The sequence below is a fragment of the Endozoicomonas sp. ALD040 genome (assembly GCF_049275945.1).
Classification (GTDB): Bacteria; Pseudomonadota; Gammaproteobacteria; order Pseudomonadales; family Endozoicomonadaceae; genus Endozoicomonas_A.
In genome coordinates, this window is the sequence record NZ_CP184829.1 from 4,928,762 (window position 1) to 5,044,104 (window position 115,343).

The 115,343-nt window shown below is 48.7% G+C and carries 103 protein-coding genes, 2 tRNA genes and 1 pseudogene (2 of these 106 running past the window's edge); 76 read left to right on the forward strand and 30 right to left on the reverse strand.

Features of this window, described 5'->3' with window-relative positions:
- The 5 genes from odhB to ACOJUN_RS18090 all read left to right on the forward strand — a co-directional run.
- A protein-coding gene (gene odhB, locus ACOJUN_RS18070; RefSeq protein ID WP_422133302.1) for a 2-oxoglutarate dehydrogenase complex dihydrolipoyllysine-residue succinyltransferase crosses the window boundary here: on the forward strand, window positions 1–966 show its 3' portion. 261 nt of this gene lie to the left of the window's left edge; only the last 966 of its 1,227 coding nucleotides appear in the window; the start codon falls outside the window, past its left edge; it ends in the stop codon at window positions 964–966.
- Window positions 967–1,028: 62 nt separating this feature from the next.
- Window positions 1,029–2,468, forward strand: a complete 1,440-nt coding sequence (gene lpdA, locus ACOJUN_RS18075; RefSeq protein ID WP_422133303.1) for a dihydrolipoyl dehydrogenase — start codon at window positions 1,029–1,031, stop codon at window positions 2,466–2,468.
- A gap of 267 nt (window positions 2,469–2,735) precedes the next feature.
- The gene (gene sucC, locus ACOJUN_RS18080; protein ID WP_422133304.1) at window positions 2,736–3,902 is read left to right on the forward strand and encodes an ADP-forming succinate--CoA ligase subunit beta; all 1,167 of its coding nucleotides are present in this window, start codon (window positions 2,736–2,738) and stop codon (window positions 3,900–3,902) included.
- A 2-nt stretch (window positions 3,903–3,904) separates the two neighbouring features.
- On the forward strand, window positions 3,905–4,777 hold the full coding sequence (gene sucD / locus ACOJUN_RS18085; protein ID WP_422133305.1) for a succinate--CoA ligase subunit alpha: 873 nt from the start codon (window positions 3,905–3,907) through the stop codon (window positions 4,775–4,777).
- A 197-nt stretch (window positions 4,778–4,974) separates the two neighbouring features.
- The gene (locus ACOJUN_RS18090; protein WP_422133306.1) at window positions 4,975–5,865 is read left to right on the forward strand and encodes a prenyltransferase; all 891 of its coding nucleotides are present in this window, start codon (window positions 4,975–4,977) and stop codon (window positions 5,863–5,865) included.
- 233 nt (window positions 5,866–6,098) lie between these two features.
- Here the strand turns inward: ACOJUN_RS18090 and gspD are convergent, their stop codons facing one another.
- Both gspD and ACOJUN_RS18100 read right to left on the reverse strand, forming a co-directional pair.
- Window positions 6,099–8,219 (reverse strand): type II secretion system secretin GspD, encoded by a 2,121-nt coding sequence (gspD, locus tag ACOJUN_RS18095; RefSeq protein WP_422133307.1) that lies wholly within the window; start codon window positions 8,217–8,219, stop codon window positions 6,099–6,101.
- Between the two features lie 34 nt (window positions 8,220–8,253).
- Window positions 8,254–8,901 (reverse strand): type II secretion system protein N, encoded by a 648-nt coding sequence (locus ACOJUN_RS18100; RefSeq protein WP_422133308.1) that lies wholly within the window; start codon window positions 8,899–8,901, stop codon window positions 8,254–8,256.
- Between the two features lie 365 nt (window positions 8,902–9,266).
- Here ACOJUN_RS18100 and gspE point away from each other — a divergent pair, with 365 nt between their 5' ends.
- From gspE to ACOJUN_RS18155, 11 genes are all read left to right on the forward strand, one after another.
- Window positions 9,267–10,787 (forward strand): type II secretion system ATPase GspE, encoded by a 1,521-nt coding sequence (gene gspE, locus ACOJUN_RS18105; protein ID WP_422133309.1) that lies wholly within the window; start codon window positions 9,267–9,269, stop codon window positions 10,785–10,787.
- Between the two features lie 29 nt (window positions 10,788–10,816).
- Complete coding sequence (gene gspF / locus ACOJUN_RS18110) at window positions 10,817–12,037, forward strand: type II secretion system inner membrane protein GspF (RefSeq protein ID WP_422133310.1); 1,221 nt, start codon at window positions 10,817–10,819, stop codon at window positions 12,035–12,037.
- Window positions 12,038–12,185: 148 nt separating this feature from the next.
- Window positions 12,186–12,620 carry a type II secretion system major pseudopilin GspG gene (gene gspG / locus ACOJUN_RS18115; protein ID WP_422133311.1) on the forward strand — a complete coding sequence of 145 codons (435 nt, stop codon included), beginning with the start codon at window positions 12,186–12,188 and terminating at the stop codon, window positions 12,618–12,620.
- A gap of 80 nt (window positions 12,621–12,700) precedes the next feature.
- Entirely contained in the window at window positions 12,701–13,201 is a 501-nt protein-coding gene (locus ACOJUN_RS18120) for a prepilin-type N-terminal cleavage/methylation domain-containing protein (protein ID WP_422133312.1), read from the forward strand.
- Window positions 13,182–13,577 (forward strand): type II secretion system minor pseudopilin GspI, encoded by a 396-nt coding sequence (gene gspI / locus ACOJUN_RS18125; protein ID WP_422133313.1) that lies wholly within the window; start codon window positions 13,182–13,184, stop codon window positions 13,575–13,577. Before ACOJUN_RS18120 ends, gspI begins: the two co-directional genes overlap by 20 nt.
- Window positions 13,574–14,341 (forward strand): type II secretion system minor pseudopilin GspJ, encoded by a 768-nt coding sequence (gene gspJ / locus ACOJUN_RS18130; RefSeq protein WP_422133314.1) that lies wholly within the window; start codon window positions 13,574–13,576, stop codon window positions 14,339–14,341. Before gspI ends, gspJ begins: the two co-directional genes overlap by 4 nt.
- Window positions 14,338–15,315 carry a type II secretion system minor pseudopilin GspK gene (gspK, locus tag ACOJUN_RS18135; protein WP_422133315.1) on the forward strand — a complete coding sequence of 326 codons (978 nt, stop codon included), beginning with the start codon at window positions 14,338–14,340 and terminating at the stop codon, window positions 15,313–15,315. The genes gspJ and gspK overlap by 4 nt, the downstream gene beginning before the upstream one ends.
- Before the next feature lie 9 nt (window positions 15,316–15,324).
- Window positions 15,325–16,737 carry a type II secretion system protein GspL gene (gspL, locus tag ACOJUN_RS18140; RefSeq protein WP_422133316.1) on the forward strand — a complete coding sequence of 471 codons (1,413 nt, stop codon included), beginning with the start codon at window positions 15,325–15,327 and terminating at the stop codon, window positions 16,735–16,737.
- A 5-nt stretch (window positions 16,738–16,742) separates the two neighbouring features.
- Entirely contained in the window at window positions 16,743–17,252 is a 510-nt protein-coding gene (gspM, locus tag ACOJUN_RS18145) for a type II secretion system protein GspM (protein WP_422133317.1), read from the forward strand.
- A 296-nt stretch (window positions 17,253–17,548) separates the two neighbouring features.
- A tRNA-Val gene (locus tag ACOJUN_RS18150) sits at window positions 17,549–17,624 on the forward strand.
- Window positions 17,625–17,688: 64 nt separating this feature from the next.
- Window positions 17,689–17,765: transfer RNA gene (locus ACOJUN_RS18155), tRNA-Asp, on the forward strand.
- Window positions 17,766–18,318: 553 nt separating this feature from the next.
- Here ACOJUN_RS18155 and ACOJUN_RS18160 read toward each other — a convergent pair.
- Window positions 18,319–19,062, reverse strand: a pseudogene (locus ACOJUN_RS18160) (IS5 family transposase); the annotation flags it as partial.
- Between the two features lie 465 nt (window positions 19,063–19,527).
- Between ACOJUN_RS18160 and ACOJUN_RS18165 the strand changes: the two are divergent.
- Window positions 19,528–19,734: a cold-shock protein gene (locus ACOJUN_RS18165; RefSeq protein ID WP_257275284.1), complete on the forward strand. Its 207-nt coding sequence runs from the start codon at window positions 19,528–19,530 to the stop codon at window positions 19,732–19,734.
- An 80-nt stretch (window positions 19,735–19,814) separates the two neighbouring features.
- Window positions 19,815–20,033: a hypothetical protein gene (locus ACOJUN_RS18170; RefSeq protein ID WP_422133318.1), complete on the forward strand. Its 219-nt coding sequence runs from the start codon at window positions 19,815–19,817 to the stop codon at window positions 20,031–20,033.
- A gap of 90 nt (window positions 20,034–20,123) precedes the next feature.
- Here ACOJUN_RS18170 and ACOJUN_RS18175 read toward each other — a convergent pair whose 3' ends face one another.
- Window positions 20,124–20,486: a hypothetical protein gene (locus ACOJUN_RS18175; RefSeq protein ID WP_422133319.1), complete on the reverse strand. Its 363-nt coding sequence runs from the start codon at window positions 20,484–20,486 to the stop codon at window positions 20,124–20,126.
- 290 nt (window positions 20,487–20,776) lie between these two features.
- On the opposite strand from ACOJUN_RS18175, the gene ACOJUN_RS18180 reads away from it, so the two are divergent.
- From ACOJUN_RS18180 to ACOJUN_RS18205, 6 genes are all read left to right on the forward strand, one after another.
- Window positions 20,777–20,956: a hypothetical protein gene (locus tag ACOJUN_RS18180; protein WP_422133320.1), complete on the forward strand. Its 180-nt coding sequence runs from the start codon at window positions 20,777–20,779 to the stop codon at window positions 20,954–20,956.
- Between the two features lie 428 nt (window positions 20,957–21,384).
- A complete protein-coding gene (locus ACOJUN_RS18185) occupies window positions 21,385–22,878 on the forward strand; it encodes an McrB family protein (RefSeq protein WP_422133321.1) in 1,494 nt (497 codons plus the stop codon).
- 13 nt (window positions 22,879–22,891) lie between these two features.
- Entirely contained in the window at window positions 22,892–25,222 is a 2,331-nt protein-coding gene (locus tag ACOJUN_RS18190) for a DUF2357 domain-containing protein (RefSeq protein ID WP_422133322.1), read from the forward strand.
- A gap of 277 nt (window positions 25,223–25,499) precedes the next feature.
- Window positions 25,500–25,889: a GNAT family N-acetyltransferase gene (locus ACOJUN_RS18195; protein WP_422133323.1), complete on the forward strand. Its 390-nt coding sequence runs from the start codon at window positions 25,500–25,502 to the stop codon at window positions 25,887–25,889.
- Window positions 25,890–26,559: 670 nt separating this feature from the next.
- The gene (locus ACOJUN_RS18200; protein WP_422133324.1) at window positions 26,560–27,195 is read left to right on the forward strand and encodes a hypothetical protein; all 636 of its coding nucleotides are present in this window, start codon (window positions 26,560–26,562) and stop codon (window positions 27,193–27,195) included.
- 33 nt (window positions 27,196–27,228) lie between these two features.
- Window positions 27,229–27,777 carry a hypothetical protein gene (locus ACOJUN_RS18205; protein WP_422133325.1) on the forward strand — a complete coding sequence of 183 codons (549 nt, stop codon included), beginning with the start codon at window positions 27,229–27,231 and terminating at the stop codon, window positions 27,775–27,777.
- Between the two features lie 607 nt (window positions 27,778–28,384).
- On the opposite strand, the gene ACOJUN_RS18210 is transcribed toward ACOJUN_RS18205, so the two are convergent.
- On the reverse strand, window positions 28,385–28,873 hold the full coding sequence (locus ACOJUN_RS18210) for a lipocalin family protein (protein WP_422137094.1): 489 nt from the start codon (window positions 28,871–28,873) through the stop codon (window positions 28,385–28,387).
- Between ACOJUN_RS18210 and ACOJUN_RS18215 the strand changes: the two genes are divergently transcribed.
- A complete protein-coding gene (locus tag ACOJUN_RS18215) occupies window positions 28,848–29,186 on the forward strand; it encodes a hypothetical protein (protein ID WP_422137145.1) in 339 nt (112 codons plus the stop codon). The genes ACOJUN_RS18210 and ACOJUN_RS18215 overlap by 26 nt on opposite strands.
- A gap of 24 nt (window positions 29,187–29,210) precedes the next feature.
- Window positions 29,211–29,756, forward strand: coding sequence for a hypothetical protein (locus ACOJUN_RS18220; RefSeq protein WP_422133326.1), 546 nt, complete (start codon window positions 29,211–29,213; stop codon window positions 29,754–29,756).
- Window positions 29,757–29,933: 177 nt separating this feature from the next.
- On the opposite strand, the gene ACOJUN_RS18225 is transcribed toward ACOJUN_RS18220, so the two are convergent.
- On the reverse strand, window positions 29,934–30,224 hold the full coding sequence (locus ACOJUN_RS18225; protein WP_422133327.1) for a hypothetical protein: 291 nt from the start codon (window positions 30,222–30,224) through the stop codon (window positions 29,934–29,936).
- 196 nt (window positions 30,225–30,420) lie between these two features.
- Window positions 30,421–30,948: a DUF2062 domain-containing protein gene (locus ACOJUN_RS18230; protein WP_422133328.1), complete on the reverse strand. Its 528-nt coding sequence runs from the start codon at window positions 30,946–30,948 to the stop codon at window positions 30,421–30,423.
- Between the two features lie 486 nt (window positions 30,949–31,434).
- Here ACOJUN_RS18230 and ACOJUN_RS18235 point away from each other — a divergent pair, with 486 nt between their 5' ends.
- The 10 genes from ACOJUN_RS18235 (at window position 31,435) to ACOJUN_RS18280 (ending at window position 41,158) form a co-directional block, all read left to right on the forward strand.
- A complete protein-coding gene (locus tag ACOJUN_RS18235; RefSeq protein WP_422137095.1) occupies window positions 31,435–33,735 on the forward strand; it encodes a DNA internalization-related competence protein ComEC/Rec2 in 2,301 nt (766 codons plus the stop codon).
- A 131-nt stretch (window positions 33,736–33,866) separates the two neighbouring features.
- Complete coding sequence (locus ACOJUN_RS18240; RefSeq protein ID WP_422133329.1) at window positions 33,867–34,496, forward strand: MotA/TolQ/ExbB proton channel family protein; 630 nt, start codon at window positions 33,867–33,869, stop codon at window positions 34,494–34,496.
- Window positions 34,496–34,924 (forward strand): ExbD/TolR family protein, encoded by a 429-nt coding sequence (locus ACOJUN_RS18245; protein WP_422133330.1) that lies wholly within the window; start codon window positions 34,496–34,498, stop codon window positions 34,922–34,924. Before ACOJUN_RS18240 ends, ACOJUN_RS18245 begins: the two co-directional genes overlap by 1 nt.
- Window positions 34,925–35,020: 96 nt before the next feature.
- Window positions 35,021–36,082 carry a tetraacyldisaccharide 4'-kinase gene (lpxK, locus tag ACOJUN_RS18250; RefSeq protein ID WP_422133331.1) on the forward strand — a complete coding sequence of 354 codons (1,062 nt, stop codon included), beginning with the start codon at window positions 35,021–35,023 and terminating at the stop codon, window positions 36,080–36,082.
- Window positions 36,063–36,284 (forward strand): Trm112 family protein, encoded by a 222-nt coding sequence (locus ACOJUN_RS18255; protein ID WP_422133332.1) that lies wholly within the window; start codon window positions 36,063–36,065, stop codon window positions 36,282–36,284. Before lpxK ends, ACOJUN_RS18255 begins: the two co-directional genes overlap by 20 nt.
- A complete protein-coding gene (gene kdsB, locus ACOJUN_RS18260) occupies window positions 36,284–37,075 on the forward strand; it encodes a 3-deoxy-manno-octulosonate cytidylyltransferase (protein ID WP_422133333.1) in 792 nt (263 codons plus the stop codon). The genes ACOJUN_RS18255 and kdsB overlap by 1 nt, the downstream gene beginning before the upstream one ends.
- A gap of 25 nt (window positions 37,076–37,100) precedes the next feature.
- On the forward strand, window positions 37,101–37,583 hold the full coding sequence (locus ACOJUN_RS18265) for a low molecular weight protein-tyrosine-phosphatase (protein ID WP_422133334.1): 483 nt from the start codon (window positions 37,101–37,103) through the stop codon (window positions 37,581–37,583).
- A 3-nt stretch (window positions 37,584–37,586) separates the two neighbouring features.
- Window positions 37,587–38,600, forward strand: coding sequence for a UDP-N-acetylmuramate dehydrogenase (gene murB / locus ACOJUN_RS18270; RefSeq protein WP_422133335.1), 1,014 nt, complete (start codon window positions 37,587–37,589; stop codon window positions 38,598–38,600).
- A 171-nt stretch (window positions 38,601–38,771) separates the two neighbouring features.
- The gene (locus ACOJUN_RS18275; RefSeq protein ID WP_422133336.1) at window positions 38,772–40,229 is read left to right on the forward strand and encodes a L,D-transpeptidase family protein; all 1,458 of its coding nucleotides are present in this window, start codon (window positions 38,772–38,774) and stop codon (window positions 40,227–40,229) included.
- 164 nt (window positions 40,230–40,393) lie between these two features.
- Window positions 40,394–41,158, forward strand: coding sequence for a DeoR/GlpR family transcriptional regulator (locus ACOJUN_RS18280; RefSeq protein WP_422137096.1), 765 nt, complete (start codon window positions 40,394–40,396; stop codon window positions 41,156–41,158).
- A gap of 196 nt (window positions 41,159–41,354) precedes the next feature.
- On the opposite strand, the gene ACOJUN_RS18285 is transcribed toward ACOJUN_RS18280, so the two are convergent.
- Entirely contained in the window at window positions 41,355–41,720 is a 366-nt protein-coding gene (locus tag ACOJUN_RS18285; RefSeq protein ID WP_422133337.1) for an RING finger domain-containing protein, read from the reverse strand.
- A gap of 299 nt (window positions 41,721–42,019) precedes the next feature.
- Window positions 42,020–44,971 carry a ribonuclease E gene (rne, locus tag ACOJUN_RS18290; RefSeq protein WP_422133338.1) on the reverse strand — a complete coding sequence of 984 codons (2,952 nt, stop codon included), beginning with the start codon at window positions 44,969–44,971 and terminating at the stop codon, window positions 42,020–42,022.
- Window positions 44,972–45,542: 571 nt separating this feature from the next.
- Between rne and rluC the strand changes: the two genes are divergently transcribed.
- From rluC to ACOJUN_RS18305, 3 genes are all read left to right on the forward strand, one after another.
- The gene (gene rluC, locus ACOJUN_RS18295; RefSeq protein ID WP_422133339.1) at window positions 45,543–46,526 is read left to right on the forward strand and encodes a 23S rRNA pseudouridine(955/2504/2580) synthase RluC; all 984 of its coding nucleotides are present in this window, start codon (window positions 45,543–45,545) and stop codon (window positions 46,524–46,526) included.
- A 76-nt stretch (window positions 46,527–46,602) separates the two neighbouring features.
- A complete protein-coding gene (locus tag ACOJUN_RS18300) occupies window positions 46,603–47,265 on the forward strand; it encodes an HAD family hydrolase (protein ID WP_422133340.1) in 663 nt (220 codons plus the stop codon).
- Window positions 47,266–47,347: 82 nt separating this feature from the next.
- A complete protein-coding gene (locus ACOJUN_RS18305) occupies window positions 47,348–48,334 on the forward strand; it encodes a S49 family peptidase (RefSeq protein WP_422133341.1) in 987 nt (328 codons plus the stop codon).
- Between the two features lie 313 nt (window positions 48,335–48,647).
- Here the strand turns inward: ACOJUN_RS18305 and ACOJUN_RS18310 are convergent, their stop codons facing one another.
- The gene (locus ACOJUN_RS18310; protein WP_422133342.1) at window positions 48,648–50,840 is read right to left on the reverse strand and encodes a WD40 repeat domain-containing protein; all 2,193 of its coding nucleotides are present in this window, start codon (window positions 50,838–50,840) and stop codon (window positions 48,648–48,650) included.
- A 475-nt stretch (window positions 50,841–51,315) separates the two neighbouring features.
- Here ACOJUN_RS18310 and ACOJUN_RS18315 point away from each other — a divergent pair, with 475 nt between their 5' ends.
- Window positions 51,316–51,558, forward strand: a complete 243-nt coding sequence (locus tag ACOJUN_RS18315; RefSeq protein WP_422133343.1) for a hypothetical protein — start codon at window positions 51,316–51,318, stop codon at window positions 51,556–51,558.
- 178 nt (window positions 51,559–51,736) lie between these two features.
- Here the strand turns inward: ACOJUN_RS18315 and ACOJUN_RS18320 are convergent, their stop codons facing one another.
- Entirely contained in the window at window positions 51,737–52,795 is a 1,059-nt protein-coding gene (locus tag ACOJUN_RS18320) for a porin (protein ID WP_422133344.1), read from the reverse strand.
- 506 nt (window positions 52,796–53,301) lie between these two features.
- Here ACOJUN_RS18320 and ACOJUN_RS18325 point away from each other — a divergent pair.
- A complete protein-coding gene (locus ACOJUN_RS18325; protein WP_422133345.1) occupies window positions 53,302–54,228 on the forward strand; it encodes a LysR family transcriptional regulator in 927 nt (308 codons plus the stop codon).
- A 16-nt stretch (window positions 54,229–54,244) separates the two neighbouring features.
- Here the strand turns inward: ACOJUN_RS18325 and ccoM are convergent, their stop codons facing one another.
- Together ccoM and ACOJUN_RS18335 are read right to left on the reverse strand one after the other, a co-directional pair.
- Window positions 54,245–54,361 (reverse strand): cytochrome c oxidase subunit CcoM, encoded by a 117-nt coding sequence (ccoM, locus tag ACOJUN_RS18330; protein ID WP_422133346.1) that lies wholly within the window; start codon window positions 54,359–54,361, stop codon window positions 54,245–54,247.
- Between the two features lie 99 nt (window positions 54,362–54,460).
- The gene (locus ACOJUN_RS18335) at window positions 54,461–55,045 is read right to left on the reverse strand and encodes a Maf family protein (protein ID WP_422133347.1); all 585 of its coding nucleotides are present in this window, start codon (window positions 55,043–55,045) and stop codon (window positions 54,461–54,463) included.
- A gap of 253 nt (window positions 55,046–55,298) precedes the next feature.
- Between ACOJUN_RS18335 and ACOJUN_RS18340 the strand changes: the two genes are divergently transcribed.
- From ACOJUN_RS18340 to plsX, 3 genes are all read left to right on the forward strand, one after another.
- Complete coding sequence (locus ACOJUN_RS18340; protein ID WP_422133348.1) at window positions 55,299–55,862, forward strand: YceD family protein; 564 nt, start codon at window positions 55,299–55,301, stop codon at window positions 55,860–55,862.
- A 3-nt stretch (window positions 55,863–55,865) separates the two neighbouring features.
- On the forward strand, window positions 55,866–56,045 hold the full coding sequence (gene rpmF / locus ACOJUN_RS18345) for a 50S ribosomal protein L32 (protein WP_422133349.1): 180 nt from the start codon (window positions 55,866–55,868) through the stop codon (window positions 56,043–56,045).
- A gap of 69 nt (window positions 56,046–56,114) precedes the next feature.
- Complete coding sequence (plsX, locus tag ACOJUN_RS18350; protein ID WP_422133350.1) at window positions 56,115–57,161, forward strand: phosphate acyltransferase PlsX; 1,047 nt, start codon at window positions 56,115–56,117, stop codon at window positions 57,159–57,161.
- A gap of 76 nt (window positions 57,162–57,237) precedes the next feature.
- Here the strand turns inward: plsX and ACOJUN_RS18355 are convergent, their stop codons facing one another.
- Window positions 57,238–58,083, reverse strand: coding sequence for an MIP/aquaporin family protein (locus tag ACOJUN_RS18355; RefSeq protein ID WP_422133351.1), 846 nt, complete (start codon window positions 58,081–58,083; stop codon window positions 57,238–57,240).
- 422 nt (window positions 58,084–58,505) lie between these two features.
- Here ACOJUN_RS18355 and fabD point away from each other — a divergent pair, with 422 nt between their 5' ends.
- The 8 genes from fabD (at window position 58,506) to ACOJUN_RS18395 (ending at window position 65,955) form a co-directional block, all read left to right on the forward strand.
- Window positions 58,506–59,438, forward strand: coding sequence for an ACP S-malonyltransferase (gene fabD, locus ACOJUN_RS18360; protein ID WP_422133352.1), 933 nt, complete (start codon window positions 58,506–58,508; stop codon window positions 59,436–59,438).
- A 171-nt stretch (window positions 59,439–59,609) separates the two neighbouring features.
- Window positions 59,610–60,356 carry a 3-oxoacyl-ACP reductase FabG gene (gene fabG, locus ACOJUN_RS18365; protein ID WP_422133353.1) on the forward strand — a complete coding sequence of 249 codons (747 nt, stop codon included), beginning with the start codon at window positions 59,610–59,612 and terminating at the stop codon, window positions 60,354–60,356.
- 182 nt (window positions 60,357–60,538) lie between these two features.
- Window positions 60,539–60,772 carry an acyl carrier protein gene (gene acpP / locus ACOJUN_RS18370; RefSeq protein WP_034842413.1) on the forward strand — a complete coding sequence of 78 codons (234 nt, stop codon included), beginning with the start codon at window positions 60,539–60,541 and terminating at the stop codon, window positions 60,770–60,772.
- Between the two features lie 421 nt (window positions 60,773–61,193).
- Window positions 61,194–62,447, forward strand: coding sequence for a beta-ketoacyl-ACP synthase II (fabF, locus tag ACOJUN_RS18375; protein WP_422133354.1), 1,254 nt, complete (start codon window positions 61,194–61,196; stop codon window positions 62,445–62,447).
- Between the two features lie 5 nt (window positions 62,448–62,452).
- The gene (gene pabC, locus ACOJUN_RS18380; RefSeq protein WP_422133355.1) at window positions 62,453–63,286 is read left to right on the forward strand and encodes an aminodeoxychorismate lyase; all 834 of its coding nucleotides are present in this window, start codon (window positions 62,453–62,455) and stop codon (window positions 63,284–63,286) included.
- Window positions 63,279–64,325 carry an endolytic transglycosylase MltG gene (gene mltG, locus ACOJUN_RS18385; protein ID WP_422133356.1) on the forward strand — a complete coding sequence of 349 codons (1,047 nt, stop codon included), beginning with the start codon at window positions 63,279–63,281 and terminating at the stop codon, window positions 64,323–64,325. Before pabC ends, mltG begins: the two co-directional genes overlap by 8 nt.
- On the forward strand, window positions 64,325–64,966 hold the full coding sequence (tmk, locus tag ACOJUN_RS18390; RefSeq protein WP_422133357.1) for a dTMP kinase: 642 nt from the start codon (window positions 64,325–64,327) through the stop codon (window positions 64,964–64,966). The genes mltG and tmk overlap by 1 nt, the downstream gene beginning before the upstream one ends.
- Window positions 64,966–65,955, forward strand: coding sequence for a DNA polymerase III subunit delta' (locus tag ACOJUN_RS18395; protein ID WP_422133358.1), 990 nt, complete (start codon window positions 64,966–64,968; stop codon window positions 65,953–65,955). Before tmk ends, ACOJUN_RS18395 begins: the two co-directional genes overlap by 1 nt.
- 141 nt (window positions 65,956–66,096) lie before the next feature.
- On the opposite strand, the gene ACOJUN_RS18400 is transcribed toward ACOJUN_RS18395, so the two are convergent.
- Entirely contained in the window at window positions 66,097–67,851 is a 1,755-nt protein-coding gene (locus tag ACOJUN_RS18400; RefSeq protein WP_422133359.1) for a hypothetical protein, read from the reverse strand.
- A 448-nt stretch (window positions 67,852–68,299) separates the two neighbouring features.
- Here ACOJUN_RS18400 and ACOJUN_RS18405 point away from each other — a divergent pair, with 448 nt between their 5' ends.
- From ACOJUN_RS18405 to nqrF, 8 genes are all read left to right on the forward strand, one after another.
- Window positions 68,300–68,644: a PilZ domain-containing protein gene (locus ACOJUN_RS18405; protein ID WP_422137097.1), complete on the forward strand. Its 345-nt coding sequence runs from the start codon at window positions 68,300–68,302 to the stop codon at window positions 68,642–68,644.
- A 62-nt stretch (window positions 68,645–68,706) separates the two neighbouring features.
- The gene (locus ACOJUN_RS18410) at window positions 68,707–69,510 is read left to right on the forward strand and encodes a TatD family hydrolase (protein ID WP_422133360.1); all 804 of its coding nucleotides are present in this window, start codon (window positions 68,707–68,709) and stop codon (window positions 69,508–69,510) included.
- Window positions 69,511–70,109: 599 nt separating this feature from the next.
- Complete coding sequence (locus ACOJUN_RS18415; RefSeq protein ID WP_422133361.1) at window positions 70,110–71,444, forward strand: Na(+)-translocating NADH-quinone reductase subunit A; 1,335 nt, start codon at window positions 70,110–70,112, stop codon at window positions 71,442–71,444.
- Between the two features lie 3 nt (window positions 71,445–71,447).
- Window positions 71,448–72,647, forward strand: a complete 1,200-nt coding sequence (locus ACOJUN_RS18420) for an NADH:ubiquinone reductase (Na(+)-transporting) subunit B (RefSeq protein ID WP_422133362.1) — start codon at window positions 71,448–71,450, stop codon at window positions 72,645–72,647.
- A complete protein-coding gene (locus tag ACOJUN_RS18425) occupies window positions 72,647–73,435 on the forward strand; it encodes a Na(+)-translocating NADH-quinone reductase subunit C (RefSeq protein ID WP_422133363.1) in 789 nt (262 codons plus the stop codon). The genes ACOJUN_RS18420 and ACOJUN_RS18425 overlap by 1 nt, the downstream gene beginning before the upstream one ends.
- Window positions 73,435–74,100 (forward strand): NADH:ubiquinone reductase (Na(+)-transporting) subunit D, encoded by a 666-nt coding sequence (locus ACOJUN_RS18430; RefSeq protein ID WP_422133364.1) that lies wholly within the window; start codon window positions 73,435–73,437, stop codon window positions 74,098–74,100. The genes ACOJUN_RS18425 and ACOJUN_RS18430 overlap by 1 nt, the downstream gene beginning before the upstream one ends.
- 3 nt (window positions 74,101–74,103) lie before the next feature.
- A complete protein-coding gene (nqrE, locus tag ACOJUN_RS18435) occupies window positions 74,104–74,700 on the forward strand; it encodes an NADH:ubiquinone reductase (Na(+)-transporting) subunit E (RefSeq protein WP_317141965.1) in 597 nt (198 codons plus the stop codon).
- Window positions 74,701–74,715: 15 nt separating this feature from the next.
- The gene (nqrF, locus tag ACOJUN_RS18440; RefSeq protein ID WP_422133365.1) at window positions 74,716–75,942 is read left to right on the forward strand and encodes an NADH:ubiquinone reductase (Na(+)-transporting) subunit F; all 1,227 of its coding nucleotides are present in this window, start codon (window positions 74,716–74,718) and stop codon (window positions 75,940–75,942) included.
- 188 nt (window positions 75,943–76,130) lie between these two features.
- Here the strand turns inward: nqrF and ACOJUN_RS18445 are convergent, their stop codons facing one another.
- Window positions 76,131–77,102, reverse strand: coding sequence for a trypsin-like serine protease (locus ACOJUN_RS18445; protein ID WP_422133366.1), 972 nt, complete (start codon window positions 77,100–77,102; stop codon window positions 76,131–76,133).
- Window positions 77,103–77,600: 498 nt separating this feature from the next.
- Here ACOJUN_RS18445 and ACOJUN_RS18450 point away from each other — a divergent pair, with 498 nt between their 5' ends.
- Window positions 77,601–78,902, forward strand: a complete 1,302-nt coding sequence (locus ACOJUN_RS18450; RefSeq protein ID WP_422133367.1) for an anaerobic C4-dicarboxylate transporter — start codon at window positions 77,601–77,603, stop codon at window positions 78,900–78,902.
- A 69-nt stretch (window positions 78,903–78,971) separates the two neighbouring features.
- Here the strand turns inward: ACOJUN_RS18450 and gcvT are convergent, their stop codons facing one another.
- The 4 genes from gcvT to ACOJUN_RS18470 form a co-directional block, all read right to left on the reverse strand.
- On the reverse strand, window positions 78,972–80,090 hold the full coding sequence (gene gcvT, locus ACOJUN_RS18455) for a glycine cleavage system aminomethyltransferase GcvT (RefSeq protein WP_422133368.1): 1,119 nt from the start codon (window positions 80,088–80,090) through the stop codon (window positions 78,972–78,974).
- 74 nt (window positions 80,091–80,164) lie between these two features.
- Window positions 80,165–83,071 carry an aminomethyl-transferring glycine dehydrogenase gene (gene gcvP / locus ACOJUN_RS18460; protein WP_422133369.1) on the reverse strand — a complete coding sequence of 969 codons (2,907 nt, stop codon included), beginning with the start codon at window positions 83,069–83,071 and terminating at the stop codon, window positions 80,165–80,167.
- 172 nt (window positions 83,072–83,243) lie between these two features.
- Window positions 83,244–84,623, reverse strand: coding sequence for an L-serine ammonia-lyase (locus tag ACOJUN_RS18465; protein ID WP_422133370.1), 1,380 nt, complete (start codon window positions 84,621–84,623; stop codon window positions 83,244–83,246).
- A 395-nt stretch (window positions 84,624–85,018) separates the two neighbouring features.
- Complete coding sequence (locus ACOJUN_RS18470; RefSeq protein ID WP_422133371.1) at window positions 85,019–85,819, reverse strand: bZIP transcription factor; 801 nt, start codon at window positions 85,817–85,819, stop codon at window positions 85,019–85,021.
- A gap of 201 nt (window positions 85,820–86,020) precedes the next feature.
- On the opposite strand from ACOJUN_RS18470, the gene ACOJUN_RS18475 reads away from it, so the two are divergent.
- Together ACOJUN_RS18475 and ACOJUN_RS18480 are read left to right on the forward strand one after the other, a co-directional pair.
- Entirely contained in the window at window positions 86,021–86,302 is a 282-nt protein-coding gene (locus tag ACOJUN_RS18475; RefSeq protein WP_422133372.1) for a hypothetical protein, read from the forward strand.
- A gap of 89 nt (window positions 86,303–86,391) precedes the next feature.
- Window positions 86,392–87,195: a hypothetical protein gene (locus ACOJUN_RS18480; protein ID WP_422133373.1), complete on the forward strand. Its 804-nt coding sequence runs from the start codon at window positions 86,392–86,394 to the stop codon at window positions 87,193–87,195.
- Window positions 87,196–87,215: 20 nt separating this feature from the next.
- Here the strand turns inward: ACOJUN_RS18480 and preA are convergent, their stop codons facing one another.
- The 3 genes from preA to ACOJUN_RS18495 form a co-directional block, all read right to left on the reverse strand.
- On the reverse strand, window positions 87,216–88,451 hold the full coding sequence (gene preA / locus ACOJUN_RS18485; RefSeq protein WP_422137098.1) for an NAD-dependent dihydropyrimidine dehydrogenase subunit PreA: 1,236 nt from the start codon (window positions 88,449–88,451) through the stop codon (window positions 87,216–87,218).
- A gap of 13 nt (window positions 88,452–88,464) precedes the next feature.
- Window positions 88,465–89,814 carry an NAD(P)-dependent oxidoreductase gene (locus tag ACOJUN_RS18490; RefSeq protein ID WP_422133374.1) on the reverse strand — a complete coding sequence of 450 codons (1,350 nt, stop codon included), beginning with the start codon at window positions 89,812–89,814 and terminating at the stop codon, window positions 88,465–88,467.
- A gap of 206 nt (window positions 89,815–90,020) precedes the next feature.
- The gene (locus ACOJUN_RS18495) at window positions 90,021–91,391 is read right to left on the reverse strand and encodes an alanine/glycine:cation symporter family protein (RefSeq protein WP_422133375.1); all 1,371 of its coding nucleotides are present in this window, start codon (window positions 91,389–91,391) and stop codon (window positions 90,021–90,023) included.
- 287 nt (window positions 91,392–91,678) lie between these two features.
- Here ACOJUN_RS18495 and ACOJUN_RS18500 point away from each other — a divergent pair, with 287 nt between their 5' ends.
- From ACOJUN_RS18500 to ltrA, 9 genes are all read left to right on the forward strand, one after another.
- A complete protein-coding gene (locus ACOJUN_RS18500) occupies window positions 91,679–92,326 on the forward strand; it encodes a helix-turn-helix domain-containing protein (RefSeq protein WP_422133376.1) in 648 nt (215 codons plus the stop codon).
- A gap of 223 nt (window positions 92,327–92,549) precedes the next feature.
- Complete coding sequence (locus ACOJUN_RS18505; RefSeq protein ID WP_422133377.1) at window positions 92,550–93,950, forward strand: hypothetical protein; 1,401 nt, start codon at window positions 92,550–92,552, stop codon at window positions 93,948–93,950.
- 285 nt (window positions 93,951–94,235) lie between these two features.
- Window positions 94,236–95,681: a hypothetical protein gene (locus ACOJUN_RS18510; RefSeq protein ID WP_422133378.1), complete on the forward strand. Its 1,446-nt coding sequence runs from the start codon at window positions 94,236–94,238 to the stop codon at window positions 95,679–95,681.
- Window positions 95,682–95,726: 45 nt separating this feature from the next.
- Window positions 95,727–96,533, forward strand: a complete 807-nt coding sequence (locus ACOJUN_RS18515) for a hypothetical protein (protein WP_422133379.1) — start codon at window positions 95,727–95,729, stop codon at window positions 96,531–96,533.
- 114 nt (window positions 96,534–96,647) lie between these two features.
- A complete protein-coding gene (locus tag ACOJUN_RS18520; RefSeq protein WP_422133380.1) occupies window positions 96,648–98,120 on the forward strand; it encodes a carotenoid oxygenase family protein in 1,473 nt (490 codons plus the stop codon).
- 277 nt (window positions 98,121–98,397) lie between these two features.
- A complete protein-coding gene (locus ACOJUN_RS18525) occupies window positions 98,398–99,519 on the forward strand; it encodes an FAD:protein FMN transferase (protein WP_422133381.1) in 1,122 nt (373 codons plus the stop codon).
- Between the two features lie 155 nt (window positions 99,520–99,674).
- Window positions 99,675–99,920, forward strand: coding sequence for a (Na+)-NQR maturation NqrM (nqrM, locus tag ACOJUN_RS18530; RefSeq protein WP_422133382.1), 246 nt, complete (start codon window positions 99,675–99,677; stop codon window positions 99,918–99,920).
- A 248-nt stretch (window positions 99,921–100,168) separates the two neighbouring features.
- Window positions 100,169–101,563: a Si-specific NAD(P)(+) transhydrogenase gene (gene sthA, locus ACOJUN_RS18535; RefSeq protein WP_422133383.1), complete on the forward strand. Its 1,395-nt coding sequence runs from the start codon at window positions 100,169–100,171 to the stop codon at window positions 101,561–101,563.
- A gap of 621 nt (window positions 101,564–102,184) precedes the next feature.
- On the forward strand, window positions 102,185–103,492 hold the full coding sequence (gene ltrA / locus ACOJUN_RS18540; RefSeq protein WP_422132384.1) for a group II intron reverse transcriptase/maturase: 1,308 nt from the start codon (window positions 102,185–102,187) through the stop codon (window positions 103,490–103,492).
- Between the two features lie 207 nt (window positions 103,493–103,699).
- On the opposite strand, the gene ACOJUN_RS18545 is transcribed toward ltrA, so the two are convergent.
- From ACOJUN_RS18545 to ACOJUN_RS18555, 3 genes are all read right to left on the reverse strand, one after another.
- Window positions 103,700–104,506, reverse strand: coding sequence for an ion transporter (locus ACOJUN_RS18545; protein ID WP_422133384.1), 807 nt, complete (start codon window positions 104,504–104,506; stop codon window positions 103,700–103,702).
- A gap of 183 nt (window positions 104,507–104,689) precedes the next feature.
- Window positions 104,690–105,973: a cytosine deaminase gene (codA, locus tag ACOJUN_RS18550; protein ID WP_422133385.1), complete on the reverse strand. Its 1,284-nt coding sequence runs from the start codon at window positions 105,971–105,973 to the stop codon at window positions 104,690–104,692.
- Between the two features lie 229 nt (window positions 105,974–106,202).
- Window positions 106,203–106,577, reverse strand: a complete 375-nt coding sequence (locus ACOJUN_RS18555; RefSeq protein WP_422133386.1) for an RING finger domain-containing protein — start codon at window positions 106,575–106,577, stop codon at window positions 106,203–106,205.
- 458 nt (window positions 106,578–107,035) lie between these two features.
- On the opposite strand from ACOJUN_RS18555, the gene ACOJUN_RS18560 reads away from it, so the two are divergent.
- Complete coding sequence (locus ACOJUN_RS18560) at window positions 107,036–107,398, forward strand: hypothetical protein (RefSeq protein ID WP_422133387.1); 363 nt, start codon at window positions 107,036–107,038, stop codon at window positions 107,396–107,398.
- A 445-nt stretch (window positions 107,399–107,843) separates the two neighbouring features.
- On the opposite strand, the gene ACOJUN_RS18565 is transcribed toward ACOJUN_RS18560, so the two are convergent.
- Entirely contained in the window at window positions 107,844–110,132 is a 2,289-nt protein-coding gene (locus ACOJUN_RS18565) for an RING finger domain-containing protein (protein ID WP_422133388.1), read from the reverse strand.
- Window positions 110,133–110,405: 273 nt separating this feature from the next.
- Between ACOJUN_RS18565 and ACOJUN_RS18570 the strand changes: the two genes are divergently transcribed.
- On the forward strand, window positions 110,406–111,317 hold the full coding sequence (locus tag ACOJUN_RS18570) for a patatin-like phospholipase family protein (protein WP_422133389.1): 912 nt from the start codon (window positions 110,406–110,408) through the stop codon (window positions 111,315–111,317).
- Window positions 111,318–111,387: 70 nt separating this feature from the next.
- On the opposite strand, the gene ACOJUN_RS18575 is transcribed toward ACOJUN_RS18570, so the two are convergent.
- Entirely contained in the window at window positions 111,388–111,948 is a 561-nt protein-coding gene (locus ACOJUN_RS18575) for a Smr/MutS family protein (RefSeq protein WP_422133390.1), read from the reverse strand.
- Between the two features lie 206 nt (window positions 111,949–112,154).
- Here ACOJUN_RS18575 and prmB point away from each other — a divergent pair, with 206 nt between their 5' ends.
- Window positions 112,155–113,159 (forward strand): 50S ribosomal protein L3 N(5)-glutamine methyltransferase, encoded by a 1,005-nt coding sequence (prmB, locus tag ACOJUN_RS18580; RefSeq protein WP_422133391.1) that lies wholly within the window; start codon window positions 112,155–112,157, stop codon window positions 113,157–113,159.
- Between the two features lie 90 nt (window positions 113,160–113,249).
- Complete coding sequence (aroC, locus tag ACOJUN_RS18585) at window positions 113,250–114,344, forward strand: chorismate synthase (protein WP_422133392.1); 1,095 nt, start codon at window positions 113,250–113,252, stop codon at window positions 114,342–114,344.
- 71 nt (window positions 114,345–114,415) lie between these two features.
- Here the strand turns inward: aroC and ACOJUN_RS18590 are convergent, their stop codons facing one another.
- Together ACOJUN_RS18590 and ACOJUN_RS18595 are read right to left on the reverse strand one after the other, a co-directional pair.
- A complete protein-coding gene (locus tag ACOJUN_RS18590) occupies window positions 114,416–114,925 on the reverse strand; it encodes a phosphoribosyltransferase (RefSeq protein WP_422133393.1) in 510 nt (169 codons plus the stop codon).
- Window positions 114,926–115,083: 158 nt separating this feature from the next.
- Window positions 115,084–115,343: the 3' end of an AMP-dependent synthetase/ligase gene (locus ACOJUN_RS18595; protein ID WP_422133394.1), read on the reverse strand. 1,546 nt of this gene lie beyond the right edge of the window; only the last 260 of its 1,806 coding nucleotides appear in the window; the start codon falls outside the window, past its right edge — the gene reads right to left on this strand; it ends in the stop codon at window positions 115,084–115,086.

Genomic DNA, 115,343 nt, shown 5'->3' on the forward strand with positions numbered 1-115,343 from the left:
GCAGCTGAATCAGCGTCGGCAACCAGTGAAGTGTCACCTAGTACGGAAGAGCCAGTATTGAGCCCCGCTGCTCGTAAGATCGCTAATGAAAAAGGTATTGACCCAACGACTATTTCTGGCACTGGCAGGGGCGGTCGTGTCACCAAGGAAGATGTCGTTCGTCATGCAGAGCAGCGGCCAGCTCAGGTAGCAGCTGCTCCTGCTCCAACAGTCCATGCTTCTTCTGCACCTGTGGTAGAAGCTACAACTCCGGTATTTGCTGGCGAGCGCACGGAAAAACGTGTACCAATGACACGTCTGCGTGCTAGAGTTGCCCAGCGTCTGGTAGAAGCACAGCAGACAGCCGCCATGCTGACCACCTTCAATGAGGTCAATATGAAGCCGGTTATGGAACTGAGAGCCCGTTATAAAGATCAGTTCGAGAAGCGGCACGGTGTTCGTCTCGGGTTCATGTCCTTCTTTGTCAAAGCCTGTGCTGAAGCCCTGCGTCGTTATCCTGCAGTTAATGCCTCCATTGATGGTAATGATATCGTTTACCACGGCTATCAGGATATTGGCGTTGCTGTCTCCAGCGATCGTGGTCTGGTAGTACCTATTCTGCGTAACGCTGAAAACATGAGCCTCGCCGACGTTGAGGCCAAAATCCGTGAATACGGTAAAAAAGCCCAGGGTGGCAAACTGGATATTGAGGACATGACCGGTGGAACCTTTACTATTTCCAACGGCGGTGTGTTTGGTTCGCTCTTGTCTACACCGATTCTGAATCCACCTCAGTCCGCTATTCTGGGTATGCACAAAATTCAGGAGCGCCCCATGGCCGTCAACGGTCAGGTGGAGATTCTGCCCATGATGAATCTGGCTTTGTCCTATGACCACAGGTTGCTGGATGGCAAGGAAGCAGTCACTTTCCTCGTTACCATCAAGGAGCTGTTGGAAGATCCAGCCAGAATCCTGTTGGAATTGTAAGTTTTCATGGGTTATGCGGCGGCTCACAAGGCCGCCATTCTCATTTTCTTGGAATAGAAGATATGGCGAATCAGTTTGACGTTGTTGTCATCGGAGCAGGTCCTGCAGGTTACGTTTGTGCAATTCGTGCAGCGCAGCTGGGCCTTAAGACTGCTTGTATTGAAAAGTGGACTGATGACAAAGGAAAAACAGCTCTGGGCGGAACCTGTCTGAACGTAGGTTGCATTCCCTCCAAGGCGCTGCTGGACAGTTCTCACAAATTTGTTGAAGCTCAAAAAGACTTCAAGCTGCACGGTATCAATCACTCTGGTGTGGAAATGGACGTGCCGCAAATGATCGCCCGCAAGAGCAAGATCGTTAAAACCCTCACTACCGGCGTCGGTGGTCTGTTTAAAGCAAATGGTGTAACTCTGCTGGAAGGTGCTGGTAAAGTTCTGGCGAACAAGCAGGTTGAGCTGACCAAGGCTGATGGCACTGTTGAAGTTTATGAAGCGGGTAATGTTGTTATTGCTACTGGCTCCCGTCCGGTAGAAATTCCCCCTGCACCGACTGATGGTGATTTGATTGTTGATTCCACCGGAGCCCTTGAATTCCAGGAAATACCCAAACGTCTGGGGGTCATTGGTGCTGGTGTTATCGGCCTCGAGCTGGGTAGCGTTTGGGGTCGTCTTGGCTCTGAAGTCATTGTTCTGGAAGCCATGGATCGTTTCCTGGCAGCTGCCGACGAGCAGATCTCCAAAGAATCCATGAAAATCTTCAAGAAGCAAGGACTGGATATCTGCTTGGGTGCCCGTGTCACTGGATCTGAAATCAAGGATAAAGAAGTACACGTTACCTATGCGGATTCTGATGGCAATGAACAGGTTGTTGTATTCGACAAACTGATTGTTGCTGTAGGCCGTCGTCCATACACAGAGAGCCTGCTGGCTGCAGATTGTGGTGTGAACCTGGATGAGCGTGGCTTTATTTTTGTTGATGATCACTGTGCTACTGACGTGCCCGGTGTATACGCTGTTGGTGATGTAGTTCGTGGTCCAATGTTGGCGCACAAGGGCAGTGAAGAAGGCATCATGGTTGCTGAAATCATCGCTGGCCAGAAAGGTCATGTGAACTATGATTTGATTCCTTCTGTGATCTATACCCATCCTGAAATTGCATGGGTAGGCAAGACCGAGCAGGAACTGAAAGCCGAAGGTGTTGATTACAAATTAGGTACTTTCCCATTTGTTGCCAGTGGTCGTGCTCTGGCTGCTAACGATACGGAAGGAATGGTTAAGGTTATTGCTGACAAGGTAACTGACCGTGTCTTGGGTGTGCACGTAGTAGGCCCAAGCGCTGCTGAACTGGTTCAGCAGGCAGTTATTGCCATGGAGTTTGCGGCCAGCACTGAAGACCTGGCTCTGACTATATTCTCTCACCCAACATTGAGTGAAGCTTTGCACGAAGCAGTTCTGGCTGTAGACGGTCATGCGATTCATATTCCTAATCGTAAACGTCGCTAGCTGAGCTTACGGGAATCATTTACTGATGTGTGTAAGACCTACTTGTATCAGTAAGCTTTCTCAATGGATAAACTGATTCGAAGAAGTGTCAGAGGGAATCTTAGCCTGTAGGACTTGAGACAATTTCATATCGAAAGTACAAGTTAGACAGGCGTCAGGACCCAAAGTTTAATTTCGATGCCTGAAGAGTTGGGGTCGAAACAAAGAAACCTTTTTATCCACGGATGTGGATAGGAATTTGATTAAAACAACAATGGTATTGTCAGTATGAATCTCCATGAATATCAGGGTAAGCAGCTATTTGCTGAGTATGGCCTGCCGGTATCCAAGGGTATTGCCTGCGATACACCGGAAGAAGCAGCTGCAGCCGCAGACCAAATTGGCGGAAATCAGTGGGTTGTTAAAGCACAGGTTCATGCAGGTGGACGCGGTAAGGCTGGGGGCGTAAAGCTGGTCAGCTCCAAGGACCAAATTCGTGAATTTGCCGAGAAGTGGCTGGGTAAGAATCTGGTCACTTACCAGACAGACGAAAATGGTCAGCCAGTTAGCAAGATTCTGGTAGAAAGTTGCACAGACATCGCTCAGGAACTTTACCTGGGTGCTGTTGTAGACCGTTCTACCCGCCGGATCGTTTTTATGGCCTCCACCGAAGGTGGCGTTGAAATCGAGAAGGTGGCAGAAGAAACGCCAGAAAAGATTCTGAAGGCAACTATTGACCCTCTGGTCGGTGCTCAGCCCTATCAGGGCCGTGAACTGGCTTTCAAACTGGGTCTGAACGCTACACAGGTTAAGCAGTTTACCAAGATCTTCCTGGGTCTGGCGAAACTGTTCCAGGATCTGGATTTGGCTCTGCTGGAAATCAATCCATTGGTTATCACTGAAGCTGGCGATCTGCACTGCCTGGATGCCAAGCTGAACATTGATAGCAACGCTCTTTACCGTCAGCCTCGTCTGAAGACCATGCACGATCCTTCTCAGGAAGACGCACGCGAAGCCCACGCGGCTCAGTGGGAACTCAACTACGTAGCCCTGGATGGTAACATCGGCTGCATGGTAAACGGCGCTGGTCTGGCTATGGGTACCATGGACATCGTTAAGCTGTCCGGTGGTGCTCCCGCAAACTTCCTGGACGTGGGCGGCGGTGCTACCAAAGAACGTGTCAGTGAAGCTTTCAAGATTATTCTGTCTGACGATAGTGTTAAAGCGGTACTGGTTAACATCTTCGGCGGCATCGTTCGCTGTGACCTGATTGCTGACGGCATCATCGGTGCAGTGAAAGAAGTCGGTGTTGAAGTACCTGTTGTTGTGCGTCTGGAAGGCAACAACGCTGAGCTTGGTGCTCAGAAACTGGCTGAAAGTGGACTCGATATTATCGCTGCAAGCAGTCTCTCCGACGCTGCAGACCAGGTAGTAAAAGCAGCGGAGGGTAAATAAGAATGAGTGTCCTGATTAATAAAGAGACCAAGGTGATCTGCCAGGGCTTTACTGGCTCTCAGGGAACTTTCCACTCCGAACAGGCGATTGCTTACGGTACTCGTATGGTTGGTGGTGTTACTCCGGGCAAGGGGGGTCAGGAACATCTGGGTCTACCTGTATTCAACACGGTTGCCGAGGCAGTCGCTACAACCGGCGCTGATGCTACTGTAATTTACGTGCCTGCCGCTTTTTGTAAGGATTCTATCCTCGAAGCTGCCAATGCCGGTATAAAGTTGATTGTCTGCATTACCGAAGGTATTCCAACTCTGGATATGTTGGACTGCAAGGTCCGCTGCGACGAGCTGGGTGTTACTCTGATTGGTCCCAACTGCCCGGGTGTTATCACTCCGGGCGAGTGTAAGATCGGCATTATGCCTGGCCACATTCATAAACCAGGCAAAGTTGGAATTGTTTCCCGTTCCGGGACCCTGACTTATGAAGCGGTTAAGCAGACCACTGATTTTGGTTTTGGTCAGTCCACCTGTGTTGGTATCGGTGGTGACCCGATTCCTGGCTCCAACTTCATCGACATCCTGAAGCTGTTTCAAGAAGATCCACAGACTGAAGCGATCGTTATGATCGGCGAAATCGGTGGTACAGCTGAAGAAGAGGCGGCTGCTTACATCAAAGAAAACGTAACCAAGCCAGTTGTTTCCTATATTGCCGGTGTTACTGCACCTCCGGGTAAGCGCATGGGTCATGCGGGTGCAATTATTTCTGGTGGTAAAGGGACTGCTGACGAGAAGTTTGCTGCACTGGAAGAAGCCGGTGTAAAAACCGTTCGCTCTCTGGCAGAAATCGGTCAGGCTCTGAAAGAGAAAACAGGCTGGTAAGAGTCCGATCTGATCAGTTTTGACTCATTATACGGCTCATCTCAGAGGAGATGGGTCGATTTTTTATTGAGTTCCTGAGTGGCTAATCTCTCTCCTGTTTACCTAATTGCTATCCGGGTTTCGGAATATCGCTATAGGCTTAAGACGCTTAATGGCACATAGTCCCGTATTTATCTCCATCCTCAGGGAATCCTCTAGTGGATACACCGAATCTCAATCCTGATAAATACCGTTTTGCGAGGGCGCTTAGGCCTTTTTCCTTCTCTGTTGCACTGATCACTTGCGGATTAGGGGTCGCCGTAGCTTTCTCAAAGGGAGAGGGAGATATTGCCAGAGCCGTGGCTGTAATGATTGCGGGTATTTTATTACAGGCAGCCAGTAATCTGGCCAATGATCATGCTGACTTACATTTCTGGAACAGCAAGACAGGCCAATTGGCAGAGCAGGTGATTCAGCAGATTCGCAGGAACTTTGCTTTTGCCGGTCTTTTTGCTCTGGTAGCAACTGTCATAGGACTCTGGCTTGTCTGGAAAACGGGCTGGCCTTTGTTTCTAATGGGGCTTTTCGGTGTAACTGCTGGTTACTTCTATACAGGAGAGCCTATCGTCTATAAACATCTCGGTTTGGGAGTTCCAGCCGTTTTTATTCTGACTGGGGTACTGATGGTAAGCGGGTCTTACTATGCGGTTTCTGGTGTCTGGAATAATAAGCTACTTTGGGTTTCTATACCCGTGAGTCTTTTAACAGCTGCTCTACTGGTGTCGAATGAAATCCGAGATTATCTGGAAGATCAGTCTTCCAACATCAGAACCCTGACTGTCAGAATAGGGTTTGATACAAGTAAGAAACTATACGCTATATTGTTGCTGTCGGTATACCCGATCAGCTATTACCTCTACCTGAACAACTTGCTGATAAAACCTGTTTACCTGATATTTTCGTTATTACTCATCTTGCAGCCGATTAAATTGTTAAGATGTTCGCTGGGTGATTACGAGCTAAACAAATTGCCGCCTTTGTCTGGACGTTTTTTTCTGGTGTTCGGTATCTGCTTCATATTGAGTGTGTTTAGACCTTCTTGGGAATGAACGTCTGATGAAGGGCTCTTTGTTAAAAAAAATCAGAATGGTGAATTAATTTAGTTTCGACGGATAGATTTCAATATAGACGACTTTTTTCTTTTTTATTGTCAGTTTTGTGAAAATTATAAGTCAAAAGTTTGCAAATAATTTTAAGGCAGTAAGCCTTTTATGAAAAACAGAAAAAGCCAGACTTCATAATCTGGCTTTTTCTAACTGGAAACTATTACTTGAATCCAGTATCAGTCACTACTTTGCCAGGCTTTTTTATCTTTCTTGCGCAGATCAAAGGCTTCTGGTTCGAACAGTGTAGATGGCTCTTCCGGTAGCATGTCAGGTGCCTTTTTGTTGTGCTGAATCACTTTCAACTTGGTGTAACGATCTTTGGTGGCTTTGGCCAGTGTTTCAGAGTTTCTCATGATGGTCGGTCTTATAAACAACATGAGATTTCGCTTCTGGTTCTTATCCTGTTCGAAGCGGAACAGGTTTCCGATGATAGGGATATCACCCAGAAGCGGGACTTTCTTCTTGGTCTGACTCTTGACGTTTTCAATCAGGCCACCAATGACAATGGTCTGGCCATCATCTACCAGAACGGTGGTTTTCAGAGTTCTGTTATTGAAGATCAGGTCATCATTCTTTAAAAGGGATTCTGAAGTACGAGTGTCCAGAGAAGAAACCTCCTGCTCCAGCTCTAGCCTGATGCCGTTACCTTCACTGAGGTGAGGGGTGATCTTTAGCTTAATGCCGACATCCTTCCGGTCAGTCGTAGTGAACGGGTTGTTGCTACCACCACCGGCTGAGGTTTGATAAGAGCCTGTCTTGATAGGAATATTCTGACCTACAAGGAATTCAGCTTCCTGGTTGTCCAGCGTCAGCATACTGGGTGTAGATAGAATGTCGTTGTTAGACTTTGAACTCAAGGCAGATACCAGCACACCAAAATTATCCGCTCTCAAAGCCAGAGAGCCCAGGGTGATTGCCGCGTTATCGAGAATGTGTCCTGTTATGCTGCTCTTGCTGCCGACAACGGTTTTGGTTGATTTACCAGAAGGGTCTGTCTCGGTTGAGCCGCGAATGGTTTCCTTGCCATCAATACCCCACTGGACACCCAGAGCATCATCTATACCGCCAGAGACTTCTACGATGACGGCTTCCAAAAGTACCTGTGATCTTGGTACATCAAGCTGCCGAACGATATGCTCCATCTCTGCCAGAGTGTCCGGATCAGCAATCATGATGAGGGCGTTCTGGGATTCGTCGGCTTTAACGAACACGTTCGGTGCTGCTCCGGAACCCCTGCTTTTTCCGGAAGGCTGACCTTTGGTCTGAACCTTGGGAACAGAGGGGTGCGGTGGAACAGGCTGTTGTGATGAAGCCGAAGAATTGGATTTCTTTTCCTGACTCTCCTGAATCGTGGTAGATGCTTCTGCAAGGATTTCTGAAATATTCTTGGCATCGCCATAGCTGAGGAAGATCACCTTGGTAGTGGACTTGCGAATACCTTCCTTGTCCAGCGTTTCTACCAGTTTCCTGACTCTCTGGCGCTTACTGGAGTTACCTTTGATGACCAGTCGGTTGCTGCGCTCATCAGCAATGACTTGCAGTCCGCTTGGCATTTGCCCCTTGGCAGCTATCAGTGTGTCCTGAATGATTTTGGAAACATCACCCACCCAGGCATGCTTCAACTGAAGCACTTCGTAATCATTATTACCTGTCTTGTCCAGCTCCCTCACCAGCTTGGTGATTCGCTCAACGTTGTCTGCAAGGTCACTGACTATAACAGCGTTACTGGATGCGGAAGCGGCTGCGTGCCCATACTGGGCGATCAGAGGGCGAATAATGGGTATCAGTTCAATAGCCGATACACTGTGAAGTTCCAGAACCCGTGTGGTCATGACAGCATTACGTGGCTTCTGATTTCCACTGGGAGAGCTGGTTTTTGCTGTAGTACTGGGCACTATATTGATGATATTGCCCTTGGGTATTACGGCGTAGCCATTAGCTGACAGTACTTCGAGGAAAACATCGTAAACTTCGTCGCTGCTCAACGGTTTGGAAGAAATAACCGTTACAGTGTTACCCCCCTTGATTCTGGGGTCTATGACAAAGGTCTCACCAGTGATCTTGGCGATTTGGCCAATGAATTCACGAATGTCAGCGTTCTGATGATTCAGAGTCCACTTTTTGTCCTTGGCCGTTTCAGCCTTGAGGGCTTTTGTGGGAGGGGGTGCAGCCAGATTGACTACAGCAGTTTCAGCAGAAGGGGCCGCTGATACATTGCTCTGAAGGCTAAGGGCAAGCAATGCAGCAAACAGAGGTCTGAAGGCCATGCATACAAATGGACAGTCTTTAGTTTTCATCACTTAACCATATGAAAAAGTTTTAATTCTTGTATCAAATCCCTTGATTAGCCTGCTGAAGTTTATCTCTCAACTCCTGCATGCGCTGTTCAAGTGATTTTCCATCCGGCTCCTGAGTGAAGCCGGGGCGTTCTGTATTCTTATCCGTAGTGTCTGAGGGGCTCTTGAATTCCTGCAAAGCCCTGTCATCTTTACCTGCATCCGGAAAATAAAGGATTTCAAGCTGGCCATTGCGACTTAAAACCACATGATCTGAATGCACTTCCCTGAGTATGGCACCACCGGGCAGTCTGTCTTCGATGCCATAAAGCTTGTCCTGATTGTTGCCTTGGATAATAGCACTTGAATACTTATTCTTCTGATCACGTTCTCCAAGAGTACCTCTGAGTACCAGATTTAACTTTGTTTTAGGAATATCGGCGGACTGTTTCGCGACTTCAGGCTGATGATTGGCACCAAAGAGTAATTCGAAGTCTTTAGGAGTAAGAATTTTTTCTTTTGGTTGATTTTGGTACACTTGTTCATAATTATCAAAAGCATCTTCCTTCGCCAGTGATTCATAAAAGAAAAATGACTGAGCGCCTAATGAAACAATCATGGTGATCGCCAGAAGGCAGGTCAGTGCTATGCAATTTTTTCGATGGCCCCATTTTAAGTAGGTGGCTATGACCTCTGAATTCATACTGTTCTCTAATTTCTCTATTTGATGTGTACTTGATTAAGGAAAGCGTTATGGGTCATGGGCTATTCTTAACCTAAATAAAGCATAAGAGTGCTGTTTTTAAAAGCTGATGCTTTCACTAAAAACAGTTTTTAATTAATCATTTTTGATCAGTAATATCTTCTGGATCAAAAAAGTTGGGTTTGTGTTTGAATCATTTTTAAAATTCAGTTGTAAAATTTGGATATTGGATCACACTTCCTGTGACGTGCTTGAAGAATAATTCAATTTCCAGGGTTCAGAGCAAAAAATATCGGATTGTTTCTGGTTGTCCTCGATCAACCCAATAGAAGTTCTGGAATTATTAATTATCCAAGGAGTTAGCCTTGACTGACACAGCCAGCCTTCCAGAAGATCAGGCATCCCAAAATCAGGGACTGATTTTGCATCGTCTGCCATTTACTTTTGCCAAAAGGCATGGGGTGGTGCTGGTCTGGGAGCAGGAACAGCCGGTGCTCTATTTTCGCTCGGTGCCTTCAGCTGATATCTTCTCTGAGGTCACACGAATTTCCTGCCAGTCTCCTGTTTATCGCAAGGTGGGAGCAGACCGGCTCTCCGAAGTCTTGTCCGAGTGTTATCACAATGACAGTTCCGAAGCTCTGCAGAATGCTGCCGGTATTAGTGATGATCTGGATCTGAGTAGTCTTGCTGAAGCAGTACCGGTAACAGAAGACCTGCTTGAGCAGAGTGACGATGCCCCGGTGATTCGCCTGATCAATGCTTTATTGACGGAAGCGATCAAGGAAGGCGCATCGGATGTCCATATCGAAACTTTCGAAAATATTCTGGTTGTCAGGGTGCGGGTAGATGGTGTTCTGAGAGAGATTCTAAGTCTGCAACGAACACTGGCTGCACTCCTTGTTTCGAGGATCAAGGTTATGGCTCGTCTGGATATTGCTGAAAAACGCATTCCCCAGGATGGCCGTATCTCTCTGAAAGTTGCGGGTAAAGAGGTGGATGTCAGGGTCTCAACACTACCTTCCAGTAATGGTGAGAGAGTGGTACTGCGTCTTCTTGATAAGGCAGCCGGTCGTCTTGAACTGAAGCATCTGGGTATGGAAAATCAGGATCTCCAATGCGTATCAAGCCTGCTGGCCAAACCCTATGGCATTATTCTAGTCACGGGGCCTACCGGTTCTGGTAAAACCACCTCTCTCTATGGTTGCTTGACCTCATTGAATGATAAATGTCGAAATATTCTCACCGTAGAAGATCCCATCGAATACAACCTCGAAGGTATTGGCCAGACTCAGGTGAATACCAAGGTTGATATGACGTTTGCAAGGGGGCTGAGAGCCATCCTACGTCAGGACCCGGATGTGGTCATGGTGGGGGAAATACGCGATACCGAAACAGCTGAAATTGCCGTGCAGGCCAGTTTGACCGGTCACCTCGTGTTATCGACACTTCATACCAATACTGCCATTGGTGCATTGACCCGCTTGCAGGATATGGGAATTGAACCTTTTCTACTCTCTTCCAGCTTGCTGGGTGTGATGGCTCAGCGTCTGGTCAGAGTTCTCTGTAATCAATGTAAACAGCCCTACCAACCTGATGAGGCTGAATGCAGGGAGTTGGGGGTTGAGTTAGCCAATGCGCCTGAACTGTACCACGCAAAAGGCTGTAAAGATTGCAATCACAGTGGATACCGGGGCCGGACCGGCATCTACGAAGTGGTCATGGTCGACGAGCAGGTCAGAAGAATGATTCATGCAGGAGAGGGAGAGCAGGTGATTACTGACTATGTCAGAAAGAGCTCTCCTGGCATAAGGGAAGATGGTGCCAAGAAAGTATTGGCTGGTCTGACAACACTGGAAGAAGTGCTCAGAGTGACCCAGAAAGATTAATCCGTATCGGAGGCGGATCACCGCACGACATGGCTGCATATGAATACATCGCCCTCGACCAGCAGGGCAAACAGCATAAGGGAACACTGGAAGCCGACAGTAACCGGCATGTCCGGCAGATGCTTCGTGATAAAGAGTTGACCCCCCTATCGGTCAATCAGGTCTCAGAGCAGAAACAGAATGCCTCCGGTGGTTTGTCCACGCTCTTTCAACGTGGTGTTTCTGCTGTTGAGCTCGCTACTCTGACTCGTCAGTTAGCCACTCTCATTCAGGCGGCCATGCCTGTAGAGGAAGCGCTTTATGGTGTCGCTTCCCAGCAGGAAAAGCGCAGGCTCAAAAATATACTGCTGGCGATTCGTTCCAAGGTACTTGAAGGTTTCACATTGGCCCAGAGCCTTGAAGATTTTCCTCATATTTTCCCCCAGATGTTCCGGGCCACAGTTGCAGCCGGTGAACATGCCGGATATTTGGACAAAGTACTGAACCGGTTGGCGGACTACACAGAAGCCAGAATGAAATCCACCCAGAAAATTCAACAGGCTCTTTTGTACCCCATCATACTGCTGATGGCGGCTCTGGGGATCGTTAGTTTTCTTCTGGGCTATGTGGTGCCCGATGTCGTAAAGGTCTTCGTCGACACGGGTCAGGATTTGCCAGGCATTACCGTTGCACTGATCGCTGCCAGTGAAGGATTCCAGACCTACTGGCCCGTTATTTTCGGTATTATTTTCTTTGGAATTGTCGCATTCAGGCAGGCGCTGAAGAAGCCGACATTCCGGATGTCATGGGATCGTTTCTTTTTACGCTTACCCATTCTTGGCCGCTTTAGTAGAACATTAAGTGCCGCAAGATTTGCCAGCACCCTGAGCATACTCACCCGAAGTGGTGTTTCGCTGGTGGAAGCCCTGATTATTGCCGCACAGGTTATTGATAACCGGGCAATTTGTGATGCGGTTAAAGATGTTGCCAGAAGGGTCAGTGAAGGTTCCAGTCTGAACCGAGCCTTGGCTGAAACCGGTTATTTCCCACCTTTGATGCTTCACATGATTGGCAGTGGTGAATCGACTGGTGAGCTGGACGAAATGCTGGACAGAACGGCTCAGAATCAGCAGATGGAGCTGGATGGGAGGATATCCCTCTTGCTGGGGCTTTTTGAACCCTTAATGTTGGTGGTTATGGGCGGTGTAGTCATGGTGATTGTGTTAGCCATATTGCTGCCCATTCTTAACATGAACCAGCTTTTAAACTGAATGCAGTGAGCATGGCTTTTAAAGCAATGTTCGTAAAGGTTGAAACAGGACGTACACGACAGAATCTGCCGCTTGACTGACAGATTTCTGGAAGTGGGGGCAGCAATCCCATTTCCTCGGTACGGAATCCATTGATGAGGTCGTGAAAATGATGACAAGACAGGTACAAAGAGGTTTTACCCTCATAGAGATCATGGTGGTTGTCGTGATTCTGGGAATACTGGCTGCCATGGTGGCGCCAAAAATTCTCAGCCGTCCTGATCAGGCCAAGATTACAGTGGCCAGGTCGGATATTGAAACGCTCTCCCAGGCGCTTGAATTATACAGACTGGACAATGGTTTTTATCCTTCGACGGATCAGGGTCTGGATGCCCTGATCAAGAAGCCTACCATCGCTCCTGAGCCTAGAAACTGGAATCCGGAGGGCTATTTGAAAAAAGCTCCGGTTGACCCTTGGGGGAATGCCTACATTTATCTGCAGCCTGGTAATCATGGAAAATACGATCTCTATTCTCAGGGGGCTGATGGCCGTGAGGGTGGTGAAGGTCTTAATGCAGATATTACCAACTGGGAAGAGTCTTGAACTCAATTCTGATATCGGATTAAAACTTCCAAAGTTAAAGGGGCTCAATGAACAGTATGGTATCGGAAGGAAGCAGGACAGTGATTAACAAAAATCAGGGTTTTACTCTGGTTGAATTGCTCGTTGTCATTCTGATTATAGGTATATTGCTGGGTATTACTCTATTGAGCCCAATGACTGGGAATGTTCAAAAAACAGTTCAGGAGCAGGCGGCAAGATTACAGATTTTGTTCTCTCAGGTCAGGGACAAAGCGCTCCTGGATAATGCCGAATACGGCTTTTCCATTGATGAGAATGGGCGTTACTACTGGTGGGTATTGCCGCTGGAAAGTAATGAATGGATTGTGATTACAGAGACACCTTTTCAGCCCTACAGGATGCCGGAAAGTCTGGATGTTTATCTGTATACAGATGAGGACGATCTACCCTTTCTCGAACCCACAGATGTCGGCCCTGATGTTGTTTTTTATTCAGACTATCAGGTGACCCCTTTTTCTCTATTCGTGATCCCCAGTGAAAACAAAAAGCAGAGGGTGGTGCTGATAACCGATGGCTTGTCCGATGTCGAAGTCGTCCGCTAGTATTTTTGGTTTCACCCTTATTGAGGTGATGGTGGCTGTGGTCATTTTTGCTTTAGCCGCTTCCATGTTGATGCTGGCAGACGGTAACAGTATCCGCCAAACCCGCTATATGCAGGAAAAGGTTTTGGCTGCACAGCTGGCTGACCAGTATCTGAGCCGTATCCAGGCAGAAAAAAACTGGCCTGATAAAGGGGTCAGAGGAAAGGTTGAAAACTATGTTGGGTATGACTGGTACGTTCGTCAAACCGTCAGGGATACCACCAAGAGAGACTTCAGAAAAATTGTTGTGGATGTCTTTGTGGGTGTTCAGAAGCCTGATGGTGACGATATTCCGATATTCTCTCTGGAGTCCTATCTGAGGAAGCCCAGAAAATGAACGGAAGCAAGGGATTTACACTGCTTGAGCTGATGATAGCCATAATGCTCTTTGCCATGATCAGCACGGCGGCCTACAAGTTGTTCGATTCAGTGAGTCGGGCTCAGCAGGTGACCGATGGCATTCTGGACAGTTTGGATGAAATTCAGCGGGCGAAGCTGATTCTGGAGAAAGATCTGTTCCAGTTGGCGGCAAGACCGGTACGGGATGAATTTGGTGAGATTCTACCAGCCGTCAAGTCTCCCAGTCTTGATGGCTTTGTTCTGGAATTTACCCGTGCTGGCTGGCGTAACCCGCTGATGGAGCTGAGGAGCAACCTGCAACGAGTTGCTTATAACCTGGAAGACGATGAGCTGGTTCGTTACTACTGGTTAATGTTGGACAGGGCTCCTGATCCGGTTCTGATAAGGCAGGTTATTCTCGACAATGTGCAGGCATTGAAAGTCCGTTTTATGGACGAAAAGAAGCGCTGGAAGAACAGCTGGCCACCGGAAAAAAAATCCCGGAGACCGAAACCGGCAACTGGAGCAAAGAAAACAGAAGATCCGGTGATGCCCCACGCAATAGAGCTGACGATGCAGCACGGGAATTTTGGAAAACTGGTAACGATTTTGCCTGCTCTAGACTACAAGTCCCCGAATGCTCATACAAAACCGGATCAGGAACAGGGTAAAGATCAGAATAGAGCAGGGCGAATGTCTTTCATACCAGAGCTGTATGAGAGTGACTATGAAGAAGGTGATGAGAAAGAGGAAGAACGATGAGGCCAGTTAACCGGCAGCGTGGCATTGCCCTGATCTATGTGCTCTTGATCTTCGCGATGATTACCTTGATGGCTTCCCAGATGATGACCAGTCTCTGGCTCCACACTGAAAAAAATACCCATTATCTGGAGCGTATACAGGCCAGACATCTGGCTCTGGGGGCTGAAAACTATGTTGCTTTATTGCTAGAGCAGGATGCGGAAGAAGACAAGAAAAAGAAAAAAATCATGGATCACGAAAGTGAACGCTGGAATATACAAGAAGTGGGCTATGCCGTTGATCAGGGGGATATCGAGTTGGTCATTGTTGATGAAACCAGTCGGTTTAACCTGAACTGGCTCGCCGCAGATGCACTGGACGGACAAAAGTTTCGTGGAATGTTCGAGATCATACTGCAAAATCTGGGCCTGAATGTACAGATTGCCTCAGCCATCAAGGACTGGATTGATCATGACCAGGAACCCTCAGAAGACGGTGGAGAAGATAATAATTATCTGTCCATGGATCCGCCGAGAAGAACTTCTGATGCTCCGTTTGTTTCATTATCCGAGTTAAGACTGATTAAGGGCGTTGGTATTGATGAGTTTGAATTGTTAGCTCCTCTGGTAACCGCTTTGCCAGACACTACCAGTATCAACGTCAATACGGTGCTGCCTGAAGTAATGCGTTCACTGTCTGATAAACTCACAGAAAGTGATGTAGAGACTATTATTGATGCTCAGAGTGCAGAAGGGTTCGTCAGACTGGAAGATCTGGCCAGGCTGCCGGCCCTGAAAGATAAAACTGCCGCTCTTAAAGAAGTGCCTCTGGATGTTGCCAGCCAATATTTTACTGCTTACATCAAGGCAACGTATCGAGATACGTCATTCTATTTAAAAACCCTTATGTATCGTAATACAGAGGGACAGGTTCAAATCGCCGGTCGTGAGATTGGACCCAACGACTACTGGGTAAGTGCCAAGAAGGAATCCTGAGGTCTAATAATGAAAAACATCCTGTTGATTCGGATACCACCGCCGGTTTCCCGGATTGAGACGAACACTCGAGTTCAGTGGGGGGCTTTTGCCAGTAACGGACAGCTCTTGGGAGATGTCCATATCTCGGAGCTGGGTCAAGTCAAAAATGACTGGGTCCAGTTTGTTATCCATAAGCCTGATAACAAAGAGCTGGACGAGACCACTCTGGAAGATGAAATGCCGGACCAGGTGTTAGTGCTTTTGCCAGGGACTCTGGTCATGCACAAGCGGCTACCTATTAACAGTGGTCAGCGAAAGCATCTTTCAACCGCGCTGCCCTTTATGATTGAAGAGGAACTAGCCGATGACATCGAGTCTATGCACCTGGCCAGTTATCTAAACAGGAAAAGTGAACAAGTTTACGTGTCGGCTGTTCCCCATGAGCAGATGCAATCTCTATTAGCCTGTCTTGACGAGCAGGGGGTTTCCGCCCAGCAAGTTATGGCTGAGCTACAGTTTTTGCAGGGCGTTCCGCGAGAATTAAACCTCCTTCTTGAAAATGATTCCTCTATTCTTTCTGCACCCGACCAAGCCAGTGTTTGTCTCGACTACGAAGCTCTCAAGTTTGTTTTGGGTCATTGGGGGGAAAAGGTCAGTGAAGATATTATTCACACGGATGAGGAGCTGGTAGCTGAAGATGCTGAGGCTCTTGTTAGTGCCAGAATAAGATTTGCTGATGGTCTGGTGTCATTGGCTACTGAGAAGAGAGATCAGGTGAAACAATGGCTGGAAGAAAACGGCTGGCTGGTGGAAGAAGAACCATTGACTGGCACTGTTTTTGAGTATCTGGCGGCGTTGTATTTTTCATCCAAAAGATCTGCCGACTTAGTTGACCTTCGTTATGGCCCTTATCAATGCCCTAAAAGAGCTACCCGCAAGATGCGCCGCTGGAAGCCTCTGGCCCTGGTGGCTTCCATCTGGTTGCTGCTTGAGCTGGGTTTAAAAGTCGGGGAAGGAGTTTTGTATCAACAGAAAGCCCAAGAGTACTGGCAGGATAGCGCAGAGCTCTACTTGGAAGTCTTTCCACAGGATCAGCAGGTGCTTGAGGCCCAGACACATTCAGTTGGAAGCATTAACCTGAAGGGGCGTATGGAAAGTCGATTGAAAAATGTTGGTCAAAGTGCCACTGGAGAAGCCTTTTTACCTTTGCTGCAACAGGTTTCTGCTGTGTCATCTTCTTTGTCAGATTTTAAGCTGAAGCCGGTCAGCATGGATTTCAATGAAGCGACAGGAGCACTGGTGCTGGAGTTGAAAGCAGACAATCTTGAAGGGGTTGATAAGCTGTTGGCGGCAGTAAAATCATCCGGGCTAAGCGCACGCCTGGATAGTGCCAACCAGGAAAAAACGGGCGTCAATGCTCGAATGACGATAGGCAGGTGAAGCTGATGAAACTGACTCATCTACTCGAGAGAAGTCCGCTCTGGCTCCAGCTTCGGGCTAAGTACGAGCTGATGCCGGAGAAAGATCGAAGAGCATTGCATCTTCTGACAGCACTCCTTTTGTTGGCTTCAGTCTATCTGTTCGTTTGGAAGCCTATAACCGAATGGAGTGAAAAGCAGCAGGAAGAGTTCACTCACCAACAATCCATTTATGAATGGATGGCAGATAATGTTGATCAAGCAAAACAAGCTCAAAGGAAACAAAGGGCTGCAGGTGCAAAAAAAGACCTTTCTACTATTGTATCGGGCAGTGCCAGACAATCAGAACTGACATTAAGTCGTGTTCAACCTGATCGTAAAGGTTTGGGAGTCTGGATAGAAGATGCGGCCTATCAGAAGCTTCTGGCTTGGATGGTTGCATTGGATACCCGTTATGAAGTGACTATTCAGCAGATAAAAATCGATCGAGGTAAAGAAGAGGGTCGAGTGAAAGTCTATATGCATCTTGCAAATTGATTCTGGCAGATACGGGGGCTCCATCAAAAGCTTTCGTATCTCTGAATAAACGACAGCTTTAAGATTGAATTTTGGTGCTTTCTTCTTGGTTTTAAAGGAGAGTTTGAGTTGTCAAAAATAGACTCATGTTTTTGTAAACTCATTGATAGCATATCGCTGATATTGAAAACACAGAAAAACTCTCAGCTAGAACACAAAAGTTCTTCTTTTTACGTGTTTTTTTCCTTGACACTTTCATCTGATCTGCATAACATTCGCTCCACTTCAGCGCACTGCACCGCGCAGAGAGAGAAGTCGGGTGATTAGCTCAGCTGGGAGAGCATCTGCCTTACAAGCAGAGGGTCGGCGGTTCGATCCCGTCATCACCCACCAGTTTCTCTAAAGGGGTTGCGTGACCGCATACTGGCTACTTTGGGCGGTATGTGTAGGGTTCAGCGGACCGGTAGTTCAGTTGGTTAGAATGCCGGCCTGTCACGCCGGAGGTCGCGGGTTCGAGTCCCGTCCGGTCCGCCATATATCAAAAAACCTGTAGGCTGTCGTCTACAGGTTTTTTCTGTTTTGGCCCTACGTTTAAAGGGTTTTTGCAACTTTTGCCGGTTTTGCAAAACGGGCTTTTTCACTGTTTTTCCTCCTGTTCCTCTCTGTTTTTCTCTCTTCTCGGTTTTTTTGGAGGAATTGGGGTGTCACTTCCTCCATTTTGGTTTTTCTTTTCAAAACAGTACGTTAGTTTAGTTTTTGGACTGGAGGTCGATGTCGGGTTCGTGGGCGATTTTATGCTGGGCAGATAAAACTGATTACAAACCAGAGTCTACTAATGTTGCGGTGGTTTGCTTTCTAAAATGTTCCCGCTGCTCAGACCAGAGCATCGGGAAGGGGTTCATACAGTCTTTCATCGACAGCTGCCACGTACCCTGATAGCACAGAATATCCTCCTGAATATCCGGGGCCAGACAGGTCAGGCGGATGCACTTTGAGACCCTGGCCTTGTCCACCTTCTCTTTCTCAGCCAGCTGCTTGATGCCAGGGAGCGTTCTTTTCTAACCAGACAATCAATTTACTGATGTTGTCAAGCTAACCAGATCATGATGGCTGCTATCTGAAGCATTTTCATATAATTGCGTGCCAAGCGTTCATAGCGAGTTGCAACTCGCCGAAAGTTCTTGAGCTTTTGGAATAGTCGCTCAATTAGATTTCGCTACTTGTAGATTTCTTTGTCATATTTTCGCTGATCTATCCGATTTCGCTTCGGAGGAATCACTGCTTCAGCACCTGACTTCTTGACCTCGAGGAGGAGTGCATTTGAGTCATATCCCTTGTCAGCAAGAACGAAGTCCGCTGAAAATCCCTCTATCATGGCATTTGCCTGTTCTTACTCTGATGCTTGTCCAGCTGTGAGAATGAAGCGAACAGGATTACCAAGTGCATCCGTTGCAGTGTGGATCCTGGTTGTTAAACCTCCCCTTGATTTTCCAACTGCTTCGGCACTGTTATCCGTTTTTTTGGAGCACCGTGTTGATGAACACGGGTGATTGATCCGTCAACCATGAGGTATTCCGTATCACAATCCTGACTCAGTTTTTCAAAGACTTGATTGCATATTCCTTTCGAGCTCCAGCGACTGAATCGGTTGTATATTATTGTGCCAATCACCGAACTCTTCAGGCATGTCTCTCCACGGTACTCCGGTACGAGCAAGCCAGAGAATCGACTCAATGAATAACCTGTTGTCAGCTGTTGGTCCGGGGTCAGAGACTTTACCCGGCAGCATGTCTTTGACCCGATCCCATTGTTTATCTTTGAGTACTGTGCGAGTTGTAGCAGACCTAAACGCCGCATTCTAGATCACTTTCAGGTGTCTTTCCGGTCAGGTTACTGATGTTTTTATCTGTTCGGTCGGTTGGATAATAACGCGCCCTGGTCGAGGTTCAGGAGGATGCAGAGAGTTGGAGGGCATTGTGCCTTTCGGCAAGCGTAAAGGCAGATTCTGGACGAGTGGTACAAATCATCGAGCCAGAAAGGCACTACTCACAGAATTAATGCTAATTGAGTAGTTACCACCGTTAATGATTGTTTTATACTCGTTGCTAAAAGCTCGAAGCCATGTAAAATGGGCACCAGGTTATAAGTGCGTTTGATTCTTTATGTATAGATTTAGTGTTCTGAGCGTAGTAGCTTGTCCTGTTCTTCATAAGCGATAACAAAACTTCTAGCTTTACCGCCTTATCCGTGGCATACACGGCAAGGTATTTTGCTTAAAAAAAATCAGGATATGATTATGTCTACTACTACCGGTACTGTTAAGTGGTTCAACGAAGAGAAAGGTTTTGGTTTCATCGCTCAGGAGAATGGTCCTGACGTGTTCGCCCATTTCCGTCAGATCGTTGGCGACGGTTTCAAAACCCTGACTGAAGGCCAGCAGGTTGAATTTCGAGTGACCCAGGGTCAGAAAGGTCCTCAGGCAGAAGACATCCGTCCTCTGTAAAGATTGAGCTACGTACTATGTAGCTGAGATGCTTCACATTGGTGAAGGTGAAAAGGCAATACCTCAGGGTGTTGCCTTTTTTGCGTTCAGGGAAGAGTAAAAGGGAAGACCATGGCTACTACCAACATCTGGCAACAGTTCAGGCGCTTATCCCGGAAGGAAGCAAGGTTATAGCTACAATCACCGCGCTCAATGGCAATGGAACGAGTCAGTCAGAGCTAAGTGGTGGTTCAGTCGTGACAGTGAGAAGAGAGTCTGTGGGACTAGGGCAGAAGGCTTTTATTCAGGGGGAGAGGTAAAGGGGGCTGTGCCGGATTTGGCGCTGCATGAGGTGGAGGTTTGAGAACATCAGGCATCAGGGCGCAATTCAGGTTCTCGTAAATTTATTATTACCAGTCATTGTTTATTCCCCCTCCTGAACTGAAACTGTCATCGTATGAAGAACCAAATGAGCCATCAAATGATGAACTTAAAGAGCCATGCATATCGGAATCCAGGGAGTCATTCATATTTGTACCATTCAGGCTTCTGCCTATATCAATGCCGCCAATGCTGTCGTCCACCATTTTATCATTCTGATGACTATCAAGCTTCAGGCGGGTAATGGTTTTTCGAGCCAGTGCCTTTTGCTTGGCTGGCAGGGCTGGGTTAGGTGATATTTCATCGGGTGAAAAATTGATCACAAAGGTATGCTCCGCCATGCCAATAGGGTCTTCAACTGCTGATAAGGCTTCTTCTTTTCTTTCTGCCAACTGGCCCAATCCCGAATCAACCCGTTGCAAAGGGAAGCATTGCCAGCCCCAGCCAGTCCATCCCGCACGTCTGAGGGTGAGAACACAAAAGCCGGGGTTCGCTCCTGAATATCTTCACCGTTCTTTTGCGGCAGCCAATAATTGCGGTGAGGGTCCCACACCGCAAAAATGCCATTGGTCATGGCGTAAAGCACCAGGCCAGGGTTGGCAGGGCGATCAGTTTAGCAAAATCGTCGTAAACCCTCGCCCAATCGAGGGTGTCGCAAAACTCTCTCCGGCGTGGGAGCGCGTTGACTCCCGTCATTGCCGGCTTCATTCTCGTCATTCCCGCGAAGGCGGGAATCCACAATGACTCTCCACCAGAACCATACTGCCCGGTGTACCCCTGGCCTTGTCATCCCCGAGAAGGCAGAGATCCACCGTTGGCGCTGGATTCCCGCCTTCGCGGGAATGACGACTTCAGAGCGTGAGAACGAGCTGTTGAAGTTTTGCGACACCCTCGCAGAGCGTGGAAACGAGTTGTTGGGCTTTTGCGACACCCTCGACAAGGCGGGATGTGTCACATGGTTGACAGCGATCAGTCGGTTACTGATTGTGGCTGGTTGCATAAGCTTGTTGTTAACTGTTGTGGGTCAAGCTGGCTACTGTATTGCTTGTATTAAGAAAAGACTGAGATACTGAGTCGTACACGCTATCAAGTGTTTTTCCCTATCCGGCTAAACATGTACGATAGTCTATGTTAAATGATTTTTTGACCAGAGCAGAGGAAGCTTTGGAGGGAGTTCAATATGTTTATTAACCTTGTTTGAGTAATCTTGATCACGCTTTAATAAACGTCTATGTTTCAGCTATTTTTTTCTATACTCTTACCTGTTATTGGCCTAACGTCGGTTAACGGATGAAGATTAAGCAAGGTGTTGTTCTCGGTGAAGGGAGCAGATCACTAACAATAGAAAAAATAAACGCGGAAAATATCTATATACGAATGGCGCAAGGTAACCAATTGCGCATCATACCGGCCATCGTTGTTGGGGCGTTGTTAAAAGCGTTGGAAACAGGAAAAATTACGCTCCGGGACATTGATCGAACATATCGTAAAGAACATGATCTACCCCCTTTATTTGATCATCTTCATATTGATTTTGACAAGTATATTCTTGGTTATGACTCAACTATCAAGAGGATATGTGAGTACGAGTTGAGTGCGGTTGAACCTGCAGAAGTATCTGAAAACAATCGACTCAACCTCCCCAAACCCTTCCTCCTTCTGGCCGGAATCTCCGGCACCGGTAAATCCCGTTTTATCAGAAAGCAGGCAGAGTTCCATGATCCGGATGACCCTGAAGGGAACTTCTGTCTGATCCCGGTAAGGCCTGACTGGCATGAGCCTTCTGATCTGTTAGGTTATGTCTCCCGGGTTGATAAACCGAAATACATTGCCACCAAAGTGCTTGCGTTTATTATCCGTGCCTGGAAGTCGGTTGCGCCTGATGCCTCCGCAGCCGGAACCGGAACTCTGAATTCTGCTTCGCCTCCCTATTGGCTCTGTCTGGATGAGATGAATTTGGCACCGGTGGAGCAATATTTTGCGGATTACCTATCGGTATTGGAAACACGGGATTTCAACGAGGTCGGAGAGTATTGTTGTGAACCGTTGCTGGACTTGCAAGCACTGAATCAATCCGATGACCTGGAGCTTCAGGCGGATTTAGGGCTGATGGATGATCCGCTGTGGGGTTACTTTCAACAGCACGGCATCGGCATACCACCCAATCTGTTGGTGGCCGGTACCGTTAATATGGATGAAACCACTCATGGTTTTTCCCGCAAGGTGATTGACCGGGCACTGACTTTGGATTATGGCGAGTTTTATCCTAATGATTATGGTCAGTTCTTTGAGGGACAACCGGAGAATAGAGTATTTCACTGGTCAGTGTTGACCTCGGCCAGGCGGGAGCAGCTGACAGGTACCTTCGACACTGATGGAAAGCGTACGGTTGCCTTTCTTGAGCGGGTGAATCAGGTGCTTAAACGAACCCCTTTTGAGTTGGCCTATCGCGCCCTGAACGAGTTGTTGCTCTATGTGGCGTGTTTGCAACCCGGAGATGAGCAAGCGCTGCAAGCGGTTTGGGATGATTTCATGATGACCAAGGTACTGCCCCGCATTGATGGTGATGAGGATAAGCTGCGAGTGGTGATCGATGAGGATGCGGTTAACCTGTTGGATAAACTGACCGACGAGCTCAAAGGCTTACTGCCCGATATCTGGGATGGGCAGCGTCCGGACCTGTTCCGTGATGTGGAAAAAGGCATCCCGTGTCGCTCTCGAAAAAAACTGGAGTGGATGTTAGCGCGGCTTGAGAGTCATACCTTTACCAGTTATTGGCCCTGAGTGAGTAGAGATTATGCCGGAACTGGCCGTTATTGAAACCGGGCATTTTGATTGCGTCATTTGGTCAAAAGATATTCGTTCCAGTCAGCGGCGGCTGGAACGAACGCTGACGGAGCGTGGCAATGCCGTGCCGACTTCTGAGGTGCGGTTTTCTCCCCCGTTATTGTTAAAACATGCCACAGAGCCGGTGTTTGAATTATGTCTTGGTGAAGCGGTCTTCTTTGAAAACAAATATTACGAGATTGAGTTTCTGTTTCACCAGCCACCGGAAGCGGGTGATCCGCTGCCGACGGTGCAACATAAGCTAAAGGTTATTGAAGAGTCTTTTCGTTTCAGTCCCCGTAGCTGCTCTTTACGGGGAAGTATCAATGCGGGCAACCATGTCGGTACTTTTCAGTTTAAACTGGCCTATTCCTATCAGGGACGGCTAATAGAACAGTCGATTGCTTTCGATATTTTGCCGGTGAAGATGGATATGCTGTCGGATTTCAGGGCAATGAACGAGGCTGTTGATGCTGCGTTTCCACTGTGGCGTTACTCATTGGCAGAAGGCACCAGTCATTCATTAAGCGCCGTTAAAAAGCCGTACTCCCAATTCTTGCTGTTGTGGTTTGCACGATTTGAATCCCTTCATAAGGAGTTGTTGGCCGGGCTGAAGCATGTGGTGAATGCGCCGCATAGTCGGTTGATGGAGTATAAGCACACCGTTCCGATGAGTCGGTTGAGGGGCAGGCTATCCAGACAGCAGGAAGAGCGGCTGGCGCTGGAAAAGGCCAATAAAAATTATGAGAAGTCTTTTACGCTGAGCAAAAAGCGACTCCACGTGGATACGCCGGAAAACCGTTTTATTAAAGCGGTGATTGGTCATGGCGTCACCAGGCTGACCCGGGTTCAACAGCTGGCGTGTCTGGCTCCGGAATCCGGTAAAGTGCGTTTTTCCGCCAGCTTTATGAAAGAGCTGGAAAGTTGGCAGAAGGCTTTGCGGCATTTTCAGAAACAGCCGTTTTTCAGGGACGTTGGAGAATACCGGGGGCTGAAGCGGGAGTCGTTGGTATTACAGCAAAAGCCTGGTTACTCGAAAGTTTATAAAATCTGGCAACAGCTTAAATGGTATCTTGAGCTTCTGGATGGGGCCGATCAACTCTCCTTGCGCAATGTGGCAGAGATGTATGAAGTCTGGTGTTTTCTGGAGATACGCAGGATTATTGTGGACCTGGGCTTTGAGGAGGTTCCTTGTGGGCGGATACCTCTGGTAGACAGTGGAATCCGTGTTTCGTTAAAGGATGGGATGGCCGGAGCTTTTCATTTCAGGCGGTCTGACGGGGTGAAAATCCGTTTGGCTCATGAACCGATATTCAGAAAGAAAGACGGTCAGATCAGAACCTGGTTGGTGACTCAAAAACCGGATATTTTGCTCGAGGCTACCTTTCCTGACGGGGCCGGGATTATCTGGTTATTTGATGCCAAGTATCGGATTGAGACGCCTGCGGATGATCAGGGAACCCCCTCAGGCTCCGACCGGGTGCCCGATGATGCCATCAATCAAATGCATCGTTATCGGGATGCCCTGATTCATCGTTGTAAGTTTGATGACAGAGGGTTTGTGAAAACCCGTCCGGTGTTTGGTGCCTATGTGTTGTATCCGGGCTATTTCAATCAGCTTTGTGAATGCAACCCATACAGTGTCGCGATTAATGAAGTGGGCATCGGTGCTTTTAGTCTGTTACCTCAGGTTGATAACAAGGGGAGTCATTGGCTATCTGTTTTTTTGCAACGAAAACTGGGTGTTCCTGAGACAAAATATCCGTATGCGACCAGTGAACGGTATTTTGTGGAGGACGCTGCACGAATTCCGGGTAAAGGTTATTCGATCGCCCATTATCAGGGGCTGACTATTCTGGCAAATCAGTTGGGACCTGACCGGAATCAGGAGTATATAAACCAGTTTAAAAACGGCGATGCCCGGTTTTATCACACAAAGCTCGTTGCCTTTGAGCGAGAGAAAATCCAGCAACATATCGCTACCGAAGCTCGTTACCTTGCAGTGGCTCTGGATGATGCTGATGGTGTTCAGCGACGGGTGAACTATATTTATCCGATCCTGAAAGCAGAGCGTGTGCAAAGGGGGAACCTCACGGAAGAACAGACGGGTACTCCGGTTGTTTCCAGCCCGGATGAGTGGTTCTGGCTATTTAGCCTGGGATCTGCCTTACGTTTGAAAATACCGTTGTGGCAAGAGCGTAAGGTGCATTTTGAGTTAAAACTGGTCTCCAGGGATGACCTGACAGCAGGTTATGGATGGGATGAGCTGCCTGAACTTTATTCATCGTTAGTGAAGAAGTAAGGGGTAGATGTTTGCTTCTGGCAGATCACAGAGACCTGCCCGTTAGATCGACTCGGCTAACGACAATTGTCGGTTAAGAAATATGAGTTGATGAAACCTACAGATGAGGGCGTTTAGTTACATTTTCATGCAGATGTTCCTGCCGATCTGAAAGCTTGTATGGATCTGGCTGTTTTAATGGCCTCTTGCGTGGAGCCCAATAGTCAAGGTTTCTTTGGCGCCACTACTCTCAGCTTTGAACCGGCTCATTAGATTCTTTATCAGCCGGACAATCCTTTTGCCAACCGCTAAACCTATGCCGGATGGTAAATACCCGATTTGTGCATTTTACACCATTGCGCCGGGCTCTATTTCGAGAAAAACGCTTCCAGTGTCGTTAGCCAAAAAACTACCGGGCTATCCTGTGCCTGTTTTTTTGCTAGCACAACTTGCGGTTCATAAAGGCTTCAAGGTTAGGGGGGTTGGAAAGATTGCTTTGATCAAAGCTCTTGAATACTTATACGACATTAATGCTCATATGGGGGCTTATGCTGTTATTGTTGACTGTTTGAATGATAATATTGCGGCCTTATATGAACAGTTTGGCTTTGAATCCTTAACGAAAGAAAGTGACCGGGAACGTATGTTCTTGTCCATGAAAACGGTGCAATTACTGTTTGATAAATGATGAAAAATAGTTGCACTCGTTCTTGTTGGTTTTGACATAAGGCTTAACAAACTGGGATGAGATTAACTTGACAGTATGCTCATATGTCTTAAGTAACTGATCCTGGTGATGAGCACTGCCACAGGCTTTCACGATAATAATACATGGCTCAAGATTGGCTTAGTATTCCAGCAGATGTTTCCTGGACAACTTCTTTCTGATAACTTTGCGACCCTGTTCATCAACACCAAACGATGGTAGCTGTTCTTGCCAATATTGATACCCAGTACTGAAATAGTCATGGGTGGTTCGCTCGGACTAATCCAGTTTAAATGGTTAACTCCATTTTGGGCTCATTTAAAGCCGTTTGGGAGGGGGAGCATCCCATGTTCTGGGTTGATGGACGCTATTATGACGATCGATGATCTTCTGGAACTGGTGTCGGGGGAATAGCCCTGAGCAACTGTTGGAAAACACTGTTACGACGTTTCCTTGTTAAAGTGGACAAAGCTTCCGGGCTTATCCCCGCTACCTGACTCTCAGGCACGTGGCCTGGAATTGCGACAAATCAGAAAGCTTCCGGGGTTCTGTTACATACGGTGCAGGACTTACCTCCTCGTTTTGTTATTTTGAACAAAAGAATAAAAATATTGTCTAAAGGTATAGGTGGTTTATAAGGTAGTAATCAAAAATGAATCTTGACCTAAGCATATCAGCCAAAAGTACGGAAAGTATAACAAGAGAGCATTGTAATTCAGCTTCTAAACAAGAATTGTCTGGTAATTTTTCACATTATACTGTGAGAGGGGTTGCTGAGAAGCTTGCAAAGCGTTTTCCTATTTCGGAAATAACAAATCTTACTCCAGAAACAACTTTCTGGTTCACTAACGAGTATCCGGGTGGTATTAGAGGCAGTGAGCTTTCATTAGTCAGTACGATAACCGGGCTTCGTGAATTATGCCCCATAAGCGCAAGAAGAGTATCAATTGTCACGGGTGAGTCAGGCTTATTATCTTGTATTCCTGAGCTTTCATCTATATCAGAGTTAATAATACAAGTTGACATTGATCCAGTACTTTTGAATTTTACTGGAGAGTTGCTAAAGAATTTAAGTAATTTAACTTCGGTTAATTCAAAAAAGTATTATGAGGTGGTTCATTTATCTTTGGATTTTTTAAAACGTAAAGGGATTCCCATTGAGATATACGAATCAAAAGTTCTGAAATCTGCTGAAATGTACAAAGAAGCAATGGGAGAGCTGCACTGCTTTTCATCTCAAAGACGATTTGATGAATTTAAGTCAGCCTTGAAAAAAAATGCTATATAGGCTGTAGAAGCAAACTATTTTTCAGAAAAAGACATGGCCAGTTTATTTAAAATGCTGGTGGGAGAAGGACTTGAAGTGTCTTATTTCAATATTTCCAATGCCTATGAATACTTGTTTGATTTCTATGACATGAGCCCTTATGTTGGATTGGTTAAGGGGCTGGAAAGTATCGCTTACATGAGAGCTATGCCTCTCGCTGAAGATGCAGTTTGTGCTTATTCTTCCCTTCTTTCAACTCACCACCACACTGGTACCAGCAGGAAAGATTTATTTTTTGACCGATTGCATAAAATAAATAAATCAAGGGCTTTATGTAAGATAAATCTGTTTTCCGGTACGAATGGATCTGATGCAGATAATATCACTTCTGCCTGTGTAGCATTAGCCAAAATTGATTGTATGAAGGTAAAAACAGCTATGTGTTTTTTAAGGCTGCTTTTGGCGAATATTACTAAAGAGGAATCTATCGCCTTGTCTTTCAAGGTGGCAGAAATAGATCAAATTCTAACAGAAAATAAAATGTATGACTCTGAGTCCGGAGATAAATTTATGGAAGTAATCAGAGCTTCGACAAAAAAATAAAAGTCATAGGCTTATGTTTTCGTCTCTATCACTCAACGTATCTTGAGTTGCTGTATTAGAAATTTTCTTTTCGTTTTTGCTTTAGGGGTGTTGCCGGTAGTTGAACTTTGACAAGGTATGCCATTGGTGCTTAATCCAGTTTATCGGAATCAAAGAACAACTGTCTTTAAACGTAGAAGTGAGTACTTGCGCCTGATAATGTTTGTTACATACCTTACTTGCCGAACTTTAAAACGGTAGAGCATTGCGTGAACATGAAGGCAAAGAGTGCCCCCATCCTTGAATTGATGAACGCCAGATCTGGCAATAAAGTAAATGTTTCCACCCGCTGAGACATAGATTCCGTATTTTACCTCGCTGTAATCTTCCGTTTGAAAATAAATAAAATGATAGGAATTCATTTCCAGTCGAATACTGGAAAGCTGATTGTGACTGTGCTGGCGACCAATGGTAATTTGAGCGATCGAGAATCCTCGCCCAGAGTGAAGCGACGAGCGGGGAGTGTCAGATATTTGAATATGTTAAGCATGATCCAGCTGGGTAGGTGGCCAGCCGAAGGATTGAGAAAGTTGCGCGTTCTCAGCCCTGACGGTTTTGTTTCTGACTATCACTGTTTGACCCATATTAACTGGTCAGTATCAAATCCGAGCTTAGCGGATTGTTGGATAAACCGTTCTTTTAACTTCTGGCTCACTTCAGGGGTTCGGGACAAAAGCCATAGATAATGCTTGTTATAACCGCTGACAAAAGCGTACTGGTAGTCCTTTTGGTCCAGTTCGAAGATGACATAAGAGCCATAAAAGGGGCCAAAGAAAGAGACTTTTAAATAGCCTTCATCACTGTGTCGAACGAACTTTGCCGTGCCTGTTGCCTGACGGTATTCATCGTCTTTTTCAGAGTAGCCAGAGTTGATCACTTTGACAGAACCATCCCGTTGTAGGGTGTATTCGGCAGTGACCTGACTCAGTCCTCGCTCAAAGGAGTGATCCAGTCGGGCAATTTCAAACCACTTGCCCATATATTTTTCGATGTCAAAAGGTTTTACTGGCTTTACGTGTTCAGGAATTCCTGTGCAGCCTGAAAGTAGTGCGAACATAGCCAGGCAGGCAATGAGTTTCACAAGTAGTCATCCTCTTTTTATTCATGGTAATGATATGGGGATTTTAGGGGATTGGAAGCAATTAAACATCTATTGTCGTGAAGATGGGGTTTCCCCTCTGTCCAGAAAGATTATTGACCTTTACGTCCTGGGCAGCATCGCCAACGAATTGATGATTATGGTACTGATGGATTTATGCCAGAATTCGTTGGCTTTCGATCGAGACAATAATAACCACCCTGTATTAGCAGAACAGACCTTATCTTTCGCCTATCCTGAAGAATCTGGTCAATACGCATTAACGCTCTGATTCCTGACGAAAAGGTAAAATATCATGAAAAGATACTGGTACAGCCTATGGGCTATTCCACAGCTGGTTTTTGCCATTGGCTTTGAGTTCCCACCTTATCCTAACTACGACACAATGCCCCCGCCACATGTATTTGGACATGCGATTACTCCTTGCGCCATTCCAGCAGGGACCTACAGGCTTGACGCTAAATATCTGGCCAAATTGCATAACATAGGCATTAACAAACTCCTCCTGAAACTGCATGTGAATCCTGGCGGTCTTATGATTTTGACCCTGCAACTGGTTCCTGATGGCAGAGAAGAGTATTTTTTGGTTAATCCCTATGGCAACTCAGCGGATTTGGCCAACCTGTGCAATGGTAACCATTTCAGTTTTTGGTTTCAGAACATCAATCTTCATGGGAAGACGCTAAGTGGGGAGATTAATGGTGAATTCACAGGAAAGGGTTCTAAGAGTTATCTGACAGTGCGAGGTGTTGTGGAGAGGTATGATCCTTCATGGCAATCAAAGGTGACTATAAAGCTTTCTAACCATCGAATGACGCTTGCATATCCTTACGTAGAATAAGGGTGGAGCCATGGATGGCTATCAATAACGATGATGTGAGACTTATGTTTGGGCATGCAGCTGCAGCCCTGAATTTTATCGGGTCCATCAATGGGGAGCTTGCTGGAAGGAAGGCTATATGGATTGGCACCCAGCACAAACTGCACTTCAGCGGAAGTGCAGCTCGGGAAGTATCGATCAGCTATCGTTCATATACTGGCTTGGATCAATGTAGATACCCAGCGAGCGTTTGTCGATACGCTTTTCATTGCTCTGTTCTTTATAGCGGAAGACGATGGTATCGCCCACATTAACATCCAAGGTCTTGTCGGCTGAGAGGTACTTATACTCATCATCGGATATGGTCAGTGTATGAATGTAATAATCGGGCATACCCAGCCAGTCACTGTGAGGGCCTTCGGTGCTGATGTTCTCAAGCACACCGCGACCTTCCAGCTTTGGCTTGCGCTTTTGGAAGCTTCTTTGCATGGCAGTATTTGGATTACCGAGAAGTCAAAAAAAGTTTTCGAAACGTGAGTGCTTTAACTCATGGCGATAACTATAGGAAGACAGCGATCTCCTGTCCATAGTAATAGAATAAAAATGTCGCATTTTAAGTGAAATTTACCCTTTTATAACCCTGGACTGGAATACTGGCCATAGGGAAACTTGGGCAAAGAAGGGTCTATGACTTTTTGCATATTGTACGTTTGCGTCGCTGGCGCCAGTTGTGAACGACATTCCAGCGCCAGTATAGCCTGATCAGCAGGTAGCCAAGAAAACCCAGAATTACACCGGTAACTAATGAACCCAGATACAGAGGTTTCCAGATTCTGGCCAATTCAACACCCACGCTATGTGCCGAGAGCTCAAAAGAGGTTTCGCTGATGGGGACATCCAGAATATAGCATCCCACCTTATAGGTGAAATAAAATATGGCTGGCATAGTGACCGGATTGGTGATCCAGACCAGAGCCACCGAGAGGGGCAGGTTGCAGCGGAATACAACGGCCATGGCAGCAGCCACAACCATTTGGAAAGGGATGGGGATAAAAGCACAAAACACACCCACAAAAAAAGCACTGGCTGCAGAGCGTCGATTCAGGTGCCAGAGGTTGGCGTCATGGATAGTACTGCCCAGAAACCGAAGATGTCGGTTGTTCTTAATGGTTCCCGGATCCGGCAGATAGCGTTTTATCAGTTTCCTCGCCATGTCCCTTAACTGTACTCTTTCTTTGATCTGAGACTGATTTCCAGTCTTCAGTGTGGAAATACCGTTCCATAAGCAGCGAATCAAGTTTAGTGATTCTCACCTTAAAAGTCGGTCGTCTCCGGTTGTTTTGATCAGGCAATCTTGTGAGTGTTTATCACTCAGCCTGTCATTGCCTTGCAGAATTGGTTGGTTAAAAGCCATCTAACCAGCACACCTTTCAGCATAATCCAATCTTGATGACTATGCTGAGAGCCTGATCCAAGCGTTAAACTCATCATGGGTCTGACCCTTGTCTTCTCTGCAAAAAGCGCGACATTATGCACTGATTAAATGAAACACACTATCAATCTTCCCACAGGGTACTGTAGCTATTTATCGGGAATAGTGCTGACGGTTCTTTTTCCGACAATACCAGGCGATATGTCTATCAGGGTTATCGGCGTCCTGGGCGTGCTGTTGATTATAACGGGGCTGCTGTCTGTCATCATGGAGGCTGGAGCCGTCCAAACCGCAGATTCAGTGCCATTAAGCAGAGTGTCGAGATTCCGGAGATTTTATAAAGTTTATCGAAGCCTTCGGAGCATTTTGCCCGGTGCTAGTTATTTCCCGAATGATTTTTCGGTGCCTGTTCTCCTTTATGTCGGGTTGGGGTTAATAGGAATCTTTACAGGATTTTTACATGCTGATGGGCTTAAGAAGAGCTGGATCAACACGGAGCAAGAAAGTAGAGCGATGATAGTAACAGGATTTATCTCTGATATTCCTGCTTATCACCCGCATCTTACCCGCTTTGATTTTAATGTGAAAACGCTGGAGGGAGAGACTGCCGGGTATCTTAAAAAGATTCGACTCAGCTGGTACCGGGCACCTGAAGTTCAGGCTGGAGAGTTATGGACATTACAGGTTCGGATCAAGCACCCTCACGGCAATCGAAGTCCCGGGGTTTTCGACAGAGAGGCCTGGGCAGCCAGAGAGAATATTCAGGCTACGGGGTATGTCAAAACAGGTGAGAAAATAGCGACTTCAGATAGCATGGTTTTCTTCAGAAGTCGCCTTAGAAGTGCTGTGCGACACTGGCTCTATCAACATTGCAGCGAGCATTCTGCTGGCTTGTTATCGGCGCTGTTAATTGGTGACAAGTCAGGAATCTCTCAGCAGCAATGGCAGTGGTTGAATCAGACGGGTACCACTCATTTAATGGTGATCTCGGGTCTGCACATAGGTCTTATGGCAGCAGCAGGTTACTGGTTAATGATGATGCTGGCACGAACAGGCGTTGTTCCTCTGAGGAAGATTACCTTACCCCGGTACGCCGCTGGAGCAGGGCTCCTGTTTGCCCTGATGTATGCCTTTATGGCAGGTTTTACGGTACCGGTTCAGAGAGCACTGGTGATGACCGGTCTGGCATTATCAGGCCCTTTACTGGGTATTAAAGCCAGACCCCTGACGTTGTTCCTGTTGGCGCTTTGTGTCGTATTGTCTATCGAACCTCTGGCTATAACCAGTGCCGGATTCTGGTATTCCTTTTCGGCGGTGGGTATTTTGCTTTTCGGTTGTTGTGGACGGCTTTGCATGAAAGCTGATGACGATGTCAGTATGGGAGGCAGGTCGAAGCTCTGGCTGAAACCTCAATGGCTGGTTTTCCTGATGCTGGCTCCCATGTTGTTATTCAATGAGCAGTCAGTATCTCTGTTTTCACCGCTGATTAATCTCGTTGCGATTCCTGTTATGGGACTGCTGGTCGTGCCAGCAGCTTTTCTTGCTTTGGCCCTTCAGCCTGTTTTCACTTCGGTCTCTAACGGGATTCTTCATTTTCTGGATGGTGCTTTCAGGTTATGGGATATGGGATTAGCCGCCGTGTCATCATTACCAGTCTTTATGCCCGAGGTCAGCATAGGACTGATACAAGTTGTCCTGATGGCAGCAGCTGTATTGATTCTGGCTTCACCCAGAGGGCTTGGGTTAAGAGTGCTTTTCCCCTTTTTTCTTCTGCCTCTGTTTTTCCCCATCAAGGATTATCCTGAAACAGGTGAAGTGAAAGTAGCCGTACTGGATGTGGGGCAGGGTGTTGCAGTGGTCTTGCAAACTCGTCGAAAGACACTGCTGTATGATACCGGAGTGGCTTCCAGAGGTCGTTTCAACTCGGTGGATGGCATCATTGTTCCTTACCTTAATCGCTTTGGTATTGACCGGGTGAACCGTGTCATGATTTCCCATGGTGACAATGATCATTCCGGTGGGCTTGACGTGATTCATCAGCGATATCCTGAAGCAGAGATTATTTCAGGCTCTGCGGTTGCCGGGTTTGAAGGGGCAATGAGTCCCTGTCTGCCCGGAATGAAATGGCAATGGGATGGAGTGGCGTTCGAGGTATTGTCAGGCAGTCGGTTATCGGTGACTGATAATGAGCGATCCTGTGTTTTGAAAGTGACAGCAGGCACTGAAAAGTTGCTCCTGACCGGCGATATTGGCAAAAAAACCGAGTCTTATTTAATCAGTCAGGTTGAAAACCTTGAGGCAGATTATCTTCTGCTTCCCCATCATGGCAGCCGCTTTTCAGGCTCAAAGGCGTTTCTATCTCAGGTCAACCCATCACAGGTATTGGTGTCATCGGGTTATCGAAATCCATTTGGACACCCGGCGGCAGAGACCCTGAGCCGGGTTGAACAACTGGGAGCGACTCTCTTCAACACGGCCAGTTCAGGAACCCTCAGCTTTGTTATGGGGAAGGAGCCTGAGACCGTGAAGAAATACAAAAGTGAAAGTGCCAGATACTGGTGGCGCTGAGGAGGGGGTCTCCAATGTTTGCACTCGTGTTGTTGGCAATATTAGGGTTGATACGCAGGTGTGCGTGGTTTTAAACCGATGCTCTGTGATAAAGTCTTTCCATTAAACAGGCTTCTGGAAGGGAATGAGCTGTGTTCGAGTTGGTGAAATCCGGTGGTTGGCTGATGTTGCCAATCCTGCTTAGTTCTGTCATTGCCATGGCGATTATTTTTGAACGTCTCTGGACACTCAGACCGTCGCGTATTGCGCCCAGAAATACCTTGTCTCAGGTCTGGAAGTGGATAAAGAATAATGATCTGGACAACAAGAAAGTCAGTGGCTTGAGGGGTGGGTCACCGTTGGGTGAAATCCTTGCTGCAGGCATCAGTAATGCCCGCTATGGCCGCGATATCATGAAAGAAAGTATTGAGGAGCAGGCTGGCAGGGTTATCCATGAGCTGGAGCGTTATCTCAATACTTTGGGAACGGTGGCTGCCATTGCCCCTTTACTGGGCCTGCTGGGCACGGTTATTGGCATGATTGATGTGTTTACAGTGATCATGCTGGAAGGGACAGGTAATGCCGGTGTGCTGGCCGGGGGGATCTCCAAAGCCCTGATCACCACTGCAGCCGGTCTGACCGTTGCGATTCCCAGTCTGATCTTTCACCGTTATTTTACCCGTCGTGTGGATGAGCTGGTGGTGACCATGGAGCAGGAAGCCACCAAGCTGGTGGAAGTGCTTCAGGGAGAGCGTAAGCTGAAAGACCGCGAGGGCAAGTGATGAAATTTCGTCGCCAGTCCCGGGAAGAAGTCTCGCTGAACCTGACACCGCTGATTGATGTGGTCTTTCTGTTGCTGATCTTCTTTATGGTCTCGACGACCTTCACCAAAGAGACCCAGCTGGCCATTGATTTACCGGAAGCCAGTGGCGAGCAGAGCGCGTCTGTTGAGAAAACTCAGGTGGAAATTACCATCAGCCGTGAAGGTCATTATGCGGTGAATGGCCAGTCTCTTTTGAACAATGGTTTGGAGACATTGAAAAACGCTCTGGCAAAAGTCAGTGAGGGAGACTCCAATCTGCCTCTTACTATTACGGCAGACGCCAAGACACCTTATCAGTCAGTAGTCACCGCCATGGATGCTGCCGGTCAGCTCGGTTTTGCCAACCTCAGTATGACAACGCGCAAACCAGTAGAATCGGAACAGTAAGGGTAAATGAGCCTGAAAGGCCTGTTACCTCTGGTACAAACGCAGTCACGAAAGACTGCGTTGGCATTTTTTTCTTACGAGAGCAACTGACCCCTCATGGAAAGCAAGGAATCTCGTCGTTGGCAGGCAGTATTCAGTGACTCGGTTCTCAAGTCATGGTATGGCTGTGGGTGCTGGACCCGACTGTTGCTTCCATTGTCCTTTTTATACGCTCGAATAGCCCAAAACCGCAGGTTAAAACTAGAGCGCTCCGAGCGCTGGCAGTCGCCTGTTCCTGTTGTTATCGTTGGCAACATTACGGTAGGGGGCACCGGTAAAACGCCTTTTGTGGCCAGTCTGGTGGCAAAATTAATCCAGCAGGGATTCAAGCCCGGGATTGCCAGTCGAGGCTTTGGGGCCGGAAAGGGTATTCATTTACCCGCAGAAGTATTGCCTGACTCTGATCCTGCTCTGGTCGGGGATGAGCCTGTGATGTTGGCTCAGCAGTTGAATATTCCGGTTATGATCGACCCGGATCGGGTTTCAGCAGCGAAGGCGTTGATTGAACAGAAAAATTGTAATCTGATCATCGCTGATGATGGCCTTCAGCACTATAATCTTGATCGCCATGTTGAATTGGTGGTGATTGATGGCCAGAGAATGCTGGGTAATGGTCTTATTCTGCCTGCCGGACCTCTCAGGGAACCCCCTGGCAGACTCCGGGAAGTAGATCAGGTGCTGATCAATGGCGAGCCCTCCGGAACGCTGGATTGTCACTCTGAGCATTTTTCCCTTGAGCCAGGTGTGCTTAAGCCTGTCAATGGGCAAAAAGCAGATCTGCCTCCTGCCTCCGGAAAAATACATGCAGTGGCAGGCATAGGTAATCCTGAGCGCTTTTTCAGAACGCTGGAAAAGCTCGGGTATGAGGTGATTCCCCATCCTTTTCCCGATCATTATGGGTTCAGGAAAGAAGATTTTCAGTTTCGGGACAATCTGCCCGTTATCATGACGGCCAAGGATGCAGTAAAATGTTCCGCTTTCGCAGAATCCCGTTTCTGGTTTCTGCCGGTCCAGGCACAGGTGCCTGAGCCGGTTTTTGAACGAATTCTGACACTGATTGAAACTCGAGGGCCGCAGAGCCGGCCTGATAAGGATACCCATGGACAAGAAGCTGTTTGAGATTCTGGCCTGTCCCCACTGCAAGGGCAATCTGAAATACGACAAATCAGCGGCTGAGCTGATTTGTCGTCCCTGCGGCATGGCCTATCCCATTCGTGATGGTATTCCTGTTATGCTGGAAAACGAAGCCCGCACCCTGACTGCTGATGAGCGGCTTGAAGGTGGTGAGGCGACTTCTTCCCAAGAGGATACGTCAGCCTGATGAGTGCTTCCAATGCTGCGTTTACTGTTGTTATTCCTGCCCGATTCAGCTCCAGTCGTCTGCCCGGCAAGCCGCTGATTGATATCTGTGGTAAGCCCATGATTCAGCACGTCTATGAGCGGGCCTGTGAGAGCCACGCCACTCGCGTCATTATCGCGACGGATGATGAGCGTATTGTCAAAGTGGCTGAAAGTTTCGATGCCGAGGCCTGCATGACGCTCTCCGGCCATCCTTCCGGAACCGATCGTCTTCAGGAGGTTACCCGCCTTTATGAGATGGGTGACAATGAGGTGATTGTTAACGTGCAGGGGGATGAGCCACTGATTCCGGCAAAAGTCATTAATCAGGTGGCTAATAATCTCATCCAGGCTGACTCGGCCGGTGCTGCGACCCTTTCGGAGCCTGTGCGAAATCGGGAAGATCTGTTTAATCCCAATGTAGTCAAGGTAGTAACTGATCATGAAGGGTTTGCTCTCTACTTCAGTCGTGCTCCTGTGCCATGGGCCAGAGATGACTTTGCTGACAGTGCTAAAGTTCTGCCTAAGGTGGATATTTTCAGACGCCATATCGGTATCTATGCCTATCGTGTCAACCTGCTGAATCAATACGTACAGTGGCAACAGAGTCCGGTTGAGTCCGTTGAGTCGCTTGAGCAGTTGCGACTGCTCTGGAATGGTCATCGTGTTCATGTGGCTGACGCCATGGAGACACCTCCCCACGGGGTTGATACGGAAGATGATCTTGAAGTGATCAGGGGGCTCATGGAGAACAGGCTGGCAGATATTTCCTGATTGGCAGCCAAGCAAGGGTAAAAGAATGATTCGGGTACTTTTTGTCTGTCTGGGTAATATTTGTCGTTCTCCCACCGCTCACGGTGTGTTTGTTCATTTAGTGGAGCAGGCCGGTTTATCTGGTCAGATCGGGGTGGATTCAGCCGGTACCAGTAGCTGGCACAAGGGAGCAGAGCCCGATGGCCGGTCAATAGCAGAAGCTTCACGTCTGGGCTATGATCTGTCGTTTATTCGTTCACGGCAGGTCTTGACCTCCGATTTTCAAGAGTTTGACTATGTGTTGGCCATGGATGAGAGTAATCTCCGGGATTTGCTGGATATCTGCCCGCCTGAGTACCGCCATAAAGTACAACTTTTTCTGTCTTTCAGTGATGTTTCGGAACGTGAAGTGCCTGATCCCTATTATGGTGGGGCGCAGGGTTTTACCGAGGTGCTGTCTCTGGTTGAGAAGGGCGGGGCGTCACTGTTGGAGCACATCAAACATCATGATCGGAGTGAATTGCGGTAGTTCATGAGAATTCTTGAAAATTATTCCCTCCAGACCCTGAACACCTTTGGTTTCAGGGTCAATGCCCGTTATTTCGTTGATGCCGTTTCGGTTGAGAATCTCCGCGAGGCCATTGCTTTTGCAAACACAAAGAATCTACCCCTCGTTCCCCTGGGTGGTGGTAGCAATCTGGTGTTAAGTGGTAATCAGGAGGCTCTGTTTGTCCATATCAATATTCCTGGCAAAAAGGTGATCTCCCGTGAAGATGAATGTGTCACCGTGACAGCGGGAGCGGGTGAGAATTGGCATGAGTTTGTCCGCTGGACTCTGTCTGAACAGGCGTTCGGGTTTGAGAACCTCTCCCTGATTCCGGGGAGTGTTGGAGCAGCACCGATTCAGAACATTGGGGCCTATGGCGTTGAAATCAAAGATTACTTTCGCAGTTTGGAAGCACTGGATATCCAGTCCGGAGAACTGAAAAGCTTTTCTCTTGAGGATTGCCGGTTTGGCTATCGTGACTCAATCTTCAAGCAATCAGCTCGAGACCGCTTTATAATCACGTCTGTTTCGTTTGCTCTTGATGCCAGATGGTCGCCCAAACTCTCTTATGGTGATTTACAGCAGGAAGTAGAGCGGCGCTCAGACGGAAACCCTGATGCTCTTGTGATCAGTGAGGCTGTCTCTGATATTCGCAGGGAAAAATTGCCTGACCCTCTGAAACTGGGTAATGCCGGTAGCTTCTTTAGGAATCCTGTAGTGAATGAAGCACTTTTGAAGAAGATACAGGCAGATTACCCTGATATCGTCGCTTATCCCTTTGAAGGCCGCTGGAAGTTGGCCGCTGGCTGGCTGATCGACAGGGCGGGTCTGAAAGGTTTTCGTCAGGGATCGGTAGGCACTTATCACAAGCAGGCTCTGGTACTGGTCAATCATGGTGGAGCAGAGCCCGATGATTTGCTGGGGCTGGCCAAGCATATTCAGTCCGTGGTTCGTAATAAATTTGGCGTCGAGCTGGAGATGGAGCCAAGAGTCTATTAATTTCTTGAGCTTTTCCAATCACGAGTGCCAGTTTTCTGGCATTCCCCTTCCCTTCTGATGATAAAGAAAAACTCCCTTTTTCAGGCTGTCTACTCTTAAGAAAGTGCGAGATGTTTTCTGTTCGATGAAAGCCTTTTATGCAGTGAGGCTTGTACTGTAAATGGAGCTTTCATGCGTGTTTTTCTATCGTTAGTATTGCCGTACCTCTTTGTTAACCTATCTGCTACAACCGTGTCCGCCGAGGACTGGTTATCAGTCCCTTCAGTATCTTCAGATCCCGAAATCCAAATCAAGAGTGAAGGGTATTCACAAGCTGCTTCCAGTGAGCAGTTGATCAGCTGGATGTCGACAGCACCCCTGCATGGTATTGAATTTCCACAGAGTCAGTGGTTGCAGCTGGCGATTGATCCCTCCGAGCAGAATGTTCGAAAAGTCGCTTACGAATTTGCGGCTTATCTGGATACCGGGCGACTGGACAGAAGGGTTTATCAGCCGGGGTGGAGAATTGCAGACACAGCTACTTTGCCTGTATTGCAGGAGCATATGGACTCTAACTCGCTTGATATGATTGAGCCCAGGCTGCCGCAATATGAGTTGTTGATGAGAGCGCTACAACGGTTTTATACCTATCTGGAGACGGCTGCTGATCACTTTCCGTCCAGTATGGTGCTGCAAGAAGGGGATCGGCATCCTTCCATTTTGATTCTGAACCAATGGTTATTTGATCTGGATCTGGCTGATCGTCTGCCGACAGGGTATTACAGTCGATCCCACATGTCAGTGGTCAAGACATTACAGAAGCAGTATCGAATTCGTGCAGACGGATATGTAGGTGAGCGCACTCGTCAGGCTCTGATTGCATTAACCCTTCAGAGAATCAAAGTCCTGAAGGTGAATATGGAGCGAATGAGGTGGATGCCCAGATCCTTGCCTTATCCTCATGTGCTGGTGGATATTGCCGGTTTTAATGTGGCCTGGGTGACGAGTCAAAGAAAACAGAGGCTTTATCGCGCCATTGTTGGCAAGCCTTCTCGCCAGACTCCGATTTTTCAGGAAAGTATAGAGAGTATTACAGTGAATCCATACTGGCGGGTACCTAGCTCTATTTCCTCGACTTCGATATTGAGGAGGGCTCAGAAAGATCCTGCATTCCTGAAACGTGAGGGTTTTTCTGTGTATGAAAGTTGGAAGTCAACTGCAAGAGAGCTGGATCCTGACACGATTAACTGGAAAAAATACAATCGCAGAGTCTTTCCCTATCGTCTGGAGCAGAAGCCGGGGAAGGTGAATCCACTGGGCAAATATAAGCTCGACTCTCCCAATGCCTACAGTATTTACCTGCATGATACTGACAAGCCGGATCTTTTTAAGGAATCTGTCAGAGCCTTCAGTTCCGGTTGCACCCGGGTTGAAAATATTGAACATTTAATTGGCAATATTCTTAAAAGCCAGGGAATGGAAAATGAAGCAAGGACTTTGCAAGCCACTTCGGAGACGGGCAAGTTAAAACTCAGAAAGCCTGTTCCACTCTATTTTGTTTACTTCACTGCCTGGCCAGACAGTCATGGTCGTGTCCGCTTCAGGCAGGATATCTACAATCTGGATGATGCATTGCTGTCCGGACTGTAATTGCAACCACTGGAGACGTTCGAATTTTCTTCGCCACGAGCATTTGAAGTTGGTATCCTGAAGGGATTGATTGGAATATCTCCATGGATTGACACTCTGCTGCGCAGGGTGTTTTAGCTGACAAGAGTTTTCGGATGACTGCCAAGACAGCTGCTGTATCTTCTATACCTCAGACCCATCGTCAGGAATTGATTGTTGATTTGATTCGTCAGCATGGCTTTATGACGACCGATGAATTGGTGCAACACTTTAAAGTGGCTGCCCAAACGATTCGCAGAGATTTGAATGAGCTGGACAAAAAGAACCTGATCTCAAGGCATCACGGTGGTGCAGGTATGCCGTCCAGTAGTACAGTCAACACGGCTTATTCAGAGCGCAAGATGAGCCTGAGTGAAGAAAAGGCTTGTATTGCTGCCGAGCTGGTAAAAAGAATCCCCGATGGTGCATCACTGTTTATCAATATCGGTACTTCAACTGAAGCTGTGGCCAGGGCATTGTTGAATCACAAGGCGTTAAGAGTCGTTACCAATAACCTTCATGTGGCGTCAATTTTGCTACAGCGCGAAGACTTTACCGTTGTCATTGCAGGGGGGGAAGTCCGTAATCGTGATGGCGGTATTGTCGGTCAGGCAACCCGGGATTTTATTGAGCAATTCAGAGTGGATTATGCCGTCATGGGCATCAGTGGCATCGATATGGACGGTGCCCTGATGGACTTCGATTACCATGAAGTCAGGGTCGCTCAGGCCATGATTGGTAATGCCAAACACTGTTTCCTGGCAGCGGATCACAGTAAATATGGTCGCAGTGCTATGGTCAGGCTGGGTCATCTTGAGCAGATTGATGTCCTGTTCACGGATGTTGAGCCACCTGAGCCGCTTAAAGAGGTTATGGCAAATTGCGCGATAGAGATGGTAATTTGCGAATAACGGATCACTGTCGCTCATAAAAAGTGCTTTTACTCAAAAAAAGGTTAATGGTTAAAGAGAACCAAAAAGCACTTGTAGCCATACCAGATTAAATTTTCATCCGTTAAAGGACTTTCAACCATATACTAACCAGAATCCGGCGGACTTTCAGGTGAAGAAGAACAAGCTCTTATCTCAGGGATTAAAGTCCGCTAGCTTATATGCTATCGCTATTTATGAAGTTGACGCGAGCTTGAAACAACAAATTTAACATATACAAAGGATTAAGGTCTGGACCCTCCGGGTGCTGGATAGATGTGACGTTACCAGCTTCTATCAAGAAATGAACAAGTGAGTCCTCTCGCTGGGTTGTCCTTTCCTTGAGGGGAGTCCTACACATAGGACATACATCACCATGCTCTAGCCAGGTTACCAGGCAGGATGTGTGAAAATTGTGGGCGCATTTGGTAACCGATACTTCTTTTTCTGCAAAACTAAAATAACAAACAGGACATTCGTCCTCTTTCATATATTCAGTAGCGGGCCAGTAATATTGGTCAGAAGGGCTCGTGATTACGTTCATAATATTTACTCCTGTTTACTTGGCTTATATTTTTTAGACCTGCGTTATCTCTTTTAGTTCCCTGGTCCTCTGCATTTTTGGTGGTTATTGAAAAGCGGTAACGATGTAATCGGAGTTGCAACGTCAATCGTGTTTTCCAACTCCCGTAATAAGCATGAAGTTATGAGCTTTAAGACAAGCAAGGAGAGGCATGGCCTCTCCTTTTTTTATGGGTGTCATTACAATCTGACAGTGTTGAAATGATGAACTCTCATCACTGGAGTCATAACAGCCCGATGATAGTTCACCGGGCTTGATGATTAATTTTCCTGTGATGCAGAGACAGCAGGTTGCTCATCTTCAGTTGGTTTGCTTTCGGTCTGCAGGGCTGTTGAAGCCTGCTGTTGCTCCTGACGACGCTTCATGCGAGGGTCGTTGTGAGCCCTGCTGCGTCTGCGGCGGGGGGCAGGTTCTTCTTTCTTGCTGAACTCAACAACATTTGATGTTGGCTCGGCTGCATCTTCGGGTTCGGCAGCTTTGCTTGCCTCCTGCTTTTGAGGTGCAGCTTCAGCAACCGGTGCCGCAGTGGCTTCCCTGCTGCTCTCAATTGCTGGAGCTGCGGGCTTGGCAGGTTCTTCTGCTTTTGCGACTGTGGGCTCAATGCTTTGCTGAACCGGAACATTTGGCTGCTGAAGAGGGGATGCTTCCCTGTGGCTGCTGGCAGCGACTGCCTTGGCCATTTCAGTCATGCGAGGCGCTGCAGTTTCAGGTGCCTCAACAACTGGTGGGTTAGCAGGTCGGGTATCTTCAGCCTGAGGCTTCTGCCCGTTGGCAGGAGCTGCCTTGCTAACCGCTTCCTCAGCCTGTCTTGTTGCTGTCGTTTCGGCAATAGCATCGACCCTTTCTGGCTGGTGGGATGCTTTCTGTTCAGATTCTCTGGCAGCCATCTTTTCAGTCGGTGCTTTCAGTGGGGCTTCTACTTCCTGAGAGGCCCTTAGGTCCTGCTGAAGAGCCGGTTTAGCACTCTGTTTTTGAGAGGTCTGTTCTACAGGTTCTTTTACAGCTGCACTCGTTCTGGCGGCAGCAGGTTGCGATGGTACTTCCGTCTTGCCTTCTTCAGGCTGAGACAGAGAGGGTAGTGAGGGCTGTTCCAGTTGGCTACGATCTCTCTGGGAGGGACGGTTGTTTCTTCTGCGATGTGCAGAGCCGGGACGACGACGGCGACGGTTATCTTCCTGCTGCTCGGAAATGGCCTGATCCTGATGTTTCTGATCTGTCAGAGGCTCACGGCGATCTCTTCTTTCCTGTTGCTGGCGACGAGAGCTGCGCACCTCCGGCTGCTGGCGAGCAACGCGTTCCTGACGGGGCGAGTTGTCTCTTCTCTCGTCCTGTTGGCGACTACTGCGACGGCGCTCATTCCGAGCCTGACGATCATCAGCCTGCTCTTTGCGGTGCGGTGGCTTGTTGCGTTGCTGGCGTTGGCCACGATGATCTCGCTGCTGAGAGTCGCGCTGTTGATTATTGCGATCTCTTGGCTGGCGCTGCTGAGGAGCAGGCTTTTGGGTTTCAGCCTGGGTAGGCTTTTGTGAGGCTTCTTCGGCCGTAAAAAGACCACCAATTGCTTTGACAAAAGACTTCAGCAGGCCTTGTTTTTCAGCCAGAGCGGGTGCGGGTTGAGATGGAGCTACGTTTTTAACCGCCGCTTCCTGACGTGGAGTTGCCCTGGTCTGTGAAGAGGTTACTTTTTCTTCCTGTGGCTCGTCGGCAGTGATGATTTCGTAGCTGCTCTCGGAGCCTTCCAGCACGTGATCATCTCTCAGACGCTGTACGTCGTAATGCGGTGTTTCCAGGTTTGGATTGGGAATCGCAACAATGCGAATCTTGTGACGCTTCTCAATCTTGGCGATGGTCTGGCGTTTCTCATTCAACAGGAAGGCAGCAACAGCGACCGGCACCTGGGCACGGATTTCAGAAGTCTTGTCTTTGAGAGCTTCTTCTTCCATCAGGCGCAGGATTGACAGGGCCAGGGATTCAATATCACGGATAGTGCCCTGGCCAGAGCATCTTGGGCAGACCACACCGCTGGTTTCACCCAGTGACGGGCGCAGACGCTGGCGAGACATTTCCAGCAGTCCGAAAAGAGAAATACGTCCGGTCTGCACGCGTGCGCGATCCATGGAGAGTGCCTGACGAATGCGATTCTCGACTTCACGCTGATTGCGGTTGTGGCTCATGTCGATGAAGTCGATCACGATCAGCCCGCCGATATCACGGAGCCTGAGCTGACGGGCGATTTCATCGGCCGCTTCCAGGTTGGTGTTGAGTGCCGTTTCTTCAATATCGCCACCACGGGTTGCCCGGGCGGAGTTAATATCTATGGAAACCAGGGCTTCAGTGGGGTCAATGACAATGGAACCACCCGAAGGCAGCTCAACTTCACGCTGAAAAGCTGTTTCGATCTGAGATTCGATCTGGAAGCGGTTGAACAGCGGGATGCTGTCTTTGTATAGCTTGACCTTGTGCTGGTACTGGGGCATAACCTGCGTGATGAAATCCACTGCTTCGTCAAATACGCTGGATTTGTCGATCAGAACTTCGCCAATGTCCTGACGCAGATAGTCCCTGATTGCCCGGATAATGACGTTGCTTTCCTGGTAAATCAGCATAGGTGCTGGCTTTTGTGCCGCATCCTTGATGGAACTCCAGAGTTGAAGCAGGTAATCGAGGTCCCACTGCAGTTCATCTCCGGAGCAACCGAGACCTGCTGTGCGGACAATAACACCCATTTCGGAAGGGATCTTGAGGTTGCTCAGGATTTCACGGAGTTCAGCCCGTTCATTACCCTCGATGCGACGCGAAATGCCGCCGGCTCTTGGGTTGTTGGGCATCAGAACCAGATAACGACCGGCCAGACTGACCAGCGTCGTGAGAGCAGCGCCCTTATTGCCGCGCTCTTCCTTATCTACCTGAACAATGACTTCCTGCCCCTCTTTGATAACGTCCCTGATGTTGGGGCGACCACCTTGATGAGGGGAGCTGAAGTATTCCCTGGAGATCTCCTTAAGGGGGAGGAATCCGTGACGTTCAGCACCAAAATCGACAAAAGCTGCTTCCAGGCTGGGTTCAACCCGGGTGATTTTTCCTTTGTAGATGTTGGCTTTTTTCTGTTTACGAGCGCCGGACTCGATGTCCAGATCGTAAAGGCGCTGGCCATCAACCAGCGCGACGCGCAACTCTTCAGACTGAGTTGCGTTGATTAACATTCTCTTCATAGAGTACCGAATACATTAAGAGGCTATCCTCTCAAGCCGGCACTGCCCGTTTTCTTGTCTTCCGGTCCGTCACTGATGCGGAACTGCCGGTTTATAATCTGTGCTATCAGGGTTACTTCCCAGTACTTCTTTAACCAGCTTTGTAACTATTTAGCATCAAACCGGTGACCAGGTCTTAATTCAGACGGGTCACCCTGGGCGGGGAAATTCAGTTTTACCGGGAATTTTCGGCGTTTATCGATAGCGATTGGCTCGATAAAAAAGTAGGCCGATTATAATGTCAATCTTCCCGGAGTTCTCCTCACGCCCGGAATCCGGGGGTGCACTGCTTGACAGAGAGTAGCGCTGTTTATCTTACACGGCTGGGCCGTGATGGTGTTTCATCTGTCCTGAGTGTCATCGGCTCTGGTTCAAGTGGCTTTATGGCTCTTTCGTACTTGCCAATTCCGCTGTCGGCCGCTCTCAGGATTCGTAAATCGAACTGCCTACTCGTATATGCATAAGGCAGTGCAACAACTATACCAGTAATCTGTAAGTGCTTCAAATGACGGAAAGCTGATACTATAGCGCAATGGATAGACATCAGAACGACTCCCGGCAAGCCGGAGAACCCCGCCCAGCGGTAAAAATGATCAATATTGACAGCGAAGATGCCGGGCAACGGGTCGATAATTATCTGGTACGGATTCTCAAAGGTGTGCCCAAAACCCGGGTTTACAGAATCATCCGTAAAGGTGAAGTACGAGTAAACAAAAAGCGCGTAACTGCAGATTACCGGCTTCAGGATGGAGATCTGTTAAGGGTTCCACCTGTCAGGATTTCTGAAAAGGCTCCCATGGCAACGCCTGGGGCTGTTATTATCCAGAAGCTGGAAGATGCCATCCTCTATGAAGACAAATCTCTGATTATCATCAATAAGCCAGCCGGTATTGCTGTTCATGGTGGCAGTGGTATCTCCTATGGCGTTATTGAGACTTTGAGAAACATCCGTCCTCAGGATCGAAGTTTGGAACTGGTGCATCGTTTGGACCGGGATACCTCGGGCTGCCTGATGATTGCCAGAAAGCGAAGCATGCTTCGTTATCTTCATGCTCAGCTGAAGGAAGATAAAATCAGTAAAATCTACAACGCCCTCGTCCTGGGTCGCTGGCCGAGCAGGAAAGTTCTTGTGAATGCCCCTTTGCTGAAAAATACCCTTCGATCCGGAGAGCGGATGGTGACGGTGGATTTAGAGGGTAAGCGTTCAAAAACCCTTTATCAGGTGCTTGAGAGATTCAGTTGCGCCAATGAAGCAGCCACTCTGGTAGAGGCCAGTCCGGTTACCGGTAGAACGCACCAGATCAGGGTGCATTGTCTGCACGCCGGGTACCCGATTCTTGGAGATGATAAATACACGCCAGATGAAGATAATAAACGATTCAGGCAGTTCGGGTTGAAGCGACTGTTTCTTCATGCCGCCAAACTAAAGCTGGTTCTGCCGGATGGCCAGTCTTTGACAATTGATGCCCCTTTGCCGGAAGATCTTGAGGATGTACTTGAGACGATCAGGAATTAATATTTTTTTGGATATTGATGGCGTCTTTTTTTTTGTGTTACAGACATCTGGACAAGCAGTAGAAGATTGATCAGGTATGAAGGAAAGAAAAGAGTATTCACTGGTTGTATTTGACTGGGATGGAACCTTAATTGATTCTGTGCCCAATATCGTAACCGCCCTGGTCAGGGCGGCAGAGAACATGGTGTTGCCTGTTCTTTCAAATGAGACTTATAAAAGCATAATTGGACTGAGCCTGGGGGAGGCGGTTGCAAGACTCTATCCTGAGCTGGATGACGGGCAGGTCGCCGCTTATCGTGAAGCGTACCGGTTCTTTCATCTTAAGCTGGAGCAGAAGCCATCCCGTCCTTTCCCCGGGGTTACCCGGGGGTTGGAGCATCTGAAAGGTACGAGGATCAAAATGGCGGTGGCTACGGGTAAAAAAAGAGCGGGCCTGGAGCGCTCAATGACCGCTAACGGTTACCAGTCATTCTTCGAGGCCAGTCGGACAGCCGATGATGCCCATTCCAAACCTCATCCGATGATGCTTGAACAGTTGCTTGCTGAGTTCGGTGTAACTGCAGATCAGGCGCTTATGGTTGGAGATTCCGGGTTTGATATGGCCATGGCTGCCAATGCTGGTATGGATAGTGTGGCAGTCACTTACGGCGCTCAGGATGAAAGCAAGCTGAAAGAGTATGATCCGGTGTATACGGTGGACTCTTTTGATGATTTGATTGATTGGCTGGGCAAACACTGACAGTCATAGAAAAAGAACTTTTTTTGTGCTCCGTTCGAATAAGGGACAGAGAAGTTTGTTGAAAATAGCAGGAGTGAGTTGAGTGAGTAGTTCATGGAATGAGAGTGATGACTATGAACAGTCAGGTGATAAAGAAGGGCGTGCCTGGAAGCTGGTTGAGAACCTGGCCCAGGGTGCTTTGAAAGAGCAGCGTCGTGCACGTCGCTGGGGGATTTTCTTCAAGCTTCTGACTTTTATCTGGTTGTTTGTATCCGTTGGTGTTTTCTACAACGCCATGCATGTAGATCTTTCTGGTGCTCCAGCCAGTGCATCCCATACTGCCCTTGTAGAGTTGGACGGTGTTATCGGAACCGATGATGTCAATGCCGACTCTGTGGTTACCGGGCTGCGTGCAGCCTTTGAAGATAAAGGTACCAAGGGGGTTATTCTTCGTATTAACAGCCCCGGTGGCAGCCCGGTTCAGTCTGGCTATATCTATGACGAGATCAGGCGGCTGAGAGGCTTGTATCCTAAGACTCCCCTCTACGCAGTAGTCATGGATATCGGTGCTTCTGGTGGCTACTACGTGGCGGCGGCGGCAGATAAGATTTATGCAGATAAAGCCAGTCTGGTCGGTTCCATTGGAGTGATTTCTTCCGGTTTTGGCTTTGTCGAGGCTATGAAAAAGCTGGGCGTGACCCGCCGTAACTATACGGCAGGTGAGTTCAAAGCCTTCAATGACCCCTTTCAGCCCGAGGACTTTGAAGCGACTCAGCGCTGGCAGCAGTCTCTGGATACGATCCACAATCAATTTATTAATGTCGTAAAACAGGGGCGTGGTGATCGTCTGTCTGATAATAAAGATATCTTTTCCGGCATGGTCTGGACAGGAGAACAGGCAATAAAACTGGGTTTGCTGGATGGTCTGGGTAGTGCCGGTTATGTAGCACGCGAAGTAATTGGTGAAGAAGAAATTGTCGACTTTTCTCTGCGTTTGACTCCTTTCGAGCGTTTTGCGAGAGATTTTGGTGCCGGGGTTGCTTCGACTGCGGTTAAGGTGCTTGGGTTGAACTCCTTATCGTTGCAGTGATGTTTTTCGAGTAAGACCCATCGTGCTTTCTAACTCCCGGGATGAGCATGGATATTTGAGCCTTAAGGCAAGGCGACGATCGCCAACGCAGGATTAAGGCTCAAATCTTCAGTGCAATAGGGAATTAGAAAGTTCGATTGGTATAATTAAACTTGGAAAGGCCAGCGATTTGCTGGCCTTGTTTGTTGCAGATCCAGTTGAGATCAGCTTTTCCAGCGTACAACGGAACCTCTGTCTTCTGGTCGTTTTTCAGTCTCTCTTTGAAGTTCCACTCACCCTGAATCCAGTCGTCACCCATGTCTACAGGATTGAATCAATTAGGCTGCTTGCCCACACTCCTCAGCAATTTAGTGACTCGTACTGTTTTGTCCTTACTGGTGGTCACCACATGGCGTTGATCGGCGCTGAAGGTGGCTGATGTGATTGGCCCCTCATGGGAAATGGTGGCTTTTTTTACCCATGATCCGTCGGCCATCTTGCCATAGACTATTGCTGTATGATCGTCACTGGCCGTTACTACATGGTTCCCATCAGCGCTGATGTTGGCTGATATGACCTTGTCATTATGGGAAATGGTGACTTTTTCTGTCCATAATTCATCGGCCCCCAGTTCATAAATTTTCGCCGTGTGATCGTCACTGGTGGTCACCAGATGGCGGCCATTGGCGCTGAAAGCGGCTGAACTGATTCGACCCTCATGGGTAATGGTGACTCTTTCTACCCATGATCCGTCGGCCATCTTGTCATAGACTTTGGCCGTGTGATCGTCACAGATGGTCACTAAGTGACAACCATCAGCGCTGAAGGTGGCTGATCTGACCTTGTCTTTATGGAAAATAGTGGCTTTTTCTACCCATGATCCATCGGTCTCCCTGCCATAAATTTTTGCTGTGTGATCGTCACTGGCGGTTGCCAGATGACGACCATCGGCGCTGAAGGTGGCTGAGTTGATCTTATCATTATGGGAAACGATGGTTTTTGCTTTCCATGATCCATCGATACCCCAGTCGTAGATTTTCGCTCTGTAGTCGTTACTGATGGTCACCAGGTGGTGCCCCTTGATGCTGAAGCTGGCTGAGTTGACAGGACCTTTATTAGAAATGGTGGTTTTTTCTACCCATGATCCATCGCCGTTCCGGCCAAGGATTGTCGCAGTGCCATTGTCCTTGATATCAATTACATAGAGGCCTTGCTCGCTATAGAGCGTTGAGCGGCTCCAACCAGTCACGGCGACGGTGTCTTCTTCTATCCATGATCCACTGGCCCCCCGGGTATACATTCTCAACCTGTTATCGCCACTGAGGATTATCAAATGGCGACCATCGTCACTAAAGCTGGCTGACTTCATGGGAGCATTATGCAAAATGGTATCTTCTTCGACCCATAATCCATTGAGTTTCTGATAGATTTTCGCCGTGTTATCGCTACTGAAGGTCACTGCACGACAGCCATCGGCACTAAAGATAGTTGGTTTGTCCAAACCATTATTGGAAATGGTGGTTTTTTCTACCCATGATCCCCCAGCTTTATGGCTGTGGATTTTCACCGTATGATCGTCACTGGTGGTTACGACATGTTTGTTGTCGGCGCTGAAGGTGGCTGAGTTGACCTTATCAGTATGGAAAATGGTGGTTTTTTCTTCCCATGATCCATCGACGTTCTGGCCATAGATTTTCGCCGTGTGATCGTCACTGGCGGTCACCAGATGGCTTCCATCGGGGCTGAGCTCAGCTGTCCTGATATTGCCAGTACGGTGAATGGTGGTTTTTTCTTGCCATGATCCATCGACCTCCTGGCCAAGGATTTTCACACTGTGATCGTCGCTGATGGTCACGACCTTGCTGCCATCGTCGCTGAATCTGGCTGATTTGATACGGCCACTATGGGAAATGGTGAGTTTTTCTTCCAGTGTTCCATCCTCTCCCAGAGCATAGATTTTCACCCTATGATCGTCACCAACGGTTATCATATGGCGGCCATCGGCGCTTAAGGACGCTGAGTTGATGCTGCTGTTATGGGAAATGCTGGTTGTCTCTAATTTAAATGTTTTACATTGAGACATCACTTTACTGACAGTGAAAAAGAACAGAGCAGGAAAATAAACACTCTCCCGGCGTTTCATGACTGAATCGATTAACGCCTCATCATCGGTAAAGCGCTGCAACCATTCAGTGAGCTGCTTGTCATCTTTGTTACTGAGTATTGTCTTTAATTGAGCCTGGTGTGAAGAGGGAAACCGGCCATACCAATTCTTTGCCAGAGTATCGCCTTGTTTGGTAGCGCCCTGAAAAAGGCGGGATGCTCTTTCTAAGCTGCTAACAGAGCGAAGATCCAGATATTTAAAAATTTCCGATTGTGCCAAGGGGGGCAAATTTGCCAATGAATGTTGTGGCTTATCAGGTGCTGTTACATGCTTCCCCGAACTGACTCCGGTCATTGTCTCTGACCGGGATTGCTTTGGTTCTGACAGGCCAACAATGCCGTAATTATCATTTATGCGAGTCATACTTGCTCCCTCCCTGGATAGATATTTTCCTGCAATCAAGAATGATATTCAGAGTTGATTTAGTAGATTAGAGTCTTTTTTGGGACAATAGTTCAAAAAAATAGAACCACATGCAAATTGGGTGATATGCTGATTTGCCATTAAGAATGAGTATTGATTAATGATTCTTATCGAATGAGCGTAAAACCCCGTACTTTGAGGACGGGGATGAAAGCTCGGCTTGCAGAGCAAGCCCCTTGTGCTACTTTACTATCCGTTAGGCGTTTTTAGCGATTACGCTACCTGACAGGAAAAGTAAAATACCTTCCGCTTTCTGCCCGTGTTTGTTAACAATCCGAAAGGTAGAGCAGATTGTCGAATAAGGTGTATGCCGCTATTGGGTAAGGTATACACTGCGGTCGGGCATGACCGTCTAGCTGTAGGAATCCCCGTCGTTCAGAGGGTGTCGCAAAACTCTCTCCGGCGTGGGAACGCGTTGACTCCCTTCATTGTCGGCTTCATTCTCGTCATTCCCGGCTTCATTCTCGTCATTCCCGGCTTCATTCTCGTCATTCCCGGCTTCATTCTCGTCATTCCCGCGAAGGCGGGAATCCACACTGACTCTCCACCAGAACCATACTGCCCGGTGTCCCCCTGGCCTTGTCATCCCCGAGAAGGCAGAGATCCATCGTTGGCGCTGGATTCCCGCCTTCGCGGGAATGACGACTTCAGAGCGTGAGAACGAGCTGTTGAAGTTTTGCGACACCCTCTTCACGGCGGGGAGGATGTCAAGCTGATGTTTAAAGGTCAGAATGTGTCTTTGTCATTGAGTGCTTGAGAAATTAAGGCTGAAATGGATTTCTGTAAAAAAAAGCCAGCGATTTGCTGGCCTTTTTCATGCTGTGTCTGATGGGCAATTAGAAGTAGTAACGCGCCTGCAGAGACAGGGTGTTGTCACCCTCTTTCTTGCCAGTATCATTTTTGCTGTCATCGATGGCGTATTCAACGGCAAACTGCATTGGGCCAGTTTCATAAATGGCGCCAATCATGGTTTCTTTCAGAGTTTCCTTAAACTGGTCAGTGGTTGCTGAACTGTTGTCTTTCAGCTCATTATAACCTGCTTCCAGAGAGAAACCCTGCAGAACATTGTTCATAGCCAGTCGACCATAAAGTTCAATACCCTTGGACTTGGCGTCGGCGTAGACGTCGACGTCGACGTTGATGTTGCCATTCAGTTGAGTTTTATTTGTCAGCTCGCCGTACATGGCAGCCAGGTACAGTCTTTCGTTTTCAAATTTCAAACCGGCAGTGGCGGACTTGGACTTTTCCTGGTCTTTATACTTGGTTTCAGAGTAAGTGGCACCTAGAGAGAGGCCCATGGCCAGATCATAGCTGGCAGAGATGCCATAACCATAATCACGCTGAGCACCTGATACCGAGTGATCTTCCATTTGGTATTGAAGACCGATGTTTAGACCGCCGAAGCTGTTACGGTACTGGATAACATCATCGGCTCGGGCAGTACCGTCTAAGTCGCCGCCGTTGCGACCGTCATAGATACCCAGAGCGCTACCACCACCGATGGCATACATGTCTGTCCAGCCGGAAACGTCATAAGTTACGCTCCAGTTTTTACCGGCAGCGAATGCACCCATTTCTTCATGGCTCAGGCCAACATAGCCCAGACGGTTAAAGAAGGTGTCTTTCTTCTCACCATTTTCGTATTCATCTTGAGCGTGGAAGCCCCACTCTGCAACACCCTGGCCGGTCCATCCACTGTCAAACTTGTGCGCGAATTTAAAATTAATACGAGCGCTGTCGTTATTCAGGGTGTTTTCGCCATCATTATTTTTGGCAACAACACCAACACGGCCACCAATACTCAGGCTGCTTGTGCCGTCGTCAAAAACGTTTACTGCCATTGCTGGACCTGCCACTGCGGTGGCTACTGCTGCGGCCAGAATCTTTTTGTGCATGGTTACGTATCCCAACTGATTGTGTGTTTAATGTTGAGCCAAGATTGTTATGTAGTTGTACTAACGGGTCACGTTGAAAGCATCAATGGTTATATCGAAATCGCGAATGTGCTAGTTGGCCGCTTAGTGTGTAAATTACTTATTGGTGAGTTCAATGGGCTGAGTGATTTCTTTCACTGGCTGAGAGGAGTTGGGGTGGGTAATCTAATCGTCATGAATCGTCTACTCCGGTTCATGTGTTGTGTGTATTTGCCGGCATCAACCCAGAGTCATTGATGCCGGCTTTTTTGTTTTCAGGGTTTATTGTCTTTAAAGTGTTTCCGGCATAATAGGGTTGCTGAAAGGGTTTTGTCTTCTCCTCTTTATTAAAAGAGGCTAAAACAAAGTGCTTTCATAGAGCGTAAAAACAGTTTGTTTCAGTGCATCGAATGAGTCGTCCGTCAGGCTGCCAGGCAACCTTTTTTGCGATATGGGCATTTCAATGTCTAACAGAGAGAGTTGTGCTCATGGCCAGTAATCGGCTGAAAATGAGTTTGCTGCCCGCTTTACAGGCAATTCTGGATACCGGAAGTGTAACCCGCGCAGCAGATCAGATGCATGTGACCCAATCCACTATGAGCAGGACTTTGTCACAGCTGCGAGAAGCCTTGAATGACCCCATTCTGGTCAGGGAAGGCAATCATATTTTTCTTTCCGAAAAAGCGCGTCAGATTCAGCCGCTGGTTTCAAAACTGATGGCAGACTCTGAGACCCTGTTTGAGAATCAGAGCTTTGACCCTGCAACCAGTGAACATCATTTCCGGATAGGGACAAGTTCGGTTGTTCTTGATAATTTTCTCATTCAGGCTTTGATTGAGCTTAAGCGGGTTGCGCCTGGTATCAGCAGTTCGGTGTCGCTGCCGAATGAGGAAACAATTTACTCAATGGAGTCGGGCGAGTCAGATCTCGGGGCCATTGTTGCTTTTCCTGATACCACTGAGAATCTCTGCAAAGAAGTGATTGCCTCAGCGTCGTTTAATGTTCTGATGCGCAAGGGGCATCCGATGAGTGGTCGGGACACACTCGATCTGACCGAGATGGACCAGTATCCTTTTGTTGTAACCCAGGCGGTGATTGCCGCCAGTCCGTATATTAATGGATTGCGTGAACAGTATGCCTTTTTACAGAACCCATGGCTGAAGCTGCCAAGCCTCGAAGCTGCCTTGAAGGCGATTCGATCCAATGACGCATTTACCATTGTCACCAATGTAGAGTACCTGGCAATGGACCTGTTTGAGGATTATGTCCTCCTTCCTATTTTGTCAGATTCTCCACCCCTGACATTTGAACTGGTGTGGCCAGAGCATTGGCAGTTTAACCAGGCGCATCAGTGGATGAGAAGCTTTCTGTTAAGTAAATTCCAGGAATTTTTCAAACCGGTCGAAAGACTTTGAGCTGGTGAACCAGGGCTTATTTGCCCCGGTTTTTACGGTTGTCGTTGATAATGAAGCCCGCTACCGCACAACCAAAAATAAGTGTGGCTGCAACCACCAATAATCCTGCGACCACGACCGTGTCCATATACATAATTGATTCTCCTGAGTTTTTGTTTTCCACAGGATAGAGCGGGGAATGGCGCAGGGTATTGATCCGGGTCAACTTTTTTCTTGATTGTTAAATTCTTAACTAATGACTAAGCAGAGGATTGATGCCTTCGTTGATCAGCATGTGGTTTAGTTGAATCAGGGGTAAGCCAATCAGGCTGTTTGGGTCATTCCCCTCCATTCTGGAAAAAAGGCTGATGCCCAGTCCCTCACACTTAAAGCTGCCTGCGCAATCCAGTGGTTTTTCCTTCTTTATATAGTTCTCAACTTCGACCCTTTTCAGGGTTCTGAAATGAACGGTGTAAGGCACTACAGCAAGCTGATATCGGTCAGTTTGGGTGTTGAGTAGGCAAAGGCTGGTGTAGAAGGTCACTGACTGGCCGTTGCACTTCAGCAGTTGCTCTATGGCTTGCTGTTCGGTTCCGGGCTTTCCAAGAGTGATATTGTTGAGTTGTGCTGCCTGGTCTGAAGCGATAATCAGATGCTCGGGATAGTGAGCTTTGAGCGTATCGGCTTTTTTCCTGGCAAGTCGTTGGGTCAGCATTTCTGCGGATTCGCCTGCAACGGGTGTTTCATCAATATCAGGTGAGTGACATTCAAACGCGAGGTCAAGCCTTGCCAATAAGGATTTTCGATAGGGAGAGCTGGAAGCCAGAATGATTTTCATAAATTTTGGTTGTTCAGGTTGGAAAAGCTTTCATTGATAGAGGTTTTTGGCAGTCATTCCAAACGTTAAGGGATAACTACCCGGAAGGCCAGAATAAGACGTGTCAGAGGCGGAAATTACCTATTGTTTTTGTTGCTCTGGAGTCTGCTGGCCCCATGTCTGAGCCTTAAACAGTCTAAAGCGGTTAAACCCTTTGACAGAGACTTTTCTTGCCCCTATTATTGCGCGCTTATGACAACCAACCCGTGAGCTCATGGCTATCGGACAATTACCCAAAACCTTTGATCCGCGTAAATTCGCGCGTCAAGGCAGGCAGTTTCAAGGTTCGCTGGCGCTGAGTCAATTCGACCGGCTGGTAAGCAGTCTGGTTGATGACAGAGGCGAAGTCCAGGTTGACCTTCGCTTTTCATTGAGCGAAAACAACCGGGTTGTGCTGGAGGGGCATGTTGAGGCGGAACTGAGCATGATCTGCCAGCGCTGTCTGGATGTGGCCAAGCTATCGGTGCGAGCTGATCTCCATTTGATGGGGGTACTGACCGACGAGCAGGCCAAAGCCCTGCCGGAAGACTTTGAACCGCTAATGTACGGTGATGAGCCGGTAGAATTATTGCCTATTCTCGAGGAAGAGCTGATTCTGGCACTTCCGCTGGTGGCCTATCATCCGCCTGAAGACTGTTCAGCTCAGCAATATTACACCACTGAGTCTGAAGAAGAGGCTCAGGCTGCTGCCATTGAGGCAGATAAAGAACGCAGGAGCAGTAACCCTTTCAGCGTTCTGGCCAAATTGAAAAAAGATACTACGACCCAGGAGAGTTGACACATGGCTGTTCAGCAAAACCGTAAAACCCGTTCCAAGCGTAATATGCGCCGTTCCCACGACAGTCTGACTTCTGCTCAGCTGTCTGTAGAAGCAGCTTCCGGCGAAACTCATCGTCGTCACCATGTTTCTGCTGAAGGTTTCTACCGTGGCAAGAAAGTGGTTGAAAGCAGCGAAGATTAAGCCTCAGGCTGTTTGCCCAAAGGAGTGATACAGTGACTGTTTCGCTGTCTTTCAAAGGCATGAGATAAAATGACATCAGGTGCAAACGAAGATAGAACAATAACGGTTGCGCTTGATGTAATGAGCGGGGACGATAGTCCCCGTTCTCGTATCCAGGCGGCTGTCAGGTCGCTCAAGCATTATTCTTCTCTCCATCTTCTGCTTGTCGGCGATCGACAGCTCATGGAAGATTATATTTCCGATATCGAATTTTCTGATCAGTCACGTTATACCCTGATTCATGCCAATAAAACGGTAGCCATGCATGACAGGCCTTCGCTGGCACTTCGTGGAAAAAAAGATTCCTCTATGTGGAAGGTGCTTGAGACAGTCTCAAAAGGGGAGGCGCAAGCCTGTGTCAGTGCAGGTAATACCGGAGCGCTGATGGCTATGGGGCGTTATGTGCTTAAAACCTTTGCTGGTATTGATCGTCCGGCAATAGCGGCCAGTGTGCCTACCTCTAATGGCAGTGCTCTGCTAATGGATATGGGCGCGAATGTTGACTGCACTTCGATGCATCTCTACCAGTTTGCCATTATGGGGGCTCAGTTAGCCTCGTCAGTTTATGGTGTGGAGTCTCCGAAAGTAGCTTTGCTGAATATTGGTACTGAGGAAATGAAGGGGAACGAGCAGGTCAGGCTGGCTCATCATCTGCTGCTGGAAAAGCTTGAGGTACAGCAGGGGCTGGATTATATCGGTTTTGTTGAAGGGCATGATATTTTCAGTGGCCGGGCTGACGTGATTGTCTGTGATGGTTTTGTCGGCAATGTTGCCCTTAAAACCGGAGAGGGAGTTGCGAACCTGGTGCGTGATGGCCTGAGGGCTATTTTTCAGCGCTCTCTGTTAAACCGATGTCTTTATTTTTTAATATCACCCCTGCTGAAGGAATTTAATCGCAAGGTTGACCCGGTGTTGCATAACGGTGCCAGTTTGCTCGGTTTGCAGGGGGTTGTCATCAAAAGTCACGGTGGGGCCGATGAAGAGGGTTTCTATCGAGCGATTCTTCAGGCAGTAAAAGAAGCACAAAATGATGTTCCGGCAAGGATTGCCCGAGAGGTTGAAGAGCGGTTGCTCTGAGAGAGCCTGTTTGTCTGGCTACCCTTTTCGCTTGCTCAGCCTCCCGGAGCTGCTGGCAGACACAGTCAGAGGATTGTTATTTGTCAGGGGCTGCTGCTTTGTTGCTTTTGCCATGTTCTTCAGCTGGTGCTTTGTTCATCAGTGGTTCAATAATCCCCGTGAAACACAAAGCGGCCATGATTCCTCCGGTAATTGGGCCCAAAACATACACCGTCAAAAAGCCATAATGGTTATCGGGAAACGCCGCGCTCGCCCAGCCGGACATTGAGGCTAACAGACGAGGGGATAAATCTCTGGCCGGGTTGAGTCCTGCCTGGGTCAGTGGCGCAATAATTGAGATAATGGCGGCAACGGTTAAACCGATAAATAGCGGGGCCAGAGCCTGATCCGGCCGCCCTGTGTTGCAGGTTTCGGTAAGGGCGAGAATCATAAATACCAGAGTGAATGTGCCTGTACACTCAGCAAAAAAAGCATTGGTAGTGGAAACAGAGGCTGTTTCTCCGGCCATCGGGTTGGGGTAGTAGTCACCGAATATCATTGCACTGGCTATGGATGACTCGGAACCACGGACAATGTCATGGGCTAATTCATACTGCACGATTGAGCTGGAGAAAAGCTGGTAAAGCAGGGCGGCTGCCGCAAATGCTCCGGCAAACTGGGCAATCAGATAGCAGGGTAGTAAGGTCAAAGGCATCCGACGACTGATCACCATAGCAATACTCACTGCCGGATTGAGATGCGCGCAGGAAAGACGTCGGGTGGCGTAAATCGCCAGCATCACTGCCAGTCCCCAGACCATGGCCACCTGAAAGAGTCCGGCATGGGCAGAAAATAGCACCGTGACGGCCACTGAGCCGCAGCCAAATAACACAAGGATAAACGTGCCTATAAATTCTCCGGCAAAGCCTTTTAGATAGTTCATTTGAGTCATTCTCCTGATTTGAAGTCTGGTCATCCGGTGCGCAGGCGGGGAGATAAACTGTTTCTGAAGCAATTTACAGAATGTTATGATCCTGGTGGTGAGTTCCTCCGGGGTGTTATCGCTTCTCCCGGGTGTCTCGGCAGGTTTGCAAGGGGCAGGAAAAAAGGTAGCTCACAGGCTTGTTTCTCGCAACTGGTCTCTGCTCGTCCGCTTTGTTGCAGGCTATCGGCAAACATAGACATTGAGCTTAAAAGTCATGGATTAATTTCATAGCGTGCATGGCTGTTTCAGAAGTAAACATAAATTTACCAACCTGAGGTTCGACTTTTTCTATAATTGTCAGGATTTTCAGGAAGAACTGAATCGCCGGGAAGGGCGTGCTTCTTTCAAAGGTTGGCTATATCAGGATTAGACCCAAAGCAATGACGGATTTACTTGCATTTGTTTTTCCGGGGCAGGGATCCCAGTCGGTGGGCATGCTTGCTGACCATATCGACGACCCTGTTGTCGTGCAAACATTCACTGAGGCTGCTGGAGTGCTCGGGTTTGATGTGCTGAGGCTGATCAGTGAGGGGCCTGCAGAGGAACTCAACAAAACGGAGAATACCCAGCCAGCACTGCTTACTGCCAGTGTAGCTTTGTGGCGTCTCTGGCTTGAGAAGGGCGGTGAGCAGCCTGTCTTTATGGCGGGTCACAGTCTGGGGGAGTACTCGGCACTGGTCTGTTCGGGGGTAATGAAGTTTGCCGATGCCGTTCGGGTTGTTCGTCAGCGTGGTCTCTTTATGCAAGAGGCCGTTCCGACCGGTACGGGCGCCATGGCTGCCATCCTCGGACTTGAAGATCAGCAGGTGATTTCACTCTGTCAGAATGCTGCCCGGGGAAGTGTGGTCGAAGCGGTTAACTTTAATTCTCCGGGCCAGGTGGTTATTGCCGGTGAAAAAGAAGCAGTGGCCCGTGCAGTTGATCTGGCTAAGGAGGTGGGTGCCAGAAAGGCAATGCCTTTGCCAGTGAGCGTGCCCTCTCACTGCGCACTGATGAAGCCAGCGGCACAGAAGCTGGCTGTTGAGCTGGAGCTTGTTGAGTTGAGCCAACCTTCAATCGCTGTGATTCAGAATGTCACTGCAGAGCCTTGTTCAGAGCCGGATAAAATGCGTGAAAACCTGGTCAGGCAGCTCTATAGTCCTGTTCGTTGGGTGGAGACGATTCAGTATCTGAATGGAGCGGGAGTGGCTCGGTTTGTTGAGTGTGGTGCAGGCAAGGTGCTTGCTGGGCTTAACAAGCGGATTCTGCGCAGGTCACCTGTACTGACTCTTGAATCGGCATCCTCTTTCGATGATTTGCCAGGTCATTCTTGATTGTCATTTTCAGGTATGCGGTATCTGGCAGTTTGTCGGACTTGCATTACATTCAAGTCTGCAGGGCTGACTGGTACGCACTTCTGTGACTGATAGCTATAAGCGAAAAAAACGTGCTTATTTTAGGCGCTTGGAAGAAGTAGTTTCGCACTAGAACAACAGGATATAACTATGTCGAACCTTGAAGGCAAGGTGGCTCTGGTTACCGGCGCCAGTCGCGGAATTGGCAAGGCCATTGCCCTTGATTTGGGCCAGCAGGGGGCTGTAGTGGTAGGTACCGCTACTTCCGGCCCGGGTGCTGCAAGAATCACTGAAATGCTGCAGGCTGAGGGAATAAAGGGCTGCGGTATGGTCTTGAATGTCTCTGAGACTGGAAGCTGTACTGAAGTGGTAAAAGCAGTGACATCCGAATTTGGTGCCCCGCAAATTCTGGTTAATAATGCTGGCATTACTCGTGACAATATCCTGATGAGAATGAAGGATGATGAGTGGGACGATGTCGTCAATACTAACCTGAGCTCCATATACAGAATGAGTAAGGCGGTATTGAGAGGCATGACCAAAGCCCGTTGGGGTCGTATCATCAACATCAGTTCCGTGGTAGGTTCCATGGGCAATCAGGGGCAATCCAACTATGCGGCGGCCAAGGCCGGAATAGAAGGCTTCAGTCGCTCTCTGGCCAGAGAAATTGGCTCTCGCCAGATCTCTGTGAATACAGTAGCTCCGGGCTTTATTGATACCGATATGACCCGTGAGTTGCCGGAAGAGCAAAGAACCTTTTTGCAGTCCCAGGTGCCTATGGCTCGCCTTGGGCAGCCCGAGGAAATTTCCGGTGTGGTGGCTTTTCTGGCCAGTGACGCAGCCGGTTACATTACCGGAGAAACCATTCACGTGAATGGTGGGATGTACATGGGCTAGTGTTTGGTGTTATTTGCACTTGACTCGTGTCAAAAACCCCTCCGATAAAGATGAAATTTTCGGTAATATAACAGGCCTGTCCTTGAAATTACCGCAAGCGTTTATATATAGTAATTGACCGCAGACAGGGTGGCTTTGAATCGCCCTACTGCACCCGAATATCCATAGGAGCACAACCAGGTATGAGTACCATTGAAGAGCGCGTCAAAAAGATCGTTTGCGAACAGCTTGGCGTAAAAGCAGAGGAAGTCACCAACAGTGCGTCATTCGTAGAGGACCTCGGCGCGGACTCTCTGGACACTGTTGAGCTGGTAATGGCTCTGGAAGAAGAGTTTGAAACTGAGATTCCGGACGAGGAAGCTGAAAAGATCACTACGGTTCAGGAAGCCATTGATTACGTTGTCGCTCATTCCTGATTCTGTCCGGGTTGCATGCGAGTAAATGTGTCCTGAAAAAGCCGTACGCAATAAAATGCGTGCGGCTTTTGTGTTTTTACAGTGAGTAACCTGACTGGGATATAATGCCAATCGAACTTTCTAACTCCCTATTGCGCTGAAGATTTGAGCCTTAATCCTGCGTTGACGATCGTAGCCTTGTCTTGAGGCAAAAATCTCCGTGCTTATCACGGGAGTTAGAAAGCACGATTGGTATAAGCTGCTCACACAAAGATAATGTCATCATTTTTACATAATCATTTAGCATGATTTTTTGTAAACCTGTGGCCTTAACTGGTTTATGACTCATGAAAGGGCTGAGCTCGATGATTAATTGTCAGCGCCCCCAATGCCCGGGTATAAAAAAAGAAAGTCAGAAGATCTGATGCAGGAGTGAATTGTTTTGTCGCACAGAAGGGTAGTGGTAACAGGGCTTGGAGCTTTATCTCCGGTAGGTCTGGGTGTTGATCAGAGCTGGCAGTCAGTGTTGGCTGGTCGCAGTGGTATTCATACCATCGATCATCTGGATACTGAGAAATTCAGCGTCAGTATCTGTGGTACAGTAAAAGGCTTTCGAGCAGGTGATCACTTCAACCCTAAAGATGCCCGAAAAATGGATGTCTTTATTCAGTACGCACTGGCGGCTTCTGTTGAAGCGATGAAAGATGCAGGGCTTGATGGCAGTGATTTGCTGAAAGGCGATAATGTTGGTCGCTATGGTGTTGTCATTGGTTCCGGTATTGGTGGTATCACTTCTATTGAACAGAGCTATGATACGCTTCAGAAGTCTGGCCCTCGTCGTATATCTCCCTTCTTCATACCAGCGGCTATTATCAATATGGCGGCGGGCTGGTTGTCCATGCACTACAACTTGCAAGGACCTAATTTTTCCACCTCCACTGCCTGTGCAACGGGTAGTCATGCCCTTGCTCTGGCTGCCAGAACCATTGCCTACGGTGATGCTGACATTATGGTCTCCGGTGGTGCTGAGAAAGCCTCTTCAGCACTGGGGATGGCTGGTTTTGCGGCGGCCAGAGCCCTGTCTACCAGGAATGACCAGCCTGAAGCGGCCAGCCGCCCATGGGATAAGGATCGCGATGGCTTTGTGCTGGGTGATGGTGCTGGTGTTGTGGTGTTGGAAGAATACGAACATGCTGTACGACGTGGAGCCACTATTTATGCTGAGCTCAGTGGCGTAGGAATGAGTGGTGATGCTTACCACATGACATCACCACCTGAAGATGGTCGTGGAGCCGCCAGGGCCATGCAATCAGCATTGGATGATGCCGGCCTCAAGGCAGAACAGGTGGCCTATATTAATGCCCATGGTACCTCCACGCCTGCCGGTGATATCGCTGAAACCAGGGCAGTGCACACTGTTTTTGGTCAGGCTGCCAGGCAGGTTGCCGTCAGCTCCACCAAATCCATGACCGGTCATTTGCTGGGGGCGGCCGGTTCGTTGGAGGCCGTGTTTGCAGTGAAATCGCTGCAGGATAATATGGCACCTCCCACGATTAATCTGGAAAATCCGGGTGAAGGTTGTGATCTGGATTACGTGCCCGGAAAAGCCAGATCCATTGAGATGGAGCATGTGCTCACCAACTCCTTTGGGTTCGGGGGTACTAATGTGACTCTGGCTTTCTCGAAACTGGGTTAAAAACTTTGGATAATCATCATCCTGTCAGCTGGGTCAATGGAGAGCCAGCTTCTGAAGTATTGGTCAGCGACAGAGGTCTGGCTTATGGAGATGGTCTTTTTGAGACCATCCGGGTTCAGGCCGGGGTCCCCACTCTTTTTGATCTTCATTGTAAAAGGCTCTGTTACGGTATTGCTGTGCTGGGTATTCCTTTTGATCTGGAAGCGTTTAAAAATGAAGTCAGAGACTTTCTGCAAAAGCAGAATCTGAAGGAAGGAGTGCTCAAAGCGATAGTGACCCGTGGTTCTGGTGGTCGTGGGTACAACCCGGAGGGTTGTGACCGTCCCAGTCGGATTCTCTCCTTTCATCCATTTCCGGTCTATCCTGACGACCCCGCCATCACAGGTGTCAGATTGCATCAATGTAAAATCAGGCTCGGTGATAATGTCTTTGCAGGAATTAAACACCTTAATCGTCTTGAGAACGTCATGGCTCGCTCTGAATGGCAGGGTACCGAATGCCTGGAAGGTTTATTGCTGGGTATGGACGACAGGCTTATAGAAGGAACCATGAGCAATTTATTCCTGGTATCGGGTAAAACCTTGAGGACGCCCGCTCTCGACAAATCAGGTGTCAAAGGGGTTTGCAGGGATCTGATTCTGGAGCAGGCCTGTCAATGGGGTTTTCAAGCAGAGGTGGGGGATTATCGCCTGCAAGATCTTGCAAAGGCCGATGAAGTATTCGTTTGTAACAGCGTTAATGGAGTCTGGCCGGTGATCGCCTGCGGACATTTACACTGGTCAGTAGGCAGTGTGACCCGGACATTCAGAGACAAGGTTCAGGAAGTTTTGAATGCTTAAGAAGTTGTTGTTTGTTGTGGTAGGTCTCTGTCTTGCAGGGTTGCTGACAGCCGTCGTGTTTTGGGAGGCGTTGGGTTGGTACGGTGATCAACCTGTGATGGCGCCCGACGGTAATGATAACCTGGAGTTTACTATTTCTCAGGGCGAGTCCATGACTGCTGTAGCAGACAGTCTGGCTGAGTTGGGCTGGCTTCAACACCCGAAAATCTTTGTACTGCTGGCTCGAATAGAGAAGGCTGCCGCCGGGATTCACGCCGGGGATTATCTGATTCCGGCTGGCATTAGTCACAGGGAGTTGCTGAAGATTTTTACTTCTGGCCAGGTGCGCTACTACAACGTGACACTGGTTGAAGGTCATACGCTGGAAGAGGTCGTGACTGCCTTGAATCAACACGAAAAACTATCCTCACCTATGGACGACAAGGCGTTGCAATCACTTTACAAAAGTCTGGCAATAGAATTGAACCCGGAAGGTCTGTTTTTCCCTGATACTTATTTCTTCCAGTCCGGTGCTTCTGTTGAATCCATACTCAGGCGAGCATATAACCGGATGGATTCAGTACTCGGCGAAGAATGGGGAAAACGTGCCGAAGGACTCCCTTACAAAAATCCTTACGAGGCACTGATTATGGCTTCTTTGGTGGAAAAAGAGACGGGTGTCGTTTATGAGCGAGGTGAAATAGCAGGTGTTTTTGTCAGGCGTTTGCAAAAAGGTATGAGGCTGCAAACTGATCCCACCGTGATTTATGGCCTGGGTGATAGCTATAAAGGAAACATTAGTCGTCAAATGCTTCGCAGAGCCACTCCATACAACACTTATTTGATAAAAGGATTACCTCCGTCGCCTATTGCCATGGCCGGTCGGGAAGCGATTCATGCTGCTTTGCATCCGAAAGATGGCAAAACACTCTATTTTGTCGCCAAGGGTGACGGTACTCACTATTTTTCGAAAACTCTGGCAGAGCATAATCGTGCTGTCAGAAAGTATCAGATCGAACAGCGTCGAGAGGATTACCGATCGACTGTGGAGACTCAATAATGGCTAATGCTCCCTCCGGTTTTTTCCTGACGATTGAAGGTGGCGAAGGTGCGGGTAAAACGACGGCGGTTGATTTTATCAAGAGCTGGATGACTGAGCATCAGCTGGCATTTACTGAAACCCGTGAGCCGGGCGGTACCCTGGTAGCTGAAGAGCTTCGCTCGCTGTTGCTGGGGCATCATGGCGAACCCTTGTCTGATATGACTGAATTGCTGATGATGTTTGCCGCTCGCTCGCAAAATATGTTTCATAATATTTTGCCCGGGCTGGAAGCGGGAAAAATCGTACTCTGTGATCGCTTTACCGATGCCACCTATGCCTATCAGGGGGGCGGTCGTGGTCTGAATACCCAACCGGTTGAGATGTTGGAGAACCTGGTGCAGGGCTCCCTGCGTCCGGACATGACCATTCTGCTGGATGTTGATCCTGAAACAGGTATGGCCAGAGCCAAAGGACGAGGCGGTAGGCTGGATCGGATTGAGCAAGAAAAAATGGACTTTTTTATTCGGGTTCGTAATGCCTATCTGGAAAGGGCAAAGCAGTCTCCGGGGCGGTTTGAAGTGATTGCTGCCGGACAGTCTCTTGAAAGTGTTCAACAACAGTTGCTGGAAGTGCTTGAGAGAAGACTGGGAGGTCGATAATGAAAGACTGGAGTATTTTTCCCTGGCAAAACGCTCAGTGGGAGCAGATGGTTCACTGTCAGCAGTCGGACAACCTGGCCCATGCCTATTTGTTAAGAGGTCTGCCAGGTACCGGAAAACTCCAGTTTGCCAAAGCATTAGCGGCTTATCTGTTGTGTATGAATCCTCAGGCGACAGGGGCTTGTGGTCACTGCAAGGAGTGTGAGCTACTGAAGGCCGGCACGCATCCTGATTTTACAGTGCTGGAGCCTGATGATCCCGGTCGACCTATCCGGATTGACAGTATTCGAAAATTGAACGAGTTTGCCCATAAAACAGCTCAGCAGGGGGGGCGCAGGGTGATTATCCTGAGTCCGGCAGAGGCGATGAATGTCAATGCGGCCAACGCGCTGCTCAAGTGTCTCGAAGAGCCGGGAGAAGATACCATTTTCCTGCTGGTCAGTGCTCGCTCCGGCGATATGTTGCCCACCATACGCAGTCGTTGCCAGCAATTAAACTTTGCGACTCCCAAAAGATCAGAAGCGGAGCAATGGTTAGCTTTGCAGCTGGAAGACTCAAGTCTGGTATCGCAATTGTTGGATCTCACCGCTAACTCGCCTTTGGAGGCCAAACGATTTGCCGATCAGGGACTCCTTGAAAAAAGAGAAGCCCTGGCTGATGGCATAAAAGGACTTTTCAAGGGAAAGCTAACCCCTGTTGAATTGGCAAAAAACTGGCAGTCAGCAGATTTGACTCTTACGATCAGCTGGATCATTGGTTGGCTCGATGATGCCGTTAAGCTGGGTTTAAACGGCGACCCTTCAGACCTTCGAAATCGCGACCAGTTGAAAATGCTCGAGTATCTGGCTCGAAAAAGCGATGCCAAAGCACTTCTGCAGGAGAGGGAGTGGTTGATGTCGCAAAGACAGTCACTACTCGAAGGGGGGAATCTTAACCCGCAGATGTTAATGGAAGGTGTCTTCTGTCGCTGTCTTGAGTGGGTGTTGTAAATGATGTCGAATGAACAATGTCAGTTTTTCATCAGACAGACTGCAAGTGCAGGATTAGAGCCCTACAAACGCCCTCTTAACCTTACGTCCTCCCAAAAAGTAGCGGCAGGAAAATAAAAACGCATCGTCGCATCCGGGTAATCAGTTCGCTGCTGATTTTTGCTCATCACGGGGGCGCTTCTTCTTGGCGGCCTCCTCTTCACGCTCCTTGTTCAGAGTAGTCACCAGCTGCTCAAGCTCGGTGTCATCCAACCACCTGGAGGAGTGATCACGTTCAAGGACTAACAGCTCAACGTTGCGAGCACCAGAGTCGGCAACCTCCAGCAGGCCCTTCAGGGCGAATTTAATCGTTTCATCGCGGCTCATGTCATCCCTGTATTCTTTCTCCAAAAGCTCCAACACAGCCTTACTCTTCTGTCCGACAGAGCAGGCCTTCCAGCTGGCGCAGACACCGGCGGGCTCAGTCTGCCAGAGCTGAGGGGTACCATCCATGTTGAAGCCACCAATGACACAGGCAACACCGAAAGGGCGACAACCTGCAGAGTGAGTAGCTTTCTGCTGGATTTCAGCAATATGACGGGCTATGCAGTTGATATCCATAGCGTCCTCGTAGGACAAACGGTAGCTCTGGCACTCCAGCTGAGCCTTCCGGATCAGAATACGGGCGTCAGCAGACAGACCAGCGAAGGCCAGGTGAGCGTGCTCATCAAGCCTGACGATTTTACCGATAGTGTGGCTCTCCAGCAGCTGCAACGACTTCTTTCTCACAGCCAGGACGACGGTATCGGCAGACTTTACTCCGACCACGCAGAGACCAAGACCGACAGCCTCTCCAGCGTACTCCACTTGTAACAGACGACCGTCTCCGGAGAACATACGACCGTCTCCAGAGGACAGACCACCACCAGCAGCCGTATTTTTCTGTGGGTTGATCCGTATTTGCCTGCCATCCCTTTCGTTAGAGGTTGTGTCGGGTTCCGAGGGGCGTTCTGAATGATCAGGATGGAAAGGCTTCTTGCGAATGCAGCGGTTCCATTCATGCCAACCACCACCCGCTGGCAGCGATGGGCCGAAAATCTCCGGATACAATGACTCAAGAAAGTTCTGGCTGAACTGACTGAACCGCAAGCAGGCCTCAATCCTGCTGATAAATATCAGCTTGCCGTTGTCCTGGATGATGTATGACGGTTGCCCATTACTGTCCTGAATATAAAAAGCGGTGCCGTGAGTGAATGCGAGAAATCTTAATAGCGGGTCATCGAATAATGAGTCCAGTGTCAGTTTATTAGCCCATCTGAAGACAGATCTGACACTGCCGGTGTCACTCTGAACAGATTCAGCCGCAATGAATTGCGGCCAGTTTTCCCCGGCAATATCGCTGACTCTCGCCGCAGCAGCAAACTCAGAAGGTGCAAGAATCAGCGATTCTTCCTGATCAAGCCTTAGCCAGATTTCATCCTGAAATAAAACCGGAATACCGGATTCAACATAACGGATTGACAGAGGCAAGGGGCTACGAAGGAGACAGGTTAACGGGTTTTCGACTGCGTCAAGGTCATTGTTATCAGAGCTATCAAAACCACTGCCTGCAGCCAGAGTGACTGGTAATTTTATCTGAGCGTATTGTGGAGAAACGACAGAAAGTTTTTTATCAAAAGGACATGAGCTACTTCCGACATGCTGAGCAGGCTGTGGTGGCGTATTCAGGTCAGGCAAATGGTGTTTTGTTTCGGGAATAGTCCGGTAAACAGTGGCCATAAGAGGCAAAAGCGAACTTAATGACATCTGCCCGGAGATGCTATTGACGGCCACTGCCAGCTGAATCGTTGCCAGTTGCACCATAAAACAGGACGAAAGAAATTTGCAAACAGCAAGTGCGTAATATGTTTTTTTCATATCACTCTGGTATCCGTCATACACTATCCCGTTCAGGCTTCAATCACCGAACATGAAAATTACAGTCAAAGAACTTTCCGCAATGCCAGCCAGGTGCTTTTCCGTCCAAACAGTTGTTCAGAGATGAATGCGTTCAGTCCATAACGAATTCGATGCCAGATAGCAGGATAGACTATCAGACAGAGAGTCATTATCGACTCATGACCATCACCCTCACGATGCAGTGATGATGTCCTGCATCGGCAATGCTCCTGAAAGCTCCCAAGTCATCACTGACGGTGCGACAGGAAGTGTCGACCAGATCTTTTTGTGCGCACAAATCTGAGTTTTTCTTGTGAAAATAGTCTCTGTCAACTCATCGATGGACGGGTTACACTGACTGAAAGATAAGCTCAAATTCAGTCTGGGCTATGGGAAAAAGAAGAATCACAATAACAGGAGAAGAATGATGAACCGTGCAAAGGGTGGTATGTCAGGCATTTTGTCATTGACGATCAAAGACTCCTCTTCTCTCTATTCATCCTATATGCCTTTTATAACGGGTGGTGGGTTATTTATTCCGACTTCAAAGCGTTACTCACTGGGAGATGAGGTTTTTATTCGTCTGACTCTGATGGATGAAGCGGATAAATTACCTGTTCCCGGCAAAGTGGTCTGGATCACACCCCAGGGCTCTGCCCGAATGGCCGGGATAGGTGTTCAGTTTACTGACGCAACAGACACGGTCAGAACTAAAATAGAAATGTATTTGGCGGGGGCGCTCAAGTCCGATCGCGAAACCAGTACCATGTAAAGCTCTGGCCTGAGGCAGTCTCGTTGCCTGAGGTTTTGACTTCATTCATTATCTGAACAGTATTGGATTTTTTACGACTGAATATGTTGATTGATTCACACTGCCATCTCGACCGTCTCAAGCTCGACAGCTACGACGGTGATCTGGAAGCAGCGCTCAATGCGGCAAGGCAGGCGGGGGTTGAAAGAATACTTTGCGTGGGGATTGATCTTGAGCATGCAGATGCTGTGGTTGGTCTGGCTGACAAATATCAGGATGTGTATGCCTCGGTTGGAATACACCCTCTCGAAAAAGAGGCCGCCGAGCCGGATCTGCAAACCCTGTTGCATTATGCGGCACACCCAAAAGTGATTGCACTGGGTGAGAGTGGTCTTGATTATTATTACTCGGCTGACAATAAAGAAAAGCAGCAGGAACGGTTCAGAATTCATTTGCAGGCAGCTCAGCAGTCACAACTTCCAATGATTGTCCATACCAGAGACGCAAGAGAGGATACCCTTAAGTTGATACGCCAGCATGGCGATCTGGAAAAAGCAGGAGTGCTGCACTGCTTTACAGAGAGCTGGGAGATGGCGAAAGAGGCAATGGAGCTGAACTACTTCATCTCTATTTCCGGCATCGTAACCTTCAGGAATGCGACTGAATTAAGAGAGGTCGTCAAGAAGGTGCCTCTGGATCGGCTGCTGATTGAAACCGACTCCCCTTACCTGGCACCCGTTCCTCATCGAGGCAAACCCAATGAGCCTCGCTATCTGCCTGATGTTGCAAAATGTGTAGCAGAGTTAAAAGGTATTTCACCAGAAAAGCTGGCTGAGGTCACTTCTGAAAATTTTTTCCGGTTGTTCCCCAAAGCGGCTTCTGACTGAAGAGAGGGTTGGTTGTAAATGCAGGCATCCAATCAATTAGCCGACTCTCCAGATTGTCGGTAACGATCAATGAGTGGATATTCACTGAGTCGATCTCCACTATCAAGATAATGGTGACTTCTTTCTACATTAAGGGATTCCACGATCATTCGCCTATGGCATATCCAGAAGACTGTCTTTATAATTGCGCAACCATTTTTTTCAATGGTGAGCCGCTGCGGCCACATAACGATGAATTGATGTGCGATTTTACTTGAGTCTCAGACAGAAGCCTTTCGGACTTATGCTTTCAAGCATGAGGCCGACACGCTCTTCGACAGCATGAGGCTTGGGGATGTTAACCGTCATTTTGCTTGGATCAGAATACTGCCAAACAGGGTTCATTCTACCTGGGTGCGTTCTTCAGGGAGCCTGCAGGACGGACTCAGGTCTGACTGACACCCTTCTGTGTATCTGATTGAAGTAGAGATCATAGCTTGAATTCTGACTTTCCGGTTGGAGAAAAGCTGTGTATTCGGGGTTGTTCTGGTCAGTTGTCGGTTATCACTGGAGAGGCGGGTTTATTCCGGACCTGAAAATTGATTGATTAGGCGAAAGGTATGATCAAAATCAAACAGGGGCTGGATCTTCCGATTACAGGGGCGCCTGATCAAAGCATATCCGATGGCCGAGCAGTTCGCTCTGTCGCCGTGATTGGCTTTGATTATGTAGGTATGAAACCTACAATGGCCGTCGCTGTCGGAGATCGAGTTAAAAAAGGGCAAGAGCTCTTTACTGATAAGAAAACACCGGGTGTGCGCTACACTGCGCCTGCCGGCGGTGTGGTTGCTGCGATTAATCGTGGTGAAAAGCGGGTACTACAATCCGTTGTTATTGATGTCGATGGTGACGATGAAGTCTCGTTTACTGAGCACAAGCCAGAAGCACTGTCAGCCCTGACTGCTGATCAGGTAGAAGCACAACTGAATGAATCCGGATTGTGGACTGCCCTTCGCACCCGACCCTTCAGTAAAGTGCCAGCCTTGGGTTCTCGCCCGGTTTCCATTTTTGTTACTGCCATCGATACCAATCCTCTCTCAGCTAACCCGGAAGTCATCATCAGTGAGCATGCTGAAGCGTTTGAACAGGGCATCAATATCCTCGGCAAACTCAGCGGTGGCAAAATCTTCCTGTGTAAAGCACCCGGTGCTCGTATTCCGGCCGGTATTGCGACTGCTGAAGAGTTTGATGGGCCTCATCCGGCTGGACAGCCCAGTACCCATATTCACTTTCTGGATCCGGTGAGTGCTGAAAAGACCGTTTGGCAGATTAACTACCAGGACGTTATTGCCGTTGGCAAACTGTTCACCACTGGTAAACTCTTTACTGATCGTGTTGTAGCTCTGGCAGGTCCTCAGGTTGAGAAGCCTCGTCTGATGCGGACCCGACTGGGTGCCAGCACTGATGAGCTGGCTGCAGGTGAACTGAAAGAGGGTGATAACCGTATTATCTCTGGTTCTGTATTTGGTGGCCGTACTGCTAAAGGCTCCTTTGCATTCCTGGGTCGTTATCACACACAGGTTTCTGTTCTGGAAGAAGGCAATGAGCGTTTGTTCATGGGGTGGATAAACCCTACTGTGAACCGTCACTCTGTGCTGAATGTTCTGACTTCCGGCTTGAGCAGAAGCAAGCTGTTCAACTTTACAACCACCACCAACGGCAGTGAACGTGCCATGGTACCAGTGGGGCAGTATGAAAAAGTCATGCCTCTGGATATCCTGGCGACACAATTGCTGCGTGCGATTGTGGTTGGCGATACAGAAATGGCCCAGAAACTGGGCGCCCTGGAACTGGAAGAAGACGATCTGGCACTGTGTACATACGTGTGTGCCGGCAAGTATGAATACGGTCCCATCCTGCGCGACAACCTGACCCGTATCGAGCTGGAGGGCTGAGAAATGGCTTTGAGAAAACTCCTTAACTCCCTCGAGCCCCACTTTGTCAAAGGTGGCAAGCACGAGAAGTGGTATGCACTGTATGAGGCAGTAGACACTCTGCTCTATACAGCTCCTAACAAGACCCATAACACCGCTCACGTTCGCGATGCGATCGACCTGAAGCGTATGATGGGCATGGTTTGGCTCTGCACCTTCCCGGCCATGTTCTTTGGTATGTGGAATGTTGGCTTCCAGGCCAACACGGCTATTGCTGGTGGTCTGGCTGCTCCTGCTGACTGGCACGGTGCCCTGATCAGCCTGCTGGCGGGTCATGATCCGGCAAGTCTGTGGGATAACTTCATCTATGGTGCTGTTTATTTCCTGCCTATTTATGCCGTGACATTCCTGGTCGGCGGTTTCTGGGAAGTACTGTTCGCTATCGTTCGTGGTCACGAAGTCAACGAAGGTTTCTTTGTCACTTCTGTCCTGTTCGCCCTGATTGTTCCCCCCAGTATTCCGCTTTGGCAGGTAGCCCTGGGTATTTCCTTCGGTGTTGTAATCGGTAAGGAAGTGTTTGGTGGTACCGGCAAGAACTTCCTTAACCCGGCGCTGACGGGGCGTGCGTTCCTGTTCTTCGCTTACCCTGCACAGATTTCCGGTGACCTGGTCTGGACTGCTGTAGACGGTTTCTCTGGTGCGACTGCCCTGAGTCTGGCGCAGCAGGGAGGTATAGATCAGGTAGTCTCCAATGGCATTACCTGGTTTGACGCTTTCCTGGGTACCATCCAGGGTTCTGTCGGTGAGACCTCTACTCTGGCAATTTTCATTGGTGGTGCTGTGTTGCTGGCGACACGTATTGCTTCCTGGAGAATCGTCGCCGGTACCATGCTGGGTATGATTGCAACGGCAACCCTGTTTAACATGATTGGTTCCGAAACCAACATGATGTTCAGTACTCCATGGTACTGGCACTTGGTTATGGGTGGTTTTGCTTTCGGTCTGATCTTTATGACAACCGATCCTGTATCCGCTTCCATGACCAATACCGGTCGCTGGTATTACGGTATTCTGATTGGCATCATGGTCATCCTGATCCGTACCGTTAATCCGGCTTACCCAGAGGGTATGATGTTGGCCATTCTGTTCGCCAACCTGTTTGCGCCGCTGATTGACCACTTCGTGGTTGAAGCCAACATCAAGCGTAGGGAGGCTCGTGCCTGATGGGTAACGATAGTATCAAGAAGACGTTATTTGTAACGATTCTGCTCTCTCTGGTGTGCTCCGTTGTGGTATCTGCTGCAGCTGTTTTCCTGAAGCCGCAGCAGACCCAGAATGTTGAGCTCGACGTGCAGCGCAACATTCTGAGTATTTCTGGTCTCACCAAAGATGCCAAGGCGCTGAGCAACAGCGAAGTGGCCGAACTTTACAAACAGGTTCAGCCGCGACTGGTTGACCTCAAAACAGGCAAGTTCGTTGAGGAAACATCTGAAGGTCAAACCGCTGATAACTACGACCAGCGTGTTGCAGCCAAGATTCCTGATGAGTCCCGTGCCCTGAGTGGTGCTGAAGATATTGCCAGCATCAAGCGTCAGGCTGACATTGCCAAGGTCTATATCGTTGAGAAAAATGGCAAGCTGGAAACCATCATTCTGCCCGTACACGGCTACGGACTCTGGTCTACCATGTATGGCTTTATGGCTCTGGATAGCGACCTGAACACCGTTAAGGGATTCGGTTTCTACGACCAGAAGGAAACTCCGGGGCTGGGTGGCGAAGTAGACAACCCACTTTGGAAGGACAAATGGCCTGGCAAGAAGATCTACGACAATAAAGGTGTAGTGGAAGCAGGCCTGGTAAAAGGCGGTGCGGATCCCAGGTCTCCTTACAAGGTCGACGGTCTTTCCGGCGCCACTCTGACCAGTAACGGTGTAACCAATCTGATTCATTTCTGGATGGGTAAAGATGGCTTCAAACCGTTCCTTACTAATTTGAAAGCGGGGGATGCATAATGTCTGAGAAGACTAAGGATATCCTGCTGGAACCGGTCGTTAACAACAACCCCATAACCCTGCAGATCCTCGGTATCTGCTCGGCACTGGCGGTGACCACCAGCATGCAGGTCAGCCTGGTAATGGCCATGGCGGTAATCGGTGTTACCGCCTGTTCCAACCTGGCGGTATCTCTGATTCGTAACCACATTCCCAACAGCATTCGTATCATCTGTCAGATGACCGTGATTGCTTCCCTGGTAATCGTGGTAGATCAGATTCTGAAAGCTTACGCTTACGACATCTCCAAGCAGCTGTCTGTGTTTGTTGGTCTGATCATTACCAACTGTATCGTGATGGGGCGTGCTGAGGCCTTCGCTATGAAGAACGGTCCCAGGCTGTCGTTTCTGGACGGTATTGGTAACGGTCTGGGTTACGGTGCGGTGTTGCTGATTGTGGCATTCTTCCGTGAATTGTTCGGTGCCGGCAACCTGTTCGGTGTTGAAATCCTCAAGACTGTTAACAACGGTGGCTGGTACCAGCCTAACGGCCTGATGCTGCTGGCTCCAAGCGCGTTCTTCCTGATCGGTCTGCTGATCTGGGTGATTCGCAGTCGCAAGCCGGATCAGGTTGAAGACAACGAGTTCAAAATGGCTCCTAACACCAAGTTCAGCGAGGCCCACTAAGCCATGGAACATTTCATCTCACTTTTTGTGAAAGCAGTGTTCGTTGAAAACATGGCATTGGCTTTCTTCCTGGGTATGTGTACCTTCCTGGCGGTGTCCAAGCAGGTGAAAACAGCTCTGGGTCTGGGAGTTGCTGTAGTGGCCGTATTGACCATTACTGTACCCATTAACAATCTGATTTATCAGAATATCCTGAAAGATGGGGCGCTGGCACCCGGTATCGATCTGAGCTTCCTGGGTCTGATCACCTACATCGGTGTTATCGCGGCTCTGGTCCAGATTCTGGAAATGTTCCTGGACAAGTTTGTACCGTCACTTTATAACGCGCTGGGTGTATTCCTGCCGCTGATTACCGTGAACTGCGCTATTATGGGAGCTTCCCTGTTCATGGTTGAGCGTGACTATAATCTTGGCGAGTCTGCGGTATATGGGCTGGGAGCTGGTGTTGGCTGGGCTCTGGCAATCGCCGCCCTGGCCGGTATCCGTGAAAAGCTGAAGTACAGTGACGTGCCTTCGGGCCTGCGTGGCCTGGGCATCACCTTCATAACTGTTGGTCTGATGTCACTGGGCTTCCTGTCATTCTCTGGCGTACAGCTCTAAGGAGGTCGTGTAAATATGGATTCTACTATCGTATTGGGCGTAGTCATGTTTACCGTTATCGTGCTGACGCTCGTAGCGGTCATTCTGGCAGCTCGCTCGCGGCTGGTCAGCACCGGTGATGTAACCATCAACATCAACGAAGACCCCGATAAGGCCGTCACCACGGTGGCCGGTGGCAAGCTTCTGACGACTCTGTCAGGTGCGGGCGTCTTCTTGCCATCTGCCTGTGGTGGTGGTGGTACCTGTGCACAGTGCAAGTGTAAAGTACTCGATGGTGGCGGCGAGATGTTGCCCACCGAACGTTCTCACTTCACCAAGCGTGAAGAGAAGGAAGGCTGGCGCCTGTCCTGTCAGGTGAACGTCAAGCAGGACATGGAAATCGAAGTTGAAGAAGAGCTCTTCGGTGTTAAGAAGTGGGAGTGTGAAGTTGTTTCCAACGAGAACGTTGCCACCTTCATCAAAGAGCTGGTTCTGAAACTGCCAGAGGGAGAAGACGTTAACTTCCGCGCCGGTGGTTATGTGCAGCTGGAAGCGCCTGCGCACACGGTTGAGTACAAGAACTTCGATATTCAGGATGAGTACCGTGGCGACTGGGACAAGTTTGACCAGTGGAAGTACGTTTCCAAGGTGGATGAAGAGACCATCCGTGCCTACTCCATGGCTAACTACCCTGAAGAGAAAGGTATCCTCAAATTCAATATCCGTATCGCTTCACCGCCTCCGGGTACTGACTTTGAGCCGGGCAAGATGTCTTCTTACGTCTTTAACCTGAAGCCAGGTGACAAGATGACCGTTTACGGACCCTTCGGTGAATTCTTCGCGAAAGACACCAACAACGAAATGGTCTTTGTCGGCGGTGGTGCAGGTATGGCGCCTATGCGTTCTCATATCTTCGACCAGCTGAAGCGTCTGTCATCTACCCGCAAGATTTCTTTCTGGTACGGTGCCCGCTCCCTGCGTGAAGCATTCTACGTAGACGAGTTCGACAAGCTGGCAAAAGATAACCCTAACTTCACCTGGCATTTAGCTCTGTCTGATCCTCAGCCAGAAGACAATTGGGAAGGTTACACCGGCTTTATTCACCAGGTGCTATTTGACAACTACCTGAAGCAACACGCTGCACCTGAAGACTGTGAGTTCTATATGTGTGGACCTCCCATGATGAATGCTGCGGTAATCAAGATGCTTGAAGATCAGGGCGTTGAACCTGAAAACATCATGCTGGACGACTTTGGTGGTTAATCACTTCGGTGGTTAATCCAGCAGTCTGATGCAGATGTTTATTCGTGAGCACTCAGTTGTTCTCGATACAAAAAACCGGCGATACTCTCAGAGTTCACCGGTTTTTTTGTTGGATTTATCATTGAACCAATATCCGACGGTTAACTTCAGAAACTTTTTGCCCATGACTATCTCAAGAGATAATCACGTCACTCAGCAAAAAAAATAATAGCTATTGGTATAATCAATGTGTAAATTCGACTAGCAGAAGTAATAGATGTTGTTGAAGTAGTTGAAGCAGTCGAGGTAGTTGAAGTAATTGAAGCAGTCGAGGTAGTTGAAGTAGTTGAAGCAGTCGAGGTAGTTGAAGTAGCCGGATCAGTTGAAGTAACTAAATCAGTCCACTCAGAATCATTTGATGTCAATGCATCATAAAAGTATGTTCGATTAGCTGATGAATTAAGGTAAATGCTTTTGGTTATAAAATCAGCGTTAGTGAATATTGGCGTATAGATTATCGGGCTTCCATTGTAAGTAGACCCGGTTGAATGTATACCAATTAGATATTCAGTATTATTAAACTTATAAAATAGCGGTGAGCCTGAATCTCCACCTTTTCCATCCCCTGGATAGTTTAAGATATATCTAAGATCCTTATGTTGGCACATCCGCCGTGTTAGCCATGATAAGCTCACTTTTTTAAGTACTGAGGTTCCCTGGTAGCCTGCTGCAAAAGGGTTTCTTATAAAACTGGCTAGATTTGAACAATTATATATTGAAAAATCAAGAAGGGGATGGTTGTCAAGAATGACATCTTCTGAAAGTTCCATAATTGCAATATCTGTTTTTGGCATTTCAAGATCCGGATGAAGAATGAATCTTTTAACTTTAATTCTTTTTTTGCTATCCATGTTTTTGAAATCTACATATGAATCTAATGCTTTTTTTTCAGAAAGGAAACAGTGAGCCGCACTTAAAACATGTCTTTGAGTGATCAAAAATGCGGTACACCTTGTTATACAACAGGGATCAAAAATATTATTTAGCTGTACAATCCAGGGAAGCTGCCCTACAGGAACTACTTCTGCTGGATCAGTGTACCTTTCCACCCTGTCTCTTGCCAACAACTGTATTGAGTAACATAAGATAAAAAATGTGAACACATGTTTCAGCAAATTCATGTATTTACCTTTGAATTATGAAAATCGAAGGCATAAGGTTAGAACACATTACCGGCGCGAGCTATATAACATCGACTTTTAGGTTAAGGCAGAGTAAGTGCTGATGACCTTGTCGCCCTAAATTATGTCGATGGTCAGTTCTATCAGGCATTATCTTCAAAAACTGTGGCGGTGGCCTGAAGTTGACCCATAAATTTCATGACCTCTCGAGCTCCTGACTCTGCTATTTTTCGACTGAAGCATTTTTCCTTCCTATTTATTTTTTATGGATCTGACGACTAAATGCTGACACGACGGAAAAGGAGTTAACAGTAAGTCGAGTTTTATTCATGGGAAGAGTAGAGAAAGATGTTTCGGTAATCCGTAAATAGTTAGCATATAAACTTATTATTTCCCTGTTGGAAACTAGTTAATATATTAACGCTAAGTTTGTTTGTTTCAGGCAGTGACATTGCCATTGTCTGGTTGAAGCATTATTACGATAGAGGGGACCTCTTCATGCTTTGGGTTCAGTTAGCGGTTGTACTTGGGGCTATTTTTCTTGGGGCTCGGCTGGGTAGTATCGGGATTGGTTTTGCCGGTGCTATGGGGGTGCTGGTATTGACTCTGGGCCTCGGGCTCGAACCCGGGGCAATACCTATAGATGTTATCCTGATCATTATGTCGGTGATTGGTGCAGTGGCTGCCATGCAAGTGGCTGGCGGTCTGGATTATCTGGTTGAGCTGGCCGAGAAGCTTCTTCGCAGTAAGCCAAAGTATATTACTTTTCTTGCACCGACTGTCACTTACGTTATGACTCTGCTGGCAGGTACAGGTCATACTTCTTACTCTACTCTGCCGGTGATTGCAGAAGTGGCTAAAGAAAACGGTGTCCGTCCATCTCGTCCACTGAGTATCGCTGTGATTGCTTCCCAGATAGCCATTACTGCGTCACCTGTCTCTGCCGCAGTGGTCGTGTTCAGTGGCTTCCTTGAGCCCTATGGCATTGATTACCTGCAACTGCTGGCCATCTGCATTCCTACTACCTATGCGGCGGTTATGCTGACCGCTGTTATCTGTAATTTCATGGGTGTGGATCTGGACAAGGATTCTATCTATCAGGAAAGATTGAAAGCTGGTCTGATTACCTTGCGTGAGACCAAAGCCCGTCAGGACTGCAGGAAAGGCGCCGGTCTGTCTGTCGGTATTTTTGCTGTCAGTATTTTGGCTGTGGTGCTTTACGCTACGGCTATCAGCGGTAACGTCGGTCTGATTGAAAATCCTGTTTTGCCCCGCGACTCTGCCATCATGGTATTTATGATGATTGCGGCTGGCCTGATCACTATCTTCTGCAAGATTGATTCTGGCAATATCCTCAATGCCCAGACCTTCAAGTCCGGTATGAGTGCCTGCGTCTGCGTACTGGGTGTTGCCTGGCTGGGTAATACGTTTGTGGGGGCGCACATTGATTCTATCCAGGCTCTGGCAGGCAATTTACTGAACAGCTACCCATGGCTGCTGGCGGTTACACTGTTCTTCGCCTCTATGCTACTTTACTCTCAGGCTGCCACCACTCGAGCCCTGATGCCTGCTGCTCTGGCTCTGGTTGATCCTGTGACCGCTATCGCTTCTTTCGCAGCGGTATCCGCTCTGTTTGTTCTGCCTACTTATCCAACACTGCTGGCAGCCGTAGAAATGGACGAGACCGGGTCTACCCGTATCGGCAAACTGGTATTTAACCACCCATTCTTCATGCCGGGCACTGTCTGTATTGCACTTTGTGTTGCCTTTGGTTTTGTTTTTGCGCCAATGGTTATTTAAAGCGGGCAAAACAGAAACCAGCTTATCACTGATAAAAAAAGCCCGGTTAACCGGGCTTTTTCGCAGAGCTTAGCCGCGATAGTAACGCTGTTCAATAAACGGCATACGACTCACAGTCATAGGCAATTTTTTGCCGCGCACCTGCGCGAAAACTTCTGTTTCCAAGGCAGCATATTCAGTTGTAACGTAGGCCATTGCGACAGGAGCACCAACAGTGGGTCCAAAGGTTCCTGAAGTCACAACGCCGATCTTCTCGCCATCGGCGTTGACGACCTCAGTCCCTTCACGAACCGGAGCACGACTGCTGCCGATTAAACCAACACGTTTACGGGTGAGGTCTTTGTTTTCAATCTGGCTCAGGATCCTGTCTGCGCCGGGGAAGCCGCCAGCACGCTCACCATCCTTACGACGGTTTTTGCTGATGGCCCAGATCAGACTGCTTTCGATAGGCGTGGTTTCTGTATCCAGATCGTGACCATAGAGGCAGAGTCCACTTTCCAGACGCAGGGAGTCACGAGCACCCAGACCAATGAACTCGACTTCCGGCTGATCCAGCAGCATACGACAGAATTTGTCAGCGTCCGCTTCCGGGATTGAGATTTCAAAACCATCTTCACCAGTGTAACCCGAGCGACTGATGTAAACGTCAACGCCTTCAATAGTCATGTGAATGGAGTCCATGAAGACCATCTTCTCTGTTTCAGGCGCGAAGCGGGCCATAACGGATTTTGCTTCAGGACCCTGAATGGCGACCAGAGCACGGTCATCCAGAACCTCCAGCTTAACATCCTCAGGCAGATGAGCCTTCATGTGAGCAATGTCCTGATCCTTACAGGCGGCGTTGACAACAATGTACAGGCTGTCATTGCCTTCGTTGGTGACCATCAGGTCGTCCATTATGCCCCCCTGTTCATTGGTGAACAGGGCGTAGCGTTGCTTGCGCTCAGGCAGATCAATAATGTCGACAGGTACCAGAGCTTCCAGAGCCCTGGCCGGATTGTTGCCTGTCAGACGAACCTGCCCCATGTGGGAGACATCGAACAAACCCGCTTTTGCACGGGTGTGCAGATGCTCGGCTTTAACCCCCAGAGGATATTGAACCGGCATATCGAAGCCTGCGAAAGGAACCATTTTCGCGCCCAGCTCCTGGTGCAGGCTATGCAGTGGTGTTTTTTTAAGTTCGGTCATTAGGGATACTCCCTGAAATTGTGAAGAAGCCGGGGAAGTGACTTCCCCGTTTCAATGCTGGTTCTCAGACGACTTTAGTCTTGTTCTTGATAGCTTTCGATAGATGGGCAGGAGCAGATAAAGTTGCGATCGCCGTAGACATTATCGATACGGTTGGCAGTGGGCCAGTATTTGCCATCGATAGAGCCTTTCAACGGGAAGACGGCTTCTTCACGACTGTACGGATGGCTCCATTCGCTGTCTACCAGATCTTCCATAGTGTGCGGAGCGTTGCACAGCGGGTTATCTTCGGCAGGCCATTCGCCTTCCTGTACCTTGTGAACTTCTTTGCGGATGGCAATCATGGCGCTGACGAAACGATCGATCTCGTCTTTGGACTCGGATTCGGTCGGCTCAATCATCAGAGTGCCGGCAACCGGGAAGGACATGGTCGGTGCATGGAAACCGTAATCCATCAGGCGCTTGGCAATGTCTTCTTCGGTGACACCGCAGGCTTCTTTGATCGGACGAATATCGATAATGCACTCATGAGCCACCTTGTTGTTGCGGCCACGATACAGAACGTCGTAATGAGCAGCCAGTTTCTCAGCCATGTAGTTGGCGTTGAGAATGGCGACTTCACTGGATTGTTGCAGACCCTGCTGTCCCAACATGACAATGTACAGATAACTGATGGGCAGGATAGAGGCGCTGCCAAATGGCGCTGCTGATACTGCACCCATACCTTCGTTATCGCCTTCAATCGGGCTGACGCAGTGGTTTGGCAGGTAAGGCGCCAGATGACTTCTGACGCCGATGGGGCCCATGCCGGGACCACCGCCACCGTGAGGAATAGCGAAGGTTTTATGCAGGTTCAGGTGCGAAACGTCGGAGCCGAACTTGCCAGGTTTGGCGATGCCGACCAGAGCGTTCATGTTGGCTCCGTCCATGTACACTTGACCCCCGTGCTCGTGAACGATGTCGCAGATATTGCGAATCTCTTCTTCATAAACACCGTGGGTGGAAGGGTAGGTCACCATCAGGCAGGACAGGTTTTCACTGTGTTGTTCAGCTTTGGCCTGAAGATCGGCAACATCGACGTTACCATTCTCATCACAGTCAACGACGACCACTTTCATGCCGACCATAGCGGCAGAAGCTGGGTTGGTGCCGTGGGCAGAAGAGGGGATCAGGCAGATATTTCTGTGTACCTGGTTATTGGCTTCCTGATAGTTACGGATGGCCAGCAGACCGGCATATTCTCCCTGGGCCCCTGAGTTGGGCTGCATGGAGATTTTGTCGTAACCGGTGATTTCTTCCAGTGCCGCTTCCAGTTCGTTGATCATGGTCATATAACCCTTGACCTGATCTCTGGGTGCAAACGGGTGGATGTTGGCAAATTCAGGCCATGACACCGGAATCATTTCAGCAGCGGCATTCAGTTTCATGGTGCAGGAGCCCAGAGGAATCATGCCGTGGGTCAGGGAGTAATCCTTGTTCTCCAGACGCTTCAGGTAGCGCATCATATCGGTTTCGGAATGATAGCTGTTGAAATTCGGGTGAGTCAGTACGGCATCAGTACGACGATGCTCGTCTTTGAGGCCGGACACTGCAAACTGGCTGTCAATGGTCTGAATATCCAGATCCTGACCCTGTCCCAGAATGATATTGAACAGCTGCGTGATGTCTTCCGCTGTTGTGGTCTCATCAATGCTGATGCCCAGTTGATCGAAGCTGATGCGACGCAGATTGCAGTCAGCTTCGAGGGCGCGGTTATAGATCGCTTCCTGCTGGCTGCCCACTTTCAGGGTCAGGGTGTCGAAGAAAGTATTATTACACTGAACGCCCAGAGTGGTCAGGCCTTTATGCAGAATAGTGGTCAGGCGGTGGATGCGCTCAGCAATGGTCTTCAGACCTTGTGGCCCGTGATAAACGGCATAGAACGCAGAAATGTTGGCCAGCAGAGCCTGGGCAGTACAGATGTTGGACGTCGCTTTTTCACGACGGATGTGCTGCTCACGAGTCTGCATCGCCATGCGGTAAGCCTGGTTACCACGGCGGTCGATGGAAACACCAATAATACGACCGGGAATGGAGCGCTTCAGTTTTTCACTGGCAGCAAAGAAAGCGGCGTGCGGACCACCAAAGCCCATAGGGACACCAAATCGCTGGCTGCTGCCCAAAGCAATGTCAGCCCCCAGCTCACCGGGTGACTTCAGCAGCATCAGAGCCATCAGGTCGGTGGCGACAGACACCATGGCTTTTTGTTCTTTGGCTTTGGCGACGATGCTGGCGACATCGGTAATCTGTCCGTGAGTGCCAGGGTACTGCAGCTGTACACCGAAGATATCGTGTTTTTCGAGATCGGTAACAGGGTTGCCGACTTCTACCTGGATGCCCATGTGCTCAGCACGGGTTTTGATGACGTCGATGGTTTGCGGGTGGACGTCGTCTGCAACAAAGAACACCCTGTTCTTGCTGCGGCTGGATCTATGGCAAAGTGCCATCGCTTCTGCAGCTGCGGTGGCTTCGTCCAGCAGGGAAGCGTTGGCGACTTCCATACCGGTCAGGTCCATGACCATTTGCTGGAAGTTCAGCAAGGCTTCCAGACGGCCCTGGGAGATTTCGGGTTGATAAGGCGTGTAGGCAGTGTACCAGCCGGGGTTTTCCAGAACGTTTCTGAGGATGACGTTTGGAATATGGGTGTTGTAGTAGCCCATACCAATGTAGGATTTGTTCACCTTGTTCTGGTCAGCCAGTGAACGCAGGTATGCCAGCGCCTGAACTTCTGTCTTGCCCGCTGCAACCGCCAGGGTGTTCTCTCCTGGGGTAGTGGATGGGCGAATGGCTTTGGGAACGGTCTGTTCAATCAGATCAGACAGTGACTCCAGTTTCAGTTCGGACAGCATTGCCTGTTGCTGAGCCTGATCCGGGCCAATGTGACGACCGGTAAATGCGTTGCTCTGTTCCAGAGCGCTGAGTGCCTGTTTATCAACAGCCATGTTTCTACCTTTCTCTGACGGCCGTCGGTGGATGGGACAGCCCTGTGATGGTCTGAAAATACCTGAACCACGGACCTCGGCCCATGCTCCCATGGGAATGCTCCGGGTTATACGGAGCATTCCGGGTATTTGTGCTGATTATTTTTGCTTTTATTGGCATCTGTCACGAGTCTCAGCACACGACAACATTGACTGCCAGTCCGCCAGTGGCGGTTTCCTTGTACTTATCCTGCATGTCCAGGCCAGTCTGGTGCATGGTTTCTATCACGCTGTCCAGTGAGACCCGATGCTGGCCGGTACCCTGTAGGGCGAGTCGTGCCGCATTAATGGCTTTGACTGCACCCATAGTGTTTCGCTCTATGCATGGCACCTGAACCAGACCTCCAACCGGGTCACAGGTCAGTCCCAGGTTATGTTCCATACCAATTTCTGCCGCATTTTCTATCTGTTCATTGGTGCCGCCCAGAACGGCGCAGAGTGCCCCTGCTGCCATGGAGCAGGCTACCCCGATCTCGCCCTGACAGCCCACTTCAGCGGCTGAAATGGAGGCATTTTTTTTGTACAGCATACCAATGGCGGCTGCGGTAGCCAGAAAAGCCTGAATGCCCTGTTCGCAGCTGCCGGGAACAAAGCGATCATAATAAGCCAGAACGGCGGGTATGACACCGGCAGCACCATTAGTCGGTGCGGTGACGACCCGGCCCCCTGCTGCATTTTCTTCATTCACGGCCAGGGCAAAAAGACTTACCCAGTCCATGCTTTGCAGGTCATCCCAATGCTCTTTTGGCTTGTTGATTAAGCGTTTGTGTATGTCACTGGCGCGGCGGGCAACATCCAGTCCCCCGGGCAGTTTCCCGGTTTGCTGGCAACCGCGCTGGATGCATTGATCCATCACCTGCCAGATGGCCATCAGATCCCCGGAAATATCCTGACTGCGACCGAGATGTTTTTCGTTTTCAAGCACCAGCTCGGCGATGGATAAACCACTGTTTTTGCCGTGGTCCAGTAGGTCCTGACCTTTTTCAAAAGGGTAGGGAATGGGGGCAGCTTGAAGGTTGGTGGATAGATTGGAAGAGGCTTCCTGCTCGTTGAGAACAAAACCGCCACCTACCGAGTAATATCGGTTCTTGTAAAGGACTTGCCCATCGGCATCGAGAGCCGTAAGTGACATGCCATTGGGGTGATTGGGCAGGGAGTTTCCAAAATGAAATTGCAGATCAGTATCGAAATGAAAGGTTATAGTCCTGATTCCACCCAGCTTGAGTCGATCGTTGTTCTTAATGTCAGAGACGTATTCAGGCACTTTGTCGGGACTCACGCTATCAGGGTGTTCGCCCAGAAGTCCCAGAAGGACGGCAACATCTGTAGCGTGTCCTTCTCCGGTCATGGCCAGAGAACCATAGAGGTCGGCCTTAATGCGGTGTGTCTGCTCGAAGTGCTGGTTGGTGTGGAGTTCATCCAGAAAAAGGTTGGCAGCCACCATGGGACCCACGGTATGTGAGGATGAAGGCCCGATGCCAATTTTAAAAAGGTCGAAAATGCTCAGTCCCATGATCTGCTCCCTCTGTATTCTTATCTCATAAAAACCTTTTGTATTTTAGATTTTTATCGGACTAACGATTCTGGTCTGAAAGAAGCCGTTGTTTTTCCACGATAAGATCCCTGAATTAAACGACTAAAAAAATTCAACATACATTCAGAGAATTGGCAGAGTAGCAAATCTGGAGGTTTCACATCAACCCATTTGTTTCCTATAGGAAACGAGGTGGGTAAAAATTTATAAAAATCAATGATTTATAAGATTTCGGGGAAAGTAATGGTAACAGTGCTGCTGTCTTGTCCACTCTTGTATGAGCCCATTCATTCACGCTTGCACCACTTAATGTCATTGCATCTGGTAGTTGAGACTAAGCACCCAGCCATTAGGAATCGAATATTTCGTAGGGTCTAGCTGGCATCATCATCGCTATCAAATATTGCTTGATCATCCAGTTCGAAGTACTCAGGAGCAGATGCAAATTCCTTCTTTGGCGGTATTTTCTCTGCACACTCGTCTTCATCCTCCGGGTCGCCCATTTTGTTAGAATCCCATTTATAATTGTCAGCAATTGGCACAAATCTCTCCCCTGGCAATACTCCTCTTAAAATCATATTTTCTGCTTTCCTTTCGGAAATGTGCTCTGCCATTTCAGTGTTCTTAACCTGCAGGTACAAATTCTCCATTTTAATGTTTTGCAATTCTTCTTCCAGGTATGCCATACGAGTTTTTGCCTTTTGTCTGGCTCTTCGAGCAGACTCCCTGTTCTCCAGCCTTCTTCTTTCAGGTGATCTTGCTTTTTTATTCCTTGACTTCTTGCTTCTGACTGCTGCGGATGAAGAAGGCCCTGTTGCTGTTTCGACTTCTACGACACAAGCTACCTGAACAACTTGATCCAGCTGGCAGGCAGTGATGGAGCTCCAACTCGACAGGCTCTTGCCTGTCAATGAATAATTCTGCGGGCAAATCGATATTTTCTTTGCAGGAGGCTGTGGGTTGACGTAAGAAGTTGCCACCCTTTCCAGAACAGGCATTTTTTCTATGGTCGTCAGAGTATCAGTAAGCTCCTGCGAAAGTTCGGCATAACAATGATCCAGATCCACAATACTGCATTTTGCATCAGCCTTATCAGTTTCATCACTACTGCCCTCAGCGTCTTTTGTCGACACAAGATTCAATGAAGAAGTGCTCGGAGTCGAAGATATATTCATTGTTGCTGTCTCTGTTTATTTATGACTCATAAAACCTAGACACTCTCCATACATGGAATGTTCCGTTTCTGACAGTAAATCTGACAACTTTGTTATAGGGAGAGTGGGTACTCGCCAGCAGTTACAACTGCAAGCTTATTAACTCAATCTGAATGATTCCCGCCTTTGAGGCTGTCGCAAAACTCCAACATCAGGGGAGGTATGCATTCCCACGCAAAGCGAGGGTGTCGCAAAACTCTGGTTCCCGCCTTCACCCCCGTCATTCCCGATTTCATTCTCGTCATTCCCGCGAAGGCGGGAATCCACACTGACTCACCACCAGAACCATACTGCCCGGTGCTCCCCTGGCCTTGTCATCCCCGAGAAGGCAGAGATCCACCGTTGGCGCTGGATTCCCGCCTTCGCGGGAATGACGAACTCAGAGCATGGGAACGAGCTGTTGGAGTTTTGCGACACCCTCAGAGCGTGGGAACGAGTTGTTAAATAGAAAAATCCTGAGTTTTGATTAATATTGAAAGTTTGGCTTCGTTCTGGCTACAGAGGTTGTAGCTGTTGAGAGGAATTCCGTCATTATGAAACACTCCGCTTCCTATCTATTGCCTTTGATGTCCACTTTAACTTTACAGTCAGGCTTTACTCAGGTTTTCGATTCGTCGCTGCCTCCAACTCCAGCGATGGCTGGACGGTTATGGGCGGGTGCTTTATTTTTAGGTGCCGGGCTTGATAGCTCAAGGATCATGCCGAGTTCAAGCGCGCCATATAGCAGTAGTGAAGATGACAGTCCGTTTACCTTTACGGTTAGGTTGGCCCCATCGAGTACAGGCAGTTATGCTGAAAGCACCACTGCTGGAAGCACAGAAACAATTTCATCAAATGATTATTCTTTAGCAACATTCAATTCAGGGTTTCCGGTAGCATCCGCGACTACACATGTTGCAGCGAGCGGTTCTGACACAGTATTACTGACCTCGGATCCAGGTTTGGTAGTAATAGCAAGTCAGAAGAGAGCCGTTGACGAAGAATTAATGGAGGCGGTAAGTAATTATGATTTTGAAAGAGTTGAAGACTGTTTGAACAGAGGAGCTGATCCAAGTTACAGGCAGGCCACAGATCAGGACGATCCAAACGGGTTTATACAACCGATTACGCCTTTAAGATTAGTAATGTTTCGTATTTCAGACTGTGAATTAAATGATGAGGATTTGAGAGAGTTTTATAAAATCGCCAGATGCCTTTTAGATCACGGAGCAGACCCCAAACCAGCCATAAAAATAGCAGAAGAGAGATATGGAAAATATGAAGATGCTTTGGGAGGCGACGCTGATGAGGTGTTTATGGATATATGGAGAATTGTACACAATGCCGGAACGCAATAAATCCAGCAGGCTCAAATGACCTACAGCTCTGGATTTGAGCCAGGAAGACTGATCATCGTGATGCACCCCTCAACGGGACAGGTGATCTGACAAAGGTTGCAACCGACGCACTCCCCCGGAATGATTTCAAAGGTTCGGTCTTTTCCGTCATCAGATGTTTGCAAGGCTATGGCCTGATGTTCAGTATCTTCGCAGGCCGCAAAACAACGGCCACACCGGATACAATGACTCTGGTCAATATGAGCAACACTTTTGTAGCTCAGATCCAGTCTGTTCCAGTCAGTAAGGCTGGCAACGGCAGCCCCACGAAATTCAGACAGCGCCTGATAACCTTTCTGATCCATCCATCTTGAGAGTCCGTCAACCAGTTCATCAATGATCTTGAATCCATTCAGCATCACCGCTGTGCAGACTTGCAGGCTTGTTGCCCCCAGTGACAGATATTCTGCAGCATCCCGCCAGGTCGTGATTCCGCCCATGGCGGATATCGTGAGTTTGGCTGTTTCATCGTGTCGTGCCAGTTGTCCCACCATATTCAGGGCAACAGGTTTGACGGCCTCGCCGCTATAACCACCGCTGGTGTAATAATTGCCGACGGCCGGGTAGCCGACCATGGTATCGAGATTGATGCTGGTAATGGAGTTAATGGTATTGATCAGTGACACCGCATCTGCTCCACCTGCAAGAGCGGCACTGGCTGTCTGGACAATATCGGTGACATTAGGCGTCAGTTTAACAATAACCGGCAGTCGTGTATGTTGTTTACACCATCCGGTGACTTTGGTAATGAGTTCGGGGACTTGCCCTACCGCCGCGCCCATACCGAGCTCCGGCATGCCATGGGGGCAACCAAAATTGAGTTCAACGCCGTCACAGCCGGTTGCTTCAACCTGATTGAGAATACGTTGCCAGCTCGCTTCTTCGCAGGGCACCATCAGAGAGACAATTAAAGCCCGATCGGGCCAGTCTTTTTTGGTCTGTTTGATTTCATCCAGATTGACTTGTAACGGGCGATCTGAAATCAGCTCAATGTTATTGATGCCCAGAATCCGCCCGTGAGTATCCCGATGAGCAGAGTACCTTGAGCAAACATTGGTCGGCGCCGGGTCTTCACCCAGAGTTTTCCATACGGCACCTCCCCAGCCTGCCGAAAATGCCCGGTAAATGTTGTATGCCTTATCCGTGGGCGGTGCTGAGGCTAACCAGAATGGATTGGGGGACCGAATCCCGAGAAAACCGGTGCTAAGGTCTGCCATCATCTTTTACTGCCTATACTTCGAGCGGTTGCAGAAACCGGTTGATGGCTTCAGCAGCCAGTTTGCCATGCTGGACTGCATGGACGGTGAGATCTTCCCCGTTATCAACACAGTCGCCTCCTGCCCAGACATTACCGATAGAGGTTCTGAATTGATCGTCCACTCTGATTTTTCCGTTCTGACTTCTGGCGAGCTTTCCAGAAGAAAAGCACTCTGCTGTTATTGTCTGGCCAATGGCCTTGTAAACCCGGTCAGCGGGAATTACTCTCAGCTCGCCGGTTTCAAGCAGCTGGCCAGCAGAGTCCTGAGTTGTTTTCACAAAACGAACACCATGCAATTGCCCGGCTTTTGTCTCAAAACCTTTGGGTTTCAGCCAGGGAATAATGCGAACACCGCTTTCTTTTGCGAATGATTGTTCATGATGAGTGGCTGACATCTGTTGAAGACCTCTTCGATAAGCGATCGTCACTTCATCGGCTCCCAGTCGGCGCATCTGGCTGGCCACATCAATGGCTGTATTACCGCCGCCGATCACAACGACCTTTGAAGCTACGGGCAGTTCGGCGAGGTTTTTGGTTTGACGAACGGTTTCAATGGTGCCAAGCGCTTCCTGGATACCTCCGGATTGCTCACAGGGCAGTCCAATGGCTTTCGCAGACCCCAGTCCAATGCCAAGAAAGACGGCATCAAACTGAATGGTCAGGTCGGCAAGCTGTTGCGCAAGGTCGATTCTGCGTCCTGTCTCAAGGTTTATGCCGCCGATTTCGAAAATGAATCGGATTTCCTCCTGGGCATAATCCTCTACCAGTTTGTAAGCGGCTATGCCGTACTCATTGAGCCCGCCGGGTTTGTCATGAGCCTCGAACAGGGTGATGTCATGTCCCAGTCTGGCTAGTTTGTGTGCACAGGCCAGACCGGCAGGGCCCGCGCCAATAACGGCGACGTTTTGGCCTGTTTTCTGAGCGCGGATAAATGGGTGAGAAGCTTTTTGCCGGTGATCAATGGCATACCTTTGCAAGCGACCAATCATCACCGGTTTACATTCTGGCGAGTGGTTTCGAACGCAAGCCTGCTCACAAAGGACTTCTGTTGGACAGACCCGGGCACAGCTCCCCCCCAGAATGTTTTCTTCCAGAATAACCCTGGCGGCGCCGTCTTCATTATGATCTGCGATTCGGTGTATAAACGAGGGAATATTGATACCTGTCGGACAGGCAGAAATGCAGGGGGCATCATGACAATACAGGCAACGACTGGCTTCAATATTGGCCTGATAGCACGATAACGGAGGCTTGATATCAGAAAAGTTCTCCTGATAAACCTCGTCAGACATTCGATGGTTTCTGATATCTTTACTGGCCATAAAAAAGACCCCTGACCGGTAACTGAAACGACAGGTTTCTGGAATATTAGCAGTGACAGGGCTAGCGGGTAGCGCTTTTTTGTGGCCCTCTGAATGTTTGTCAGGGTTTGGGTAAGGAGTGAAGTACTTAATGATGAGAGGGTGAGGAAGAGAGGTGCAAACAGAGGGTAGGTTTGCACCTTCATTGAAGCTGGTTAGAGGCCTGTTTACTCAGTGACTGCCTCTGATGTTTCAGATTGCTTGCCGAAGTATTCACGCACCAGCCTGAATACAACGGGGCTTAGCAGCGCCAGGGCAATCAGGTTGGGAATAGCCATCATGGCGTTCATAGTGTCAGCTACAAGCCAGATGAAATCCAGGCTCACAGTAGCGCCCACTGGAACGGCGACAATCCAAAGGAAACGATAGGCTTTTACCGCTCTTGGGCCCATCAGGAATACTATGCAACGCTCGCCGTAGAAGCTCCAGCCCAGAATGGTTGTAAAGGCGAAGATAGCCAGAGAAATGGCAACCACATAGTTACCGACACCCGGCAGTGCGTCAGCAAATGCGGCAGAAGTCAATGCAGCACCGGTCGCACCTGAGGTCCAGGCACCGGAAGTAATGATGACCAGACCGGTGATGGAGCAGACGATGATGGTGTCCAGGAAAGTACCCAGCATGGCAATCAGACCCTGACGAACGGGATCGTTGGTTTTTGCTGCCGCGTGAGCGATAGGCGCAGAACCCAGACCGGCTTCGTTAGAGAAGACACCACGAGCGACACCAAAGCGGATAGCGGCCCATACCGCAGCGCCAGCAAAACCACCGGTAGCCGCAGTAGGCGTAAAGGCGTGAGTGAAGACCAGGCTCAGGGCGGCAGGAATTTGCTCAGCATTGATAGCCAGAACAACCAGACCGGCGACCAGGTAGGCAATGGCCATCAGGGGAACCAGAGTACTGGCCACCGCGCCAATTCTACGGATGCCGCCAATCAGTACAGCACCTACCAGGAACATCAGAATAAAACCGGTCACGACGGGAGGCAGGTTGAAGTTACTTTGCAGGACGTCAGCCACCGAGTTGGACTGAACGGTGTTGCCGATACCGAAGCCGGCGATCGCACCGAAAATAGCGAAGGCTGTACCCAGCCATGCCCAGCGTGAACCCAGACCATTCTTGATGTAGTACATAGGGCCACCGTAGTGCTTGCCGTTTTCGTCGACCTCACGGTATTTTACGGCCAATACAGCTTCCGAGAATTTGGTGGCCATACCCACCAGAGCAGTACACCACATCCAGAACAGCGCACCGGGACCCCCCATGAAGACGGCCGTTGCAACACCGGCAATGTTACCGGTACCGATGGTGGCAGAAAGGGCGGTCATCAGGGCCTGGAAAGGAGGGATTTCACCGGAGTCGCCGGACCCGGCACTGCGGCCTTGCCAGAGGAGTTTAAAGCCGGTGCCCAGCTTCAGGATGGGCATCAGTCGCAAGCCCAGCATCAGGAATAGTCCTATCCCCAGCATGAGGACCAGCATCATGGGTCCCCAAACGACGCCATTAATGGCACCGATGATTTCGGTCAGTGTTTCCATTATGAAACTTCACTCCACGCTATTGGATGTTCTGTTATTATTTTCAGGTCTTTGTTATAGGACACCACAGGGTGTCAGCTCAGACAGATGATCAGGGTCAGGACGAGACCTGCAGTACAAAGGTTTCTTATCCTGACGGTACGCCTAACTTAATGAATTAATTGAGTAAATACAACGCTGAATGTTTTTTGACAGATTTTAGGGGAATTTAATTTCCGGGTAGCTTATTTCTTTTTACGAGAAGCTTATATAGTATCGAGTACGTCTGGAAGTAGAGATAACTATAAATGTCAGAACAGGAAATATCAGAGCAGGCGCACTTTCTGAAGCAGGAAAAACAGTCGGTCATCCTCTCCCGCAGTAACAGGGAGGCTGCTGTTGAGCCGTTGCAACTGGGACAGCGAGTCCGTGAAATCCGTCTGAGCCTCAATCTGACACTGGAAGAAGCCAGCCAGAAAACCGGCCTGGCCCGATCAACCCTCTCCAAGATAGAAAATGAGCAGATATCGCCCACCTTTACTGCTGTGACCAAACTGGTCAGGGGTCTGGGTATTGATATCCCCCAGTTGTTCACCCAACCTTCGGAAAAGAAGGCCGCCAGCGGTCGCCGGGACATTACCCGAAAAGGGCAGGGGCGCCCACACCCCACCACCACTTACGAACATGAGCTGCTGGCGACTGAGTTGTCGGGCAAGAAGATGGTGCCCTTCAAAACGACGGTTTGTGCCCGGTCATTTGAGGATTATCAGGATTGGGTAAGGCATGAGGGTGAGGAATTTTTGCTGGTTCTCAGTGGCAAAATCATGCTCTACACAGAGTTTTATCAACCGGTAGAACTCAATGAGGGTGATAGCACCTATTACGATGCCGAGATGGGACATGCTCTGATTTCTCTCAGTGAGGAAGATGCCGTTATTCTCTGGGTGACCGCCTGACCTGCCTTTCCTGATGCGTGGCGTATTCAGCCCGCTTGTCTAAACTTATCCGTTTCATTGAGCCCTTGGCAATTTGTTGAGTCAAATTTCATAAAGGCCAAGCACTTATGGCTTCATTCATCGCCCTGATTTCGAGGTTTTTATGATTCGGACTCTTAAGGCCCTGTTGTTTTCATCTGTCACGCTGCTTTGCTCACCGAATTCACAAGCTAAGGAAACATTGGTGTTTCAGCTTGGAGCGGTCAACAGCGACGGTAACGCAGTTGTTATCGAAAGCAGGCCTGGCAGCAAGGCTTGGAAAACGGTTTTTAATGACAATCTTCCCGGTTGTCTGATGAATGAATTTACCAATATTCCCCTGACCAGCAAAACTATGGCTCATCGTTACAGTCTGAGCTCTTTTCACATGCCTCTGGGAAACAACCGGTTTGCTTTTGGTTGTTCTAACGGTTTGGTGTTTGTTGGGGGCGAAGGAGAGGAGCCTTTCTCGGTAAATTCTCCATCTCCTAATCTTGGTTACTTCAATTTATCCTATGCCAACTCGCCTGTTTATCTCGCCTACAGTGCCGAATTTAATCAGCGCTACAAGAAAAACTGGTTGTTTGCCGCCCAGCATGGACACCTGTTTATTATCGATATCGACAAGAGGCAGCTGGTTAGGTTTCCGCACTGGATAGAAGGAAACTACCTCTCTATGTGGGATTTCCGCATGGGGGTTGATTACTCTATGCCCATGACCGGGCTGGATATCTACCAGGACAAAAAAGGGACTTTCCATGTGTTGGGTGTCATGCAAAGAAATCTGAAGAAAAAAAAGCGTTATTATTCCAGAGCACTCCTGCAACATGTAACGCTCGAAGATGGAATCCCTTACAGCTATTGGGATGATATTGACGATGAATCGATCAACAGGGCAGGAGATGGTCTGTTACAGTTTGGTGAAACCCTGTTTATAGCAGATAAAGAAAATGGGATACACCACCCTGGTACGAATACCTCTTTAAGAGGAGACCTCAGTGGCCTCAATGTTGACCCTTATACCCGGGCAATGGTGCTAAGGGGCAGGCATCATCAGCTGGTTATTGTTCGATACCCTGAAGAACCCGTAAACGTGCCTTATATCGGTGCTTGGGGAAAATTGGTGAGCTCAAAAAAACTGGATGGCAAAGAGCCTCCATTGCTTAAAGATGGTTATTCCAAGACATTCAGAGTCAACCATGACTTTCAGTATGATTCTGATCTACTGACGGTCACTGAAGATAAGAAGAAACACTATGCGCATCACCATATGATCAGTATGAAAAAAGGCATTATCTTTTCTGCAGAAGCAGACTCCGAAGGTTTTGGGCAGTACGTCTATCAATGCGATACCGGTCTGACCTCTGGAGAAGCCTGGAAAAAAGGTGCCTGGATAGAGCCCAGGCAATGCAATTGGGAAAAAGCTTCTGCCAGATTCACCCGGCCCGACAAGCTGGAGGGGCTGAACTATCGATTAACCGGATTGAACTACTACCATTCCTTCACGGCCCGAGTGATGGACGAAATCCATTTCTTCAGCGATCGGGTGGAGGACGAAACGGGCGTTATTTATCCCAATGATCCTAAGCCAAGAGATGAACTCTAACAGGACTCCCCGAAAAGGGCAGGGGCGCCCACACCCCATGAGCTATGAACATGAACTGCTGGCTACCGGGTTGTTGGGCAAGAAGGTGGTGTCCTGCAAAACGACGGTCTGTGCCCGATCAGCCTGACCTGCCTTTCTTAACTTTTGCAGTGTGTGGCCTATTTAGCCCGCTCGTCTAAAATTGTCGGTTTCATTGAACCCTTGGCAATTTACTGAGTCAAAACTCATAGAGGCCATTTATTTGTGGTTAGGTACTTACATTATTACCCTGATAAGGAGGTTTGTATGATCCGGACACTTAAAGCTCTGTTGTTGTCGTCTGTCACGCTGGTATCCTCACTGAATTCACATGCTGAGGAAACCCTGGTATTTCAGCTTGGAGCTGTCAATAGTGACGGTAATGCAGTTGTTATCGAAAGCAGGCCAGGCAGCAAGGCCTGGAAAACGGTTTTTAATGGTAACCTTCCCGGTTGTCTTATGAATGAATTTACCAATATCCCTCTAACCGGAAAAACCATGGCTCATCATCACAGTCTGAGTTCATTCCATAAGCCTCTGGGAAATAACCGGTTTGCTTTTGGTTGTTCCAACGGTTTGGTATTTGTTGGGGGCGAAGGAGAGGAGTCTTTCTCAATCGATTCTCCATCACCAAATCTTGGTTTCTTCAATTTATCCTATGCCAACTCGCCTGTTTATCTGGCGCATAGTGCTGAATTTAACCAGCGCTATAAGAAAAACTGGTTGTTTGCCGCTCAGCATGGACATCTGTTTATCATCGATATTGACAAGAAAGAGCTGGTGACAGTACCGGGCTGGGAACACCGAACCTACCTTCCAATGGAAGATTTCCGCAAGGGGGTTGATCACTCCAAACCCATGACCGGGCTGGATATTTACCAGGATAATGAAGGAACTTTCCATGTACTGGGTATCATGCAAAGAAATCTGAAGAAATCTGAGAGTTATTACTCCAGAGCGCTCCTGCAAAGTGTCAACCTCAATAATGGCAAGCCTGCCAGCCGTTGGGATGATATAAAAGATGAACCGATCAATGCGAAAGGGGATGGTCTCTTACAGTTCGGCGAAACCAACTATATAACGAGCGATATGTTAGAAATACACGCTCTTGTGCCTTCCACTTTGAGAGGAGACTTCAGTGGCCTTAATGTTGACCCTTACACCCGTTCAATGGTGCTCAGAGGCAAGCATCACAAGTTGGTCGTTGTTCGATACCCTGTAGAGCCCGTGAGCATGGCCTATATTGGTGCCTGGGGAAAAGCGGTGAGCTTGGAAATACTGGATGGCAAAGAACCACCGCTGCTTGAAGATGGTTATCCCAAAACATTCAGAGTGACCCACGACTTTCAGGATAAATCTGATTTACTGCCAGCCACTAAAGAGAAGAAGAAGCGTTATGGGCATCATCATATGATCAGCATGAAAAAGGGCACTATCTATTCTGCAGAAGCAGACTTTGAAGGCTTCGGGCGGTTCGTCTATCAATGCGATACCGGTTTGACCTCTGGAGAAGCCTGGACAAAAGGTGCCTGGATAGAGCCCAGGCAATGCCAGTGGGAAAAAGCTTCTGCGCACTACACGCGGCCAGACAAGCTGGAGGGGCTGAGCTATCCATTAAACGGATTAAACTACTTTCATTCTTTTACTACCCGGTTGGTAGATGAGAAAGGCCTTGTTGATCCTAACCTCCCTGATTCAAGGGATGAACTCTAACAAGGCTGGGGGCGCTCTTATGGCCAATAGGCAATGCAATCGTACTTGCGCAAAAAAACAGGAAATATGATGAACATATCATCTAGCACAAACACTGTGTTTCGCCCCGAAAAAACCGTGAACAACAATAGTCCAGAGGAAAACAGCAACACCTCATTTGCCGGTAAAAAAACAGGCCATGCAAAAACTGTCAGGGTTTATATAAAGGATTCGTTTATACAGACACATCAGTCATTAATAAATCCCTCTATTACCAACAAAACAACCCTCCATAGCTTTGAAATCGGAGGCAGAGCTTATGGCTCATTTTGTGATGAGGGCGCTAATGAGTACATAAGATCACTTTTTCAAGACAAAGATGACGATATTTCTTTTGTTGTCAAAGAGCAGGATGACATTGAGCGTGAATATCACCCTCCGGCTCTCTGGGGAAAACGATTTGTTCAGTGGATTTCACTAGGGGCCAATTACTGTACGACTTGCGAAGACGATAAGGATCAGCTTCCATCATGTCATCAGTTCGAGCATTTCTTGCACTGCGGAGTAAAAAAATTCTCTATTAAAAACGTTATAACCTGTTACAACGAAGCAATAGTCACTGATATAAAAACAGTTAAGCCATTCAGCTATCTAAACTTGGCAGATACCTTTACACAAGAGTGGATTCATTCCACGACCTACATAGACTCCGGTTTCTGCATCGGTATGTTTGGCACAGGTGGTCCTATTGCTATCCAGACTGTTGAAAACTCTTTATTACACTGGAGCAACAAGGACTGTGAAAGCCCCAGGTCAATTACGTTACGGACTGGTTTATTGTGCGCGGGCAGTAATTTTGCAACATTCACCTGAAAGCGAGGCGACGCCTCGCTTCTCCCCTGAAAAGCGGACTCTGCAGCGCGAGATAGGTATGGGTTCCCACGCTCCTTCAGAGCCCAGTATTTCACTAGCCCGGAAAGGGGGTAAATGATGAAGATTACCCATAAGAACGAGGTCAAACACAGTCTGAAGCCCAGTTCACACCCCTATCTAAGCGGTGCCTGGACTCCCAATTTCACGGAATACACGGCCTGTGATATGGAGGTTATTGGGGAAATACCGACCGATATAGACGGCGTATATGTAAGAAATACTGAAAATCCTGTGCAGGAACCCATCGGTCATTACCACCCTTTTGATGCTGACGGCATGATTCATGCGATGTCATTTCGCGATGGAAAGGCTGAATACAGTAACCGCTTTGTTCGCACCAAGGGGTTTGTCGCCGAGCAGGAGGCCGGAGAAGCGCTTTGGGCTGGTTTTATCAATGACCACAAGATGTCGAAGCGCCCGGGGGTTGGTGCTCAGGGCAGTTCGAAAGATGGTTCATCAACGGACGTGGTGGTTCACGCAGGCAAGATCATTTCCACATTTTGGCAATGCGGTGACGGTTATCAGCTGGACCCCTATACCCTTGAACAGTTGGGCACAGTTAGCTGGGCACCCATTGATGGGATATCTGCCCATCCGAAAGTCGATGAAAAGACGGGTGAGATGCTGTTCTTCAATTATTCCAGGTATCCACCTTATCAACACTACGGTGTCGTTAATCGTGACGGCAAGTTGGTGCACTTCACACCGGTGCCGCTACCCGGTCCCCGCTTGCCCCATGACATGGCATTCTCTGAAAACTACTCGATTTTTGCCGACCTGCCACTGTTTTGGGACCCCGTGCTGCTGGAAGACAATATTCACTTCCCTTGCTATTACCCTGAGTTGCCTTCGCGATTTTCTATCATTCCCAGGTTCGGTAACGAGAAAGACATTGTTCAGTTTGAAGCAAAGCCGACTTATGTTTTGCACTGGCTTAATGCCTACGAAGAGGGTGATGAAGTTATTCTGGAAGGATATTTTCAGGAAAACCCCAATCCGGATCCCATCCCTGGCTTGCCCAAAGGCGCTGGTAAACTGATGGCTCAGCTGGCCCTGAATCATCTTCAGCCGAAGCTGTATCGCTGGCGATTTAACCTGGTAACAGGTGAGGTTGTTGAGGGCAGGTTGGATGATCGGGATCTGGAATTCGGCACGTTTAATCAACAGTACGCTGGCCAGAAATCTCGATTCGTGTATTCCGTTTGGGGTGAGCCCGATATGTTTATTTTCTCAGGCATTGTCAAGCATGATACTCAGACCGGTGAGTCCTGGAGCCTGCCCTTTGGTGAACAGCGCTTTGGCAGTGAAGCGCCCTTTGTACCGCGTATCAACGCGAAAGATGAAGACGACGGTTACCTGGTGACCTTCATTACGGATATGAATGAAAACCGTTCGGAGTGTGTGTTGATCGATGCCAGAGATTTAGAAGCAGGAGCCCTTTGCCGCATTGTGCTTCCGCACCGTATCAGTAGTGGTACCCACGCTACCTGGGCTGACGGACCAACGATTAGATCGTATCAAAAATAGCAGGGGCTTTTGAGCCAGAGAGTGTTTTTATCTGACCGACCTGACAAAAGATCATGAACCTGACCGGAAAGACACCTGAGAGCAATCTGGAGAAGGGTATTCAGATGTGCTCCGGCTGGCAGACCAGTCAATATTGATGGTCTGGTCAGATAAGAAAGCGCTCTGGTGCTCTGTACGGATGACGATGCAACACTCCCGGTGGTACACTGCGTCCCCTTGAACGAATTCTGGAGGTGTCAGAACGGCATTTCCAGTGTCTACGGGAGAGAACAGGTTGTTGTCCAAATCCTATAAGTGGTCACTGTTGATCGGCTTAATTCTTCTGGCTGCTGGCTTTTATGCTCTGTCTTTGCGTCCTACCCTGAAGCATATAAAGGGTGAGACCATGGGCACTACCTACAGTATTACTTACGTTTCAACGCCTTTTTCCCATTCGACAGGGAGTGTTAAAAAGCAGGTGGATAGGCTGCTGGAAGAGATCAACGACAGCATGTCTACCTACCGTGAAGACTCCGAGTTGATGCAATTCAACCGCGCCGAAATCGGGAAGCCATTCAAGGCTTCCGATGAGCTGGTGGATCTTGTCGAGAGAAGTCTGGTGGTTTCCCGCATGTCGGATGGTGCCTACGATGTGACTGTGGGTCCTCTGGTAAATCTGTGGGGTTTTGGCCCTTCCGATGCCAGCAGGCAAGCCTCACAAAGTAAAGAAGAATCGTCCGGTTCCGGTGATAAAAAAGCTCCGGAATACATAGAATGGATGATCAATAATTATCCGGCTGAACTGCCTTCTGATGAAGAGATTGCTGCAGCTCAGGCTAAAGTGGGTTATCAGGCGGTTATCGCAGATACCCGAAACGATGAGCTGACCCGAACCAAAGACGTCTTTGTGGATCTCAGCTCCATTGCCAAAGGTTATGGTGTCGACAAAGTGGCTTATCTGCTCAAGTCAGAAGGCATCAACAGTTATCTGGTTGAGATTGGTGGTGAGGTCATAGTCGGTGACCCTAAACCGGATGGCTCTCTCTGGAAGTTGGGTATCCGTGGTCCAGCTATGATCGGCAGTAATCCGGCCCTGATTGTTGAGCTGGAAAACAGGGCCATGGCGACATCGGGCGACTACCTGAATTATTTTGAAGTGGATGGCCAGAAGTATTCCCATACGATCAATCCCCGAACCGGCCATCCTGAAATGGGGCGTCTGGCCGAAGTGGCTGTGATTGAGGATAATGCAGCTGAGGCTGATGCACTGGCCACCCTGTTTATGGTTTTAGGTGATAAAGAAGGTCTGAAGCTGGCCAACAGGGAGGGAATCTCAGCCTACTTCACCTATCATACTGAAAAGGGTTTTGAAGCGGTCAGCAGTGATGCATTCAAACCCTTTCTGCCAGAACAGAATTGAGTGATGACCAGGCCGATAACCCTGGCTGCCATTGCAAACGACAGAGCACTTATTGCAATGAAAAACTGTCATATAAAATTAACAGTGCCCGAGCGGTGCTAGATAAATAAGAGTGTTTTCTTTAGCTACGGGCCTCTTCTCAGGAGGGCAATATCATGACACTGATGCTGATTACATTTGGAATCTTTTTGCTACTGATGGCCCTGATGGCCATTGGTGTAATTGTTGCCAACAAGCCGATCAAGGGGTCCTGTGGTGGTTTGAGCACCCTTGGCCTGAAGGATGGCTGCATGATCTGTGGCGGTGGGGACAAGAACGATCCTTTCTCTGAAGGTCAGCATAGGGATATGGAGCATCTGTTTTACGATGCGACTGCCGAAAAGACTGTTAAGAAGAGTTGATTTGCTCTCTGAACGGGCTTTCTGCTCTGCAGGAAGAGTGCGAGCAATATCCGGAAAAAACCGGAGTTTCCCAATACGGATGACCGATTGTTTCTGTATTGAAGGTTAAGAGGCTGTTCCCTTAAAGTTTGTGGGCAGCCTCTGAGAAAATTAATAAAAATATGGGAGCCTTGCAGTGTCATGAACCTCTGGGCACAGAGTTCATGACCTGATGCAATGCTGCCCGGATCGCTTTGAGGGGTTAAAGGATGGGTGTAAGTCACTACGATCTGGTTGTGCTGGGTTCCGGGCCGTCGGGCGAAGGGGCGGCAATGAATGCTGTCAAGCTGGGCAAGAAGGTTGCAGTCGTTGAGCAGAATGCCTTTGTAGGTGGTAACTGTACCCATCTGGGTACCATACCTTCCAAGTCTCTGCGGCACTCAGTCAAACAGATCATGGACTTCAATACCAATCCCATGTTCCGTGAAATTGGTGAGCCCCGCTGGTTCAGTTTTCCCAAGGTTTTGAAAACGGCTGAACGCGTCATTCAGAAGCAGGTGCAGTCCCGCACCTTATATTATGCCCGAAACCGGATTGATCTTTATTTTGGCCATGCCTCCTTTGTTGACGAGCATACTATTGAGGTTCAGCAGGATAATGGCCATGTCGAAAAACTTCACGGGTCCAATATTCTGATTGCCACCGGCTCCCGTCCTTACCAGCCTGCAGATGTTAACTTCCGTCATCCACGGATTCACGACAGTGATTCTATTCTTCAGCTAACCACTACTCCACGCCGGATGATCATTTATGGAGCGGGTGTTATCGGTTCCGAGTATGCCTCCATTTTCTCTGGTCTGGGTGTGCTGGTGGATCTGGTGGATACCCGTGATCGTCTGCTCTCTTTTCTGGATAAGGAGATTTCCGATGCTCTGGGCTACCAGCTGCGGAAAATGAACGTCATTATTCGTCACAATGAAGAATACCAGAAAGTGGAAATGCTGGATGACGGCGTAGTGATGCACCTGAAATCAGGCAAGAAGCTGAAAGCGGATATTCTATTGTGGGCCAATGGCAGAACGGGCAATACTCAGGATATGGGCCTTGAACTGATAGGTCTGAAGCCGAACAGCCGCGGACAGCTGTCTGTTAATGAGAATTATCAGACAGAGATTGATCATATCTATGCAGCGGGCGATGTGATTGGCTGGCCCAGCCTGGCCAGTGCCGCTTATGATCAGGGCAGGTCCGCCGCAGGTAATATGGAAAATATCGGGCAGTGGCGTTTTGTCAACGAAGTACCGACCGGTATCTATACCATTCCGGAAATCAGCTCGCTGGGTAAAACCGAAGAAGAGTTGACAGCTGCTGCTGTGCCCTATGAAGTGGGCAAAGCTTTCTTCTCGAGGCTGGCCCGGGCCCAGATTACCGGCGAAACAGTGGGTATGCTAAAAATCCTGTTCCACCGCGAGACCGGTGAAGTGCTGGGTATCCATTGTTTTGGTGACCAGGCATCGGAGATCGTACACATCGGTCAGGCTGTGATGTCCCAAAAAGGGGAAGCTAACAATATCCGCTACTTCCTGAACACCACATTCAACTATCCCACTATGGCCGAAGCCTACCGTGTGGCTACTCTGGATGGTTTGAACCGTTTGTTCTGAGTATCTCCAACCTGCTAGGAGCCTGACCGAGAATAGCGCCCGTAGCGAGGACGACAGAAAATTGAGGATGAAAATTCGGTTTTGTGAGGATTGCGCCTTGCAAGCGCGTAAAATCTTGTGACCTGAAATGGTCATCGCGGTAAAGCTGTGGTCGGCAGCCGTGTACCGAGTCTTGCGTGGTAGAAGGTAACGACTACTGCGAAGCGTAGACAGGGTGATAACAGGCCGTAACGTCTGCTAAGGGATAATTAGCCCCGAAATTGAACGTGGTTGAAGTAGCTGACCTTCTTTCTCAATGGGGAAAGCGGAAGTCGGGAGCTCCGCTAATGACAAGGCATCCCGACTGCTTCCGGGGTTCGTACCCACGGCATGTTATCGAATGATTTTACGTGAACAAGGGAGATCCTGAACGTTCAGGCGGAGCCTGTAGGGTCCGACGAGCCTGTAAAGCAAGAACGACTTGATGACGTTCAGGAAGTCAGACCAGCTGATAGTACTCCGAGGCGGGGAGAGCCCGTCACATGGGGAAGCGGCTGGCGGTATTTGAGCCTTTCCAGGGAAACATGGGCTCCACATCTGAGGGAGTTACGGTCTTTTACGCAGTGAGAAGGTAAACCAGCCATGGCAACGGGACTGGAGAGGGTAGCAGCGAAAGCCCGGAGTTATCCGAAACTTCGCTTTACAAGTCTGGCACATCATATTACCCCGGCGAGCCTGTGTATGAATCTGAACAAGATTCCACACAACACATCGCCCGGAGTCGATGGGCTGACTGTCGAAGAGACAAAGAAAGACTTTAAGCGGTGGTTGGAACAGACACTGACGTCTATCCATCGGCAAGGCTACAAGGCACCGCCGGTCAAAAGGGCATGGATACCCAAGCCGGGAAAAAAGGAAAAGCGCCCTCTGGGTGTTCCCTGCATCAATGACCGGGCTTTGCAGCGAAGTGTTGCTGATGTGCTGAATGCTATTTATGAGCAGGACTTTTTGCCCTGTTCCATGGGTGGCAGGCCACGACTGGGAGCGCACCATGCCCTGTCCACTTTTAACGAGGTGGTTTCAGGCCGAAAGGTCAGCTGGGTGCTGGAAGCGGACTTGAAGAACTTCTTTGGGAGTCTTGACCATGGATGGCTGCTTCGTTTTGTGGAACACCGGGTCGGTGATCCCAGAATCCTGAACCTTATACGGCGCTGGTTGAAAGCCGGGGTGATGGAGGCCGGGGAGTTGCAAGAGTGTGAAGAAGGTACGCCTCAGGGTGGGCCGATCAGCGTAGTTCTGAGCAACCTGTACCTGCATTATGTACTTGACCTCTGGTTCGAGTGCATGGTCAAGCCTCGGCTAAAAGGCGAGGCATGGCTGATCAGGTACATTGATGACTTTGTGGTGTGTTTTCAGTATCGCAGTGATGCGGAGCGGTTCATGAATGTGCTGCCACAGCGACTGGAGAAGTTTGCGTTGAAACTGGAGCGGGATAAAACCCGGTTAGTCAGGTTCGGACGTTTTGCCAGTCGTGGGGGAAGACGACCGGAAACGGTTTACTTCCTTGGCTTTACGCACTACTGCACAAGGAATCTGAAAGGAAACTTCATGGTGGGAAGGAGAACGGAAAAATCCCGCCTAAGACGCAGCATAGCCAAACTGAAGGAACTGCTGAGACGAATACGCCATGAACCGCTGCACGAACAAGTGACAGCGATCAATCGACGGTTGAGAGGGCATTATGCGTATTACGGTCTGGGAGGAAACTTCCGAAGTATGGAGAAGCTTTACCGGTTTGTTGACCGCTACTGGTACAAGATGCTGTGTAGCCGATGCCGGAAAGGCAAGATTCCATGGGAAAAGTACCATAACCTCAAGCAGCTTCTGCCGCTACAGAAACCGAGGATAATGCTGCCTTTTATGGCAATGAAATCCATGGCTGTGCTGTGAGTCAAATATCGAAGAGCCCGGTGCGGGAAATCCGCACGCCGGGATCTGAGGGGGTTGGAGCTACAATTGGTAGCTCCTTCTACCCGGTGAATAGCGAGCTATTTGACGAACAAAAGCGGATTTTCAGACCAATTTGCTGCCGCCGCAGTAGGGCAGTCTATTCTCGGTCAGGCTCCTAGGCTAAACAGTCTGGCAGAGACCCGATGATTAGCTTTTCTTTTGCAGGAGGCATTTGATTTCGGTCAGCTGTTGCTGCAAATCTTCAAGGTTGGGTTGACCCTCATTCTTAATAGCTTCTTCTTCACTGCGCACCTTTTGACGCTCTTCCTCCAGAACGTTGACGACAATACCAATGATCATGTTCAGAAAGGCGAAGGTCGTGAAGAAAATAAAACTGAGATAGTAGGCCCAGCTCAGTGGGTAGACAGCCATGGTTTCATACATGACATCGGTCCAGTCTTCGAAAGTCATGACCCTGAACAGGGTCAGCATACTGATGGAGATATTACCCCAGAGTTCAGGATTGATATTCAGGAAGAAGGTGCTGCCAACAGCGGCGTAGATATAAAAAATGATGAACATCAGCAACATGACATAACCCAGTTGTGGCAGAGCTTTCAGCAGTGAGTTCAGTAGCAGTCGAAGCTCGGGGATGACAGATATCATCCGCAGTACCCGGAAAATTCTGATTAATCGACCCACAAGAGCCATCTCGGTATCGCTGACCGGGATCAGGCTGACGATCACAATCAGGGTGTCAAAGAGATTCCAGCCGGACTTGAAGAAATTCTTTTTGTTCTCTTCGCCAAAAAAGCGGATCAGTATTTCCACCAGAAAAAAGAGTGTAATACCGACGTCCAGCACGCTGATAGTGCCTTCAAGGTACGGTGGCAGCTTATAAGTCTTCGCGCCAATGACCAGGGCAGAGAAGATGATGATACTAACGACAAAGAGTTCAAATATCTTGTTGGAGCGTATGGCGTTGAAGCGAGCCTGTAAATCGCTGTTTTTCATGGTTTGGTTACGATTAAAAAGGGCGGGTTGACTGCCCCGGATGCGACTGCACCGGGCTATGTTTTAATTTTAAGGCAGTTATTCTACCGTGAATAACATTGCCTCCCCAAGAGGGAGGCAAGTATTTTTTCAGCAGGCAGATTCTAAGTATCTGCTTCTTCTGATGTCTATCAGATAAAAAGCTTATTGAGGGCAGAAAGAATAATCGATAGGGCCAGACAGCGAGTGATTAGCCCTGATGCACGACTCTGCGGGTCTGGTTTCTGCAATCAGCTGGCCGTTGCGGAAAGAGTGGGTTACCACTGACTGACGTCTGATGGCATCAAAGACGGTCTCGGAGTCCAAAACAATCAGGTTGCCGGGTTTCCCTTCTTCAATCCCGTATTGGTCGTGAATATTCAGGCATTTCGCACTGTTAGTGGTAATCAGGTCGATGCCCTGATTTATCTGATCCAGCCCTGTCATTTGACAGCCCACCAGACCTGTAAACAACACTTGTAGCATATTACAGCCCTGCATCGGGAACCATTGGTCAACAATGTCGTCCTGACCGAAGCAAGCATTTACACCGGCCTCAAGCAGTTCTGGTATACGAGTAATACCACGGCGTTTCGGGTAAGAATCCATTCGCCCCTGAAGGTTCAGGTTGGTTACCGGGTTGGCGATAAAGTGTATGCCTGACCGTTTCAACAGCCGCATCAGCTTCACGACATAGGCGTTGTTATAGGAATGCATGGCAGTAGTATGACTGGCAGTCACACGCTGACCCATGTTGCGTTCCAGAGCCAGACAGGCAACAGTCTCGACAAATCGGAATTGTTCGTCGTCTATCTCATCGCAGTGAATGTCGATCAGGCTGTCGTATTTTTCGGCAAGGTCAAAGGCGGTATTGAGAGAGTCCAGAGCATATTCACGGGTGTATTCAAAATGGGGAATAGCGCCGACGGCATCACAGCCAAGTCTCATGGCTTCTTCGAGAAGCTCTGCACCTTTAGGGAAAGATGGGATGCCTTCCTGCGGAAAGGCGACCAGCTGGATATCAATCAGATCTTTAACTTCTTCTTTCAGCTCAAGCAGAGCATGAACTGCGGTAAGACCCGGATCGGTAGTGTCAACATGACTGCGAACATGCTGCACGCCCTGACCTATATACCAGGCAAGTGCTTTTCTGGCTCGTTGCCTGACGTCGTCGTGAGTCAGGTTTTTCTTGCGCTCAGACCAGTTTTGAATCCCTTCAAAGAGGGTGCCTGTGCGATTCCAGACGGGTTCACCTGCCGTTAGACAGGTATCCAGATGGACATGAGGATCAATGAAGGGAGGGAGTGCCAGCTTACCCCCGGCGTCAAGGCTATCAGTGTCAGGCTGGCGTTGAGTACCGGCGGGAGTAACGCTCAGGATCATGCCCTGATTAAAAAGGATATCAAACAGGCCTTCCTGTTGATGTAGACGCACATTTTCAAGACGCATGATATACCTCAGCCCGCTTTTGCCGGAATAGGGCGGTTTTTTAGAATAAAGCATCACATATAAAGGCGAAATGCACCATTACCTCCAAGTCGGGCTAATGGTACAACAGTTTCCAGATAGAAAAAGAGTGGCCCGATCCCATTCATTCGTCAAAACAGGAACCACTGCGAAAACTTGAGAAAGTAGCAACCCAAGTGACCCAAGGGAATTTCACAGTGATTTCTTTTAATTAGCCGTAACGAGCGTCAACTCTGGGTGAGTTGATTGAATGTTCTGGCCAACTCAATCTCTGCTGCCTAGATAGAGTGAACTCGAAGTAGATTGGCTGATGAAGCAACAAATCTAGAAAGTTCAATGGCATGGCAGGCACTGGTTGTACTTCCCTTCCCCTGAGACTGGTTCTGCACATAGGGCAGATATTATTGTCCGATAGCCACCTCGCCAGGCAGTCTTCGTGAAACATATGGCGGCAATCTTCGAGAACCCTGACTTCCCTTCCGGCAAAGGATTCGAGACAAACAGGGCAATTGTCGGTGGGCTTTTGATAAGGTGCTGACGGACTTGGTGTGCCGGGTGGTGTGCCGGGTGGTGTGGTTCCGTTCATATCTCATACTCCTGTCTCTGATTTTTCAAATGGCTTATAGTTTTAGATCATTGTCTATGCATTTAGTTCCCTGTGCATATAAGTACCTAACCAGTTGGTTTCGCATATTCTGGACGGCGGCTTTTTCCACCCTTCTGCGTTCCAACTCTGGTTGCGTAGCTACGGCTACGCGCCCGTCGTTGCGCCTTGAAGGATGAAAAAATCCACTCGCCAGAATATGCGAAACCAACTGGCCAGGTACTTAGAAAAGCTCTTATGCTGAGAAGGTTCTAAGCAACAGACAGAGAATGTTTTTAACGCCCCGTTTTCACTGTTTAATATTTAGTCAGCCAGTAAATAAAGCACTACCAGCCCACATCAGGAGAGGCAACAAGTAATACTTTGATCTAATTGTGAGATCTGAACCAAATTCCTATTGTTAAAGTATCGAAGCTAAGTCTTATGACAAGGATGTTAGTATGATCTTGGAAAAACTTTGCGGTCAAAACTGGCCTGCCCATTTAAGAACAAACTCGGGCTGTCAGGTTAATGGCATTGCCCAGGGTGACTCAGGAAGATTCCGGGTCCGAGAGGTAAGGAGTTGTCAAGTTGAAGAGAATTTGATGCCAAAGGGCGTCTCTGACATAACATTCCGGTCCGCCACCAGAGGTTTGGTGAATATTTCTAAAAGCCTTGCTGCAGCCGCTAATTCTTGTGGAAAATTACCTGACCGAAAGGTAAAAGTAGCGGCATTAGCTGCTGAATTCACTATTAAGTTGACAATGAAGCTGGTCGTGAAACCACAAATTACTTCTTATTTAAAAACAGCCGTCAAACCATGATAACAAGGTCAGTGACCATCGGACTTGAAAGTGCTTTAAACGCTCTCCACCAGCTTTTGCCAAGGTGGTTGTCTGTTGCTCGAAGCGATGGCTATCTTCAGGGAGGCACTTGACTGACAAAATGACACTGGGGTGGATTTCCATGACACCTAAATTCCAGCCAGCGAAAAAATGAGTTCTGCTTCTGTTGCTACTGCTTTCATTAATAATTACGGTTCAGGAAAAGTTTCGGGTATTCGAAATGGAGTGAAGATTTGATCACTTCCTCAGCTTATTTTTTCAGGTGTGTAAATCGAATTAGTGTGCCGGTTTGAATTATATGTATCACTTGCCTGACGACTTACGACGGTCTTTATCAACCAGCGGCCTGAGTGCCTGTGCTTGCTCAGCAATGACCGGATCATTACCAGGTTCCGCACTGGTCAACCTTGCATAGATATGGTTGTCATCTTCTGGTCAGGTTCCTCTCCCTGCCTGCACTTGTGACACCGGATACTTCACGGTGTAAAAAACTAACGTATGGCCTGAGTGCCTGTGCCTGCTCAGCAATGGCCGGATCATTGTCTCGTTCTGCACTACTCAACCTTACATAAATAGGGTTGTCATCTTCAGGCCATGTTCCTTTCCTTGCCAGCACTTGTGTCACCAGATGCTGCACAGAGTACAAATTAACCGATGGCCTGAGTGCCTGTGCCTGCTCAGCAATGGCAGGATCATTGCTATGTTCTGCACTACTCAACCTTACATAGATAGGGTTGTCATCTTCAGGCCAGGTTCCTCTCCCATCCTGCATTTGTGACACCAGATGCTGCACAGAGTACAAATTAACCAATGTCCTGAGTGCCTGTGCCTGCTCAGCAATGGCAGGATCATTGCTGCGTTCTGCACTTCTCAACCTTGCATAGATAGTGTTGTCATCTTCAGGCCAGTTTCCTCTCCCATCCTGCATTTGTGACACCAGATGCTGCACAGAGTACAAATTAACCAATGGCCTGAGTACCTGTGCCTGCTCAGCAATGGCTGGATCATTGCAGCGTACTGCACTTTTCAACCTTGCATGGATATGTTTGTTATCTTCAGGCCAGGTTCGTCTTCCTGCCAGCATTTCTGACACCAGATGCTGCACAGAGTACAAATTAACCAATGGCCTGAGTGCCTGTGCCTGCTCAGCAATGGCCGGATCATTGCTGCGTTCTGCACCTCTCAACCTTATATAGATATATTCGTCATCTTCAGGCCAGGTTCCTCTCCCATCCTGCATTTGTGACACCAGATGCTGCACAGAGTGCAAATTAACCATTGGCCTGAGTGCCTGTGCCTGCAAAGCAATAGCCGGATCATTGCGACGTTCTGCACTACCCAACCTTAAATAGATATATTCGTCATCTTCAGGCCAGGTTCCTCTACCTGCCCGCAGTTGTGACATCAGATGCTGCACAGAGTAAAAATTAACCAATGGCCTAAGTGCTCGTGCCTGCTCAGTAATGGCCGGATCATTGCTACGTATTGCAGTGCTCAACCTTGCATAGGTACACTCTTCATCTTCAGGCCAGGTTCTTCTCCCTGCCTGCATTTCCGTTACAATTTGAGCAACCTCTTGGAGTGCGATACGAGCAGAGCTGACTAGTCTCTCTTGGTTGACAGTGTTTTCTTTATGGATCAAAAAACCATGTAAAGCGCCCTGATCATGTCGACATTCCGGGCAGGAATTAACTGTTCGCTCATCAATTTCTGTCGTTAACCACAGTTTCAGACAGTCTATATGAAACAAATGCGAACATGACGTTTTCACTACGTCGTCAGATTCCTCAAAATTAGTCAGACATATGCTGCAAGTTCTTCCAACATATTCAACCCCTTGCGCTTCTTCAAAGCTGTTTGACGCAGACTTTGGTAGTATAAATACGGGATACAACATAACTGTCTCTGACTGATGTATCTGCGAATAGCCGGACAAACCTTTCCCTGGAAGTTGAGCAAGCAGTTCTGAGGCATCTAACGGCATTTGGCGGAATAAGGATTTATTGTGTGCCTTTTTAATTCCATCCAAAGCCGCAGATAAATCTGCTGCCCTGACGAATTGTCGGGATTTACCGGAAGTGGTGGGATACCCATTATGAAGCCATTGTTTCAGCCACTGGCTGATCCGGGCCAAAGCTAATAGGTAGTCAAACTGCCAGTCGGGCAGATTAAAAAATCCCTTGGCAGGAATACCCGGCATAAAAGGAGGAGAAGGCGGTGGTGGGTCAAATGGAAAGCCTCCCCCTGATAATCGCAAGTTGGGTTCAGGTATTAATGCGGGCCATTCTGGCAATGCGAAGCTCATGCCGTTTTTCTCTGCTTCCTCAGAAACCTTACCTGTAGCCAGGTCACCCTCGTCACTGTCAGTTCTATCCAGTTGCAATGCAGGGCTGATGCACAAGAAGTTTCCTTGTTCCGTTGAGGGAGTTTCAATGTTATCGCGATTGAGTAGATAACAGTTGAATGAAACTTCGTCTATTGGCACCCTGCCAATGTGGGTAGCATTTGCAGCGACCAGCATTTCTTCAAACAAGGCCAGAGAGTCTTCAGGCACAAAGAAGACAAAATTTGTTATCAGATAAGCCTCCTGGTCAAGCGCCCTGTTTGTGACGATGAGCAGACGTCCTTGAAAACGGCTATCACCAAATCCACTGACTGCCAAAGAGATCAAGAGCGTCCCGATTATAAGAAAGATCACTGTTTTAATTTGCACTCAAATTTCCATCTTCCTTTAGTCAGGGCTGAGTGTAGCTCAGATTGCGGGCAGGCTAGCCTGACAGTTTCGACCATACTCATCGCAATACCTTGCCATCTCCCGGGAAAAAAACAAAAACCAGTATGAGTAAACCTGCTGTCTGGATCGAAACAGAGTGCTGGTTGACTTCAGTCATTACCGATAACTCAAAGTATCCAGACCCTATAGACCTGAGGGCTGACAGGGTTCATGCTATTGCCCAACGCAAGCAATTCAAAGGACACAAGAGCGATGACAAAAAGAGTAGCTCTGGTCTTGGGCAGTGGTGGTGCCCGGGGTTATGCCCATGTCGGGGTCATTCGGGAGCTGGAGGCCAGAGGGTACAAAATTACGGCTATAGCCGGTTCTTCCATGGGCTCACTGATCGGTGGTCTATGGGCTACGGGTAAACTGAATGAGTACTGTCAATGGGCCGAGACCCTTGATTCGTTCGAGATTATCCGTTTGCTGGATATTTCTTTGGGGCGTCCGGGCGTCATCAAGGGTGACCGTCTTTTTGAACGCATGCGCGATATTATTGGTGACTGTCGTATAGAAGATCTGCCGATTCCTTATACAGCGGTGGCTACCAGTTTGACTTATCGCAAGGAAATCTGGTTCCAGCGTGGTGATCTGGTGACGGCTATTCGTGCTTCCAGTGCCATTCCTTCTTTGTTCAGTCCGGTAGAAATACATGGTCAGGTGCTGGTAGACGGCGGTGTGCTTAATCCTTTGCCAATGGCACCTGCAGGGTCCGCTCTGGCCGATATGGTGGTGGCTGTTGATCTGTTGGGCAAACCTTTTCAGAAAAATGACGGGGCTGAAGAGAGAGAGAAGGAGAAAAAATCCATTTTTGACGGGCTTATTGACAAGTTTGTAGGTGTCAATGAGAGTAAAAAGTCTCAGGATGAACTCAGTGCTTCCATGAGCCTGATGGAAATTTCCAACCAATCCATGGAAGTGATGCAGGAGTCACTTTCCCGATATAAAATGGCGGGCTACCAGCCAGATGTCTTGGTCAATGTGCCTCGAAACATCTGTCAGTTCTACGAATTCCATCGCTTTAACGAGATCGCGGCTGTGGGCAGACAATTGGCTATTGATGCCCTGGATCAATGGGAATCCCGTCACCAGGAGGAGTCTGCCATTCTCCTGGAAGCATAAGTTTCCTCTGTTTGAAAAAAACCTCAACCTATTAGTGAGGCTGAGTGCTGAAGGTGTTTGTGAAGGGTTATCAGGCTTTTCTCTTCAAAAGCACAAGAAGCGACCCGGTCCCGCCTTCTGAAGGGGGTGCTGAACAAAATGCCAGGACTTCCGGAAGCTGTCGCAGCCAGTGATTGACATGACTTTTCAGGGTGTTCTGGCGATTGGTACTGCGGTGTGATTTGCCATGGATAATTCGAACGCATTGCATGCCTTCATTACGGCAGAACAATAGAAACTCTGAAATCAGCTCTCTGGCTTCCTCGATCCTGTAACCGTGGAGATCCAGTTGATACTGGATAGGCAGTAATCCCTGGCGTAACTGGCGCATACGGGTATGTTGAATGCCTGATCTGCTGTATACCAGTTTTTGCTCTGGTTCTATAGGTTCAACCCAGGCTTCCGAAAGAGCGGCTCCGCCCGGCTTGTCTTCCATCTGAGCAGACTGCCGACGAGCTCTGAGTGTACAGTCGGGCACTTTAGTCGCTGGTTTTTTGAGCTCAGCAGAGCGATTGGTTTTCTTCAATGGCCGCACGTCCATCATGGCTTCTTTGAACAGGCCTTCCTGATCGTCGTTATCGTTTTCGGTCATGACTCTGCGCTCATTTTTAAACAGACTTAACAGGCTCCCGGTAGCCTGAAATAGAGGTATTCTAACCCTAATTGTGGTCTGACTAATACCGTGGCAGCTGTTCGGAGCCGTTTGCGGCGAAAAAGTGGTTCTTTGCCTGTGCCTGAATATGCTACCTTATGGCGGTTTTGCAGGGGAGATCCTGAAAGTGACCCAGAGGAGAGAGAGTGACTGAAATCAGTGACACGCATACCGGCAAGTCCTACAGAGCCATCAAGCCCTATGATGGTCTGGTCAGTATCCGGGACTTCATTCGCTGGGCAGCATCACGATTTAACGAAGCCGGGCTGTTTTTCGGGCATGGAAGTGATAATGCTCTGGATGAGGCTTTTCATCTGGTGTTTCAGGTGCTACAGCTGCCCTGGGAATTGCCGGAACCCTACATGGACTGCCGACTTTCCCTGAATGAGCAGGAGAGAGTGGCAGGGCTGATCGAGCGCAGAATTTCAGAACGCAAACCCTTGGCTTACCTTGTCAATCAGGCCTGGTTCTGTGGTCAACCCTATTACGTTGATGAGCGAGTGTTGGTACCTCGTTCACCGATTGCCGAGCTGATTCAGCATCAGTTTCAACCCTGGTTGATGGACATCCGGGTTGAAAGGGTGCTGGATCTTTGTTCAGGTTCCGGCTGTATTGGTATTGCTGCGGCCCATGAGTTTCCTCAAGCCACAGTCGACTTACTGGATATATCAGAAGACGCTCTGGAAGTGGCGGGTATCAATATCGACAGTCATGAGCTCTGGGGCAGGGTTCAGGCCATTCGTTCTGATCTTTTTGAAGCGATCGATCATGCTCCGGAAAAGCCAAAGTATCAGCTGATTGTCAGCAATCCACCCTACGTGGATGCTGAAGATATGGTCGATTTTCCGGATGAGTTCAGCCACGAGCCGGAGCTCGGTCTGGCAGCGGGAGAAGACGGTTTGGATATGGCCCGCGTTATTCTGGCACGTGCCGCAGACTTTCTGGATGAAAAGGGTTTGCTGGTTCTGGAAGTAGGTAACAGTCATTGGGCCCTGAGAGATGAGTATCCTGATGTGCCGTTTATCTGGCCGGAGTTTGAGGCAGGTGGTCATGGCATCCTGATACTGGATGCCGGAAGCTGTCGTAAATATCAGCCTCTGTTTAGCAGCCGTGAGCAAAGAAAGCAGGCTGAAACAGCTATGAATGACTGAAACCTTTTTCTGGAAAAAGGTTTCACAGTAGAGCATTAAATCCCTGACGGGAGCAACGACGGACAACTGTCAGAGGAGGGGGAAGTTGAAATGGCAGGCAACAGCATAGGCCAGGTTTTCAGGGTTACGACCTTTGGTGAGTCCCATGGTATTGCCCTGGGGTGTATAGTGGATGGCTGCCCTCCGGGCATACCTCTGAGTGAGGCCGATCTGCAAAAGGATCTCGATCTGCGCAAGCCCGGTACCTCTAAATATACGACGCAGCGTCGTGAGCCGGATCAGGTCAGGATTCTGTCCGGCGTTTTTGAAGGTAAAACCACCGGCACCCCCATTGGTTTGCTTATCGAAAATGTGGATCAGCGTTCCAAAGATTATTCCAATATCATGGATCGTTTCCGTCCTGGCCATGCTGACTATACCTACACCCACAAATACGGCTTTCGTGACTACCGTGGCGGCGGACGCTCGTCTGCTCGTGAAACCGCCATGCGTGTTGCAGCCGGTGCGATTGCCCGGAAATACCTGGAAAGTCAGGGCATCGAAATTAAAGGTTATCTGTCCCAGCTGGGCACGATCAGTATCGACAAGATTGACTGGGATGAAGTTCGCAACAATCCTTTCTTCTGCCCGGATGCGGATAAAGTGCCCGCCATGGAAAAACTGATCGATGATTTGCGTCGTGATGGTAATTCTACCGGGGCCAAAGTGACCGTGATGGCTACAGGTGTGATGCCGGGACTGGGTGAACCGGTTTTTGATCGTCTGGATGCCGACCTGGCTCATTCTCTGATGAGCATTAATGCCGTCAAAGGTATTGAGATAGGCGATGGCTTCGACTCTGTAGCCCAGAAGGGAACAGAGCATCGTGATGAGTTGACGCCAGAAGGCTTCCTGTCCAATTCAGCCGGTGGTGTTCTTGGCGGTATCAGCTCAGGTCAGGATATTGTTGCCCATATTGCCCTGAAACCCACTTCCAGCATGACTGCGCCTGGCAAGAGCATCAATATGGAAGGCGAACCTGTTGAAGTGGTCACAAAGGGACGTCACGATCCCTGTGTCGGAATTCGTGCTGTACCCATTGCTGAAGCCATGATGGCTATCACCCTGATGGATCACCTGATGCGTCAACGTGCCCAGAATGCTGATGTGGTCAGTCCGGCTCCGGTTATTCAGGGTCAGGCCTGAACCGTTCCGTTCCCCGGCCCTCTGTCAGGGGTCGGGGGTTGTGTTATGAGTATTCAACGGCTTTCAGTGGCTTACTTTTTGCCAAACTGATCAATGTCTTCAGCATCCCAGGCGTAGTTAATCCAGTGGTCGTGGATGTCCTCACCAGTGAAGAAGTGGCTCAGCCTCTCTGGCAGTGTGCCTTTCTTTTCTTTCAGTTTATTGTGCACGACGAAGGCAGCAAACTCGGTTTCAGGGTGTGTGTCGTACAGATGATTCAGTGTGAACTGCAGAGTGGTTCTTTCATCATCGACCTCATCAATGACCAGAACTTTTTTACCATCCAGGTTGGTGTCTGTTTCCAGCCATTGTAGTTTGACCGGTGTCTCTGATGGCGCCGTACCTGTCTCGTCACTGTAGCGGGAGAGGGATACAATCAGAATCGGTTTGTTGATATAGGTGCGCATGATGCGTGCTGGAATCAGACCACCGCCACCAATGGCCAGGAGATAATCAGGCTCAAATCCGGAGGCTCTGATCTTTTCCGCTGAGGCGCGAATGGTGTTATGGATATCGTTATAGGTGAAATTATATTGCTCCATGAGCACTTAAACCTTTAGATGAATGAAGAGTCTTTTGACAGGCTAATAAAACTGAAGCAGGGAAGGATAGGCGATTTAATATTGATAAGCCAAGTAGGGCTTTCCACTGCAGCATTAAGTTAAGAGGCCATCCGGTTTGAGAATGGCCTGCCTTGGTGTCAGGGTGACGTGACCGGTTGGTACATGGCTTCGATTTCCTTGCGGAAACGTTCCATGATAATCTTTCTGCGCAATTTCAGTGTTGGCGTGATCTCTCCCGTTTCGATGGAGAATTCACGAGGCAGCAGAGTGAATTTCTTAACCTGCTCGTACCGGGCCAGTTCTTTCTGAATGTGATCCAGGCGTTTCTGGAACATAGCCCGGATATCCGCATTGCGGATCAGATCCATTTTGTTTTCGTATTTCAGGTCAGTGCTTT

What these genes read in the sequence shown, in the direction of transcription:
- nqrM (WP_422133382.1), top strand. Translation starts at nt 99,675, where the DNA reads ATGACACTGATGCTGATTACATTTGGAATCTTTTTGCTACTGATGGCC.
- nqrF (WP_422133365.1), top strand. Translation starts at nt 74,716, where the DNA reads ATGGATTCTACTATCGTATTGGGCGTAGTCATGTTTACCGTTATCGTG.
- ACOJUN_RS18475 (WP_422133372.1), top strand. Translation starts at nt 86,021, where the DNA reads ATGCATTCCCACGCAAAGCGAGGGTGTCGCAAAACTCTGGTTCCCGCC.
- rluC (WP_422133339.1), top strand. Translation starts at nt 45,543, where the DNA reads ATGGATAGACATCAGAACGACTCCCGGCAAGCCGGAGAACCCCGCCCA.
- gspK (WP_422133315.1), top strand. Translation starts at nt 14,338, where the DNA reads ATGAGGCCAGTTAACCGGCAGCGTGGCATTGCCCTGATCTATGTGCTC.
- gspF (WP_422133310.1), top strand. Translation starts at nt 10,817, where the DNA reads ATGGCTGCATATGAATACATCGCCCTCGACCAGCAGGGCAAACAGCAT.
- gspD (WP_422133307.1), bottom strand. Translation starts at nt 8,219, where the DNA reads ATGAAAACTAAAGACTGTCCATTTGTATGCATGGCCTTCAGACCTCTG.
- rpmF (WP_422133349.1), top strand. Translation starts at nt 55,866, where the DNA reads ATGGCTGTTCAGCAAAACCGTAAAACCCGTTCCAAGCGTAATATGCGC.
- ACOJUN_RS18285 (WP_422133337.1), bottom strand. Translation starts at nt 41,720, where the DNA reads ATGAACGTAATCACGAGCCCTTCTGACCAATATTACTGGCCCGCTACT.
- ACOJUN_RS18185 (WP_422133321.1), top strand. Translation starts at nt 21,385, where the DNA reads ATGAAGATTAAGCAAGGTGTTGTTCTCGGTGAAGGGAGCAGATCACTA.
- lpdA (WP_422133303.1), top strand. Translation starts at nt 1,029, where the DNA reads ATGGCGAATCAGTTTGACGTTGTTGTCATCGGAGCAGGTCCTGCAGGT.
- ccoM (WP_422133346.1), bottom strand. Translation starts at nt 54,361, where the DNA reads ATGTATATGGACACGGTCGTGGTCGCAGGATTATTGGTGGTTGCAGCC.
- ACOJUN_RS18470 (WP_422133371.1), bottom strand. Translation starts at nt 85,819, where the DNA reads ATGAATATATCTTCGACTCCGAGCACTTCTTCATTGAATCTTGTGTCG.
- gcvP (WP_422133369.1), bottom strand. Translation starts at nt 83,071, where the DNA reads ATGGCTGTTGATAAACAGGCACTCAGCGCTCTGGAACAGAGCAACGCA.
- mltG (WP_422133356.1), top strand. Translation starts at nt 63,279, where the DNA reads ATGCTTAAGAAGTTGTTGTTTGTTGTGGTAGGTCTCTGTCTTGCAGGG.
- ACOJUN_RS18335 (WP_422133347.1), bottom strand. Translation starts at nt 55,045, where the DNA reads ATGAAAATCATTCTGGCTTCCAGCTCTCCCTATCGAAAATCCTTATTG.
- ACOJUN_RS18275 (WP_422133336.1), top strand. Translation starts at nt 38,772, where the DNA reads ATGCGTGTTTTTCTATCGTTAGTATTGCCGTACCTCTTTGTTAACCTA.
- ACOJUN_RS18190 (WP_422133322.1), top strand. Translation starts at nt 22,892, where the DNA reads ATGCCGGAACTGGCCGTTATTGAAACCGGGCATTTTGATTGCGTCATT.
- nqrE (WP_317141965.1), top strand. Translation starts at nt 74,104, where the DNA reads ATGGAACATTTCATCTCACTTTTTGTGAAAGCAGTGTTCGTTGAAAAC.
- gspG (WP_422133311.1), top strand. Translation starts at nt 12,186, where the DNA reads ATGATGACAAGACAGGTACAAAGAGGTTTTACCCTCATAGAGATCATG.
- fabG (WP_422133353.1), top strand. Translation starts at nt 59,610, where the DNA reads ATGTCGAACCTTGAAGGCAAGGTGGCTCTGGTTACCGGCGCCAGTCGC.
- ACOJUN_RS18510 (WP_422133378.1), top strand. Translation starts at nt 94,236, where the DNA reads ATGATCCGGACACTTAAAGCTCTGTTGTTGTCGTCTGTCACGCTGGTA.
- ACOJUN_RS18395 (WP_422133358.1), top strand. Translation starts at nt 64,966, where the DNA reads ATGAAAGACTGGAGTATTTTTCCCTGGCAAAACGCTCAGTGGGAGCAG.
- sucC (WP_422133304.1), top strand. Translation starts at nt 2,736, where the DNA reads ATGAATCTCCATGAATATCAGGGTAAGCAGCTATTTGCTGAGTATGGC.
- gspL (WP_422133316.1), top strand. Translation starts at nt 15,325, where the DNA reads ATGAAAAACATCCTGTTGATTCGGATACCACCGCCGGTTTCCCGGATT.
- ACOJUN_RS18405 (WP_422137097.1), top strand. Translation starts at nt 68,300, where the DNA reads ATGAACCGTGCAAAGGGTGGTATGTCAGGCATTTTGTCATTGACGATC.
- ACOJUN_RS18200 (WP_422133324.1), top strand. Translation starts at nt 26,560, where the DNA reads ATGAATCTTGACCTAAGCATATCAGCCAAAAGTACGGAAAGTATAACA.
- ACOJUN_RS18480 (WP_422133373.1), top strand. Translation starts at nt 86,392, where the DNA reads ATGAAACACTCCGCTTCCTATCTATTGCCTTTGATGTCCACTTTAACT.
- sthA (WP_422133383.1), top strand. Translation starts at nt 100,169, where the DNA reads ATGGGTGTAAGTCACTACGATCTGGTTGTGCTGGGTTCCGGGCCGTCG.
- ACOJUN_RS18425 (WP_422133363.1), top strand. Translation starts at nt 72,647, where the DNA reads ATGGGTAACGATAGTATCAAGAAGACGTTATTTGTAACGATTCTGCTC.
- ACOJUN_RS18590 (WP_422133393.1), bottom strand. Translation starts at nt 114,925, where the DNA reads ATGGAGCAATATAATTTCACCTATAACGATATCCATAACACCATTCGC.
- ACOJUN_RS18300 (WP_422133340.1), top strand. Translation starts at nt 46,603, where the DNA reads ATGAAGGAAAGAAAAGAGTATTCACTGGTTGTATTTGACTGGGATGGA.
- ACOJUN_RS18575 (WP_422133390.1), bottom strand. Translation starts at nt 111,948, where the DNA reads ATGACCGAAAACGATAACGACGATCAGGAAGGCCTGTTCAAAGAAGCC.
- lpxK (WP_422133331.1), top strand. Translation starts at nt 35,021, where the DNA reads ATGGAAAGCAAGGAATCTCGTCGTTGGCAGGCAGTATTCAGTGACTCG.
- gspI (WP_422133313.1), top strand. Translation starts at nt 13,182, where the DNA reads ATGTCGAAGTCGTCCGCTAGTATTTTTGGTTTCACCCTTATTGAGGTG.
- ACOJUN_RS18235 (WP_422137095.1), top strand. Translation starts at nt 31,435, where the DNA reads ATGGAGGCTGGAGCCGTCCAAACCGCAGATTCAGTGCCATTAAGCAGA.
- ACOJUN_RS18555 (WP_422133386.1), bottom strand. Translation starts at nt 106,577, where the DNA reads ATGAACGGAACCACACCACCCGGCACACCACCCGGCACACCAAGTCCG.
- ACOJUN_RS18320 (WP_422133344.1), bottom strand. Translation starts at nt 52,795, where the DNA reads ATGCACAAAAAGATTCTGGCCGCAGCAGTAGCCACCGCAGTGGCAGGT.
- plsX (WP_422133350.1), top strand. Translation starts at nt 56,115, where the DNA reads ATGACATCAGGTGCAAACGAAGATAGAACAATAACGGTTGCGCTTGAT.
- gspJ (WP_422133314.1), top strand. Translation starts at nt 13,574, where the DNA reads ATGAACGGAAGCAAGGGATTTACACTGCTTGAGCTGATGATAGCCATA.
- murB (WP_422133335.1), top strand. Translation starts at nt 37,587, where the DNA reads ATGAGAATTCTTGAAAATTATTCCCTCCAGACCCTGAACACCTTTGGT.
- ACOJUN_RS18310 (WP_422133342.1), bottom strand. Translation starts at nt 50,840, where the DNA reads ATGACTCGCATAAATGATAATTACGGCATTGTTGGCCTGTCAGAACCA.
- gcvT (WP_422133368.1), bottom strand. Translation starts at nt 80,090, where the DNA reads ATGACCGAACTTAAAAAAACACCACTGCATAGCCTGCACCAGGAGCTG.
- ACOJUN_RS18255 (WP_422133332.1), top strand. Translation starts at nt 36,063, where the DNA reads ATGGACAAGAAGCTGTTTGAGATTCTGGCCTGTCCCCACTGCAAGGGC.
- tmk (WP_422133357.1), top strand. Translation starts at nt 64,325, where the DNA reads ATGGCTAATGCTCCCTCCGGTTTTTTCCTGACGATTGAAGGTGGCGAA.
- ACOJUN_RS18100 (WP_422133308.1), bottom strand. Translation starts at nt 8,901, where the DNA reads ATGAATTCAGAGGTCATAGCCACCTACTTAAAATGGGGCCATCGAAAA.
- ACOJUN_RS18225 (WP_422133327.1), bottom strand. Translation starts at nt 30,224, where the DNA reads ATGCAAAGAAGCTTCCAAAAGCGCAAGCCAAAGCTGGAAGGTCGCGGT.
- fabD (WP_422133352.1), top strand. Translation starts at nt 58,506, where the DNA reads ATGACGGATTTACTTGCATTTGTTTTTCCGGGGCAGGGATCCCAGTCG.
- ACOJUN_RS18325 (WP_422133345.1), top strand. Translation starts at nt 53,302, where the DNA reads ATGGCCAGTAATCGGCTGAAAATGAGTTTGCTGCCCGCTTTACAGGCA.
- gspM (WP_422133317.1), top strand. Translation starts at nt 16,743, where the DNA reads ATGAAACTGACTCATCTACTCGAGAGAAGTCCGCTCTGGCTCCAGCTT.
- ACOJUN_RS18415 (WP_422133361.1), top strand. Translation starts at nt 70,110, where the DNA reads ATGATCAAAATCAAACAGGGGCTGGATCTTCCGATTACAGGGGCGCCT.
- ACOJUN_RS18495 (WP_422133375.1), bottom strand. Translation starts at nt 91,391, where the DNA reads ATGGAAACACTGACCGAAATCATCGGTGCCATTAATGGCGTCGTTTGG.
- ACOJUN_RS18210 (WP_422137094.1), bottom strand. Translation starts at nt 28,873, where the DNA reads ATGTTCGCACTACTTTCAGGCTGCACAGGAATTCCTGAACACGTAAAG.
- ACOJUN_RS18245 (WP_422133330.1), top strand. Translation starts at nt 34,496, where the DNA reads ATGAAATTTCGTCGCCAGTCCCGGGAAGAAGTCTCGCTGAACCTGACA.
- codA (WP_422133385.1), bottom strand. Translation starts at nt 105,973, where the DNA reads ATGCGTCTTGAAAATGTGCGTCTACATCAACAGGAAGGCCTGTTTGAT.
- ACOJUN_RS18205 (WP_422133325.1), top strand. Translation starts at nt 27,229, where the DNA reads ATGGCCAGTTTATTTAAAATGCTGGTGGGAGAAGGACTTGAAGTGTCT.
- ACOJUN_RS18465 (WP_422133370.1), bottom strand. Translation starts at nt 84,623, where the DNA reads ATGGGACTGAGCATTTTCGACCTTTTTAAAATTGGCATCGGGCCTTCA.
- ACOJUN_RS18490 (WP_422133374.1), bottom strand. Translation starts at nt 89,814, where the DNA reads ATGGCCAGTAAAGATATCAGAAACCATCGAATGTCTGACGAGGTTTAT.
- ACOJUN_RS18400 (WP_422133359.1), bottom strand. Translation starts at nt 67,851, where the DNA reads ATGAAAAAAACATATTACGCACTTGCTGTTTGCAAATTTCTTTCGTCC.
- ACOJUN_RS18430 (WP_422133364.1), top strand. Translation starts at nt 73,435, where the DNA reads ATGTCTGAGAAGACTAAGGATATCCTGCTGGAACCGGTCGTTAACAAC.
- ACOJUN_RS18230 (WP_422133328.1), bottom strand. Translation starts at nt 30,948, where the DNA reads ATGGCGAGGAAACTGATAAAACGCTATCTGCCGGATCCGGGAACCATT.
- ACOJUN_RS18340 (WP_422133348.1), top strand. Translation starts at nt 55,299, where the DNA reads ATGGCTATCGGACAATTACCCAAAACCTTTGATCCGCGTAAATTCGCG.
- ACOJUN_RS18545 (WP_422133384.1), bottom strand. Translation starts at nt 104,506, where the DNA reads ATGAAAAACAGCGATTTACAGGCTCGCTTCAACGCCATACGCTCCAAC.
- kdsB (WP_422133333.1), top strand. Translation starts at nt 36,284, where the DNA reads ATGAGTGCTTCCAATGCTGCGTTTACTGTTGTTATTCCTGCCCGATTC.
- ACOJUN_RS18560 (WP_422133387.1), top strand. Translation starts at nt 107,036, where the DNA reads ATGATCTTGGAAAAACTTTGCGGTCAAAACTGGCCTGCCCATTTAAGA.
- ACOJUN_RS18520 (WP_422133380.1), top strand. Translation starts at nt 96,648, where the DNA reads ATGATGAAGATTACCCATAAGAACGAGGTCAAACACAGTCTGAAGCCC.
- ACOJUN_RS18420 (WP_422133362.1), top strand. Translation starts at nt 71,448, where the DNA reads ATGGCTTTGAGAAAACTCCTTAACTCCCTCGAGCCCCACTTTGTCAAA.
- sucD (WP_422133305.1), top strand. Translation starts at nt 3,905, where the DNA reads ATGAGTGTCCTGATTAATAAAGAGACCAAGGTGATCTGCCAGGGCTTT.
- aroC (WP_422133392.1), top strand. Translation starts at nt 113,250, where the DNA reads ATGGCAGGCAACAGCATAGGCCAGGTTTTCAGGGTTACGACCTTTGGT.
- ACOJUN_RS18355 (WP_422133351.1), bottom strand. Translation starts at nt 58,083, where the DNA reads ATGAACTATCTAAAAGGCTTTGCCGGAGAATTTATAGGCACGTTTATC.
- ACOJUN_RS18220 (WP_422133326.1), top strand. Translation starts at nt 29,211, where the DNA reads ATGAAAAGATACTGGTACAGCCTATGGGCTATTCCACAGCTGGTTTTT.
- preA (WP_422137098.1), bottom strand. Translation starts at nt 88,451, where the DNA reads ATGGCAGACCTTAGCACCGGTTTTCTCGGGATTCGGTCCCCCAATCCA.
- ACOJUN_RS18165 (WP_257275284.1), top strand. Translation starts at nt 19,528, where the DNA reads ATGTCTACTACTACCGGTACTGTTAAGTGGTTCAACGAAGAGAAAGGT.
- ACOJUN_RS18265 (WP_422133334.1), top strand. Translation starts at nt 37,101, where the DNA reads ATGATTCGGGTACTTTTTGTCTGTCTGGGTAATATTTGTCGTTCTCCC.
- rne (WP_422133338.1), bottom strand. Translation starts at nt 44,971, where the DNA reads ATGAAGAGAATGTTAATCAACGCAACTCAGTCTGAAGAGTTGCGCGTC.
- acpP (WP_034842413.1), top strand. Translation starts at nt 60,539, where the DNA reads ATGAGTACCATTGAAGAGCGCGTCAAAAAGATCGTTTGCGAACAGCTT.
- ACOJUN_RS18445 (WP_422133366.1), bottom strand. Translation starts at nt 77,102, where the DNA reads ATGAATTTGCTGAAACATGTGTTCACATTTTTTATCTTATGTTACTCA.
- ACOJUN_RS18500 (WP_422133376.1), top strand. Translation starts at nt 91,679, where the DNA reads ATGTCAGAACAGGAAATATCAGAGCAGGCGCACTTTCTGAAGCAGGAA.
- ltrA (WP_422132384.1), top strand. Translation starts at nt 102,185, where the DNA reads ATGGCAACGGGACTGGAGAGGGTAGCAGCGAAAGCCCGGAGTTATCCG.
- ACOJUN_RS18450 (WP_422133367.1), top strand. Translation starts at nt 77,601, where the DNA reads ATGCTTTGGGTTCAGTTAGCGGTTGTACTTGGGGCTATTTTTCTTGGG.
- ACOJUN_RS18570 (WP_422133389.1), top strand. Translation starts at nt 110,406, where the DNA reads ATGACAAAAAGAGTAGCTCTGGTCTTGGGCAGTGGTGGTGCCCGGGGT.